Consider the following 114663-nt stretch of genomic DNA (forward strand, 5'->3'; position numbering starts at 1 on the left):
TGGCGCGAGCCCGGTCACGCACCGGCCAAGCGCAAACACACCAAGTAGCGACCTTACGACGTGTGTTCACTATACGAACACTCGGTTGCAATGCGAACACGAAGCCTTTAGGATCGTCGCCACGCGCAGGCGACGCCACTGCCCCAAGTTTCCGGCCCACGCTTGCCGCTCAACCTTTGGAGACCTTCATGAAACGTCGTGTGCTGCTGTTGACTGCCATTGCTGGTACGTTGATGCGTGCGTTGCCCGCCTTCGCGGACGAGCCGATCAAGATCGGCCTGATCGCGCCCTTCTCCGGCACCTTTGCGGATTACGGCAAGCAGATGGAAGGCGGCATCAAGGCGTATCAGAAGCTTCATGGCACAACGGCCGGCGGGCGTCAGGTGCAGATCATCATGAAGGACACGACCGGCCCCGCACCGGATGTCGCCAAGCGTCTGGCGCAGGAGCTGGTGGTGCGCGACAAGGTCGACTTCCTGGCTGGCTTCGGCCTCACGCCGGAAGCGCTGGCCGTGACACCCATCGCGCAGCAGGCCAAGAAGCCGATGGTGATCTTCAACGCCGCGTCGTCATCCATCACCACCAAATCCGACTACGTGACGCGCGTGTCGATGACGCTGCCGCAGGTCTCCGCGCCGATTGCCTCGTGGGCGTTGAAGAACGGCATCAAGCAGGTGGCGACGGTGGTGGCCGACTACGCGCCCGGCATCGACGCAGAAAACGCCTTCAAGCAGACCTTCACTGCAGGCGGCGGGCAAGTCGTGGAAGCCGTGCGCGTGCCGCTGCGCAACCCCGAGTTCGCGCCGTTCATCCAGCGCGTGAAAGACACGAAGCCACAAGCCGTGTTCGTCTTCCTGCCGGCTGGCGAGCAAGGCGTGGCGTTCATGAAAGGTTTCCGAGAGCGCGGGCTGGCACAGGCTGGCATCAAGGTCATCGCCACCGGGGACCTGACGGACGACCACGTACTGCCGGCGATGGGCGACTCGACGCTGGGTGTGATCACGTCGTTCCACTACTCGGCGGCGCACGACTCGCCGCAGAATAAGACCTTCCTGAAAGCCTTTGCCGAGGCCAACCCCGGTGCGGGCCGCCCCAACTTCATGGCGGTGGCCGCGTACGACGGCATCGGCGCGATCTACGACGTGATCAACAAGCTGGGCGGCAAGATCGATGGCGAGAAGGCCATGGCTGCCTTCAAGGGCATGAAGATCGACAGCCCGCGCGGACCGATCACCATCGACCCCGCCACCCGCGATGTGGTGCAGACGGTTTATATCCGCAAGGTGGAAAAGGTCGGCAACGAGCTCTACAACGTCGAGTTCGACAAATTTGCCGACGTGAAGGACCCGGGCAAGTAAGCCCTACCCAGCCTCAGGCGACCGCCACAAGCCGCTGCAGCAGCGGCTTGTCGGCAAGCAGATCGGCACTGCTCGATGCGTGAACGATGCGCCCACGATCGAGCACCATCGCGCGCTGCGTCAACTCCAGCGCCAGACGTGCATGCTGCTCCACCACAATCACCGCCATGCCGCCCTCTTCCACCAGCGCACGGATGGCGCGGCCGAGTTCCTGCACGATGATCGGCGCGAGGCCTTCCATCGGCTCATCAAGCAACAGCAGCGCAGGGTTCGTCATCAGAGCACGGGCGATGGCCACCATCTGCTGCTCACCGCCGGAGAGCTGGTTGCCGAGATTGCGCCGCCGCTCCTGCAGGCGCGGGAACGTCTTGTAGACGCGCGCCACATCCCAGGTGCCTGGCCGAGCGACGGCCGTCAGGTGCTCTTCCACCGTCAGCGAGGGAAACATCCACCGTTCCTGCGGCACCCATCCAAGCCCAGCCCGCGCGCGGCGGTGCGGTGCGACCTTGCCGATGTCTGCGCCTTGCCAGCGGATGCGCCCACGATGCAGGCGTGTGAAGCCCATCAACGTACTCAGCAGCGTCGTCTTGCCAACGCCATTGCGGCCCAGCAGCGCAAGGCTGCCACCCGCGTCCAGCGTGAACGACACGTCGTCCAGCACGATGGCGTTGCCATAGCCTGCGGTCACGTTCTCAAACGCCAGCAACTCAGGCATGTTCGGCCTCCCCCAGGTAGACCTCCCGCACGCGCGGGTCGGCGGCGACCTCCTGTGGCGAGCCTTCGGTCAGCACGCGGCCGGCCACCAGCACACTGATCCGCTCGGCAAAGCGAAAGACGAGGTTCATGTCGTGCTCGATGAAGAGGATGGTGATATCGCGCGGCAGGCTGGCGATCACCTCGAACAGTTCGGCGCTCTCCCCCGCCGGGATGCCGGCGGCAGGTTCGTCAAGCAACAGGATGCGCGGCTGCGTGGCCAGCGCGAGCGCAATCTCCACCAGCCGCTGTTTGCCATACGGCAACGCATGCGTTTGCGCCAGCGCATCGGCGCCAAGTTGCAGGCGGCACAGCAGCGCCATGGCCTCGTCGCGCGCCTCCTTATGCGCGGCGACCGTGCGATGCCATTGCCACGCAACACCCGTGCGCTCGAAGATGGCGAGCATCACGGATTCCAATACCGTCAGCCCTGGGAATAACGTGTTGATCTGGAACGTGCGCGTAATGCCGCGCTTGACGCGCTGGTGCGCCGGCAGGCGCGTGATGTCTTCCTCGCCTAGCAGCACCTGACCAGAGGTGGGCGCAAACGCGCCGGTCAGCAGATTGATGAAGGTCGTCTTGCCTGCGCCGTTGGGGCCGATCAGCGCGTGACGTGCGCCGGGCGCGAATGACAACGAGATCTCCGAGTTGGCATGAAAGCCGCCCCAGCGTTTGGACAATCCGCGTGTACTGAGCGTTGGCGTGGGATGCATCGTCGGCGCGTTCATGCAGCACCTCCTCTGCGCGCACGCCAGGCCTTGATGCCGGAAACCGCCGCCTCCAGCCCACCCAGCAGGCCGCCACGTGCAAACAGAACGATCACCATCAACAGCAAGCCGATCCAGAACTGCCAGTAGACCGGATTGATACCGGACAGCACGTCCTGCGCCACCATGAACACCGCCGCGCCGATCAGCGCGCCGTACAACCGGCCCGCTCCGCCCAGTACCAGCATGATCAGCAGCTCTGCCGAGCGCGAGAAACCCAGCGAATCCAGCCCGACAAACTGCGTGGTCTGCGCGAGCAACCCACCGGCAATACCGGCAATACCGGCGCTTACCGTAAACGCCGCCACCAGGCGCATGCGCACATTCGTGCCAATCGCCGGCATCCGTTTCGGCCCCTGTTGAATGCCGCGCAGCGACAACCCGAATGGTGAGCGCACCAGCCTGCGCAGCAGCACAAACACGACAAACAGCACGACCAGGCTGTAGACGTAAGCCGTGCGGCCCGTCAGGTCGAACTCGAAGCTGCCGAGCAGGTTGCTCATGGTCACGCCCGAGAGCCCGTCGACACCGCCCGTCAGGAACGCCATCTTGTTGGCCGCCTCATACAGCATCAGGCCGATACCGAGCGTAACCATCAGCCGCGTCAGATCCTGCCCACGCACGACCAGAAAGCTCACGCAGAAGCCCCCGAGCGCAGCGACGATGGCGGCAGCGGCCAACCCCGTCAACGGCTCCCCCCAACCGTGCGCCGCCAGCAGCCCTGCCGTATAAGCGCCAAGCCCGAAGAAGCCTGCATGCCCCAGCGACACGATGCCCGCGTAGCCCAGCACCAGGTCAAGTGACAACGCAAACAGCCCCACGATCAGCACCTGACTGCCAAAGACCAGGTAGTCCGGAAAGAGAAAGAACACGGCGATCGGCACGCACCAGAACGCCAACTCCAGCGCCGACCAACGCGCATCGGGCAAGCCGAGCACCCGTGCGCTCTCGGCGGGCTGTGAGGCACGCATCATTTGCTGCAGCAAGCTCATGCGCGCCTCCCCAGCAGGCCGCTCGGAAACAGCACGAGCAAGACCACCATCAACCCGTAGATGACGAACGCGCCAATTTCCGGCACGTAGTACTTGCCCGCCACGTCGAACACGCCCAATACCAGCGCCGCCAGCAGCGTCCCCTTGATGGAGCCAGCGCCACCCACCGCAACCACGAGCAGGAAATACACCATGTACTTGATGGGAAACGACGGATCGAGCCCGAGCACGTCGATACCCAATCCGCCGCCCAGTCCCGCCAGCCCGGAGCCCAGTGCAAACGTGACGGAGAACACCAGGCTCACGTTGATGCCCAGCCCAGCGGATGCCTGCTGGTTGTCCACCGACGCCCGCACCTGCGCGCCAAAGCGTGTGCGCTCGATCAACCAGGCCAGCAGCACGGTCAGCGCGATCACTACGCCGATCAGGAAGAGCCGGTAGCGCCCGACCTCCAACCCGCTGCCGAACACGCTCAGCTGCCCGCGCAGCACCTCCGGCAACTCAACCGGCTGCTGCGCCGGCCCCCAGACGTAGGTCGCTCCCGCCATCGCCATAAACACGAGCGCAATGGAGAACAGCACCTGATCCAGCGGGCTCGCGCGATAGAGCCGCCGGTACAACGTGCGCTCCAGCACAAACCCGATGGCTGCGGTGACAAGGAAAGCAATGGGCAGCGTCGCCAGGAATGGCACGCCAAGGCGGTTCATCAACACCACGCACACATAGCCGCCCGCCATGGCAAACGCGCCGTGCGCAAGATTGATGAAGTTCATCAGCCCCATCGTGACCGACAGGCCGATGCTGATCAGGAACAGCAGGCTGCCGTAGGCCAGCCCGTCAAACAACACACCCAATGCACTGAGCATGGGCCTCCTCCTTGGGGTCTGTTCTGGCTCGGCGGCCAGTTTGCCCGGTCTGTGTTGCGTGGTGTCTCCCCCGAGACGAAATGCCCTACTTGTCCGCGGCCTCCGCATCCATCTCGGCAAACACGGTCTGCGCGAGGTGGAAGGCATGGTTGGCTGCCGGCACGCCGCAATAGATGGCGGTCTGCAGCAGCGTCTCCTGAATCTCGTCGCGTGTGACGCCGTTGTTGGCGGCTGCGCGCAGGTGCAGGCGCAGCTCGCCGTCGCGGCCCAACGCAACCATCATGGCGATCGTCAACAGGCTGCGTGTGTGGCGCGGCAAGCCGGGGCGCGTCCAGATCTCGCCCCAGGCATAGCGCGTGATGAGATCCTGGAACGGTGCAGTGAGGTCGGTCTGCCCGGCGTTGGCGCGGTCGACATGGGCATCGCCCAGCACGGCGCGCCGCACCTGCATGCCGGCGGCGTGGCGTTCGCGATCATCCATGGGCAGCCTCACGTGCCACACCTGTCGTGAGGAAGCTGACCAGCGCTTCGGTATAACCGTCGGCCTGTTCCCAGTTGGCGAGGTGCCCGGCGGAAAGCTCCACGTACTGCGCGCCGGGCACGCCATCGGCGATGAGCTTGGTCTGCGCGGCGGGCGTGGAAATATCGTGCGTGCCGCCAATCACCAGCATTGGCACGCGAATGTTCGGCAATTGCGCTCGCAGGTCTGCGTCGCGGATCGCACCGCAGTTGCCGTTGTAGCCGGCGTCTGGCGTGGACAGCAGCATCGCTTTGACGATGTCCACACGATCCGGCGCAGCATCGCGATAGCCCTGCGTGAACCAGCGCTCCAGCACCGTTTCGGTCACGCTGGCCATGCCGCCTTGCTCCACTTGGGCGATGCGCGTGTTCCAGCTCTGCTGCGTACCGATCAGCGCCGCGGTGTTGCTCACCACCATGCGCGGGAAGCGCTCGCCGTGATACGCAGCCAGCCACAGGCCGGTCAACCCGCCCATCGACAGGCCGCAGAACAGCGCCAGGTCAATGTCGTAGTGATCCAGCAGTGCGAGCACATCGCCGCCAAGCTGCGCGACACCGAACGGCGCATCCGGCACACTTGTTTGGCCGTGGCCCCGCTGGTCATAGCGCAGCACACGGAAATGCTGGCGCAACGCATCGAGCTGCGGCTCCCACATGCCGAGGTTGGTACCCAGCGAGTTGGACAGCACCAGCACCGGCTTGCCCGTATCGTGTGGATCGTCAAACTCGTGATACAGGCGGATGTTGTCGTGTTCGAGCCAGGGCATGATGTCTCCGTAGATGTCGTATCAGGGGTGGCGGCGAGCGTGCTCGGCCAGCACGCGGTCGACGGCGGCACCCGCATCGCCAAGGTAATGCGTGGGATCGAGCAGCGCGTCGAGCCGTTGGGGTGTGGCGCTGCCCCAGATGCGCAGCACGTCGGGGGCTTCGGCCAGTACATCGCGCAGCGTTCGATTGTCTTGCACGGCCCTGCGGCTGGCGGCTTCCACCACGTGGTGTGCTTGCAGACGGCCCAGGTCTGCACCGAGGGCCAGCATCACGGCTTCACCGAGAATCAGGCCATGCGTCAGCCCCAGGTTGGCGCGCATGCGTGCCGCGTCGACATGCAAACCTTCGATGACCTCGCGCATGCGGTCGAGCGCGCCTGCAGCCAGGCATGCCATCTCGCGCAGCGTCGCCCACTGCGCCTGCCAGCCGCCGAGCGCACGTTCGTGCTCCTGCGGCAGCGCAGACAACAAGGTGCTCGCCAATCCGGGCATGCGCGTGGCCGCCGCCAATACCGCCGCGCACCCAACCGGATTGCGCTTATGCGGCATGGTGGAAGAGCCCCCCTTCCCTGCGCCTGACGGCTCTGCGACTTCGCCCACCTCGGTCTGCATCATCAACGAGAGATCGCGCGCGAAGTGGCCGAGTGTGCCGGTCAGCAATGCGAGCGTCGCGCCGATGTCGGCAACACGATCCTGCTCGCCATGCCACGACAGCGCGGACAGCGGCAAATCGAGTTCATGCGCCAGTGCCTGTGCCACAGCACGGCCGTGCTCCCCCAGACTGGCAAGCGTGCCCGCTGCGCCACCGAACTGCAGCACCGGCACATGCGTACGCAGCGCCGCAAAGCGATCCTGCGCACGATGTACCGCTTCCAGCCAACCGGCGACCTTGCGCCCAAACGTCGTCGGCAAGGCTTGCTGCAACCATGTGCGCGCCACCATCGGCGTATTGCGATGGCGCTGTGCCAGCGCGGCCAATCCATCGGCCAGCTTCTGCAGATCCGCATCGATCAGCTCGACGGATTGCTTCCACTGCAGCATCAACCCGGTGTCGATGATGTCCTGGCTAGTCGCACCCCAATGCACGTAGCGCGCGGCATTCTCATCATGTTGCGCAACGGCAGCGGTCAATTGCTTGACCAGCGGGATCGCCAGGTTGCCCGCGCTTGCAGCGGCATCGCCCAGTGCTTCCAGGTCAAGCTTCGCCTTGGCACATACCGCGCAAATCGGCGCGACGGCTTCCACCGGAATCACACCGACCGCACCTTCGGCCCGCGCCAGCGCCGCCTCCACCTCGAGCATCGCGCGCACGATAGCCCCGTCGGACCACACCGCCAGCATGGCCGGCGTGGAGAACGCGCGGTCGAACAATCCGCTGGTCATGGTCGGATCAAATGCGTTCGATCACCAGCGCAATGCCCTGGCCCACGCCAATGCACATCGTGCACAGCGCATAGCGGCCGCCGGTGCGATGCAATTGGTACATCGCCGTGGTCACCAGACGCGCACCGCTCATGCCGAGCGGATGACCCAGCGCGATGGCGCCACCATTCGGGTTGACGCGCGGGTCGTCATCCCGCAAGCCGAGCTGGCGCGTGACAGCCAGCCCTTGCGCGGCAAACGCTTCGTTCAGCTCGATCACATCCATCTGATCGATCGTCAGACCCAGTTGTTTGAGCAGCTTCAGCGAGGCCGGCGCCGGGCCAATACCCATCACGCGCGGCGGCACACCCGCGGTGGCCATGCCGACGATGCGCGCACGCGGTGTCAAGCCAAAGCGCTTGGCCGATTCCTCATTGGCGAGCAGCAGCGCGCAAGCGCCGTCGTTTACACCCGAAGCATTGCCGGCGGTGACCGTGCCGTCCGGACGCACCACGCCCTTGAGCTTGGCAAGCGCTTCCATCGTGGTCGCACGCGGATGCTCGTCGCGGCTCACGACAATGGCGTCGCCCTTCTTCTGCGGAATCGTCACCGCGGTAATTTCCTGCGCGAGCGTGCCGTCTTCCTGCGCACGCGCCGCGTTGGCTTGGCTGCGTAGCGCAAAGCGGTCCTGGTCTTCGCGGTTGACGTTGTAATCGGTGGCGACATTCTCGGCGGTCTCGGGCATCGAGTCGACGCCGTACTGCGCCTTCATCAGCGGGTTGATGAAGCGCCAGCCGATGGTCGTGTCATAGATGGCAGCATCGCGCGAGAAAGCGCTGGCGGCCTTGCCCATCACGAACGGCGCGCGGCTCATGCTCTCCACGCCGCCGGCGATCATCAGCGAGGTCTCACCGGCGCGGATGGCGCGTGCGGCTGTGCCGGTGGCATCCATGCCCGAGCCGCACAGGCGGTTGATGGTCGAACCCGGCACGCTGTCAGGCAGCCCGGCCAGCAGCGACGACATGCGCGCCACGTTGCGATTGTCTTCACCGGCCTGGTTGGCGCAGCCGAAAATCACGTCGTCGATGGCCGACCAGTCGACCTGAGGGTTGCGCGCCATCAGCGCCTTGAGCGGCACAGCGCCCAGGTCATCCGCACGCACGGCGGACAGGCTGCCGCCGTAGCGGCCGATGGGGGTGCGGATGGCGTCGCAGATAAAGGCTTCGGTCATGATGGTTTGTCTCCAGCAACTACATTGTTATGCGCGGCGCAGCGGCGCGGCCGTCAGCGTCTGCAGCGTATCGAAATCGAGGCCGTCGGCCATCTCACGCACCACCAGCCCCTCAGGCGTGATATCGATCACGGCAAGGTCGGTGTAGATGGTATCGACACAGCCGACGCCCGTCAGCGGGTACGTGCACGACTGCACGATCTTGCTGTCGCCCTGCTTGGTCTGGTGTTCCATCATCACAAAGACCCGCTTGGCGCCGATGGCCAGATCCATCGCCCCGCCCACGGCCGGAATCGCGTCCGGCGCACCGGTGTGCCAGTTGGCCAAATCGCCCGTGGCCGACACCTGGAAGCCGCCGAGCACGCAGTAGTCAAGATGGCCGCCTCGCATCATGGCAAACGAATCGGCGTGATGGAAGAACGACGCGCCAGGCTGGATGGTGACGGGCTGCTTGCCCGCATTGATAAGGTCTTCATCCTCGTCGCCGGGTGCGGGTGCCGGGCCCATGCCGAGCAAGCCGTTTTCGGTATGCAGGATGATTTCGCGATCGGAAGGCAACTGGTTGGCCACCAGCGTGGGCAGGCCAATACCGAGGTTGACGATGGAACCATCAGGAATATCACGCGCCACGCGGGTGGCGATCTGATCGCGTGTCCAGCGCTTGAATTGGGTGGTTGCTTCGGCGCTCATGCGGCCTCCTTGGCTTGTGCAGCGCTGCCGAGTTGGACGACACGCTTGACGAAGATGCCCGGCGTGACGATGTGTTCCGGGTCCAACTCGCCCAGCTCCACTGTCTCGCTGACTTGCGCAATGGTGCATTTGGCCGCCATGGCCATCACCGGGCCGAAGTTGCGCGCGGTCTTGCGGTAGACGAGATTGCCCCAGCGGTCCGCCCGCAACGCCTTGATGAGCGCGTAGTCGGCAGTCAGCGGCAACTCGAACACGTACGGCCTGCCGTCAATGATGCGCGTCTCCTTGCCCTCTGCCAGTTGCGTGCCGTACGCGGTCGGGCAGAAGAAGCCGCCGATACCGGCACCTGCAGCGCGGATGCGCTCGGCCAGATTGCCTTGCGGCACCAGTTCCAGCTCGATCTCGCCGGCGCGGTAGAGCGCGTCGAACACGTAAGAATCAGCCTGGCGCGGGAACGAGCAGACGATCTTGCGCACGCGGCGCGCCTTGAGCAGCGCGGCAAGGCCCGTCTCGCCGTTGCCGGCGTTGTTGTTGATGATGGTGAGATCGCGTGCGCCGTGGGCGATCAGCCCGTCGATCAGCGCAGCAGGCATGCCAGCGGTACCAAACCCGCCGATCATGATGGTGGCACCGTCAGGAATATCGGCCAGCGCGGCCTCTACAGACGGACAAATCTTGTTGATCACATGCATTCTCCGGCAGGGGCGCCACGCATTTTGATCGCCTGGCGCCGCTCGAAGCATCGCGGGCCACCCGTCACGCAAATGGCCGGGCCGCAAAGGCGCGGCCTGCGAGTCTCCTGATTGACGACTGGATCGACGCGGGCCTTTGCTGTCCAGCCCAGCCCTCTTTTTGTTCGATATACGAACTCACGTTCGATCCAAGAACTAATCTACGCCTGCGCTCCAGTCCATGTCAAGGCGTACGCATGGCGATCAAGCGTTCGAGTAGCGAAACCCTTGGAATGTCAGTAGTCTTGAGGCCAGTACTTCGCTTTCGCATCCCTGCATGTCCGCCGCCGAACTTCCTGCCGAAAAACCGAGCGATTCCTACGTGCAATCCTTTGCACGCGGGTTGTCCGTCATCCGCGCATTCAATGCAGAGCGGCCCGAGCAGACGCTGTCCGAAGTTGCCGAAGCAACCGGCCTCACACGCGCAGGCGCCCGTCGCATCCTGCTCACGCTGGTGAGCCTGGGCTACGTCAGCTTTGAAGGGCGCCTGTTCCGGCTCACGCCCAAGATTCTCGACCTGGGTTTCGCCTATCTCACCTCGATGCCGTTCTGGAACCTCGCCGAGCCGGTGATGGAGGAACTGGTGCAGACGGTGCACGAGAGCTGCTCCGCCTCGGTGCTCGACGGCACGGAAATCGTCTACGTGCTGCGCGTGCCCACGCAAAAGATCATCGCGCTGAACCTGGCGGTCGGCAGCCGCCTGCCGGCGTTCTGTACGTCGATGGGGCGCGTGCTGCTGTCCGGCCTGCCGGAAGATCGGCTTGACATCGTGCTGCGCGAATCCGACCGCCGCGCGCGCACGCAACGCACCGTCACCGAAGTCGATGCATTGAAGGATGTCATTGCCGGTGTGCGCCAACAGGGCTGGGCGCTGGTCGACCAGGAGTTGGAGGAAGGGCTGATCTCGCTGTCAGCGCCGATCCGCAATCGGGCGGGCGATATCATCGCTGCCATGAACATCAGCGGGCAGGCCAACCGTACGTCAGCCAAGCAGATGACCAAACAGTTTCTCGAACCGTTGCAAGAAGCGGCCGAGCGCATCTCGGCAATGGTGCGGGTGCGGACCTGATCGCAGACAAGTTGCGTGCGATTGGGTGCATTAGGCGCCTCGCATCCCGGCGTTTTTTTCAATAAAATTGTGGCTCCGTGGGCAAAGAGGATGTCTGTGACTCAACACGCCGCCATTCGGATCGGTCTGGATGTGAAAGACCGCCAGCGCTGCCCTCAGACGAGCGGTCGGGCGAGCGTTGCGCGCACCCTGGCGATTGCCCTGCCGTTGCTGGCCTGCCCCATGTGGGCACAATCGCAGTCCTTGGCCGCAGCGGCTGCCCTGCAGGAGTTGACTCCGCTGGCACGCATGCTGGTCGGCGCCGCCACCGGCCGCAGCACCGCTGCAGCCGGCGTGCCTGCCCTCACCGGCCCGGCCCGCAATACCGACCGGGCGCTCACCCAGGCCTGCACGGAAATCAACCGTTTCACCCCCATCCCGCTCGACCGCGAGACCGCGCTCGTGCAATGCACGCTGGCGCAGAAGAAGAACCTCGTCTTCCTCATCACGCTGACCAACTACGCGGCGCACTCAGCTGCTTCGCAGGGTTTCCGTCTGAACTTCGTGCCGATCCTGCAAAAGAACATCTGCAACAACGGTGACGTGCGCATCCTGACGCGCCTGGGCCTGAGCCTGGTCTACCGCTATCGTGGCAACGACCATGAGATGGTCGGCGACGTGCCCATCAACGAAGCCATCTGCGGCGCTTTGTAAAACCAGCGCGCGGCACCGGGAATCCCCCGATGGAGCCGGGTTGGCTGCCATGTCATTAATGGCAGCCCATGTCTTCTTTCCATAACAGGCACGCCGTGCATCAAGCTCTTCGCGCCCTCATCGCGGGTTTTCAGGCTTAACAGTGGCGCAGCGCCTGCGTTTGAGCCACCGCAGCCAGCGCTCCAGACCACCCGGAAACCCGCCGCAATCCGTTTGCCAGCCTACGATTGCGCCAGTCGTCATGGTCTATAGTTGGGCGGCTTGCACTGCCGTCATATGGTTAGCCGGATAGCGAGCAGCCAAGCCCATCGCACGCCTGTATGCTCGCGGTCGATCTTGATTCACGCACTGCCACCCACCCAAGTCGTCAAGGAGGAAATCCGATGAAAACAAGCCGGCGTCTGACACAAGTTACCGGTGCGGCCATCCTGGCCGCTGCCACCCTGGTCGCCACGACCGTCCATGCCGACCAACTCGCCGACATCAAGAAGAAAGGCGAACTCGTTTGCGGTGTGCTTGGTACCGACGAGCCGTTCAGCTACCTGAAAGACCCGATGAGCCGCGAGATCGTCGGCTACGACGTCGACATGTGCAACGCCGTGGCCAAGAGCATCGGCGTGAAGCCCGTGCTCAAGCAATTGGCCGTGGCCGCGCGCCTGCCCGAACTGCAGCAAGGCCGCGTGGATCTGCTGGCCGCCTCGCTCACGCACAACAAGGAGCGCGAGGCGCAGATCGACTTCTCGGTGTCGACCTTCATCACTGGCCAGAAGGCCATGGTCAAGAAAGACAGCGGCATCACGTCGCTTGTCCAACTGGACGGCAAAAAGCTCCTGACGGTCAAGGGCTCCACCATGGAAGCCAACATCGCCAAGGCCATCAAGAACGCCGATGTGGTTTCGTTCGACAACAGCCCGCAGGCGCTGCTGGCCCTGCAGCAAGGCAAGGGCGCTGCCTACATCAACGACGAGACCACGCTGATCGGCAACATGGCCAAGATGGGCCCGGTGGCCAAGGACTACGCGATCCTCCCGCAGAACCTGTCGACCGAGCACATCGCCCTGGGTATCCGCAAGGGCGAGCCGGCCTTCAAGAAGCAGGTTGACGACGTGCTGCTCGGCATGGAAAAAAGCGGCGACGCGCAGAAGCTGTTCGACAAGTGGTTCGGCCCAACCACGAAGATGGCCTTCCCGCAGCGCACCTTCAAGATTTCCACCGACAAGATCGATTAATGACACGTCGGGCCGCCCGGACACCGCTCCGGGCGGCATGAAACTCCATGCCCCAATTTGATTTGTCGATGCTGCTCTCGGGGCAGTATCACCAGTGGCTTGTCAGCGGGTTCTTCCTGTCGATCAAGCTGTCGCTGCTGGCCTTCGTGCTGGCGTTGCCGCTTGCGATCGTGGTGGCGCTGCTCCGCCTGGCGCCGGCTGCACCGTTGCGCGCCATCGGCCAGACCTACGTTGAAGCCATCCGCAATGTGCCACTGCTTGCGCACATGCTGTTCTGGTATTTCGGCGCGCCGCAGATCCTGCCGCAGTTCATCAAGGACTGGCTCTACAGCCTGAACTACGAGGCCGCGAGCGCCGTCATTGCGCTCGTGCTCTACACGGCCGCCTATATGGCGGAGGACATCCGCAGCGGGATCCGCTCGATCCCGAAGGAGCAGCTGGAAGCCAGCCGCGCGCTCGGCCTCTCGTTCCTTCAGGCGATGCGGCTCGTGGTGCTGCCGCAATCGCTGCGCGTGACCGTACCACCGCTGGTCAGCCAAACGTTGAGCCTGTGGAAGAACTCCAGCATCGCCATGGTGATCGGCGTGGCTGAGCTGATGTACCAGGCACAGCAGGTGGAGTCCGCCACCTTCCGCGGCTTTGAGGCGTTTGCGTTTGCCACGGCGGCCTATCTGACCATTTCGATTGCGATCACGGTGTTCTCGGCCTGGTATCAGCATCGCTACCCCGTTCGTACACTTTAGGACGTCGTAGCCATGCTCGAACTCATTCAAACCTACGGCGTTTACTACCTGATCGGCCAGTATCCGAACGGCCCGCTGGGCGGTCTGGCGCTGACGTTCCTGTTGGCATCGGCCGGGCTGGTCCTGGCGCTGCCGGTGGGTATCGTGCTGGGCCTATGCCGCGTGAGCCCGTTTGCCGTGCTGCGCTGGCCGGCCACTGCGCTTGTCTACGTGGTGCGCGGCACACCGCTGCTGATGGTGATCTTCTGGGCGTACTTCCTGCTGCCCACCATCACTGGCCAGCGCACCGATCAGTTCAGCACCATGCTGACCGCGCTGGTTATCTTTGACGGCGCCTATCTGGCGGAGATCGTACGCGCGGGGATCCAGGCCCTGCCGCGCGGGCAGATGGAATCTGCCCGCTCGCTGGGCCTGTCGTATATGCAGGCGATGCGCCGCGTGATCCTGCCCCAGGCGCTGCGCAACATGCTGCCGTCGCTCGTCAACCAACTCGTCTCCACCATCAAGGAGACCTCGCTCGGCTACATCATCAGCCTGCCCGAGGTGTCGTTCGTGGCGGGCCAGATCAGCACGGCCGTCATGGTCAAGTCTGCCGAGGTCTACGGCCTGCTGGCGATCAGCTATTTTGTGATGTGCTTCAGCCTGACCCGCGTGGCGTTCTTCCTGGAGCGGCGCCTTGCAGCGCAAGCCCCTTCCAAACCATGAACATGATTACGATCGAACACGTCGACAAGTGGTACGGCGAGTATCACGCCCTCGTCGACATCAATGAAACCGTCGCCCAGGGCGAGGTCGTGGTGGTGTGCGGGCCGTCGGGCTCGGGCAAGTCAACACTGATCCGCACGCTGAACCGGCTGGAAGCCATCCAGAAAGGCCGCATCATCGTCAACGGGCAGGACGTGCATGCACACGGCGTCAACGTGAATGTCCTGCGCAGTGGCATCGGCTTCGTGTTCCAGCAATTCAACCTGTTTCCGCACCTGACGGTCATGCAGAACTGCACGCTGGCACCGGTGCAGCTCAAGCGCATGCCGCCGCAGGAAGCGCGCGACTTTGCGATGCGCCTGCTCGAACGCGTGGGCCTGCCGCACAAGGCCAACGCCTACCCTGGCGAGCTCTCGGGCGGCCAGCAACAACGCGTGGCAATTGCCCGTGCACTGGCGATGAAGCCGCCGGTGATGCTGTTCGACGAGCCCACCTCGGCGCTGGACCCGGAGATGGTGAACGAAGTGCTGCTGGTGATGAAGGACCTCGCCCGCGACGGCATGACCATGGTCTGCGTGACACATGAAATGGGCTTTGCACGCGAAGTGGCCGACCGCGTGATCTTCATGGACCAGGGCCAGGTGCTGGAGCGCGCCAAGCCGGAAGACTTCTTCTTACGCCCACAGCATCCACGTGCGCAGCGCTTCCTTGCGGACATCCGCTCGCCGTGGGCCCAACCCGCGTGAGCCCAGGCATTGCGCAATAAAAAACGGGGGACGATGTCCCCCGTTTCCGTTTGTACAGCCAGCGAATTTATTGAATCGCCTTGTCGTTCGGGTGCGCGTACAGATCCTTCATCCCAGCCGTCATCGGGTAGTTCAGGTTCAGGCCCTTCGGCGGAATCGGCGACAGGAACCACTTCTTGTACAGGTCATTGGCCTTGCCCGATTTCATCAGGTCGGCAATCACGTCATCGGCCACCTTCTTGAACGCCGGATCGTCCTTGCGCATCATGCACGCGTAGGTCTCGGTCTGCAGCGGCGTGCCGACCACCACCCAGTCGTTCTGGTTCTTGGCCTTGGTGCGTTCGCCATACAACAGCGGCTCATCCATCACGAAGGCGACGGCTCGGCCCGACTCCAGCGTCAGGAATGCCTGGCCGTGATCCTTGGCGAGGATCAGGTTCATCTTGTCGGCATCCTTCGCTTCACCGTTCATCTTCTGCAGGATGCGGTCTTCCGTCGTGCCCGCGGTGGTCACCACGGTCTTGCCCTTCAGGTCGGGGAAGTCCTTGATGCCCGAATCCTTCTTCACCAGCATCAGCATGCCGTAGATGAAGATGTTGTTAGAGAACGCGACCTGCTTCTGGCGATCAAGGTTGTTGGTGGTCGAGCCGCACTCGAAGTCGATCGTGCCGTTCTGCAGCAGCGAGATGCGGTTTTGCGAGGTGATCGGCGTGAGCTTGACCTGCAGCTTGGATACGCCCAACTTCTTCTCCACACCGGCAACGATCAGGTTGGAAATCTCCTGCGAGTAACCGGTGATGGTGTTGGCATCGGCCTGGTACGAGAACGGAATCGACGACTCACGATAGCCGACGGAAATCACGCCCGATTGCTTGATCTTCGCCAGCGTGTCGTTCGACTGCGCCTGCGCACCAGTGGACAGCACAGCCAGGGCACCGGCCGCAGCCAGCGTCAGTCCGCACAGGATGCGTTTGGTCGAATTGATCGGATGCAGCGTTTTCATGCTTCCCCTCCTTTGGGTGTGTTCGCTCCAGACTTCTTTGGTTACCAATTGGCGCAAGCCATCAGCTTGCACGTTCGGTCTTTTGAATCTCTTGTCCTTGGATCAAGCAGCCAGCGCATACGGTACTGGAGAAATTGCTGGCTTGCGCCCCGCAATCATGTCAGTCAGCAGGCAGGCGCTGCCAAGCGCCAGCGTAAAGCCCAGCGCCCCGTGGCCAACATTCAGCCACAGACCCTCCACCGGCGAAGTACCGACCACCGGCACACCGGTCGGCGTTGCCGGGCGCATGCCCGCCCACGGCGCGGCATCGGCACCCGCGTCATTGGCACGCATGGCGCCGGGAAACAGCGCGCGGGTTTCGTCGTACAAGGTCTGCACGCGGCGGGTATCGAGCGTGGTCGACCAACCGACCAGATCGGCCATGCCGGCCACGCGCAGCGTTTGCCCGATGCGGGCATAGACGATCTTGCGCGCCGCGTCCGTCACGCTGATGCGCGGCGCAACATCGCCTTCGCCCAGCGGTAGGCTGATGCTGTAGCCCTTGAGAGGATACAGCCCGGGGTCGATGCCCAGCGGGCCGAGCAGCTTGGCGCTGGTCACGCCTGCCGCCATCACCACCGCATCCGCAGCGAACTGCTCGCCATTGGCCAGCTTCAAGCCGCGCACGCGACGGCCCTCCGTCCACAACGCGCTGACGCCGGTATTGAAGCGCAGCGTCACGTTGGGCATCTCGCGCAGCCGGTTGAACAAGCCGACGCAGAGTTGATGGCAGTCGGCCACGTCTTCATCTGGCGTATAGATCGCACCGACGATCTGGTCGCGCACCCCGTCGAGTGCGGGTTCGTGGGCAATGGTCTCGGCGGCGGACAGCGCGTGCTGCTCGCAGCCCAGCGTGGCCTGGTAGCCGACCTGGGCGCGCGCGGACTCGAATGCTGCGGCATCACGGTGCACCACCAGCTTGCCGCGTCGGGCAAAGCTGAAAGCCAGCTCGGGCGATGCTTCGCGCAAGGTTTCCATGCAGGCGCGACTGTAGAACGACAGCGCAAGCAGTTCGCGCGTAGTGCGGTCAGCGCGCTCGCGGTTGCAGGCCGCGATGAAACGCAGCCCCCAGCGCAGCAGTGCTGGGTCCAGCGTGGGCTTCAAGCGCAGCGGCGAATCGCTGCGCAGCAGCCAGCCCGGTACGTGAGAAAGCACGCCGGGGCCGGCCAGCGGCGCCACATAGCTGTAGCTAAGCTGGCCGCCGTTGGCGTAGCTGGTGCCCTCGCCCGGGCCCGGGTGGCGCTCGATCAACGTGACCTGATGACCTTCCTGGGCCAGCGCGACTGCCGTGCTGATGCCGATAATGCCGGCGCCGACTACTGCGATTTGCATGAAGAAGCTGCGACTTGGAGAAATGTTGTCAGCAGCTTAAGGAGGCGGGGTGCCGTTGCGCAAATGCGGAGTTGTTGGGGGGGATGTTGTGGGGCTATGGGTTCAGATCGCTGGCTTGCGTGGGCCTTGGTGATCCAGCCACCCAGCAGCAAACCCTACTGCAACATAAACGTCTCGTACTCCAACCGATCCAGTTTCCGATCCAGAATCACCAGACTCGCCATCACCACCAGCAGTAGCGACACCGCAAACCCATACCCGTACCAGGCCGGCCCCAGTTGTAACGTGATCCACGTCAGCACACCATTGAGCACAACAAACGCAGCCGTCAGCCCCAGCACCACACGCCGCCGGTCCAGGTAGAAGAAAATATTCAACACACCCAGAAATACCACCTGCAGGCTCGCAGCAATGGTGTCGACATACAGCAGCGGCAGATACAACTCGGAAATCTGCAGCACCCGCAGCACGGAAGCCCCCACGGCAAACAGCACCAGCGCCGCCATCGCCTGAATCTTCACGATCTCGTACAGACCCGCGCGAATGGTCTGCACCATCGTGTTGCGCATGTCTTCGATGTGCTCCAGTGACGCCCCGCCCCGCACGGCGTCGTAGAACGCGTCGTAATACTCGACAAAGTCCGTCTCGATCCGCACCAGGAACACAGCCATGCCGGGGATGATCCCCAGGTACGCCAGGAACACCGGAATGTCGTAGATGACCGACGCATGCAACGGCCCGATCACCTGCTGCCCGGTGCCCGGTGCATACCAGAACATGAACTTGTCGAGCCAGATGCCGAGGTTGTACAGCAGCCCGATCAGCATCAACGACGGATATGCAAACCGCTTGTCGAACACCTCGAACGACAGGAAGCGGCGTCCGCTGAAGTTACGGTAGATCAGCCCCGCCATGCCGATCAGCAGGCACAACTGCCCCAGCACGAAGCCCAGCAGCAACCCCTCCAGCCCAACGCGGTTGAACAGCAGCGCCAGCAGCACCGTGAGCGTGTAGCCGATCAGGAAGATCCACACGATCGCTTTGTACTGCTTCATGCCCGACAGGAAGATCACCGCGATCCAGATGTTGGCCATGACCACAAAGCCCGCCAGCATCAGCACCCGATAAATGGCCGACTGCTGCGGAAACGCGAATAGCACGACGATGAGCCCCAAGCCGCCCGCCACCAGCGTCATCACCAGCGACACGGCGTGGTAGTTGGGCAGAACAAGGTCGTCGCGCTTCTCGAACAGGCGGTCTGACGTGAAGCGCGTAAAGGCGAGCTGCAGCGGCCCGGTCAAGATCAGGCTCACCGCAATCAGGTAGGTGACCGACACCTGGAACTGCGTGATGAGCGAGCCGGGAATCACAAACGGCAAGCTCAGGATACCGATCAGCAGAATCCCGACGATGGAGAGAATCCACGGCCCGGAGCTGATGATGCCGGCATAGGTGTAGGCGCGCAGCAGCCCGAGCAGGCTGTCGCGCTTGAGCATCTTGCGTAGCTCGAACCCGATGCCGGCCATCAGCGTGCTCCCTGCTTGGGATTCGGGTGAGCATGATGCGGACAGGCCGCGGCTGCGGTCCTGGCCCCTGCCTCTGTGGTCAGGTCGGGCAGCGCGCGCAGGCGATCGTACAGCTCACGGTAGGCACCGACCATCATCTCCTGCGTGTAGTAGCGCTCCACGCGGGCGATGCCGGCGGCCTGCGCTTCATGCCAGCGCGATTCATCGCGTAGCAGCGTCAACACTTCGGTAGCCAGCGCGGCCGGGTCGGCAATGCGCACCACGGCGCCGGCGGCACCCAGCGCGGCATCTTCGCCTTCCAGGCCGAACAGCAACTGGCGGCACGAACCCACATCGGTGGTGACCGACGGCACACCCGCGGCAAACCCCTCCAGCACCACCAACGGCAGCGCCTCACTGATGGAACTCAGCACCAGCACGCCCACCTTAGGCAGGATGTCGTCGATCTTCTGGAAGCCAAGAAACTTGATGCGGTCCCCCAGGCCCAGGCTCTCGGCCAGGCTGTGGCATTCGTGCGCGTATTCCGGGTCTTCATCTTCCGGACCGGCAATCCAGCCTTCGGCGTCGGGCATCTCGCGCGTGATGGTCAGCATGGCGCGGATGAAGGTCTTCACGTCCTTGATCGGCACCACCCGGCCGATCAGGCACATCACGCGCGGCACCCTGTCCGGGCGCTTGTCGCGCAGTGCGGCCAGGCGCGGCAGGTTGATGCCGTTGGGGATGCTGCGCGTCTTCTCTGCCGGCGCACCGTCGATCACCTGCCGCAGCCGGTTGCCCTCGTACAGCGCGGTGATCTCTTCGGCGGCGTCATAGCAGACACGGCCCATGGTTTCGAAAAAGCGCACCCACAGGTCGCGGAAGTAGCTGATCTGTGCGATGTCCTTCTCGAAAATGCTGCGGTTGTCGCGAATCCACTGGCTTTGGAACAGGTCGATCTTGCGTTCCTTGGTGTAGATACCGTGCTCTGACACGAGCAGCGGGCGCCCGCGCTTGTAGCGCAGCAGCGCGCCCAGAAAGCCCGCATAGCCGGTCGAGATGGTGTGGAACACGTTCACCGGGATCAGGTTTTCGGCAATGCGCACCAGTTGCCACAGCGGCTTGTGCATGATGCGCACGGTCCAGAAGTAGTCCGTGAACGACGGGTCGGTGCAGTAGCGCCGGTAGTAGTCCGTCATCATGTCCCAGGCGCGGTGGCTGTAGAGGAACTGCTCCTCGGCCAGGGGGCCGTCGTCACGCAGGTCGGCAATGGACGCGCGAATCAGGTCGGCCGTTTCTTCCTTGTGCGCGGGGTTGCGCAGTGCTTCGTGCAACTTGCGCGAGCGCTCGAAAGCGGCTGGATCACCGCCGCTGGCCTGTACCAGGGGCGGCGCGGGAAAGTCGTACAGGTAGTGGCATTCCAGGTGCACCACGTTGTCGGGAATGGCGTAGACGGGCTTGCCGTAGTCCTCGCGGCGGCTGCCGATGAAGACGACGGCAAAGCGGATGTCCGGAAACGCCCGGATCATCTGGTTGACCCAGCTCGACACCCCGCCGCTCACGTAGGGAAACGTCCCTTCGAGCAGCAGCGCGACGTCAGCGGACTGGGCGCGTGGAAAGGAATCTCGATCGCTCATGATGTCCAGTAGCGCAGCAGCGGACGCAGCAATGGCAGCGGCGAGCGGTTGGAGAATTGCGCCAGCGCGGTGCGCGCGCCGGCGTAGTCGCGGCGCAGGTAGCAGGCTTCGGCCAGCGGCGGCAGCAGGCGGTCACGCGGAAAGCCGAACCGCTCGGCTTCGCGCAAGTGCGATTCGGCGACATCGGGCTCGCGGCGCGACAGGGCCAGCCGGCCGCGCATGTACCACAGCGCCGCGTTGTCAGGCTGGATGTCCAGCGCGGCGCTGGCGTAGCGCTCCACCTGTTCAGCGGTGTAGCGGTACACATCGCCTTGCACGAGGTTCTGGTAGATCAGCTCCCAGTACAGGTCGGCCAGGCGCTTGTTGATGTCGTAGCGTGCTTCGGGCGTGGTGGCCTCTTCCAGGCGTGGCAACTCGGCCAGGATCTTCTGCATCAACACCTTCTCGGCGTTGTCGAGCATGCCGTAAGCCAGCAGGCGGATGTCATCCACCGGATCGGCCAACAGGTCGCGCAGCACGGGGCTGGCTGTGCGGGTCGGCATCGACTGCATGGCCACCAGCGCGGTCATGCGGCTTTGCACCGGCGCGCGCTCGTTGCTGAGCTGGGCGCGCAGCCGCGCCCCGCCGCCGTGCGTCACACGCGAAATCAAATGCGCCACAAACACCGGCAAGCCCACGTCGGCGATGTCCTTGTCGCCCTCCGGCTTGGGGAACAACTTGCCGAGCAGCAGACTGCCCAGCACCAGCAGACACCCCGCCACCGGCACGAAGAAGCACAGGGCGACGAGGTAGCCATACGTCCAGACGAACGGCACGCGATAGCGGCGCGGCAGCAGGCGCCAGGCAGCCAGCCCGATCAGCGCGGCGGCGGTCCCTTGCAGCAGCAGGCACGACAGCAGCAGCGCCAGGCTGTTGCCGGCGTGCAGCACCATCACCACCGCTGCAATCTGAGCCGAGATACCGCCGAGCGTGAGCTTGAACATGGTCGCGTGCCCTCGCTTCAGCCGTCGAGGTGGCAGCGTGCGATGAAACGCACCAGCGCCTCACCAGGGTGCTCACCCGTCACGTGCAGCGTCTGGACGCCAATGTGCGACTGCTCGAAATCGACACCGAACTGCGCGCGCAGGCTGTCTTCAATCCGCACAAGGTAGGCCGACACGGCACCCGCGCCCGACAGCGGCATCAGCGTGACGATGGCACGACGTGCCTTGCCGCGTGCCTGCCAGACCACGTCCAGCGCACGGCGGCTGCGCGCCACCTGTTCGAACAGCGCGTCGCTGGCCTCGTCCTGGTCAAAGATGAGCGCCACCACCGACGAGTCGATGCCGGTATCGCGATGCAGGCGCGCCAGGCGGCCGAGGTCAAGCGCAAAGTCGTACGGCGCATCGGGTACGAGGTCGAGAATCTCGGAGCTGACGGTGAGGTGCCGTACGCCATCGGCGTAATAACCGAGCAGCACCAGCAGGAACTGCAGGTTCTCGTACGACAGCGACAGGAACGGCATCTGCTGCACGACCACGATGCCGATCAACTCGTCGGCACCCGACAACACCGGCGCACAGGCGACATAGCGCGAGCTATCTTCATGGCGCAACTCGGGCGCCTGCGGGTGACCGAGTGTATGGGTGTCGATGCAATGGCGGATCAGCGGGTCGTCGGCAACGATGTCGAACGGTGTGCCTACACGGGCCACTGGTTCGGTGTCGACCTGGTTGCCCGTCACACGCACCATGGCGGCCACTTCCAGTTGGCAAGCCTGCGCCGTCCACTGCAGGAACTGCACGGCACCCGGCAGTTGTGCCACGTCGGGCTGGTTGGTACCGTCGCTGTGCTCGCGCGCAGCCAGTGCCAGGTTGCGCAGTTGTGTGAGGGTGTCGCGCAGCGTGGTCGGCTTGGCCAGCAGATCATTTTCCAGCCGCTCGTGTGAAAGCCGCAGCAGGAAGTGGTTCTTGGTCAGCGCCGCCAGGCGGTCGTTCAGGTAACCGTTGACGGTGCGCGCCCGCGACAGACGCGCGCCCCAGATGTCGCCAAACTGCCCGCCGACCAGCACCAGCATCAGCCCGCCCAGAAAGTACATGCGGGGGAAGGCGCCGGCCGCAGCGGCCTGCCCGTAGAACAGCCACCATGCACCCAGCACCACCAGTGCGGCAGCCGCGCCCAGCAGCGTACCGTAGCGCAGCGCCAGGATGAGCGGCACCAGCCAGATCCACGGAAAGCCGTAGCCGAGCAGCAGCGGATTGTCTGGCACAAACAGCCAGACGATGCCGATAGCGACAACCGTGGCGCCCAGCGTTTCCAGCACCGCACTGGGGCTCGACACGGCCGGCGCGATCAGGCGCCCGTACCACGACGATGCGCCGATGCCCTGCGCATTGCGCCGGCGATCACGCCCACGCGCCTCCGCGGCGGCGGTCTGCGCGCCCTGCTGCGTGCGCTGTGCCGCTTCGGTTTTCATCAGCCTCGGCCCAGCGGCGAGAGCAACTCGCGCAGCAGCTTCTGCGCCACCGCCGAGACGGCGTCGCGGCTCCAGCCGGTGCGGCTGCCGGCGGCGCTCCAGATCACGTTGCCGCTCTGCACGTCGATCACTTGCAGCGTGATGCCGACGGCGGGTTCGCCATCCACGCCCACCTTGTAGCGCCACTCATCCACGGCGCCGGTCAAGGCATAGCGCGCCTTTTCGCCGCGCGCCCAATCCAGCGCGCGGGCCACGGCCTCGCGCTCGGCCGGTTCGAACAGCGATTCGCTGTTCAGGTTGGCCGGATACTGCTTGAGATTGGTAAAACCGCGCGCCTTCAGGATGCTGGTGGCGATGGCCTCGGCACGCAGCCCGGCCTGCGGGGTTTCGGTGTAGTTGACGATGGGCAGCACGACCCATGCGTCAGACGCGCTGGTGGCCGGTGCACGGCCGCTGTCGACCACGGCACACGCGGACAGCGCAAGCGCCATGCCGACGCCCGCGGCGGTGGCCAGCCAGCGGCGGCGGCCGGCTTTCATCTTGTCGAGCAAGGGTGTCATCGCTTTCTCCTGGATGCTTCCGTTGTTCTTCATGCTGGTGTTTCCCCGTTTCTACTTGTTCGTCGTATTCGTTGCTTGCGTGTCAGTAAAGCCAGCGGTAGCGCAAGCCGATTTCCGTCAGCGGTGATGTGCCCGACCGCGTGATCGATTGGTGTTCGATGTACAGCGCAAGATGGTCGTTGCCGAACACACTGCCCGCCACCCCAAGCTGGGCCTGCACGCCCCACCCTTCGCGGTTGTCGTGCAGCATGCCGACATCCATGAACGGCCGCCAGGCGCGGGTGTAGCGGTCCAGATAGTCCGTGCCGAAGCCAAACAGCATGCCGAACTGTGCAAACGAGCGCGGCATGATCTGGTTGACGTCCGGCGTAGCGTCGCCCGGCAGCAGGCGTGCCATCAGAGGGCTGACCGTGCCCGATGCGTTGTAGCGCGCCACCGTACCCACCACGCGGATGGTGTAGTCAGGATATTCCACTCGGAAGCGGTGGCCGATCTCGCCGTCAAACACCATGCCGCTGCCCAGGAAGGAGCGATCCTGCCCATAGAAGCGGTCGCCTTCCACGCGAGCGCGCACGTATTCGTTCTGCGTCAGGCGCCAGTTGTTGCCGATGGAGAACAGATCCTTCACACCGCCCACACGCAGTTGCGGCGTTTCGTTGGCGGGCTGGTTGCGACCGATCGACAACTCGGTACCCAACGGCCCGACCTGCCCTAGCAGGCCATCCAGCCGGAATGCGTAGAACGATGCCAGCCCCTGGCGCCAGCCCACCGTGCCCTTCCACTGCGTGTTCTGCGTCTGGTACTGCGAGATCCAGTCGACGCTGCGGTCCTGCGCGGGCACGCCGGTGAGCTGGGTGTCGTCGGTCGAGCGCTGGTTCCGCTGGGTGGCGCGCAGCAACATGCTGGTGTGGTCGGTCAGGCGCATGCCGGCTGCAGCGCTGGTCTCGAAATACGTGAGCGGCGCCTGTTTGAACCAGGTCTCGCGCGGCTCCAATGCCTGGGCGTTGGTCAGCAGCGTTTCCTGCACGCGCTCGTGAAGCTGCTCGTCATCGGGTGCGGTGGTCAGGCCTTCGAACGACAGCCGCTGCGCTTCACCCAGGCGATCCGTCATCACGTTGGCGTCGATGCGGTTGTAGAGCGGGATGCGGTCGGGCGTGTCGTCCAGCAGACGGTTGAGCGTCTGCAGGTCGCGCTCGGCCAGGGCGATGGAGATCTCGGCATAGGCCGGACGCGTCATGCGGCGGGTGTATTGCTGCAGCAGCCACGCGCGCGCCAGGTCGTTTGCTTCCTGCGACAACGCCCAACCCAGCGCGGCCTCCTTGGCCACCGCGGAAACGAGTTGATCGCTCACGCGGGCCTGCTTGCGCTTGTCAGCCGGAGGTTCCGGCGGCTCGGGCGGTAGCATGTCGATATCGCCCAACTCGGACTTGTCCATGGCCGACCGACCGCCCTCGCGTGCCTGCTTCGTGGCACGGCGATCATCACGCAGCAACTCGATCAGCAAACGCTGCGATAAATCGCCGGACCCGAACGTTTGGGCCAGCGAGACGCGCCGGGCACGCAGTTCAGTGCGGGCATCCTCTTCAAGCGGCACGGCATCGCTATCCCCACTGTTGCCCACTGTCACGCGCGTACCGACACGCCGGCCTGCGGGCGCCTTGTTCTTGTCGCCACCGGCCGTGTCTTCTGCACGCCATAGCAGCCACCACGCCTCGCGGCGCAGGGCCCAGGCGGCATCGGCCTGACCGGCCATCTCGCGCGCATCGGCATACGCCAGCAGCCAAAGCGGATCGGTCTGCATCGACTTGCCCTGGCGGCCCAGGAAGCGCAGCGCGAGGTTGGCGTCAAACAATTGCAGGCCGGCCGCTGCGTACGCGCCCCAATAGGCGGAATCGTTCTCGGCCTCGCCGCGCCACAGGGCCAGGGCGCGTTTGAGTTCGGCATTCTGGCCGGAGTCGAGCAGACCCCACAGGAAGGCGGCCTTCACATCGCTGCCGGCATCGGGCAACGAGACGGCGCGGCGCAAATCACGCATGGCCGCATCCCATTGGCCGCTCTGGCGGAAGTACTCGGCACGCGCGCCCAGCACACCGGCGGATTGCTCGGCGGCCTTGCGCTGCTCCGGCGCGAGCGAGGCGAGCAGCCCTTCGATGCGGCGGAAGGCGCGCGCCCGCGTGTAGTAGTAGATGGCCTGCTGCAGGTGGACCATCGTGCCGTCCTTGCGGAAGGCGAGTTCAGACAAGCGGCCGGCGTCGATGGGACTGGCGTCGTAGAAGTCGATCATCGTGGTGAGATCGTCCGGCTCTGCTTTGCCTCCAATCAGCAGTTGGCGATACGCCTCGCGTGACAGATCATCGCGCTGGTTCAGCCGGGCAAGCTGGGCGAAGGTGCGCCAGTAAAGATCGTCCGTGGGCGAAGCGGCCTTCTCTGCGGCCTGCATGGCAGTGAGCGCCTGCTCGAACTGCCCGCGCACATACAGGATGTTCGCCAGCTTGAGCGCGTATTGCGCATTGGGGCCGAATTCCTTCTGCAGGCGCACGTACGTGTCGTAGGCCTGATCGTCCTTGCCGGCCCGCTCGGCCAGGTTGGCATAGCGCTCCAGTACCGCCTGCCGGTGCGCACCGCGCGCAATGCTGTTCAGGTACGCCAGCCCTTCCACGGGCTCGCCCAACCGCTCATACGCTGCAATGATCTGGTCGAGCAGCTTCATGTCGCCGGGCTGGCGGCTGGCCTGGTAGCGCAGGCCAGCCAGATAGGCGTGATCTTCGTTGAGTGCGGGGGCCAGACGCAGCACATGCTGCCAGGCCGCATCGTCGCCGGTGGATTGGGCGTACGACAGCCAGTAGTTCAATGCAACCATCGGCTGACGGTTCCACTCAGCCACCTGGGCAGCGCGCTCGGTCCAGATCTTCAGGTCGGGACGCTGGCGCACGGCGGCCTCGGCCACGCGCATGGCGTCGTTCAGGTTGCCGCTGCCCATGAAGACCTGGAAGGCGAGGTCATAGTCGTCGGCGTTAAACGGCGCGATACCGCGCGCGATGGCCTGGGCGCCGGTCGGTGCATTGGCATCATCGGCCTTGTCCGCTACGTGGCGGATGCGGGCGACGTGGCGCTGGCGACGGGCCAGACCCTCCGGGCCATCCATGAACACCACATCCGTCGGGCTCGGCAGCGGTTCGGGCCGGCCAGCGAATGCCCAGTCGTGGTGCGCAACGCCTGACGCCAGCGCAATGCCCTCTCCGGTCTGACGCCACGACAGACGCAGCAAACGCCGTGCATATTGATCTGCCAGATCCGGCCGGTTGCACGCCATGGCCAGACGCGTGAGGAAGCGCAGCGTTTCGGTGTCGTCGATCAACGGGCCGACGCGGCGCTGCGCCTCGGTCATGGCATCGTCGAGCAGATTGCCGCCCTGCAATGCCTTCAGGCCAGCGATGAAGTAGCGGCGCTGCTCATCGAGCGACTTGGCGGTGTCCTGGGCGGCAAAGTTGGCGGCGGCGGCGGCGCGGTATTCACCCGTGCCCAACGCGATCTCGGCAGTACGCGCCTGCCACTGCGCGGCGCGAGCCACGTCCTGCTTGGCCAGGCGCTGGTAGAACTGCATGGCAATCGCACCCTGATCCAGCCCGCGAGATTTGGCCGCAAGAATCTCCAGCTCAGGCGCCGTCCACCGGTAGTCCAGGGCTTGCTTGAGCAGACCACGCAGGTCGACCAGCATGGCCGCACGCTGCGGATCATTCGGTTGCAATGCATAGGCGCGTTGCTCGCGGATGGCGATATCGAGCAGCAACGCTTCACGGTCGAGCGACTTGTCATGCAGCGCACGCATGCGGGCGACCATGGCTTCGGCCTCTTCCAGCCGGCCGGTGCGCACGTACTGGGCGGCCAGCACGCTGAGGAATTCCCCATCGTTCGGGCGCACGCGCAGCCAGGCTTCCAGATAGGCCACCGACAGCGCATCGACCTTGCCGCCTTCGAGCAGACGGGCCTCCAGGCGCTCGCGCGGGAACATCAAGGCGAGCGCCAGCCCGATCAGCGCGCCAAGCGTACCGATCAGCCAGGCCGGCAGCAGCCGTTCACGCGGGGTCAGGTCAGCAGACCACATCGACACGTTGGTAGGTCACGGTTTGCGCAGCAGCTCCGGTCAGATCAACGCGCACGGTGTTGTCCTGTGCGCGGGCGGTGCGGACGGGATTGCCGTTGACCTTCACACGGCAGGCGCCGGCGTTGGCCAGACGAACAAACGGCTTGTAGTAGCCACCTGCCTCGAAACTCAACTCATTACCGTTTCGCGCGAAACTGCGTACGAAGGCGGCAGCTTCCGCAATGTACGCTGGCTTTGCGGGTTCTGCCTCAGGCGCGACAGTAAAGCGCGCCGCACCGTCATCCAGGTGGATATAGATGCCGCCGGCCGCCTTGTCATAGCCAACCACGCCCTGCGCATCGGCCAACCGCGGCGTACCGGGCGCCATCCAGCGCAGTTCGCGCAAATCGCCATCGCCGCGTACCACCCAGGTGTTGCCGTCTTCTACATCTCGGGCAACGGCCATGTTGCGGAAATCCAGCACCTTGACCACGTACTCGGTGGAATAGATCGGGAACACCGGCTGCGACAACGCGTAGTCATAGACCTTCTTCAAGGCCTTGAGCGACGCAAGCTTGGTGCCTGAGTACATGTGGTAGTAGATGTTGATGGGCTTGAAGCGATAGGGCGTGTCGGTCATCTGCAGCGTTTCAATCAGGCGATCGAAACCGTAGAAGGGCCCGGTCCAGTCATTGGTATAGACGTTTTCGTTCTGGTTGGGCGCAAACACCTGGTAGGCCCCCGGGCCCTTGTCGATACCGAGCGGAGCAATTTCCGTCCATGACGGCGAGCCGCGCGTGATGGTGGTATCGCCGCCGTTCATGTTGAGCACGCCCGCGTCCCAGGTCATGCGCACGGCAATTTCAGGCGGCTGGCAGTCGCCCGACCACTGCAAGATCTTCACGCGCTTGCCCGGCGGCGCCAGGCGCTCGTTGATGTAGTTGATGGACCCTGAAATCTCGCGGTCCAGGCTGAACTTGTAGCCGGGAATGGACAGCGCAAAAGCGGTATCGCCGCCGCCCTTGTCCGCACCCGGGCCCTCCTTGGCGTGATCGCCGGTGATGCCGCTCGGCACCGTGCGACTCCAGTCAAACGGGTGCGAATAGGTATGCGTGCCCAGTTCAACATAGGGCAACGCAAACATTTTGCGGGCAATCGCCTCCAGGCGCGGCGTCAGCTTGGGGTACAGGCCGCTTGCGCCCACCTCCCCTTCAATCACCGACAGCGTGGTCGGAATGCGGTATTTCTCCCACACGTCCTGCAGCAGCACCTCGCCGGAGTATTCCGGGCCAGGAAACTCGGCGCGCGAGGCAAAGCCGTCGCCGTCCACATGCACGAGCATCAAGCGGCGGCCGTTCTCCGACGTCACGTCAGGAATCGGCATGTCAGGCAGCGCCAGCGCGCGACGCAGAAACTCAATCGGCTGCACAACCCAACGCGCCTGCTCAACGGTGTCCATCGAGAACACCGCGTACGGATTCAGCACGTAACCGCCCCAATCGGTGATGGCGGCGGCATCAAACTCGAAATTGCCCGATTTCAGACGCAGCAGGGACTGCCCATGTGCACCCACTTGAATCGGCTGGGCCTCGCGGCGCTCCGGCTGCGGTGCCATTTCGAAACCCATGATCTTGTCTTGCGACACCACCGACAGCGGCCCGGTAGCGCGCCCACGCACGAGTTGCAGCTTGAACATGTCGGCCATGCTGCCGTCCACCGGCAAGCCGAACTGATTCATGAAGGCGATATGCACACCGTCATGAATGCGTTGCCGCACCCACGACGACAGCGCTGCCACCTGCTTGATCGGGCTGGTGTTCACCCACACCACGACACCGGCGTAGCGGTCGGGCGGCACGGATGCGGGCAGCGGCTTGTTGATGTCGGCGTACTCAACGTCGTAGCCAAGAAAGTTGAGCGGCGTGGCAACAAAGCGCACGCCCTCGCTGGTGTCGATGGTGGCGCGCGGGTCGCGGTCCTGCAGAATCAGCACCTTGCGCGGCAGCACCTCGATGCGCCCCACGCCGATGGTCGACAGATCCGGATCCGTCACGTACGGTACCAGCCCCTGCGCCTTGATACGCTTGGCCGTCTCGCGCGCGCAGGCGCGGTCAGCCGGCGGGCAATAGTCGATGGCGATCACTGGCAAGTGGTACTCGTCGCGAATCTTGCGCGCCTGGCCCATCAGCCATTCGCGGTCGGCATCGCTGACTTCCTTGTACTGCTTGCTGCCCTGATCCCAACCGCGATACAGCGATTCAAACGCCACCGCATACGCCAGGTCATGCACCTGCGGCAGGATCTCAAAGCCACGGTTGAAGATCAGCTTGGCATCCGGATAGCGCGCCTTGATCGCCTGGATCGTGCGCACCATGCCTGCCTCTTGCGCTGCACGCGCAGCATCGTCCTTGGCAACGAGCTGGTACGAGTCGAGCGTATCGAGAAAGAAGCCACGGTAGCCTTTGTCCCACAGCGGCTTGATGACGTGATCGACATAGAAGGCCGGCCATTCGGGCTGAGCCTGATCCACCACGCGCGACGCCCATGCCGCGTTGCGGCCAGACAGCCAAGCCTTGGGCAGATCCTTGTACCAGCTGCGTTCGGTTGTGACCTCACCCACGCTCACGTAGGCATACCACTGTGTCTTGGGGGTCTTGAACTGCGATGGATCAAAGCCGTGGTCCGGCTCGACAACGACTGCGTCGAAGGCGCGCAACTGCGCCACGGGCGGCTTGTCGCCGTAGTACCACGCGATGTTCGGCGCATTGGCCGAGAGCGAAGGTGTAACTCCTGACACACCGGACCCGGTGGTGGCAGGCGCTTGTTGAGCAAGCGTCACACAAGGCATCGACACAAGTGCGGCCGCAACCCACGCTGCAAACCTGGCCACAACCCGTCCGACCGTCCCTGCCGTATTCCCCCGCTTTCCCCCGGTGCGCCGTTGTACACGGCTGAGAATCCACATGACCTACCACTCCTATGCAACTGTGTGCACCCAATTGCGTGTCCACATTGGGCCGATCTGCGCCGGCACTGAGATAGAGGCGCCAATACGTGCGCCACCACGGAACATTTGCTCTTTATCCGGATTGCCACCCGCAAACGCAGGCCCCGTAAGGCAAACCGGGACAATATGTTCCCAGGCTGCAAGTATCACCCATGGTATGGGTACGCGGCAAACCACTTTTCGATGGCTGTGCGCCACACTGGGGCATAGACAATTGTTTAACGTATGCCCAGGCATGCGTGATTCGCGCTGTGGTTTGACAAAGCGATCCCGGCTGCACCATGATCGTCCGCAGCCACATTCCGAGCAGCCGTGCAGTGCAACGGCCCGCCCGCCCCGCCACCATGTCCGCCTTCATCCTTGTCGCGCTCATCCTGATCAGCGCCTTCTTCTCTGCTTCCGAGATCGCGCTCACTGCCTCGCGTCGCATTCGCCTGCAAGCGCTGGCCGACGACGGCGACACCCGCGCCCTGCGCGTGCTGCAGCTCAAGGACATGCCCGGCAACTTCTTCACCGTGGTGCAAATCGGTGTCAATGCGGTGGCAATCCTTGCCGGTGTCATCGGCGACAGCCATATATCGGGGCCGCTGGCCGCGTGGCTGGGTGATTGGCTACCGGCCGCCCGCGCCGAGCGCGTTGCCAGCATCGCCGGTTTCATGATCGTGACGGGACTCTTCATTCTGTTTGCCGACCTGCTGCCCAAGCGCCTGGCAGTGCTCTACCCCGAGCGCTGCGCGTTGGGCATCATCGGCCCGATTCAGGCCTGCCTGCGCTTGCTGCGGCCGGTGGTCTGGCTATTCAACGGCGCGGCGGATCTGTTCCTGAAGCTGTTGGGTGTGCCCACGCACCGCGTTGAGCAGATCACCACCGAAGACATCACCGCCATGGTGGGCGCCGGTGCGGAAGCCGGCGTGCTACGCAAGCACGAACTGGCTGTGATCGAAAACGTATTCGAGCTGGAATCGCGCACCGTCACCTCGGTCATGACCGTGCGCGACGAGGTCGTCTACTTCACCATCGACGAGCCGCTGGAATCCATCAAGCTGAAGATCATCGCGCAACCGCATGCCGAATACCTCGTCTGCCGCGACGACATCGACTCGGTGCTCGGCTTCATCGCCTCGAAGGACATCCTGCAGCAGATCCTGTCGGAAGAATCGTCCGCCGTGATCCGCAACCTCGGCAAGTACTACGACAAGAACCTGCTGATCCTGCCCGACACGCTCAACCTGTCGCAGGCGCTTGCGCGGTTTCGCGAGATGCACGAGCGCTTTGGTGCGGTGGTCAACGAATATGGGCTGGTGGTGGGCGTGGTCACGCTCGACGACCTCGTTGGCGCGGTGATGGGCGACATCCTGTACCTGGGCGAAGACGAGCAGATCGTGCGCCGCGACGATGGCTCATGCCTGATCGACGGCGTTACGCCGCTGGGCGACGTCAAGCGCGCCTTCGATCTGGACGACTTGCCCGGCGAGCACCACGTTGAAACCATCGCCGGACTGGTCATCTACGCGCTCAAGCGCATTCCCAAGAAGAGCGAAAGCGTCGACATCGGGCCGCTGCATATTGAAGTGCTCGACATCGACAACCACCGCATCGATCAATTGCTGGTGTCGCGACGCATCGACCCGCCCACCGCGCCCTCGGCATCGTGAGCGGCAAACACGTCCTTGGCGGCAAACATGCCGTTGAGCGCCGCCGGAAAGCCCGCGTATAGCGCCATCTGCAGAATCGTCTCGGTAATCTCGTGGCGCGTGAGCCCCACGTTGAGCCCTGCCGCAATGTGCACCTTCAACTGCGGCGCCGCGTTACCCAGCGCCGTGAGCGCGGCGATGGTGGCGATCTCACGCTCGCGCAGCGTCAGCCCCGGGCGGCTGTAGACGTCGCCAAACCCGAATTCGACGATGTAGCGGCCAAGGTCGGGCGAGATGTCGGCCATGGCCTCGACCACGCGCTCGCCGGCCACGTCATCGACTTCCTTGAGCTTTTGCCAGCCCCGGGCGTAGCGCTCGTCATGCAGGTTGGCGTGGTTTGCGGCTTGCGGTGCGGCTTGTGCGATCTGAGTCATGTGCGTCCTCGTTCGATTGGCGTTTCGGTTTTCGAGATGAGGAAGCGGAACCCGGCGCGCTGTCTGCGGCGGCAATGCGGGCACGGATGCCGTCGTAGATGACGAGCTTCTCGCGCAGCATGGCCAGCGTTTCGGCCCGCGCACGCAGCTCCGCTTCCAGCGCCTGCGCATGCAACTCCAGCATGCGTTGGCGCGCGGACACACTCTCCAGACTGTCGCCCTGCCGCCGCAGCGCTGCGTACTGCAGCATCTGCGCGATCGGCATGCCGGTGTCGCGCAGGCGCAGCAGGAAAGCGAGCCACGTCATGTCTTCCGTACGGAAGACGCGGTGTCCGTTGTCTTTGCGCTGCACGCTGTCGAGCAGGCCGATGCGCTCGTAGTAGCGCAGCGTATGCGTCGACAGGCCGGTGGCTTCTGCAACTTGGGCGATGGTCAGGAAAGTGGTCATGAACGGAGCTTAGAAGTTAGAGCGCACTCTAAGTCAAGCGACTTTAGCGCGATTTCGCCCCCAGCGCGGCAGACCACCCAAAGCAAAACGCCGACCCCCTTTCGGGGGCCGGCGCCTTGGTGTGCAGAAAAACCGGTGAACCGGTTAGCCGCCCTTGCCGAACTCGCTCGGGTTCTGCATCTTCGGACGGTGGTCGTGCTTCTTCTTTTTCTTCTTGTGGTGGTGTGCCTTCTTCTCGCCTGCTGCCGGGGCCGCGGCGGCGGGTGCTGCAGCGGGTGCAGCCGGAGCGGCCGGGGCGGAAGCCTGCGCAAATGCGCCGGCGCTGAAGACTGCTGCCACGAGGGCAGCCAGGAGCTTGTTCATCGTATTGTCCTTATGAAAAAACGAAGATGCGGCGCACCCGGTAACGGGATGGGACGTGACCCAATGCGTCCCTCGCCACTGCCATTCAACGCGCGACCCCAGCATCGGGATGACCCGCGCATCACCGCGCAGTGTGGTGCAGGTGCAGGCCAATGTCCACCTGAAGCCTGACGATACGCCGGTGAGCGAATCGGCGCGTTGATGCGCCTCAACAAAGATTGACGGACATCGCGTGACACGCTTTCTACATTGTTACGCGCGCTTACATCGTGGGAAGAACGCTTACAAACAGCGGTGCACGCCCTCACGATATGAAGCGTTTTTGGAGGCATGGATCGCACATGGGACGAGATCCATGTATCTGAAGTCCCGCAATATCCTCAAGGAGTCTCACATGAAAGTCGCTCAATCCCTGGCCGCTCTGATCGTTGCTGGTGCCTTTGCCGCCCCCGTGTTCGCAGCTGGCACCGCGTCCGCACCGGCTGCTGCACCGGCACCGGCCGCTGCTGCTGCGACGACGGCGACCACCGATGCCGCTTCCGCCCCGAAGGCTGAAGCCAAGCACGAGAAGAAGCACCACGCGCACAAGAAAGCCGCACACAAGACTGAAGGCAAGTCGGAAATGAAGTCCGATGCTGCTTCGGCACCGAAGGCCGCTGAACCCGCCAAGCAATAAGGCGATCGCGCTGTGAAAAACGCCGGGAAGTTCCCGGCGTTTTTTATGCCTGCTGAAACCGCATCAATGCAGATGCGGCAAACGCTTCGTGCCTTCGATCTGTACTGCCTGCAGCTCGTGGGGCTTGAGACCCAACTCACTCAGGATGGTCGGCGCAATCTGGTTGGTATCGACGTGCTCATCCACGATGCCTGCATTGATGCCAGCACCCCAGACCACGATCGGCACATGGCGGTTCTCCTGACGGAAGCCACCATGTTCGGCGATCTTCGACAGCTTGCTGCCCGCCCACACCGTGCCCTGTTGTGCGATGCCGACCACGTCGGGGAAGCGGTCATCGCTCGGCTTCACACCAAACAGATCGGCCACTTCCTCACCCACCACAAAGCGGCTCGCGCCGGCCTGCGTGAATGGCTTGGACGTTGCGTTGCCCGCGGCGTCCGAACCCACGCCCGTGCCCGAGTAGCCCAGCAGAAACTGCTTGGTGAACCGCAGCGCGGCTGCTGAGCGGTCGTTCAGCCACAGCAGGATACCGTCGTCATCCATTGCATGCGCGACGAGGTGCGGCTTGGTCGCATCCTTGCAGGTGGCGGCGTACTTTTCCCACGCGCAGTTGAGCGCGTCGATCATGTCGCCATCGTTGACGATGGTGAGGTCCGCGCGGCTGCTGGGCGATTGACCATGCTTGGCCGACACGATCACCACGGTGTTGGACGGGTCAGTCGCCTTGACCAGTTCGCCCAGCTTGTTGTCAACGAAGGTCAGCGCGCTCTGCAGCACCGGGCCCGGCACCGTGCCGTTGTTGGTGTAGCCGCCCAGGCCGCCCGTCACCTTGTTGGCGGTGTTGGACGGATCGGGGTAGTAGCTCGACGTGTTGAGCTTCTGCGCGGTAGACACAGCCTGGAAGTTCATGCCCAGGATGGCTGGCACGCCCGGCGTGCCATTGCCGGCGTGGTCATGGCCCTTGAGCCAGTTCAGCACGGCCTGCACCTTGAAGCTGTCGTAGCGCTGCGTGTTGGTGTTGTCCTTGGTCCAGTCCGGGCCGGGGCCACCGGGCAGCGACGGGTCGGTTACCGAGCTGTTGATCTCGGGCGCGAACAAGTCGTCGATACCCTGGCCGCTCGGGCCGTTGAGGATTTCATAGGCCGCGTGCTTATCCGACCAGGCCGTGTGCAGGCCGTGCTTGCGCGCGACTTCAAACACCGTATTCACCTTCAGGTACTGATGCGGATACACCGGCGCGCACGTGATGGGCGAGACCGGCAAGAAGGCCGGGGCGATCAGGTCCTGTGCGTGGCCGGTCAATTGCGAGATCTTCGAAAGATCCGCATACAGGCCTGGGATGCCTTGGCCGCTGTCGAGACGGTTCAGATCCTTGGCGATGACCTCGGCGTAGAACACCTCGGCGCCCGGCTTGGTGGTGCGGCAGTTGGCGGCCGAGGTGCCGGCTGGGAGCGGGCTGCGACTGTATTCGTCGTCGTAGTAGATGCCCGTGGTCTTGGGGTTGCCGCCGGTTACCTGGCCGACCATGCCGGGGAACGAGTCGGACGGGAACGGCGTGCGGGCGTTGCGATAGCTCACACCCTGATGCACGAGGCGCGCGAGCGTGGAGCCCGGATGGTTGCCGACATACCAGTCAAGATCGGACTGATGCAGACCATCGACCGAAATCAGCAGGACATGCTTGGCGTGCGCGTGGCGCGCATCATCGTCATCGGCATACACATGCGCAGACAGGCCACATGCAAGCGTGGAGAGCACAGCGAGAGCGAGGTGTTTCTTCGGGGACACGGGATTCTCCTCTGGGATACCGCCATGAGGCGGCCCGGTCACGCTATGCCCGCCGTATGTCTGCGCGGCGACCTGCCCATGTCGCGCCGGTGACAAATGTAACGTCGCCTCCACTACCCGGTTGAGCCAACGTTTGCAGTGTCATCGACCGTACGGATGATTCCACTAGAATGGCGTGCCCACCGCTTTTTCCTTGATGCTCACCTGCTCGATTCCATGCTCTCTTTGCGTGCTCTGCCCCGCTTCGCGCTTGCCTGCCTGCTGGCCCTGACCAGCTCCATCGCCGCAGCCCAGACCATGCCCGCCGCTGGCGCGGAACCCAGCGACTGGAGCATCGCCGTCGGCCCGTCCGTCTATGTGGCACCGAAATACCCTGGCGCGAAATCGAGCTTCGTATTCCCGTGGATCGATCAGGAGATCGAATACAAGCACCGGTATTTCTCAAAAGGCATGGACTTCCTGGGCGCCTACCTCGCCAACGACGACACGTGGCAGGTGGGTGGCAACTTCCAGTTCGATCCGACCTGGCGCCATGTCCATGACGACGCGCGCCTCAATGGTCTCGGCAATGTCAACGCCACGGTGCGCGCCAAGGCGTTCGCGCAATACACCGTGTCGTTCTTGACGCTCTCCACCGACGCCGAGCAGGACATCCTGGGCAACCGTCAGGGCCTGATCGCCAATGCCGACGTGTACGCCAGCGCCCCGCTCGGCCGTTGGCTCTTCAGCCTCGGCTCCGGCGTGTCGTGGACCAACGGCCAATACATGCGCACCTTCTTCGGCGTGAATGGGGGCCAAAGCGCGGCGTCAGGCCTGCCGGTGTTCGCCACGCACGCTGGTGTGCGCGACATCCACTTCAACGCCATCGTCACGTGCAAGCTGGATGACCGCTGGACCGCCAACGGCTCGCTCACCGTGGCGCGCCTGCGTGGAGACGCCGCCGACAGCCCGATCACGCAGCGCCGCCAACAGACCACGGCCATGGCATCGCTCACGTACCGGTTCCGTTAAACCTGCCGCGCGTGTTTCCAGGGAGCCACGCATGACCTTCGATCCGTCTTCATTGAAAGCGCTGTGCTTTGATGTACAGGGCACGCTGGTGGATTTCACCACGCCGCTCATCGAAGCCGGCGAAGCGTTGGCGGCACGCCGCCAGTTCGATGCCGACTGGCCGGAAGTCATCACGCGCTGGCGTGCAGGCTACCGCGCCGGCATGGACGCGTTCCTGGCCGGGGAACGGGGTTGGATTTCCACCGACACGATCTATCGCGAAGCACTGGATACGCTGCTGACCGACTACCCGTGGGCCCAGCAGGTCAGCGCGGAAGACCGCGATGCGCTCAACACAACCTGGAGCCGCTTGCGCCCCTGGCCGGATACCCAGCGCGGTCTCAGCCGATTGCACTCTCGCTATCTAACGGCGGCGCTCTCGAACGGCAGCATGGCTTCGGTGATCCGGATTGCGCGGCATGGGGCCCTGCCCTTTGACGCCATCCTCACGGGCGAACTCGTGCAGTCGTTCAAACCCGACCCGAAGGTCTATGCCCTCGCCGTCCGTTCGCTGGGTGTGGCACCCGACGAAATCATGATGGTCGCATCGCACAAGTACGATCTGGTGGCGGCCCGTGCACAGGGTTTTCGGACGGCATTCATCGCGCGGCCGCTGGAGTTCGGGCCGGGTATTGCCGTCGATGTCACGCCGGATCCGACGTTCGACTGTAACGTGACTGACATGGAAGAGCTCGCAAACCGGCTTGGCGCTTAGCGCAATCGGTTGCATTGCCGCCGAACCTGCCGTGGCAGCGGCTTCGGCATGAGGCAAACACTTATCAGACCAGAACATCCGCCGCGCGCCTCTCCCCCAAAAGGACCATGCCACCTTTTCGCAACAGGCGTGTTTGCAATCATCCTCAACCGTCGTGATTTTTTTTGGTAGTCTGTTTTGCAAGCAGACGATCGCTTCCGATCAACGCGCGCGGTAGCAATCGATGCCTTCAAACAAGTGGATGACCACTTGCAAGACAGGAGGGCCTCACCATGTTGCGATGGATTGCACACTGGGCGATGAACCATGCTCCCTCTCCGGAGAAGCAGGCTGAGCGTGCGCTGAACGAGCTGCGCATGGAGCTGTATCAGGCGGAACAGCGCGTGATGGACGCGCAGATGCATGCAGACTACTACCGTGCGCGGATCACCTTCTTGGAAGAGGTCGTCAAGAAAGGCATCGAGCGCGTCTCCGATCAACGCAAGGGCAAGCAGGAAAGCGCGCACGCGTTGCGCGCTGGACTCAAGTTCACTGCCGAACTGTGGCGCGAGTCGCAAGCGCAATCGCGTGATTCCCATGTGTTGCGGCGGCGCACGGCAATGTCGTTCCTTGATCCGCAGGATGGGCCAGACACGCACCGAGACCCGAAGATTCATCATCTCTCGGAGCTTGCCGCGGGCTCGCACTTCGACAGCAATCCGCTACCCCAAGCCAAGCACGTCGCGTCTGAGAAGCTGTAGCGCCGCCCAGCCAGATTCATCACAACGCAGGACAAACGAAAAGCCCTTTGGTCTCACGGCCAATGGGCTTTTCCCATTGTGACGGAGCGGCGAGTCCTTCCTAAAACCGGGCGCGAATCCCAACGCCCGCAGTCTCGCCCGACGACATCCCGGAGAAGCGGTCGAGCATATACACCGCGTAGAGATCGGTGCGCTTGGACAGCGGATAGTCGTACCCCAGCGACGCAGTCCGGCGCGTCTGATTGAGCCCGCCGGAATCGCGTGAGTACGCGTAGGCAGCGAGCACCTTACCGGTGCCGAGCGCAATCGTCACGCCGCCCTCGAACATGCTCACGTGGAAGTTCTTGTTGATCACGTTGTTGTTCGTGTACGTGTATTCGCCGTAGAACTTGGCGACCGACCATTCATACGACGCAGCCAACTGGGCTGCTGACTGACTGTGCAATCCGCTGATCAACCCGTTCAGGTCACCCGCTGCGGAGTTGAAGTTCGCGTATTGATACACGCCGCCAGCGGCGAAACCACCATTCTGATAAGACAGCTGCGCCGAATACTGTTTGCTGCCATTGCCCGTGCCGCTCTCGCCGAACGCGTACATGGCGCGACCGGTCAAACCGTGCAGTTCGGGTGTGGCGTACTGGACGGCATTGCTCCAGGCGGTGCCGCCAATGATCCCCTGGTCCGTCTTGTACGCCGGATACGTCCCCAGCCCCGCGTACATCTGGACAATGGTCGGCGAGAACGTGAACGACGCATAGAACGGGTTGAACTGACACGCCTGCAGATATAGCAGGCTGCTCTGACGCCCAAGCGTGATCGTGCCTGCGGGGGTCGAGAGCCCAACATAGGCGTTGCGCGAGAACATCGGATCACCGTTGAAGGAACCGGAGGCGCCGTTCTGCGGGCGGAAGAATCCCTCGATCGCAAAAATGGCCTTATAGCCGGCGCCCAGATCCTCCTTGCCACCGAACCCCCAGAATGAAGTCGACATTCCACCACCGCCTTCTTGCCAGACGGCCGATTTGCCCGGGTACCGCTGAACCCCGACCCAGGTATCGACGATTCCGTACAACTGCACACTGGATTGCGCGTGTGCCTGAGCGCCGATCGCCATCGCGGCGATGGTTGCGGCAATCCAGCAGATTTTTTTCAGCATGGTGTGACCTCTTCTGATTTTTTTAAGGACGAGCGACCCCCGACGTCGTGTTCGACGTCTCAAAATTGGGGTCATGGCAGGCGCAGCCGAAAGCGCTCAGGACAGGAGTCGAAGCCTGTCGCGCGGCGGCTGATCAGGTACCGCAGGGCGCGCCACAAGCGGCGCGCGGGTGATCACATCCCCCGGTTCCGGGATCAGTAAGTTCGATGTTCCAGCGCTCTTTGCTGGTAGGACGAAACCGCCGTCTTGATTTTCTGGAACAGAAAGAAATAGAGCTTGATGTACTGCCCCACCAAAATCGCGTTCATGAACGTGCCTTCGCGAATGAACTTGGGGCCGCCGAGCAGCGCGAAGCCGATTGCCGCACTGATTATCAGCAGCGTGCAGTCGAAACTCGTCTTGATGTCACCCCACTTGAAGCCGGTCCGCTTGAACAGCGTGTTGACGAACATGTCGATCGGCATGAGCACCAAGTTGGCGCGAATCATCAGGAACAGGCCGAACCCGAGCAACGCATCAGCAAACACCAGCAACAGGAACTTCATGTAGTAGTCCTGGACCCCGATCGACTTCGTCAGCAGCAGGTTCAAGTCCAGGCACGTCGCCAGCACGAATGCCGGGATCAACGCCGCGAAGTTCTTCACCGTGAAATCCTTGCGCGCGACCAGATACGTAAGGAGCAGCATCAACAGCTCGAGCATGAAGTTGTACGTGCCCTGGCTGAGCGGCGGGTACACCAGCGTCATGGTGCGAGTGAGACTGCTTTGCGGCGAGATGCCGATGCCGGCCCGGATGGCCAGACTGATCCCCAGGGTCAGTATGTAAATACCAACGACGTATGTGAACCAGCGCCGTGTCAGGCTGCCGGTATCAATGACTTCCGCTTCCCTTGCGTGGTGTGCCATGGTTGTCCCTCCGTTGTCTGCCCGCCTTGTACGGTGCCGTTCGTGACTGTCGACGACGGTCGCCGCTTTTGTTCTTTGCTCCCCAGGCCGCCGGGGTCTAACCCCCGGCAGATACGCTTTTTGCTATCGGCGCCTCATCAAACCATGAAACCAAAGCGGTCGAGCGAGATGAACAAGGTCAGCAGCTTGTTCACCACGGGCTCGCCTTCGTTGTGGTTGCCCATCGCCGCCAGGGAGGCGTCAATGTCGCGGGTTGCCGCCAGCAGTTCGGTCAGGTTCATGTTGGCCTGAACGCCATAGATCTCTAGCGGCAGCACGGCCTTCACCTGCTTGTTCTCGGTGACCACGCAGCCGCCTGCATAGCCGTCGACCTCCTTGAGACAGTGGCACATTTCCGTGCTGTCCTGCCCCACGGCAACGAAGTACGCCTTGGGTGCCGGCCAAAACGTCGCCACCGCGCCCCGATCGATATGCACGCCCTTGAACAGGCCATTGACGACGTGGCGCTTGCCCTTCGCGTAACGCTGCACAACCGAGATGCGGTTGAGATTGACGCCCCCGAATTCAGGAACGACCGTGCCATCGCGGTACGGCACCCATACTTCCTGGAAGAACTTTTCGTGGCCGCGACCGTAGACGTCGAACAGGTACACCTTCGCCTGCTGACCATCTGCCGAGATTTCCAGCGGAACGATGTCCAGTTGCTCTGGCGTCAGGTCGCCCAGACCCGGCACCGCTTTCTTCACCATGCCGGAGTAATCGATGTCAGCCTGCTTCAGCAGCTTGCGATCCTTGGCCACCAGCTCGCCGTCCTTGAAGACGAAGCGCGGGTTGATCTTCGACAGGCTGTCAGTCAGCACGATATCGGCGAAGCGGCCCGGCGTGAGCGAACCGAACTTGTTGTCCATGCGGAATGCGCGCGCCGTGTAGAGCGTCGCCATCTTGATCGCTTTGATCGGCTCGATCCCCATCTCCGCGCACAGCGAGACGATCCAGTCCATGTGGCCCTTGGTCAGCAGACGGTCGACTGAGATGTTGTCGGCGCAGAGTTGGAAATTCTCGGCGGGCCACTTTCGCTTGACGATGGCGCGCAGCATGATCTTGATCACTTCGGGGCTGCCCACGCCGAACTTGATTTGCGTCTGCAGGCCGTAGCGCACGCTTTTCTCGATATCGTCTTCTTTCCACACATCGTGGTTGGCAAAGGCGCCGATCGCGGGCATGTAGTTCAGCATCATGTCCGACAGCGTCGTCACGCCCCAGTGCGTGTTCATGAAGCCGCCCTTGGCGCGCCCCAGGGCCGATTTGCGGAAGTCGTCGTCGTTGCCCACGCTGTAGGTCAGATGCGCCAGTTCGCCCAGGCCGATCATCGGGTCCATCTTCAGCAAGGCGTCGGTCACTTCCACAGACGTCTTCTTGCCCGGCGCAAAGGCAAACACCCGATACGGCAGGCGTTCGTGGTGCTTGAACAGTTGCTCGGTGGCCTGCACCGCTTCGTCGCCCGCCGCGCTCACGAAGTCGAGGCATTCCGAGAAGATGGTGGTCGTGCCGCAGGGGACGATGGCCTCAGCAAAGGCGGCCGGATGCGCCAACTGGGCTTCGAAGTGAACGTGCGCATCGATCAGGCCCGGAATGGCATAGAGACCTTCTCCATCAAACACCTCGCGCACCTTGATGGCCGTCTCGTCGGGGTTCAACGCAACGATGCGCTTGTTGTAGACGAGGATGGACCCTTGATACACCGACTCGCTATGCACATCGAGGATGTTCAGATTCTTCAGGAGAAGATCGGCCTCTTTCTTGCCGTTGAGCACATCAAAGATCGCTCTCACCTGGTCATAGTGGGCATCGACTTCGCTCTGCGTTGTGCCTGCCGCCGTGACGCCTCGTCCGCTGACTTCTTGGTACATGATTGACGCTTCCTCAATTGGTTTGGATCTGTCTTTGCCGCACTGCAACGCGCGTTTGCGGCTGCGACTGGTGCCATTAAGACCGAAGTCAGCGTTTCCAAAAAGAAGCGTTTTTCGCACGGAGTGCGCACTTTTCGAGTACGCTCAATCCAACCTTAGGAGGGGGCTCACATGCTGCATTCACGGTTGCTTCGGTACATCGACGAGATCGCTCGTTCCGGCTCGATCCGTGCCGCAGGAGAAAAGCTGCACATCGCCCCTTCGGCAATCAACAAGCACCTGCTGCAGTTGGAAGAGGAGATCGGCGAGCCACTGTTCGAGCGCTTGCCGCGCGGGCTGCGGCCCACACCAGCGGGGGAGATCCTCCTCGCCCACGTGCGTAAGACCATCCTCGAGTACCGTCAGGTTGAAGCGGAGATACGCGATCTCAAGACGCTGCAGAAAGGCGAAGTCATCATCGCAACGGTGACGGGCCTGGCCAGCGGCATCGCCTCCACCGCTGCGACGAATTTCTGTGCGAGCCACCCGCACATTCAGATTTCGATCCGCGTGATGTCCACGCGCGAAATCGCTGATGCACTCATCAGCGGGGAAGCCGATCTGGGCCTCGGCTTTAACCTGCCGCCTTCGCCACAACTCGAAAGCCTGTGGGAAATGGACACGAGCCTCGGGGCGGTGATCTCAACCAAGCACGCATTGGCGCGCATGGAATCGATACCGCTGGCCTTCTGCACTTCGTATCCGCTGATCTTCGCAGACCGGTCCATGCTGATGCACGGCATCGTTGCAGATACGTTCGCAGAAGCGGGATTGGACGTCGAGCCGGCCTTCCGAACCAACTCGATCGAGACGATGAAGCGCCTGGCTGCCGCGAGCGAGGGCATCGCGTTTCTCAGCCGATTCGACATTGCAGAGGAGCATCGCCAGGAGCTGCTGACCTACCGGCAGATCCGCGACCGGGCCTTCAGCAAGAACGCCCTGTCCCTGGTCCGCCGAGAGAAGCACGGACATGGCCTTGCGAGCCTGTTGCTCGCAGAGGAAATCATGAGCGTGTTGGGGGCGATGAGTGGCTGAATTGGGCGGGACCGCCAACGCGCCACCCGGGAGTAACGCCGAGAACGCGTAAACGAAAAAGCCCCGCCATTGGCGGGGCTTTTTCGAACCAGGTTCCGTTTGACGGGAGCGCTGGACATGCTGGCGGAGAGGGTGGGATTCGAACCCACGGTACCGTCGCCGGTACGCCTGATTTCGAGTCAGGTACATTCGACCACTCTGCCACCTCTCCGGTAACTGGGTCGCTGAATCGCGAAACCGCGACTATAACAGAGTTTCGCCGCCCATATCAAGAGGGCGACGCAACTTCCATCAAACTGCAGGTTTCAGCACTTCCTGGCCGCCCAAGTAAGGACGCAGCGCGGTCGGCACCGTGACCGAGCCATCCGCGTTCTGGTAGTTCTCCAGCACGGCCACCAGCGTACGGCCCACGGCGAGGCCCGAGCCGTTGAGCGTATGCACCAGCTCCGGCTTGCCCTGCGCATTGCGGAAGCGGGCCTGCATACGGCGCGCCTGGAAGTCGCCCATGTTCGAGCACGAGCTGATTTCGCGGTACGTGTTCTGCGCCGGAATCCACACCTCAATGTCGTACGTCTTGGTGCTGCCGAAACCCATGTCGCCCGTGCAGAGCACAACAGTGCGGAACGGCAGTTCGAGCTTGCGCAGGATGTTTTCCGCGCAGTTCGTCATGGCATCCAGCGCGGCAAACGACGTTTCGGGCTGTACGACCTGCACCATCTCGACCTTGTCGAACTGGTGCTGGCGGATCATGCCGCGCGTGTCCTTGCCGTACGAGCCGGCTTCGGAACGGAAGCAAGGCGAATGCGCGGCAAACATCATCGGCAACGCATCTGCAGCGACGATCTCGTCGCGCACGAGGTTCGTGAGCGGCACCTCGGCGGTCGGGATCAGATAGAAGTTCTCGACGTGCTCACCCGCCTCATCTTCAGCGCCGTGCCCCATCTTGCGCGGCACGCGGAACAGGTCCTCCTCGAACTTCGGCAGCTGGCCGGTCCCACGCATCGACGCGGCGTTGACGATGTAAGGCACGTAGGCCTCGGTGTAGCCGTGCTCCAGCGTGTGCGTGTCGAGCATGAACTGCGCAAGCGCACGATGCAGACGCGCCACCTGCCCCTTGAGGACGGTGAATCGCGCGCCCGACAGCTTGGCCCCCGCGTCAAAATCCAGCCCAAGCGCGCTACCCAGATCCACGTGATCCTTGACCGGGAAGTCGAACGCGCGCGGCGTGCCTTCACGGCGCACTTCCACGTTCTGCGTTTCGTCGCGACCGGTCGGCACGCTTTCGTGCGGCACGTTCGGGATCGACAGCATCAGATCCTGCAACTTGGCCTGCACCACGTCGAGCTGCGCAGCCGAAGCCTTCAACTCGTCGCCAATGCCGGACACCTCGGCCATCACGGCCGATGCGTCCTCGCCCTTGCCTTTGAGCATGCCGATCTGCTTGGACAGGCTGTTGCGGCGAGCCTGTAGCTCTTCGGTGCGGGTCTGGATGGCCTTGCGTTCCGCTTCGAGCGCGGCAAAGCCTGCCACGTCGAGCACGTAGCCGCGGTCTTTGAGGCGCGCAGCGACGGCGTCGATGTCTTTGCGCAGCAGTTGGATATCAAGCATGGTGGAGAGAAGAAGCCGAGGATTGCGGACGATCCGAAGGATCGAAAAAGCCGATTTTATCGCACCGGCCAGCGGGTCTTACTTGTTGCGGGAGGATTTGCCCTGCTCCGCATGCCACTGTGCATCCAGCTCGCGCAGGTGCCGCAGCTTGTCGCCGATCTTGCCTTCCAGGCCGCGCGGCGTCGGCACGTACCAGTTTTGCGCGGGCAGATCATCGGGGAAGTAGGTTTCACCGGCGGCGTAGGCCTCGGGCTCGTCGTGGGCGTAGCGGTAGGCGTGGCCGTAGCCGAATTCTTTCATCAGCTTGGTGGGGGCATTGCGCAGGTGCACGGGTACGGTGCGCGACTTGTCCTGGCTGACGAACGCGCGCGCCGCGTTGTAGGCGTTGTAGCCGGCGTTGGACTTGGGTGCGATAGCCAGGTAAATCACCGCTTGAGCCAGCGCCAACTCCCCTTCCGGCGAGCCGAGGCGCTCATACGTCTCGGCCGCATCCAACGTAATGCGCCCGGCACGTGGGTCGGCCAGGCCGATGTCTTCCCACGCCATGCGCACGATGCGGCGGGCAAGGTAGCGCGGGTCGGCACCGCCGTCGAGCATGCGGCAAAACCAGTACAGCGCCCCATCCGGATCGGAGCCACGCACGGATTTGTGCAGCGCGCTGATCTGGTCGTAGAAGGCATCGCCACCCTTGTCGAAGCGGCGCAGGTTTTCTGACAGTGCAGATGCCAGCAGCGCCTCGTCGATCACCGGGGCGATGTCGCCTTCGGCCTGCGCGCGCGCGGCACGCGTGACGATCTCGACGTTGTTGAGCAGCTTACGACCATCGCCGTCGGCGGAGGCAACAATGGCGTCGAGTGCGGCGGGCGTCCACTCCAGGCCGCCTAGCTCTTGGCGCGCGCGTTCAGCCAACTGCTTGAGCTCATCATCCGACAGGCTCTTGAGCACATACACCGCGGCACGCGACAGCAACGCGCCGTTCACCTCGAATGATGGGTTCTCGGTAGTCGCGCCGATGAAGGTAAACAGCCCGCTTTCCACGTGCGGCAGGAAGGCATCCTGCTGGCTCTTGTTGAAGCGATGGACCTCATCGACGAACACCAGCGTGCGACGGCCGTTGGCGCGGAACTGCTCGGCGCGTTCGACGGCTTCGCGGATGTCTTTCACACCCGACAGCACGGCCGACAGTGCGATGAACTCGGCATCAAAGGCGTGAGCCATCAGCCGTGCCAGCGTGGTCTTGCCCACGCCTGGCGGGCCCCAGAGGATCATCGAATGCGGTTCGCCGGAAGCAAATGCCACGCGCAGCGGCTTGCCCGGCCCCAGCAAATGCTGCTGGCCGATCACATCATCGGCGGAATGCGGGCGCAGGCGCTCGGCCAGCGGCATGTGGGCGGGCGCGTCCGGGAAGAGAGAAGCAGAAGCGTTCATGCAAGGGATTGTCGCAGAAACCGCTCTGGAGCCGGACCCGCCCTACCGATTCAGGCAGCGCGCACCCGCAGGGGCGACTCAGTGACCGCCGGCTGGCGCCGGCCAATCCAAACAACACATACCAGTGACAGCGCCGCAAACCCCGCATAGAACACCGCCATCGGCCACCACTGCGGAAAGAACTGGTCCGCCAGCACGGTTGCCAGCAGCGGCGTGAGGCCACCGGCAAATGCGCCGCACACTTGGTACGACAGCGAGATTGCCGTGTAGCGGATGCGCGCCGCAAACATTCCGGTGACAAAGCCCGCGATGATCGCGTAGTAGCCCGATTCAGCCAGCGTGGCGATGGCAACGCCCGCAAACACGCTACCCGGCTGCCCCATGCGCACCAACGGCAGCATGATGAACGGCACAACAATGGCAAAGGCCGCCAGCATCGTCAGCATGCGGCGCGCACCCAAGCGGTCGGCCAGGTACGCAGCGCCCAGCTGCACGAAGAACTGCAGCACCGCCACCCAGAACATGCAGTCGAGAATCATCGCGCGATCCAGCTGCAAGTATTGCGTGGCGTACGAGATCATGAAGATGTTGCTGAAGTACACGCCCGCGATGCCGTACACGTTGGCGCCAATGGCCAGCACAATCAGCGGCCACGCCTTGAGGGCTTCGGCCAGCGGCTGCTTGGCGACGTCGCCGGCCGCCTGCATCGCCTCGAACTCCGGTGACTCATTGACCGACATGCGGATCACGAAACCCACCGCCAGCAGCACAGCACTGGCCAGAAATGGCAGCCGCCAGCCCCACGCCATGAAGGCATCCGGCTCCAGTCGGCTGACGGCGGAGAACGCCAGCATCGAGAGAATCAGCCCGCCCGCGCTGCCCAGTTGCGCGAACGACGCAAAGAACGTGCGACGCCCCTTGGGCGCATGCTCGCCCGCCAACAGCACTGCCCCGCCCCACTCCCCGCCGACGGCAATGCCCTGCAGCACGCGCAGCGCCACCAACGCTACCGGCGCGATCCAGCCAGCCTGCGCGTACGTCGGCAAGCAGCCGATCAGCACAGTCGCAATCGCCATCAACGTGAGCGTGCCCATAAGCGCGCGCTTGCGGCCAAGGCGATCACCAATGCGGCCGAACAACATGCCGCCGATCGGCCGTGCGAGAAAACCGATGGCAAACGAGCCGAACGAAGCCAGCAGGCCCAGCAAACGGTTCTCGCCCGGAAAAAACAGCGGCCCGAAGACGAGTGCCGCGGCGGTGGCGTAGCTGTAGAAGTCGTACCACTCGATGGTGGTGCCGATGAAAGACGCCATCGCGGCGCGGCGCGGCTGGGCAACAGGTTGGGGGGTGGTCATCGTGTCTCCTCGTTGTTTTTATGGACCCGGTCTGGGCGCTATCTGGTCGATACGTCAGGCGCGATATTCGACGCCCGGCAGCACACACAGCAACTCGAACGCGAGGTTGGCGCCCAACAGCGCAGTCGTCCCAAACGGGTCGTACGGCGGCGAGACTTCAACAAGATCCGCGCCCACGATGTCGAGCCCGCGCGCGCCGCGCACGATCTCCAGCGCCTGCGGCACGGTCAACCCACCGATCTCGGGCGTGCCGGTACCGGGCGCATAGGCGGGGTCAATGCCATCAATGTCGAAGCTGATGTAGACCGGACCGCCCTGCACGCGTGCGCGCACTTCTTCCATGAGCGGTACGAGCGACTGGTGCCAGCACACTTCGGCCGTCACCACGCGAAAACCTTGCTGGCGGCACCAGTCAAAATCCTCTGCCTCGTAACCGGTGCCACGCAAACCGATCTGCACCACACGGTTGCAATCGAGCAGACCCTCTTCCACCGCGCGGCGGAACGGCGTGCCGTGCGCGATCTTCTCGCCGAACATGGTGTCGTTCACGTCGGCATGCGCGTCCACATGAATCAAGCCGATACGACCGTACTTGGCGTGCATGGCGCGCAGGATCGGCAGCGTGACGGTGTGATCGCCGCCCAGGCCAATGGGGCGGCAACCGCTGGCGATGATCTCGCGGTAGGCACCTTCGATACGGCCGATGGAGTCGTGCAGGTTGTACGGATTGGTCGCCACGTCGCCAATGTCCGCCACGCGCAGCGAATCGAACGGCGCGGCGCGCGTGGCCATGTTGTACGGGCGCAGGAGTACGGATTCCGCACGGATCTGGCGAGGCCCGAGGCGTGCGCCATTGCGGTTGGACGTGCCCAGATCGAACGGCACACCCACGAAGCAGGCATCCAGCCCGGCGGTCGATTCAGCGGCGGGCAGCCGCATCATGGTGGCGATACCGCCAAAGCGCGGCATGGCGTTGCCGGACATCGGCTGGAGAAATTCGGCGCGGTCGTTCATGGCAGTCGATTCGTCACATCGCGTTACGGCGATGCGATCAGTGGAGATAGCACGCATTCTTGCCGATGGCTTTGCTGCGTAGAATGCGAAATCCGAAAACCAAACATCGATCTCAATCGATGTATCAATCACAGTGTTGGGACAACCCTCTGATCTGGATCTGCGGCTGATCCGCGTCTTCCTGGCCGTGGTGGATGCAGGTGGCGTGACGCCTGCGCAGGCCACGCTCAATGTGGGTCAATCGACCATCAGTACGCAGCTCTCGACGCTGGAGACGCGCCTGGGCTACCGGCTGTGCGAGCGCGGACGCAGTGGCTTCCGGCTAACCGCACGTGGCGAACAGTTTGTGGATTCGGCACGCAAGCTGCTGACAGCGCTGGACGCGTTCAGCGCGGAGGCGCGCAAGGTGGGGCGCACGCTGGTTGGCACGCTCAACCTGGGGCTGATCGGCCACGCGCCCGTCAACGCCAACGCGCGCATCAGCCAGGCCATCGAGCGCTTTCGCCAGCGGGATGAGTCGGTGCATTTCACGGTGTCGGTGCGGCCACCGGGCGAGCTGGAAGGGTTGTTGCTCGACGGCAAGATCCACATGGCCATCGGCTATTTCTGGCATCGCGTACCGGCGCTGGAGTACACCACGGTCTTTCACGAGACGCAGCTTGCGTATGCGGGGCGGGGGCACCCGCTGTTCAGCAACGTCGGAAACGTGTCACCGGAAGAGGCCCTGACCCACGCATGGGCGTGGCGCAGCTATCCGCTACCGGAGGCAGCGGGCTCACCGGCCGAGCGGCTAGTGACAGCGGTGGCGGACAACATGGAAGCGGTGGCGATGCTGGTGCTCTCGGGCAGGCACCTCGGCTATCTGCCCGAACACTTTGCAGCGCCCTATGTGGCGCAGGGCCTGCTGGCCCCGCTTGCACCGGCGGCGATGCGCTACGACGTACCGTTCGACATGGTGGTACGCCGAGATGCACGACGCAACGACCTGCTGGCCGCCTTCATTGCCGACATGAAGGCGGCCCATGCGTGAGCGGTTGGCTGCGCGCTCAGTTCGATGCGCGCTGCACCAGCCCCATGAACTCCTTGGCTGGCAGCGGGCCATGGCACGACTGCATGCCTTCAGCCCCGCGCAGCAGCAACCAGACGTTCTCGCTGCCCGGCGGTTGGATCACAAACGGCTGGCGAGCCGATGCCTGCGGCATGCGTGGATCAGCCGGTGCTTGAATCGGCACGACTTGGCCGGCATGACCCTTTACCAGGGCACTGCACTCGGCGTTCGATAGCTCCGTTGCGCGCAGGAAATCCTTGTTGACCAACGCCTCGGCCAGCACGGTGTCGGGCGCGGTCAGGAACGAATCAACATCGAAACGGGATACGCCTGTCGAGGCACATCCCGCAAACACCGCCGCCGCTGCTGCAACGATGGCCGCACGCTGCAGCGATGTGGTGAACGGCAAAGGCATGGTCGGTCTCCTTGTCGAAAACCGGCCTGCACGCGTTACTGCTTGATAACGTCTGCCCCCTTGGGTAGCACGAAGCGGAACGCGTTGGCCGGCAGTTGCGGATTCTTCTGAATGTTCGAGAACGTCAGCAGCGTGGTGTTCCCGAAGGCGTCGCGCAGCTCCATCCCTTGCAATTCGCCGCTACGAAAGCCGATGGCGATGCGCTCGAACTGGGTGTCCTTCGCCTTGGGCGTGAGTTCAACCCAGTCGATGCCGTCCTTGGTGCCGCCTTCCTTGAGCGTGAAGTTCTTGGCGAGGTCATTGCTGCCGAACAGGATGGCGGCCGGGCTGGAACCGAGCGACGCATCAAGCTTGCGCTCGGTCACCTGGCTCAGATCCTTGTCGTAGATGTAGAGCGTCTGGCCGTCGGCCGACAGTTGCTGCTCATACGGCTTCACGTAACGCCAGACGAAGCGGCCCGGGCGCGAGAAGGAGAAATCACCGCTGGAGGTGCCCGCCAGGCGCAGCGGATTGCCGTTGGTGCCGCCCTTGACCTGGCGCTGCACGAATTCTCCGCGCGCGGTGGTGACGTTGCTCACGAAGGCGTTGAGCTGCTCGACCGCGCCCGCATAGGCGCCGGCTGACCACGCCGCCAGCGATACCAACCCAGCGGCCATCAGGTGACGTGCTTTCAACACAAACATAGGAATCCCGGTAAGCAGTTGATCTTGTTGTTAGTAACCGGCCGCGCCGGAACATTCCGCTGGCGCGGTAACGCGATGTAACGACAGCGTCATTCCTCTTCGACGACGTTGCCGTTGCGGTTGGGCGCCAGAATTTCGCGGTTGCCGTTGCCGGACATGGCAGAGACAAGCCCCGCCTTTTCCATATCTTCCAGCAGGCGTGCAGCGCGGTTGTAGCCAATACGCAGGTGACGCTGCACCAGCGAGATCGATGCGCGACGGTTCTTGAGCACCACGTCGACCGCCTGGTCGTACAGGGGGTCGGCCTCGCCGCCAGCGCCTGCAACGCCCGCGCCGCCGCCAAAACCATCGCCGCCGCCCTCGCCGTCAACCACGCCACCCTCGAGAATGCCCTCGATGTAGTTCGGCTCGCCTTGCGCCTTGAGGTTGTCGACGATGCGGTGCACCTCTTCGTCTGACACGAACGCGCCGTGCACACGCACCGGCAAGCCGGTACCGGGCGCCAGATAGAGCATGTCGCCCATGCCCAGCAGCGCTTCGGCGCCCTGCTGGTCGAGAATCGTGCGCGAGTCAATCTTGCTGCTGACCTGGAAGGCGATGCGCGTCGGCACGTTGGCCTTGATCAGGCCGGTAATCACATCCACGGAAGGACGCTGCGTCGCCAGCACCAGGTGGATACCCGCGGCACGCGCCTTCTGCGCAATCCGCGCAATCAGCTCTTCGACCTTCTTGCCGACCACCATCATCAGGTCGGCCAGCTCGTCGATGACGATGACGATCATCGGCAGCTTGTCGAGCGGCTCCGGCGCATCAGGCGTGAGGCTGAACGGGTTGGGAATCTTCTCTTCGCGCGCGGCGGCTTCCTCGATCTTCTTGTTGAAGCCGGCCAGGTTGCGCACGCCCATCTTGCTCATGAGCTTGTAGCGGCGCTCCATCTCGCCCACGGCCCAGTTCAGTGCGTGGCCGGCTTGGCGCATATCGGTCACGACCGGGCACAGCAGGTGCGGAATGCCTTCGTAGATGCTCAACTCCAGCATCTTCGGGTCGATCAGGATCAGGCGCACCGAATCGGCCTTGGCCTTGTACAGCAGCGACAGGATCATCGCGTTGATGCCGACCGACTTACCAGAGCCCGTGGTACCGGCCACCATGCAGTGCGGCATCTTGGCCAGATCAGCCACCACCGGCTTGCCGGCGATGTCCTTGCCCAGTGCAAGCGTGAGCTGCGAAGCGCTCTCGTTGTAGACCTGCGAGCCGAGAATCTCCGACAGGCGCACGGCCTGGCGCTTCGGATTCGGCAACTCCAGGCCCATGCAGTTCTTGCCCGGAATCGTCTCCACCACGCGGATGGACACCAACGACAGCGAACGCGCCAGATCCTTCGCCAGGTTGACGATCTGGCTGCCCTTCACACCCGTCGCGGGCTCGATCTCGTAGCGCGTAATGACCGGGCCCGGATAGGCCGCCACCACCTGCACTTCCACGCCGAAATCCTTGAGCTTCTTCTCGATCAGGCGCGAGGTGAATTCCAACGTCTCGGCGCTCACGGTTTCCACCACGGGCGGGATCGGATCGAGCAGCGCCAGCGGCGGCAGGTCGGAATCGTGAATGTCGACAAACAGCGGCTGCTGCTTCTCCCGCTCCACACGCTCGCTCTTGACCACGGCGGTCGGGCGCACGATCTGCACCGGCGGCGATTCTTCGATGCGCACGCGGCGAGTTTCAACCACCTCTTCACGTTCGACCTTGGCGGCCTCGCCAATGGCACGATCCTGCTTGCTCTCGCGGCGCGTCTTGAAGCCGACGAACAGCATCTCAACACCCGCGCCGATCTGCTCAGCCAGGTTCAGCCACGAAAAATGGAAGAACAGCGACAACCCGACCAGAAACGCAAACAACAACGCCAGCGTGCCACCGGTAAAACCCAGCGAATGCTGCATCGCCCCGCCAATCAGGTCGCCCAGCACACCGCCCGGCGCACGTGGCAGCTTCATATGCAACGAATACATGCGGATGGCTTCCAGCCCCATGCTGGAGGCCAGGATGAGCGCAAAACCGATCCAAGTGACGCCAGCGTCTACGCGCGGCATCGCGGTGCGCGGCAGGCGCTCGTCCGACATCAACTCACGCCAACCCCGCCAGACGCGGCGCACCAGCAGCAACGCCCACCAATAGGCGGAGGCCCCAAAAACAAACAACAGCAGGTCTGCCAGCCACGCCCCCACGCGCCCGCCAAGATTGCGGATCTCGTCGACCTGGCTAGCGTGGGTGAAACCGGGGTCGGCCCGATTGTAGGAAAGCAGGATGATCAGGAAGGCGATGGTCACCGCCAGCAACAGGAACCAGCGGACCTCGCCTAGCAGCCGCCCAATGCGGGACGGCAGTGCGGCGGGATCGGTACGGGTCGTCGGAGTGGTGGAAGCTCGGGCCATGCGGGAGACGGGTGCGCCGCTTGGGCGAGGCCCGCGCGGCTTAGAGACAGCACAAATACGATGCCAAGGATTGTAACGCGCCCCTATCACTGCCATTGGAATTTACAACCGGGCGGACGAGGGGGTGCCACTTTATAATGTCGCCCATCACCCTCACCTACCCTGCACGGCGGAAGCTTCACCCCACGCGCCGCGCAACTACGGAACGCATCATGGCAAAACACGCAAAAGTGCTGATCCTCGGCTCCGGCCCCGCCGGTTACACGGCAGCCATCTACGCCGCCCGAGCCAACCTGAACCCGGTGCTGGTTACCGGCCTGGCCCAGGGCGGTCAGCTCATGACCACCACTGACGTGGAAAACTGGCCCGCCGACCGCGAACACCTGCAAGGCCCCGAGCTGATGCAGCGCTTCCTGGAGCACGCAGAGCGCTTCAACACCGAGATCGTGTTCGACCACATCCACACCGCGCACCTGAACGAAAAACCGATCCGCCTGATTGGCGATTCGGGTGAATACACGTGCGACGCGCTGATCATCTCCACCGGCGCCTCGGCCCAATACCTGGGCCTGCCGTCGGAAGAGAAGTTTGCCGGTCGCGGCGTGTCTGCCTGCGCCACCTGCGACGGTTTCTTCTACAAGGGCCAGGAAGTGGCCGTGGTGGGCGGCGGCAACACCGCCGTGGAAGAAGCGCTGTACCTGGCCAATATCGCCAGCAAGGTCACGCTCATCCACCGCCGCGATAAGTTCCGCGCCGAGCCGATCCTGATCGACCGCCTGCATGAGCAGGAGAAGAAAGGCAAGATCGAGATCAAGACCAACATGGTCCTCGACGAGATTCTGGGCGACGACTCGGGCGTGACCGGCGCCCGCCTGAAGGGCACGAACGACAACGAGGGCAAGACCGAAGAGCTCAAGGTGGCCGGCGTCTTCATTGCCATCGGCCACAAGCCGAACACCGATCTGTTCAAGGGTCAGCTGGAGATGAACGAAACCGGCTACATCCGCACGCAGAGCGGCCTGGCCGGTAACGCCACTGCCACCAACATCCAGGGCGTGTTTGCTGCCGGCGACGTGCAGGATCACATCTACCGCCAAGCCATCACCAGCGCCGGCACGGGCTGCATGGCGGCACTGGACGCCCAACGCTACCTGGAAGGTCAGGAATAAACTCCCTGCCCCCGGTTTCCCGGGTTCAAACAACGCGGCCGATGGGACTCCATCGGCCGTTTTGTCATGTGCGGCGCCTTCGTATAATCGACGCACGCTCCACCCTGATTCGCCTGTCGCCATGAAACGCGCCCCCACCCCCGCCAATAAGCTCAGCCTGACCGACCTGGGCAAGCTGCGCGAACAGCTCAAGCACGAAACCGAGGCGCGCGAGGCCGAACGCCAACGCGCCGAAGCCGCCGCGCGCAAGGCAGAAGAAGAAGCCAACGTGTTCCGCGCGAACGTCGGCGGGGTGACGGCACTGCGCCAGAACAAGCGCGTTGAGCATCCGCGCAATCCGCCTGCGCCCGACCCTGTGCATTCGCGCGCAGAGGACAAGCGCGTACTGGATGCCTCGCTGTCGGACGAATTCGACGTCGACAACCTGCTGGAAACCGACGACACACTCTCCTTCCGCCGCCCCGGCATCGGCGAAGACGTGCTCAAGAAGCTGCGCCGCGGCGAATGGGCCACGCAAGATCAGATCGACCTGCATGGCCTGCGCCGTGAAGAAGCCCGCGAGGCGCTGGCCGCTTTCCTGCGCCGTGCCGTGCAGCGCGGCATCCGCTGCGTGCGCGTGATCCACGGCAAGGGTCTGGGCTCGCCCGACAAGACACCGGTACTCAAAAGCAAAGTGCGCTCGTGGCTGGTGCAGAAGGAAGAAGTGATCGCCTTTGTCGAGCCACGCAACACGGCCGGTGGCGCAGGCGCGGTACTGGTGCTGCTGCGCCAGCCACACAGCTCCTGACACCCAACACCCCGCCTTGCCCACATCAAGAACAACACGCCCATGCACGTGAGCCGCCTGCAGTTGGTGATGCACTGGATGGAGATCCTCGCGGTCTTCTCATTCGCCATCTCGGGGCTGGCCGAGGCGAAACGGCGCCAGCTCGATGCTGTGGGTGCATTCATCGTGGCCTTCCTGACGGCCTTTGGCGGCGGCACGCTGCGCGATCTGCTACTCGATCGGCGGCCCTTCTACTGGGTCGAGCACGAGCACTACCTGCTCGCGCTGTTCATCATGAGCCTGTTTGCCAACAGGGTGATCCGGCTGGTGAGCCAGTTGGTGTCCGACCGCGTGCTGATCGTGGCAGACGCCATCGGCATGGGCCTGTTTGGCGTGCTGGGCACGCAACTGGCGCTCGATGCGGGCGTACCGATCTTCGTATCGGTGATGATGGGCGTGATCACGGCAGCCTTTGGTGGCCTGCTGCGTGATGTGGTCTGCAACGAAGTGCCCATGCTGCTGCGGGACAACCACCCGTACGCGACCTGCGCGTTTCTCGGGTGCTTCCTCTACGTTGGGCTGACGTTCACGGACTTGCTGCCGAGCGTGTCCGTGGTGATCGCCACGCTGGCGATCGTGATCGGGCGGCTGGTGACGCTGCGCTGGAACATCACCTTACCGCGTTGATCAACGCTGACCGGCGCTGCCACACCGGTCAGAAGCCTCGCTCAAACAGCGGCTTCGTCCTTCTCGCCAGTGCGGATGCGGATCACCTGCTCAACCGGCATCACGAAAATCTTGCCGTCGCCGATCTTGCCCGTCTTGGCAGCCTTCACGATGGTGTCGATCACGTTCTCGACCTGGCTGTCGGCCACGACCACCTCGATCTTGATCTTCGGCAGGAAGTCGACCACGTATTCAGCGCCGCGATACAGCTCGGTGTGGCCCTTCTGGCGGCCGAAACCCTTGACTTCGGTGACGGTCAGGCCAGTCACCCCCACGTCGGCGAGCGACTCGCGCACTTCGTCCAGTTTGAAGGGCTTGATGATGGCGGTGATCTGTTTCATGGGTGTCTCGCTAACTAGTTGGTGAGGTATTCAAGCGTCCAATAATACTGGAGCCGGTTAATGCGCACATCGGAGGCGATACCGGCCACTGTCTCCAGCAGGGTCCGGTCGTCCGGAAAATTCTTCAGCACATCGTGTTCGCTGCCGTCGCGCAGCGGGCGACGCTGCCACGTGTTGCCATGTTCGTCGTTGTAGGCAACGGGCGTGCTCGATCCGAACACATACTGGTTATCGAACCACAATACGCGCACGCCGGGCCCGAGCACGCGATGCAGACCCTCGACATGCTGACGCAAGTGCTGCAGCGGCACATGCGACCACCAGCAGCCCGCCGTCATCACGTCGAACGTGCCAGGTACGAACGGCAACGCATCGTTATCGGCCCGCACGAACGCCGCGCCGGCGATGCCCTTGCCACGTGCGATGCGCAGCACTGTGTCGTTGTAATCCGCGCCGACGATGCTGCGCGCATCCGCCATTGCCTCGGTCCAGAAACCGGTGCCGCAGGCCAGGTCCAACACCCGCGCGCCACGGGTCACGTCGCGCACGCGCGCCTTCAACCACGCCAAATCGCCCTGCCGCTCAGGCTTCGTATAGATGCGCTCGTATTCGGGGGCACGTTTGGCGTAGTAGTCGAGCATGGTGTCGGCTTATTCGCCCGGTTATTCCTTGAACCGCGAGGTGATCGGGTACCGCCAATCACGACCGAACGCACGCTGCGTCACACGAATGCCCACCGGGGCCTGGCGGCGCTTGTACTCGTTGATCTTGATGAGGCGCACGATCTTCTGCACGTCGGCTTCGGCAAACCCCGCGGCAATGATGTCGGCCACCGGCTGGTTCTGTTCCATGTAGCGCTGCACGATGGCGTCGAGCGCGTCGTACTCGGGCAGGCTGTCCTGGTCGGTCTGGTTCTCACGCAGCTCCGCCGACGGTGCGCGCGTCAGGATGCGTTCTGGAATCACCTCCGACAGCGTATTGCGGTAGCGGCACAGCCGATAGACCAACGTCTTGAAGATGTCCTTGATAACGGCAAAGCCGCCGGCCATGTCGCCGTACAGCGTGCAGTAACCGACCGCCATTTCGCTCTTGTTGCCGGTCGTCAGAACGATGCGGCCAGACTTGTTGGACAGCGCCATCAGCAGCGTGCCGCGGATACGCGCCTGGATGTTCTCTTCCGTCGCGTCTTCCGGCAGACCGCGGAATTCCTCCGCCAGCGCCCCCCTGAACGCGTCGAACATCGGCGCGATCGGGATTTCGTCGTACTGCACGCCCAGGCGGGCAGCCATGTCGCGCGCATCCACCCACGAGATATCCGCCGTGTAGCGCGAGGGCATCATCACCGCGCGCACGCGATCGGCGCCCAGCGCATCGACGGCGATCGCCAGCACCAGCGCCGAATCGACACCGCCCGACAGGCCGATGATCGCACCCGGAAAACCGTTCTTGCCAAGGTAGTCCCGCACACCCAGCTTGAGCGCCTCGTAGACCTGCGCCTCCAGCGGGGCCTCGGGCACGATCGTGCCGGGGAGTGCCTTGCCGCCACTAAACTGCACGTAGCCGACGCCCTCGACAAACTGGCCCATCCGCACGACGACCTTGCCTTCGGCATCCAGCACGAATGAGCCGCCGTCGAACACGAGTTCATCCTGCCCGCCGACCAGGTTCACGTACACATGCGGCAGCCCCGACTCCTTCACCCGCGCACCAACGATCTGCTCGCGCAGGTCCTCCTTGTCGAGGTGGTACGGCGAAGCATTGGGGATCAGCACCACCTGCGCACCGGCCGCCTTCGCATAGGCGGTGGCGGTGGCGTACCAAGCGTCTTCGCAGATGATGATGCCGAAGCGCGTGCCGCCCACTTCGAACACGAAGGGCTCGGTGCCGGGCTGAAAATAGCGCTTCTCGTCGAAGACTTCGTTGTTGGGCAGGTCGAGCTTGTTGTAGCGGCCGACCACGCGGCCGTCCACGGCCACGGTGGCGCTGTTGGTGGGCTTGGGCAGCACGCCGGGCGCGGGAGCCTCCAGCGAGATCTGCGGGTGCCCGATCAGCACGTGCAGGCCCGGGAAGGCCGCCAACTCGACGATCAATGCATCGAGTGCGCGGGCGCTGGCGTCGATGAAGGCCGGGCGCAGCAGCAAGTCTTCGGGCGGATAACCGGTCAGCGACAGCTCCGGCGTGAGAAGAATGCGCGCACCAGCCTGGTGCGCTTCACGCGCAGCAGCGACGATGCGGGCGGCATTGCCGGCGAAATCGCCGACGGTGCAGTTGATCTGGGCAAGAGCGACAGTGACGGTCATGGGGGCAATGTGAGATGCAAGCGCAGCACCCCAGGCTGGAATTAGAATCGGCGGCATGACCTCCCGCCCCATCGCTTCCGAACCCGAAACCCGCGCCGGATCACATCATTATCGCATGCGGCTTGTGACCGATCTGCGCGACATCGGCCGCGACGCATGGGACGCCCTGCTCGCCCAGCAGCCCGAGGCGACGCCCTTCCTGCGCTACGACTTCCTGCACGCCCTGCACGAGAGCGGCAGCGCATCGCCCGACACGGGCTGGTCGCCGCAATACCTGACGTTGTGGGAAGACGGTGCACACGGAGAAACACTGGCCGCCGCGGCGCCGCTGTACGTGAAGGGCCACTCCTATGGCGAATACGTCTTCGACTGGGCTTGGGCCAATGCGTATGCGCAGCACGGGCTGGAGTACTACCCGAAGTGGTTGTCCGCCATCCCCTTTACGCCGGTGCAGGGCACACGGCTGCTGGCGTACAGCGCTGACGCGCGCGCCGCCCTGCTCGACACATTGCTGGCGGTGGCGCAACAAAGCGCGTTGTCGTCGCTGCACGTGCTGTTCCCGACTGCAGCGGAAGCCGAGCAGATGCGCACCGCCGGCATGTTGCTGCGGCAAGGGGTGCAGTTCCACTGGTGCAATGCAGGCTTCGGCAGCTTCGACGATTTTCTTGCCGCCTTGGAACAGAAGAAACGCAAGAACATCCGCGCCGAACGCCGCCGTGTGCACGACGCCGGCATCACCTTTCGCCACGTCCCTGGCGCGGCAGCCACCGATGCCGACTGGCGCTTCTTCCACCGCTGCTACCGCACCACCTACCGCGAGCATCATTCCTCGCCCTACCTGAACCTGGAGTTCTTCCGCCAGATCGGCCAGACGATGCCGGAGAACCTGCTGCTGGTGATCGCCTCACGCAATGGCAACGACATCGCCAGCGCGCTGCTGGTGGTCGATGCGCGGCCAGAAGCGTCGGTCATGTACGGCCGCTACTGGGGCGCGGTCGAGCATCACCCCTGCCTGCACTTTGAGACGGCGTACTATCAGCCGCTGACGTACTGCATCGAGCACGGCATCCGCACTTTCGAGGGTGGCGCTCAGGGTGAGCACAAGATGGCGCGCGGCTTTCAACCCGTGGCAACGCTGTCGGCGCATTGGCTCGCGCATCCGGCCTTTGCCGATGCAGTCGGCCGGTTCCTCGACCGTGAGACGGCTGGCATGGAGGCGTATCTGGACGAACTAATGGACCGCTCGCCGTTCAGGCAGCGTCCGGAGTAGAACAGCCGAGGGCAGAACCGCGAAGGCGGAAGAGACAGCGTCCGCAACAATGCCGGACGCGGAGCAGCTTATCGTGCAGCAAGTTTCTGCGCGGGAACAGGGCAATGCGCCGGGCAGGCACCCGCAGCCGGCAAGGCGCCAGCCGGTGCGACACCACGTTCGCCGGCATGTGCGGCATCAGCCGGACCAGCAAGCAGCGCCCACACGGTAAAGGCGGCCATGGCCATGAGAGAAAGCACGGGAACAGCAACGGTCTTGTTCAACATCGCAGTACCAAGGGTTGGAGTCAAACTTGACCGGGAGTCTAGAGGTGCCGTTTCCGACGGGCAAATGAGCGTTACTTAAATCTCTGTATAGCAGGATTGCGTCAGCCCATTCATGCACTGAGCGCGATATCCCGCCAGAAAATGCATGATGCGATATTCAATCGCCGCAAATGGCGATGCGATGCGGGTTGACGGGCACCCCAACATTGCAGTCATTTCGCCACTGCAAACAAAAAATCCCGGCCATCCTTACGGATGCCGGGACTTTGTCTGACCAGACGTACGGCAAATTACTAAGGTGTCTTAACTCTTGTAATTGGCCACGCCGTCGACGATTTCCTTGTGGGCCTCTTCAATGCCGCCCCAGCCCTCGACCTTGACCCACTTGCCGGCTTCCAGCGCCTTGTACTGCTCGAAGAAGTGCTTGATCTGATCCAGCAGGTTCTGGCCGATATCGGACAGGTCGGTCATGTGCGCGGTGGCGGGGCTCAGCTTGTTGACCGGCACGGCCACCAGTTTCGCATCCACACCGGACTCGTCCGTCATCTTCAGCATGCCCAGGGCACGGCAGCGCACCACGCAGCCGTGGATCAGCGGGAACGGCGTAACGACCAGCACGTCCACCGGGTCACCGTCACCCGACAGCGTCTGCGGAATGAAACCGTAGTTGGCCGGGTAACGCATGCCGGTACCCACGAAGCGGTCCACGTGCAGCATGCCGGTTTCCTTGTCGGCTTCGTACTTGACCGGGTCGCTCTGCGCCGGGATCTCGATGATGACGTTGAAGTCGTTGGGGATGTCCTTGCCCGGCGAGACGTTGTTGAAGCTCATGGAAATGCTCCGGAATGCGCGAGGTGCGTAAAAACGCGACGCAAATGGTTGAAAAAAGCCAGAAAAACTGTCGGCGGGCATTATAGCGCCTGACACCCGGTTGCCCCCCACCCTCCCTCTACGAACACTCGGCCCGTGCGAAAATCGTGCGTTGCCGATCTTTGCAGGAACCCCCTTATGCACGCCCAGCACTTCATCGCCAACCGCTTGATGTCGCCCGATTCGGGCATGCGCATCAAGGTGTTCGACCCGTCCGACGGCCAACCGTTTGCCGAGATCGCCCGTGGCAACGCCACCGACATCAACGTGGCCGTGCATGCTGCGCGGCGTGGCTTTGAGGGTGTCTGGGGCCAGTTGAGCCCAGCCGAGCGCGGCCGGCTGCTCATGCGCGTGGCCCTGCGCCTGGCCGATCACGAAGAAGAACTCGCCCGCCTGGAAGCCCGCGATACCGGCAAGCCGATGCGCCAGGCCCGCGCCGATGCCCGCGCCATCGCCCGCTACTTCGAGTTCTACGCCGGGGCGGCGGATAAGCTGCACGGCCAGACCATCCCCTATCCGGCGGATACCACCGTGCTGACCGTGCGCGAGCCGCATGGCGTGACGGCGCACATCATCCCGTGGAATTACCCGATGCAGATCTTCGGGCGCAGCGTGGGCGCCGCCTTGGCCGCAGGCAACGCGTGCGTGGTCAAGCCGGCCGAAGATGCGTGCCTGTCGATCCTGCGCGTGGCCGAACTGGCCGCAGAGGCCGGACTACCCGATGGCGCACTCAACGTGGTGACCGGCTACGGCCACGAGGCCGGCGCGGCACTGGCGGCGCATCCGGGCATCAACCATGTGTCCTTCACCGGGTCGCCGGAAACGGGCAAGGCCATCGTGCGGGCGGCCGCCGAAAACCACGTGCCCGTCACGCTGGAACTGGGCGGCAAGTCTCCGCAGATCCTGTTTGCCGATGCGGATCTGGAAGCGGCGATCCCAGCGGTAGTCAACGGCATCATCCAGAACGCAGGGCAGACCTGCTCGGCCGGCAGCCGTGTGCTGATCGAGCGCGGCATCTACGAAGCCGTGCTGGATCAACTGGCCACAGTATTCGAATCGATCAAGGTGGGGCCGGCGTCGCTGGACCTGGATTGCGGCCCGCTGATCAACCCGAAGCAGCAGCAGCGCGTGTGGGATTTCGTCTCGGATGCGCAGCACGCCAACATTCCTGTGATGGCGCAGGGGCAGGTGGTGCCTGAGGCGCCGGAGACCGGCTACTACCAGGCACCGATGCTGCTGCGCGACGTGCCGCACACGCACCGCCTCGCCCAGGAAGAGGTGTTCGGCCCGCTACTGGCCGCCCTGCCCTTTGACAACGAGGCCGAAGCCCTTGCGCTGGCCAATGGCACGCCATACGGTCTGGTGGCCGGGGTGTGGACGCGCGACGGCGGACGACAGCTTCGCCTGGCGCGCAAGCTCAAGGCGGGCCAGGTCTTCATCAACAACTACGGCGCAGGCGGCGGCGTGGAGCTGCCCTTTGGCGGCACGGGCCAATCGGGCCACGGCCGCGAAAAGGGCTTCGAGGCACTTTACGGTTTCACCACCTTGAAAACCATCGCTATCCGCCACGGCTAAAGCAACACAAACAACACAACACCAACACCACGAGGAGACACCATGCGGCTTGCCGGCAAGATCGCCATCGTCACGGGCGCGGGTTCGGGCTTTGGCGAAGGCATCGCCAACACCTTTGCACGCGAAGGCGCACGCGTGGTCGTCAATGACTTGAACGCCGAGGCCGGCGAGCGTGTGGCCGATGCCATCCGCGTAGCTGGCGGCGATGCGCATTTCGTGCACGCCGACGTGTCGGACGGTGATTCGGTCGCCAAGCTGCTGGGCGCCACTCTCGCGCGGTACGGCGATCTGCACATCGTCATCAACAACGCCGGCACCACACACAAGAACAAGCCGCTGCTGCAGATCACCGAAGACGAGTTCGACCGTGTGATGGCCGTCAACGTGAAGAGCATCTACTGGACGGCGCGCCACATGGTGCCGCACTTCCGCGAACGCGGTGGCGGCGTGTTCGTCAACGTGGCGTCCACTGCGGGCATTCGGCCGCGGCCGGGGCTGGTCTGGTACAACGCCAGCAAGGGCGCTGTCATCACAGCCAGCAAGGCGATGGCGGCGGAGTTGGGGCCGGACAAGATCCGCGTGAATTGCGTCAACCCAGTAATGGGTGCCACAGGCCTGATCGAACAGTTCATGGGCATGCCCGATACGCCTGAGAACCGCGCGCGCTTTCTGGCGACGATTCCGATGGGGCGGCTGTCCACGCCGCAGGATGTGGCCAATGCGTGCCTGTACCTGACCTCGGATGAGGCGGCGTTCATCACGGGCACGTGCCTGGAGGTAGACGGCGGGCGCTGCGTATAAACCCTGCCGGCGGGCGTCTTGGCGCGCCCGTCCGACAGGCGCAGAATGCGGTGGCGGTTTTCCGGGCCGAAGTTGGTGCGAGGTTGGTGATTCTGTGCTCTCGGCCTGAACTCATAACAACACAGGAGACCCGATGGCCCTCACCACCCCACCCCTGGGTAGCGCGAGCACCCTGCCGCAATCCGCAAGTGCATTTGAAGAAGCCACCTACCGCAAGGTGACGTGGCGTCTGGTTCCGTTCCTGCTGCTGTGCTACGTGGTTGCTTATCTGGACCGCGTCAACGTGGGCTTTGCCAAGCTGCAGATGCTCAACGACCTGAAGTTCAGCGAGACCATCTACGGGTTGGGTGCTGGCATCTTCTTCATCGGCTACTTCCTCTTCGAGGTGCCGAGCAACGTGATCCTGCATCGCGTAGGCGCCCGCATGTGGATCGCGCGGATCATGATCTCGTGGGGTGTCATCTCGGCGGCCATGATGTTCGTGACCACGCCGGCCATGTTCTATGTGATGCGCTTCCTGCTTGGGCTGGCCGAGGCCGGCTTCTTCCCGGGCATCATCCTGTACCTCACCTATTGGTATCCGGCGCAGCGGCGCGGGCGCACGACCACCTTCTTCATGACGGCGGTGGCACTCTCGGGCGTGATCGGCGGGCCGCTGTCGGGCTGGGCGATGACCGCCTTTGCGGGCAAGTACGGTCTGGCCGGCTGGCAGTGGATGTTCCTGATCGAGGGCATTCCGTCGGTCATCGTCGGCGTCGTGGTGCTGCTCTACCTCGATGACCGCATCAGCCACGCCAAGTGGCTGACCGACGACGAGAAAGCCCTGCTCACCCGCAACATCGCTGCGGAAGACGCCGAGAAAGAAGACCCGCCCATCCGCACGGTCCTGGCCAGCCCGCGTATGTGGCTGATGAGCGGGATCTACTTCACCTTCGTGATGGGCCTGTATGGCGTGAGCTTCTGGCTGCCGACGCTCATCAAGCAGACCGGCGTGGCAGATCCTTTCTCGGTGGGCCTGCTAACGGCGATTCCGTATGGCGCGGCTGTCATCGCCATGATTCTGGTCGCCCGCAGCGCAGACCGCACCCGCGAGCGCCGCTGGCACATCGCCATTCCGGCCGTAGCGGGTGCGATCGGGCTGGTGCTCTCAGCCGTCTGGCACACCAATACAACGCTGGCGATGGCTGCGCTCACACTCGGCACCATGGGCATACTAACCACGCTGCCGCTGTTCTGGAGCCTGCCGACCGCGTTTCTGGCCGGTACGGGCGCGGCGGCTGGCATTGCGCTCATCAACTCGCTGGGGAACCTCGCGGGCTTTATCAGCCCCTATGCCGTTGGCTGGCTGAAAGACGCGACCAAGAGCACCGATTCCGGCATGTACATGCTGGCTGCGTCGATGGTGCTGGGTGCGATCCTCACGCTGTCGGTGCCAGCGTCGAAGGTGAACAAGTAGGCGTCCCCCGCACAACGACACCCACGCAACAAAAAAGGCCGGGATCTCCCGGCCTTGTTCATTTCACGGCAAGCAGTGCACTTTGCCGGTAGTGGCGCTGGGCCTCTTCCTGCCGCTCGGTTTGCTCGTACATCTGCGCGAGAGCCAAGTGCGCATGGGCACGCAGGTTGCCGTGGTGATCGGCATCGGCATACTTCAGCGCCGACTCCAGGCTCGCCTGCGCCTTGCCCCAGAGCTGCTCCTTGAAGCAGAGCATGCCGAGCGTATAGAACAGGTCCGCATCCACCGGATGCTGCGTGAGCCATTTCTCAGCCTGCTGGATCAGCGGCAGCGCCTTGCCGGGCACCGCACAATCCGCGTAGCGGCGGATCAGGCGGCCATCCCAATGCGCCTTCAGACCGTCTTCAACGATACGCTTGGCGTCGTCCGTGCGGCCCAACTGCGCAAAATACAGTGCGGCCTGCGAAGCGATACGCGGCGAGCGACGCTCCTCCGCCGTCAGTTCACGCCAGAAGGTGTTGAGCGCGTCGGCATCATGACGGCGTTCGGTCAGCAGCGTCTCGCACGCCATCTGCTTGAGACGCGCGGCCAGCACCGTGTGAATGGCATTGCGCTTCTCCAGCGCGCGCGTCAGGCGCAGCACTTCGCTCCAGTTCTTCAAGTGCTGGTGCGCACGCAGGGCAATCCGCTGCGCCTGAATCTGCCGTGCACCGTGCGATTGCAGTTGCGCGATCTTCTCCAGGGCGCCTTCGGCATCGCGCGCATCGACCAGCAGTTCCGCCATCGATACGAGCTTCGCCTGTTCACGGTCTGGCGACTTCACCTCGGCCATCCACGCATCGCGGCGCTCGGTTTCCTGCATGCGGTGCGCAGCGCGTGCGCCGATCAGTGCAGCAGTTTCGCGCTGTGCCTCCCAGACCTGGGCTTCGCGAGCCTGGCGCTCGGCGTGGCCAAAGCGGCCGGCAAACAGGCTCTCCATTGCTTCACGCAACGCAGCGGAAGCACGCAGGATGCGCGTGCGCTCACGGTAAGCTGCTGCGCGTGCCGGCATGCCCGCCACATGGTTGAACAGGCGCATCACCAAATGCAGAACCACGAACGTCACCAGCAACGCAGCCAGCACGAAGTTGAGCGACATCTCCACCCGATATGGCGGGTAGAACAGCACGACGTTGCTCAGATTGAGTTCGGTAAACAGCGCCAGCCCGACGGCGGCGGCAAACAGCAGCGCAATCCAGAATATCCAGCGCATGCTCACTCCTTGCCCTGGCCGCGCGCAGCAGCGAGGCTGTCAGCCAGCGTCGGCACCTCCAGCGTGCCAACCGTCGTGCGCACCTGCGCCAGCAGGTTCTGCACTGCGGTCACGCGCTGCGATTGCGTGTCGAAGTAGCGCGCGAGCAGCGTATCGGCGCGGCCCAGATCGGCGCGGAACACGGCGTCGTTGCGCGACAGCAGCGCAAGACGTGCATTCATCAGACGCAGCTTGAGGTTTTCGCGCAGGAACCACGCTTGATCCGACGACAGCAGCAACGCTTCTGTCTGATCCACGCGGCGCACTTGCACGATCTGGCCCAGCTCACCACGCACGTCGCTCCACAGACGGCCCCACCAGGCGCGCACGCCGGCCGACCATCCGGTGCCCACTTGCGTCGATGCCGCCGACGCCGACGCCGATGCAGCCGCCACGGCCTTGGCATTCTTCGCAGGACGCGCCTTCGGTGCCTGCGCGGCCTGCTCCGCATCCAGCGGCTGGGCCGACGACACGAGCGGCAACGTATCGACCGCGTTGATCGCATCGTCCAAGCGGATGGCGCCGCCGCTCAGGTCAATCGACGGCATGGCCTTGAGCTTGGCGATATCACGTGCCACGGCACGGCGCACAGCGTTGAACTGCGGTTTGTTGAGCGCCGCCAGACGCGCATCGACGGTCTGCAGCGCAGCCAGCGCACCGCTCACGTTGCCCGTGAGCTGGAGTTGCTCGGCAGCGACTTCAATCGAGCGCTCAATCTCGGCGCGCTGCCAATCGTCGCGGTTGCGCAGCAGATCCTGGCTGGCCTGTTCCAACGCACCCTGGCGGTCACGGGTTTCCGTTGTACGAGCATCCAGCGCGCCAAATTTCTGCTGCAACTGGCCAACCGCGTCACGGTCAGCACTGGACAGTACGCGCATCTCCTGCGCCAGTGCTTCGTTCTGCTGGCCGCGCTGGCGGATCTCACGCGCCAGGCGTTCGTTGCGCACCTGCAGCGCAGCCACTGCAACCACAATGACGGCCAACACCGCCCAGATCAGCCAACCACCGCGTCGCGGTGCATGGTTGACAGTCATGGTTGGCGCGAACGATGCGGGGGCAGACGAAACTGCCGGCGCCGGACTCGGCTGGGCGGCCGCAGGCTTTGCGGCAGGAGCGGACGAGGGAACGGGAGTCTGCGTCACAGTGGGAGAAGAAGGAGAAGTATTCGATTCAGCCGGTGCTGGGGCGGGCGGCGTCGGCACGGACGCTGGCACAGGGCCAGCCCAGGCCAGGACACCAGCAAGCAGGCGGTCATCGCCGGCACCGGTGAGCTTCACGTCGCGAAAGCCCAGCGACTCAGCCTGTTCAACGATGCGCGCATGCGGCGCAAAGCAAGGAGCACCGTGCAGCGTATTGACTTCGGCGGGCGTCAGGTTGGCGCGCGCCAGATCGTCGAGATTGCGTACAGCCTCGGAACTGGTAAGCGTCCAGGCATGGCGGGAGGCCAGCACATTGCGCAGCGCAGCCCAGGCGGCGGCATCGGGCACAGGCACGCTGCGGCGGTAGGCCTCGACCGTGCGCACTGAGACACCGGCTTCGCGCAATTGGTCGGCCAACCATTCGCGGCCACCGTTGCCGCGCACGATCAGCACCTCTCGGCCGCTGAGCGACGGCACATCCAGCCGCGCGTACAGGGCTTCGGAATCCTGGCGTGCGTCGTCGGCGTGGGTGTCCGGCCGGATCACGCGATGCGCAGGCGGAGCAACGCCGTGCGTGGCGAGGGCCTGCGCACTGGCGGGGCCCACCACGGCCACCGGCACCTCCTGCGGCCAGCGGAACCCTTCCGGCATGGCGGCAAACGCCTGCTGTACGGCATTGGGGCTCACAAACACCACCAGCGCATAGCGCGAAGGATCGCCCAGCGCGGCGCGCAGGTCGCCCAGGTTCGGCGTCGGCGCAATGTCCAGCAACGGAAACTGGTGCGTGCGCAAGCCGTGGCGCTCCAACGCCGTCACCAGCATGGGTGCCTGCGCGCGCGGACGCGTCACCACCACCACAGGCACAGTGGCGGCCGAATCGGCGACAGGTAGCGCGCTGGATGAGGGTGGCAAGCGATCGTCCATGGCGAGCCGTGGATGTTAGGTAGCGGGCGGGGCGTCGGCGCCCAGCATGGCGAGAATCTCACGCGCACCGCCGTTCAGCATCTGCTGGGCGACCTGCACGCCGAGCGCGTCAGCCTCGGCCAGCGTGGACGGCGTGGCTTCGCCATCTGCGGCGAGCTTGCGGGTGCCGTCCTGCGAGGCAACAAAGGCACGCAAACGCAGCGTGCCGGCCTCCGACCACTGTGCAAACGCCGCCAGCGGCACTTGGCACGAACCGCCCAGAATGCGGGACACGGCCCGCTCGGCGGTCACGGCCAGCGCGGTGCGCATGTCATGCAGCGGCGCAAGCGCGGCCTGCACATCAGCACGATCGGCGCGGATCTCGATGCCGAGCGCCCCCTGCCCCGCCGCCGGCAGCGATTCTTCCGGCGCGATGGTCGAACGGATGCGCTCAGCCAGCCCCAGACGCTTGAGTCCGGCGGCAGCCAGGATGATCGCGGCGTAGTCGCCACGGTCGAGCTTGCCCAGACGCGTGTCCAAATTGCCACGCAGCGGCTGAATGACGAGATGCGGGAAACGCGCCCGCAGCGAGGCCTCGCGGCGCAGGCTGGACGTCCCCACCACGGCGCCGGCCGGCAGCGCGGCCAGATCGGCGTAGTCGTTGGAAACAAACGCGTCGCGCGGGTCCTCGCGCTCAAGAATGGCCGGCAGCATGAAGCCTTCGGGCAGTTCCATCGGCACATCCTTGAGCGAATGGACGGCCAGATCGGCACGCCCCTCGGCCAGCGCGACTTCCAGCTCCTTCACGAACAAACCTTTGCCCCCCACCTTGGCGAGGGATCGATCGAGAATCTGGTCGCCGCGCGTGGTCATTCCAAGGATGGACACGTCGCACGCGGGATAGTATTTTTGCAATGCAGCACGCACGTATTCGGCTTGCCACAGGGCAAGCCGGCTTTCGCGCGAGGCGATGACCAGCTTGGTCGGCGCCTGGGCTGCAGGAGTCGTTGCAAGCTGGGATTCGACGGAAGTCGGGCGGGCGGTTGAAGACATGCGGCAATGGTAGCACGCAGCTTTTTCGCCACAGGCCGGCTATCACGTCGGGATGATGCAGAAAAGAGGGCCGTTCAGGCACCTTACCGATCCAACCTAGGAGACACCATGACGCAGCCCGCCGCGCGCCGCGCTTCCTCGCGCGCGACCCCCGCCCGCAAGGCATCCGCCGCCCCCGCCAAGACCACCAAGGCCATCAAGCCGGCCAAACCCGCCACGAAACCGGCGGCCAAAGCCAATGGCGCGGACGGGGCCAACGGCGCATCACTCGGCCCAACCTCGCGCCGCTCGTCGGGCAGCGCCGCGGCCAAGGATCAGCCGCTGAAGGAAGACATCCGTTTCCTGGGCCGCCTGCTGGGCGACGTGCTGCGTGAACAGGAAGGCGGTGCTGCGTTCGAGACCGTCGAGACCATCCGCCAGACGGCCGTGCGCTTTCGCCGTGACGGCGACCGCCAGGCCGAGCAGGAACTCGACCGGCTGCTCAAGGCACTTTCGCGCGAGCAGACCAACTCGGTGGTGCGCGCGTTCAGCTACTTCTCGCACCTGGCCAACATTGCCGAAGACCAGCACCACAACCGCCGCCGCCGCGTGCACGCACTGGCAGGCTCCCCGCCGCAGCCGGGCAGCCTGATGCACGCGCTGCTGTCGGTGGCCGACGAGGGCGTCTCGGGTGAAGCGCTGCGCCGCTTCTTTGATGCGGCCCTTATCGTGCCGGTGCTCACCGCCCACCCGACTGAGGTGCAGCGCAAGAGCATTCTCGATGCGCAGCGCGAGATCGCCCGCCTGCTGGCTGAACGCGACACGCCGCTCACCACCCGCGAGCGCGAGCGCAACACGACGCTGCTGCGCGCGCACGTAACCAAGCTGTGGCAGACGCGCATGCTGCGCACCACGCGGCTGATGGTGGCCGACGAGATCGAAAACGCCCTGTCGTACTACCAGACCACGTTCCTGCGCGAGATTCCCGCGCTGTACCGCGAGCTGGAAGAGGATCTCGCCAGCGTGTTCCCGCGCCGCGGTGCGCGTGGCGAGCCGGCCCCGCTGCCGCCGTTCTTCCAGATGGGCTCCTGGATCGGCGGCGATCGTGACGGCAACCCGTTCGTCACGGCGGAAACCCTGCGCTATGCGGCCCGCAAGCAAGCGAGCGTGATCCTCGCGTGGTATCTGGACGAGATCCACGCGCTGGGCGCCGAGCTGTCGATGTCGACGTCGCAGGTGGATGTGAGTGCCGAACTGCTGGCGCTCGCCGAGCAATCGCCCGACCACTCGGAGCACCGCGCAGACGAGCCGTATCGCCGCGCATTGATTGGCGTCTACGCGCGCTTGGCCGCCACCTGCCGCGAGCTGACCGGCGAGGATGCCGGCCGCCACGCCGTCGGCCCCGCCCCCGCATACACGAGTGCAGAAGAACTGCGCGCCGATATCCAGACCGTCATCGATTCTCTGGCGGCCCACCACGGCGAGGTGCTGACCGATGCGCGCCTCGCATCGCTGGCCCGCGCGATCGATGTGTTCGGCTTTCACTTGTCGTCGATCGACCTGCGGCAGGTGTCGGACGTGCATGAAGCGACGGTTGCCGAGCTGCTCAAGGTGGCCGGCGTGGAAAGCGCCTACGCGGCGCTGTCTGAAGCCGACAAGCGCACGCTGCTGCTGCGCGAGCTGCAACAGCCGCGCCTGCTGACGCTGCCGTTCCACACCTACAGCGAGCAGACCACGTCGGAGATCGACATCTTCCGCGCCGCGCGCGAGGTGCGTGCCCGCTACGGCAACCGTATCGTGCGCAACTACATCATTTCTCACACCGAGACGCTGTCCGACCTGCTGGAAGTGATGCTGCTGCAGAAGGAAGCCGGCATGTTCCGCACCGGCGAAACCGGTAGCGGCGCCGGGCTGGACGTGATGGTGATCCCGCTGTTCGAGACCATCGAAGACTTGCGCAACGCCCCGGAAATCATGGGCGACCTGCTCGCCCTGCCCGGCTTTGATGCCGTGCTGGCCGCGCAGGGCAACGAGCAGGAAGTCATGCTCGGCTATTCGGATTCCAACAAGGACGGCGGCTTCCTCACCTCCAACTGGGAGCTGTACAAGGCCGAGCTGGCACTGGTGGAATTGTTCGAGCGCAAGGGCGTGCATCTGCGCCTGTTCCACGGCCGCGGCGGCACGGTGGGCCGTGGCGGCGGCCCAACCTACCAAGCCATCCTGTCGCAGCCGCCGGGCACGGTGAACGGGCAGATCCGCCTGACCGAACAGGGCGAAATCATTTCCAGCAAGTTCGCCAACCCCGAGATCGGCCGGCGCAACCTGGAGACCATCGTTGCAGCCACGTTGGAAGCGACGATGCTGCCTACGCGTAACCGCCCGAAGGGTCTCGAAGAATTCGAAGCCGCAATGCAGGCGCTGTCGGACAACGCCTTTTCCGCCTACCGCAACCTCGTCTACGAAACCCCGGGGTTCAAGGACTACTTCTTCGCCACCACGCCCATCACCGAGATTGCCGATCTGAACCTCGGTTCGCGCCCCGCATCACGCAAGCTGATGGACAAGAAGCACCGCAAGATCGAAGACCTGCGCGCGATTCCGTGGGGCTTCTCGTGGGGCCAGTGCCGCTTGCTGCTGCCGGGCTGGTTTGGTTTTGGCAGCGCGGTACAGCAGTGGCTGGATGATGCCGGCAACGCAAAGGCCAAGGCCGCGCGCCTGGCTACGCTCAAGCGCATGCACAAGCAATGGCCGTTCTTTGCGAACCTGCTATCGAACATGGACATGGTGCTGTCCAAGGCTGATCTGAATGTGGCCTCGCGCTACGCGCAGCTGTGCGACGACCGCAAGCTGCGCAACGCGGTGTTCTCGCGCATCTCGGCCGAGTTCACGCTCACCGAGCAGGTGCTGGCGAGCATCACGGGGCAATCGGAGCGTCTTGCCGACAACCCGCTGCTGGCACGTTCGATCAAGAACCGCTTCCCGTACCTCGACCCGCTGAACCACTTGCAGGTGGAACTGCTCAAGCGCTTCCGCTCGGGCAAGGCCGGCAGCGATGATGCGCGCGTGCGGCGCGGCATCCATTTGTCGATCAACGGAATTGCAGCGGGCCTGCGTAATAGTGGTTAAAAGCGAGTGGTTAAAGGCGAGCGGCTAAAAGCGAGCGGTTGATTACGCAGCCAGCGCGGTGGCGGCAGGACGACGGCTGATCCAGGCCATCGCCATCGCGCCGGCGTAGGACAGCGTCATCAGTCCGAACACCGTTGGCGAGGCGCGCATCAGATCGGGTACCACCGTGACGACCGCGCCTGCCGCTGCCACGCCCAGCAGGCTGCCGGTCTGCCGGGCGGCGTTGAGCAAGCCCGACGCCGACCCGGCCAGCTCACCCGGCGCCGCCGAGAGGATGGTGGTCGTCATGGGCGCGATGGCCAATGCGGTACCGCCGCCGTACGCCATCATCACGGCACCAACCAGCCACAGCGGCGCATGCGCAGTCAGCGCAGCCGATGTTGCCAACAAACCCACGGCGCCAATCATCAGGCCGCTCAGCATCATGGTGGGCGTGGAGAAGCGCGCCATCAGCTTGCCCGCGAAGATGTTGCCGGCCGATAGGCTCACAGCCATTGGCAGCATGACCAGGCCGGTCTGGCGCGCGCTCAGGTGTTCGACGTTCTGCAAATGCAGACTCAGCACGAACAGTGCGCCGTAGTAACCAAAGTTCAGCAGAAACCCAACGCCGTTGACGGCGCCCAGCGTGCGATGCGCGAGCCATGCCAGTGGCACCAGCGGTGCACGCGCCCGGCGTTCAGCCATCACGAACAGCACACCGGCCACCGCCGTCAGCAACACGGCACCCCACACCCACGGCGACTGTGCGCCGCGCACCGGCCACTCAATCGCCGCAAAACACAGCGCTGCGAGCATCACCGCGCTGGTCACCTGCCCCGCCCAGTCGAACGGCCGGGCGCGTGCAGGCTGCACATGACGCACGATCACCCACGTGCCCAGCATGCCCACCACGCCCAGCGGCACGTTGATGAGGAAAGCACTGCGCCAGCCGTATGTGTCAACCAGCACGCCACCCAGCGCCGGGCCCACAGCAGCGGCCGTTGCCACGATGGCACCCCACAAGCCAATGGCCCAGGCCCGCTCGCGCGGGTCTTCAAACGTACTGCGGATCAGCGACAACGAGCTCGGCAGGAACATCGCCGCGCCCACGCCCTGCAAGATGCGCGCGGCAATCAGCGCCGTCACCGAGGGTGCCAGCCCGCACCCGGCCGAAGCCACGATGAATACGGCCATCCCCGCCATGAAGACGGTGCGCGCGCCGATGCGGTCGCTCAGCAAACCACCGGTGAGGATGAAGGCGGCAAAGGCCAGCGTATAGGCGTCAACGATCCAGGCAAGCTCTGCGACGCTGCTGTGCAGGCTGTCGCGCATGGCGATCAGCGCCACGTTGACGACGGTGGTATCCAGCACCGCCATGAACACCCCCGAGGTGAGGATGGCCAGCGTGGCGTTGCGGCGCCAGCGGCTGAGATCCGTAGCGGGCGATACGACAGGAATGGTGTTGCAGGAAGACATGGACGAACCGTTTGGCAGTTTCATGCGACCCAGTGTAGGCTCGTCTAGACATGCAAAAAAGCAGCGTTTTTGCATCGCAGCACAGCAAAAATGCATCACCCACCAATGTCCATCGAGAGCAAGACTTGAACTGGGACAACGCCCGCATCTTTCTGGCCGTAGCGCGCACGGGCACGCTGCGCGGCGCAGCACAGCGCCTGGGTGTGGATCAGGCCACCGTCGGCCGCCGCGTTGCCGCGCTGGAGGGCGAGCTGTCGTCCAAGCTGTTCCTGCGGACATCAACAGCGCTAGTGCTCACCCCCGCGGGTGAAGCGCTGATCGGCCCCGCCGAAACCATGGAGCAGGCCGCCCACACCATCGAACGCCGCGTCGCCGGCACGGACGAGCAGCTTGCCGGCACCATCCGCGTGGCCACGACTGACACGATGGCCGCCACCTTCGTGCTGCCGGCCATTACGCAATTGCGTCAACGGCATCCGGGCATCGACGTCGTCTGTATGGCCTCCAAGAGCATCGCCAACCTGACCAAGCGCGAGGCCGATATCGCCGTGCGTACGCTGAAGCCCGATGCGCCAGACCTCATCGCGCGGCGCATCGGACAAATGGAAACCGGCATCTACGCAAGCCGCCGCTACATCGCTGCACGCGGTGCGCCGGAGGAAGGGAGTGCCTTTGCGGGGCATGACTTGGTCTTGTACCCGCGCAACGAGGTGCCGTGGATGTGGGACGACCTGTGCGGCGAACCGATCACGCGCGGACGCGTCGTCCTGCAGAGCAACTCAGCGATGGCGCTCTTCGAGGCGGTGGCCGCGGGCATCGGGATCACCGAACTGGTCTGCCGCCGTGCAGAGACCTATCCGCAGTTGGTGCGCGTGTTGCCCAACCGCCGCAGCATGCAGGACGTCTGGCTGGTCACACACGCCGACCTGCACAAGACTGCCCGTGTGCGGGCCCTCATGGATTGTGTTGTGGAAGCCTTTGACGCTCATGAAAAAGCCGCTGCGCCATAACGAGCGGGTGGCGCAGCGGAGCACACGCCCGCTCGGCGGCCGAGCGAACGCCACAGAGGTTTGCAAGGCTTAGCCGATGAAGGCCACCGGCACCGGGTCCTCACCCAGCGCAGAGAGCAGCACTGCCCAGTGCATGGTTTCATCGCCCAAGATGCTGGCGGCGGCCTTGGTCAGGTCCCGCGTGTAGAAATTGGGCATCACGCCCAGGTATGCCGAGGCCGCGCCTTTCTCCAGCCCTGCGGCAAAGCGCAGCACATCAGCCTGCGTCTTCAACTGGCTAACCGGGAAGTTGTATTCGGCCACTTTCTTTTCCATGACCGGCGTGCCACCCAACTTTGACACGGTACCGGCCAGCACCTGCGCATGGGCTTTGTGATGCCCCTGGAACTTCACGGCCGTATCCAGCACCGGCTTTTGCAGCAGGCCGCTCTCGGCCCCAACTTGATAGGCGGCGATGGCCTGGTACTCCAGCCCCAGCGCTACATTCAAAATATTGATGTCGTCTTTCACGCTGCCTGACTGGGTCTGTGCCCAAGCGGGCAGCGACTGCCCCAGTGATACCGCAGCCAGCGAGCCCAGCGCCATCAAACCCGGCGCACGTAGCAGCACGCGGCGCCGCGCGTCGATGCGCGGGGTGTCAGCATCGAACAGATCATCGCCCTTGGTCGTATCCATCGTTGCACTCCTTGTCTTCGTGGGTGAGGAAGCACGGCCTGCTCTAGGCGGGCCGCCGGCGTGTATCCAGCGCCTGCCCCTTATACGAAGGCCGGCAGCAAACAGATGCAAACCGCAGTGCCGCCCCCGTAAATTGCACACATCGGGTACAGTTTCTTCCTACACTGTGGGCAGACCCCTCCACAAAACCGCTCGTGCTCACCTTCCAACGCACCGCCGCAGACTCCACCGCGCAAGACAACGGCGGCTCGCCAATGGCCGCGGGCCGGACCCCGAACGCCGACGCCGAAGCACTCGCAGCCCTGCTGCAACGTATCGGCCTGGGTGATCGCGATGCACTGCGCACGCTGTATACCTCTTGCGCACCGAAACTGTTTGGGCTCGCGCTGCGTATCTTGGTCAGGAAAGATTGGGCTGAGGACGTCTTGCAAGAAAGCTTCGTCAACATCTGGCGCCACGCCGGCGATTACCGGCCGCATCTGGCCGCACCGATGACGTGGATGACCACCATCGTGCGCAACCGCGCACTCGATTGCCTGCGTCGGCAGCATGCCGAGCGCGTGCAGGAATCCGTGTCCCTGGACGAAACCCATGCTGAGGTGCTTGCCGACCACGCTCCCGGCCCCGCTGATCTCGCGCTCGCCGGTCAGCAGGCGCGTGCGCTGGCCGAATGCCTCAAGCGCCTGGACCCGAAGCAGCGCGAAGTGGTGTCGCTGGCCTATCTGCGTGACCTGTCGCACAGTGAGCTGGCGCAAGCGCTCTCGCTGCCGCTGGGCACCGTCAAATCGTGGATACGGCGTGGGCTGGACCGCCTGCGCGAATGCCTGGGAGCACCGTAATGGACCCGCGCCGTCATCCCAATCTTGTCGACAAGCTGGCCGCTGAATACGCTGTCGGCACACTGCGCGCGGGCGCGCGCCGCCGCTTCGAGCAGTTGATTCGCCGTGATGACGGCGTCCGCGCGACGGCCGAGCGCTGGCAAGGCTATCTGGCTGACCTGCCCGCATTGCAGCCAGCCACGACGCCGCGGCCAGAGATCCTCCACCGCATCGAAGTGCAGCTCGGTTGGCGGGAACCCGCTCCGCCGCCCCGGCGCGGCTGGCAGCACCTATTGCAGGGCGTGGGCTTCTGGCGTGGCGCCACAGCGGCAGTGGCCGTCGTGGCGGCCGTGGCCGTCGGGCTGAACCTGCGGCTGACACAACAATTGCGCGAAGCGCCCATCACCAACGCCGTGGCTGTACTGCAGGACGAACATGCCCAGGCAGCGGTGCTCGTCACGTGGGACGCACGCAGCAGCACGCTGTCGCTCAAGCGGTTGGACACGACACCGCTCACCAGTGAGCAGGCGCTGCAGCTCTGGGCACTGCCACCGGGTGGGCACCCGCAGTCACTTGGTGTGATCGGCCATCAGCGCGCCGTGCGACTAACGGTGGCGCAGCCGCTCGGACAAGTACCGGCGCTGGCCGTCAGCGTGGAGCCGCGTGGCGGCTCTCCCAACCCGAATGGGCCGACCGGGCCGGTGGTCTTCAAGGGCGCGCTGATCGACAGCACCCTGTAGGCACAATGGGCCTAGCGATATAATCGCGGTTTCCTGAATTTGCGGCCGACACCCCTCGTTCGGCCGCCCTCCTCCAGCTGTCCGCCCATGACCTCCCAACTCGCCAAGAAGGCCGAAGCGTGGTCCGCCCGCTTTAACGAGCCGGTATCCGATCTCGTCAAGCGCTATACCGCGTCGGTGTTCTTCGACAAGCGCCTCGCACTGTTCGACATTCAGGGCTCGCTCGCGCACGCGGCCATGCTCGCCAAGCAGGGCATCATCGCTGAAGCCGATCGCGCTGCCATTGAGAAAGGCATGGCGCAGATCCGTCAGGAGATTGAAGCTGGCACGTTCGAGTGGAAGCTGGACCTGGAAGACGTGCACCTGAACATCGAAGCGCGCCTGACCGCCATGGCAGGTGACGCCGGCAAGCGCCTGCACACCGGTCGCTCGCGTAACGACCAGGTGGCGACCGACATCCGCCTGTGGCTGCGCAGCGAGATCGATAACATCGTCGGCCTGCTCAAGGCCCTGCGCGGCGCCCTGCTGGACCTGGCCGAGCAGCACACCAACACCATCGTCCCGGGCTTCACGCACCTGCAGGTCGCACAACCGGTGGTGTTCGGCCACCACCTGCTGGCCTATGTGGAAATGTTCACGCGCGACACCGAGCGTATGCTCGACGTCCGCAAGCGCGTGAACCGCCTGCCGCTGGGTGCCGCCGCACTGGCCGGCACGAGCTACCCAATCGACCGCGAATTCGTCGCGCAGCAACTGGGTTTTGACGGCGTGTGCCGCAACTCGCTGGATGCCGTGTCCGACCGCGACTTCGCCATCGAATTCTGCGCCGCCGCCGCGCTCATCATGACGCATGTCTCGCGCTTCTCTGAAGAACTGGTGCTGTGGATGAGCCCGCGCGTAGGCTTTATCGACATTGCGGACCGCTTCTGCACCGGCAGCTCGATCATGCCGCAGAAGAAGAACCCCGACGTGCCCGAACTTGCACGCGGCAAGACCGGCCGCGTCAACGGCCACCTGATCAGCCTGCTCACGCTGATGAAGGGCCAGCCGCTGGCCTACAACAAGGACAACCAGGAAGACAAGGAACCGCTGTTCGATACGGTCGACACCGTGGTCGATACGCTGCGCATCTTTGCCGACATGGCGACTGGCATCACCGTCAAGGCCGACGCCATGCGCGCCGCAGCGCTGCAGGGCTACGCCACCGCCACCGACTTGGCTGACTACCTGGTCAAGCGCGGTCTGCCGTTCCGTGATGCGCACGAAGCCGTGGCCCACGCCGTGCGTGCCTGCGACGACTTGCGTTGCGATCTCGCTGACCTGTCTGTTGCGCAGCTGCGCGACATCAGCGGCCTGGGCGACAAGGCCAACCTGATCGGCGACGATGTGCACGCGGTGCTGACGCTGGAAGGCTCGGTCGCATCGCGCAACCACATTGGCGGGACGGCACCGGAACAGGTGAAGCAAGCGATTGCGTTTGCGCGCGCTGCACTGGCCGAATAACCTGCGGTCGCGCCAAACAAAAACGCCGCGCTGGATCAGCGCGGCGTTTTGCTTTTGTGCGACCGAAACTTAGCGCACGCAGTCGACGAAGTAGCCCAGCTTGCCGTCGATCTCCTCCTCGACCAGCCCGTGGATATCCGTCTCAAAGCCCGGGAACAGCTTGTTGAACTCACGCGCAAACTGCAGGTACTGCACGATCGTCTTGTTGAAGCGCTCGCCCGGAATCAGCAGCGGAATGCCCGGCGGATACGGCGTCAACAGGATGGCGGTGATGCGGCCCTCCAGATCGTCGATGGCCACCCGCTCGATTTCGCGGTGCGCCATCATGGCCCAGGCGTCGGACGGCTTCATCGCCGGTTCCATATTCGACAGGTACATCTCGGTCGTCACGCGGGCCACGTCGTTGGCCTGGTAGACGCTGTGGATGCTGTCGCACAGCTCACGCAGGCCGATGCGCTCGTACTGCGGGAACTGGCGCACGAACTCCGGCAACACGCGCCAGCACGGCTGGTTGTTGTCGTAGTCGTCCTTGAACTGCTGCAGCTCGGTCACCAGCGAGTTCCAACGGCCCTTGGTGATGCCGATGGTGAACATGATGAAGAACGAATACAGACCGGTCTTCTCGACGATGATGCCGTGCTCGGCCAGATAGCGCGTGACGATAGCGGCCGGAATGCCCGAATCGCTGAACTTGCCGTCCACGTCCAGGCCCGGGGTGATGATGGTGGCCTTGATCGGGTCGAGCAGGTTGAAGTCTTCGGCCAGGTTGCCGAAGCCATGCCAGCGCTCGTTGGCCTTGAGCATCCACGCTTCGCGCTCTTCAATGCCTTCGTCCGACAGATCGTTCGGGCCCCAGACCTTGAACCACCAGTCGTCGCCGCGTCCGCTGCCACCGTTCGTGCCGACGTATTCCTGCTCCACCTTGCGCATGGCGCGGCGGAAGTCCAGGGCTTCGGCAATGCTTTCTTCCACCAGCGCGGTGCCGCCCGGGGCTTCCATCATTGCCGCTGCCACGTCGCACGAGGCAATGATCGAGTACTGCGGGCTCGTCGACGTGTGCATCAGATACGCCTCGTTGAAGCGGTACGTATCGAGCTTGCGCGTCTCGGAATCCTGCACAAGGATCTGCGAGGCCTGCGACAGGCCGGCCAGCAGCTTGTGCGTGCTCTGCGTGGCGAACACCAGCGCATCCTTGCTGCGCGCGCGGCCGTGGCCGATGGCGTGCATGTTCTCGTAGAACGGATGGAACGATGCGTGCGGCAGCCACGCTTCGTCAAAGTGCAGCGTGTCGATTTCGGTCGACAGCATGTTCTTGATCATCTCGGCGTTGTACAGCACGCCGTCGTACGTGCCCTGCGTGATGGTCAGGATGCGCGGCTTCTTGTTCTTGGCCTGGCTCGCAAACGGGTGATCGGCGATCTTCTTGGCGATCGTCTCCGGCTCGAATTCGCTCTTCGGGATCGGGCCGATGATGCCGAAGTGGTTGCGCGTCGGCATCAGGAACACGGGAATCGCGCCCGTCATCATGATCGCGTGCAGGATCGACTTGTGGCAGTTGCGGTCCACCACCACGATGTCGCCGGGCGCCACGTTGGCGTGCCACACCATCTTGTTCGACGTGGATGTGCCGTTGGTCACGAAGAACATGTGGTCCGAGCCGAAGATGCGTGCAGCGTTGCGCTCGGATGCGGCTACAGGACCGGTGTGGTCCAGCAGTTGACCGAGTTCTTCCACCGCGTTGCAGACGTCGGCGCGCAGCATGTTCTCGCCAAAGAACTGGTGGAACACCTGGCCCACCGGGCTCTTCAGGAACGCCACACCACCCGAGTGCCCCGGACAGTGCCACGAATACGAACTGTCCTGCGCGTAGTCGATCAGCGCCTTGAAGAACGGCGGCGGCAATGAATCGAGGTAGTTGCGCGCTTCACGGATGATGTGTCGGGCCACGAACTCGGGCGTGTCCTCGAACATGTGGATGAAGCCGTGCAGCTCGCGCAGCACGTCGTTCGGCAGGTGGCGCGAGGTGCGCGTCTCACCGTACAGGAAGATGGGGATGTCCGCGTTGCGGCGACGCACTTCGGCCACGAATGCGCGCAGGTTCTCGACCGCTTCCGGTTCCGGCTTGTCGTTGTGCGGGTTGATGAATTCGTCGTCGTCGATCGAGACGATGAAGGTGGACGCGCGGCTCGACTGCTGCGCAAACGAGGTCAGGTCACCATAGCTGGTGAGGCCCGTGACCTCCATGCCTTCGTTCTCGATGGCCTCGGCCAGCGCGCGAATGCCCGATCCGGAGATGTTCTCGGAGCGGAAGTCCTCGTCAATGATGATGACGGGAAAGCGGAATTTCATCGGCGTTCCTTAAGATGAAATGGAAGACACCGCTCCGGAAACTCGGAAACGGACAACGATAAAAACTAGGTCTTGGGCAGCGTCACACCGTGCTGGCCTTGATACTTGCCACCACGATCCTTGTACGAGGTTTCGCATTCCTCATCGGACTCGAAGAACAGCACCTGCGCGCAGCCCTCGCCAGCGTAGATCTTGGCAGGCAGCGGCGTGGTGTTGGAGAACTCGAGCGTCACGTAGCCTTCCCACTCGGGCTCGAACGGCGTGACGTTGACGATGATCCCGCAGCGCGCGTACGTGCTCTTGCCCAGACACACGGTCAGCACCGTGCGCGGGATGCGGAAGTACTCCATCGTGCGGGCCAGCGCGAACGAGTTCGGCGGGATGATGCACACATCGCCCTTGAAATCGACAAACGACTTCTCGTCGAAGTTCTTCGGATCGACGATGGTGCTGTTGATGTTGGTGAAGATCTTGAATTCGTCGGCGCAGCGAATGTCGTAGCCGTAGCTCGACGTGCCGTAGGAGACGATGCGACGGCCTTCAGACTCGCGCACCTGACCAGGCTCGAACGGCTCGATCATGCCGTGCTGCTCGGCCATACGGCGGATCCACTTGTCGGATTTGATGCTCATGGGATGCCTTGGATGAACAAATGGGGGCAGGCTTCGCGGTGCGAAAACTGTCCCCATTTGGTCACGCCGGTGGCCGGGCCCGGCGGGGTGATCCCCGTTTGGAACGCGGATTGTACTCCCAAACCTGTGACGGAAAACCCCGCACCGGGCGCAGACTTGCCTGGGCTTTATCGGCCCGATCAGCTGCCTGAGCCCACAGCCTGCGGCAGTTCACCACGCGGGCCGACCACCTTGGCCATTTCCGGCTCAGCCACGAACCGGTCGCGGCCGGCATAGAGCAGGAAGTGCCGGCCAGTGCACCGCGCAAACAGGGTCAGGTTGACCCGTTGAGCCATCTGGTGCCCCATCTGCGTGACGCCCGAGCGCGTGAGCAGGAACGGAATGCCCATCTGCGCGCCCTTGATGACCATCTCGGAAGTCAGGCGCCCAGTGGTGTAGAAGATCTTGTCGCTGCCGTCCATGCCTTCCAGCCACATGCGGCCGGCAATGGCGTCCACGGCGTTGTGGCGGCCGACGTCTTCAATGAAGATCAGCAGTTCGCCGCTCGCATCGAACAGCGCACAGCCGTGCACCGAGCCCGCCTGCTTATAGATCGACTGCTGCAGGCGGATGGTGTCGACCACGCGGTACAGCGTGGTTTGCGTGATGCGCGCCTCGGGCGGCAGGTGGATGGTGTCGATCTCGTCCATCAGCGAGCCGAACACGGTGCCCTGCCCGCAGCCGGTGGTGACGGTGCGGCGGGCGGTCTTCTCGTCCAGGTCGGCAATACCTGCGCGGGTGGTGACGGCGGCTGATTCGGTTTCCCAATCGACCTGCACCGAAGCAATCTCTTCGATGCTGCCGATGAGGCGCTGGTTGCGCAGGTAGCCGAGCACGAGTGCTTCGGGCGCGCCGCCCAGCGTCATCAGCGTGACGAGTTCGCGCTTGTCCAGATAGACCGTCAGCGGGCGTTCTCCGGGGATGTATACCGCGCGTGCGCGGCCCAGCTCGTCGAGCACTTCGACTTCGTCGAGCAATGGAACGGAAGCGTTGGTCAGTTCGGGGCGCAGCGGCATCAGATCTTCGTTCAAACAAACATGCGCACGGCAAGCGTGCCCGAAAAAAAAAGCGCACGGCAAGCGTGCGCATAGGCATGCGGTTGGCGCCCCCTTTCTCAAGCGGGCGCCGCGTGCGGGCTTAGGTCAATTGGCCACGATCACGCCGCAGGCGATGCGCCCGCCGGAATTGCCGGTGGGTTGGGTTACATAGTCATCCTTGCCAGCGTGAACGATCAGCGCGTGGCCGACCAGGCTGGTCGGGCCGGGCGTGAGCGTGACGCCTGACAGCGTGATCGAGCCGACGGCCTTGCCGTTGGCATCGGATTGCAGCATCGGGATGTCGCCAGCATGGTGCGGGCCGCTGACCGGGTTGCCATGTTGCTGGCCGGTCGGGTTGAAGTGCCCGCCCGCGCTCATGCCATCAGCCGAGGAGCAGTCACCCTTCTCGTGCACGTGGAAACCGAACATGCCGTTGGCCGGCAAGCCGGAAATATCCACAGCCATGGCAACCCGATTGTCGCCTTGCTGCACCAGCTTCACGCTGCCCTGCACGGTGCTGCCGCTCTTGGGCGCCAGCACGGCCGAGGCCGCCATGGCCGAATCAGCCGCCTTGGCCGTCGAGCCCGTATTCGATGCGCAGCCAGCCATCAGGCCGATCACGGCGAGTCCAATCGCGAATTGCTTCATGCGTCACCTCCAGTCAGGGTTCACTTGCGAGCGGACGATTGTACTGCCGGATGATGAACTCGCAACATGGGCGGCGCTTCAACCTTTGGCAACAGGCGCCGATGCTGCTGGCGCGGCCGCAGCCGGCGTCGGTGGAACAAAGGGCCCTGGGTCGGCGCACGGCGTGCCCGGCTGTGTATGCGCGCCCTTGCCGCTGGCCTGGTAAGCCATCGCAGCCTTATCTTGTGCTTTGCACAATTGAAACGCGGCGACCTTGTCGCTCCAGGCCGCCTTGGCTTTGTCCACTTCGGCCTTGGCCTTCTGTTCTTCGGTTGGCGCTGGCAACTTAGCTGCGGCCTGCGTGCCAGCCAAGCCCAACACAGCAGCAGCCAGCGTCAACCCCATGGCGCGCGTCATCGTGAAAGCATGCATGGTGAAATTCCTTGAGTCGATGGCGGTCAGCGGTATCACGGTTTGGCAGGCTGCTCGCTCGGTGCCGACGGCGCAGGCGGTTGCGAGCGCTGCGCGGGAATCTTGCCGGCCTTGATGTCGTCGTACCAGAGTTCGTGGTGCTCCTTGGCCCAGGCTTCGTCGACATAGCCATCACGCATGGCGCGGTACGCACCCTCCATGCCGATCGTGCCCATGTAGATATGGCCCAGCGACATGCAGATCATGCCCACCGCCGCGATGGCATGGATGATCTCGGCCAGCTGCATCGTGCTGCGGTAATAGTCCACGCCCGGGACGATGCGATCCAGCATCCAGCCCGAAGCCGACAGGATCAGCCCAAACAGGACAAGACCGCCCCAGAACCAGAGCTTCTCGCCAGCGTTGAAGCGATGCGACGGTGGCTCATGACCGCCGCCAAACAGACCGCCGGCCTTCAGTATCCACTGCAGATCGATCCCGCGCGGCAGGTTGTCCCGCACCCACATCACAAAGGCCACGATGATGCTGACCGTGAACAGCGGCCCGATCAGGTTGTGCAGGTTTTTCAGCACGTACGTCAGCCAGCCGAACAACTGGTGGCCCAGGATCGGCAGCAGGAAATGCTTGCCCCACAGCATGACAATGCCAGACACGCCCAACGTGACGAAGGAGATCGCCATGGTCCAGTGCACGTAGCGCTCGGTGGGCGTAAAGCGCTCGATCTTCCGGCCGGTCGGCTTTTCCTTCAGACGGATCGCCCCCTTCCACAGGAAGAAACCGAGGATGACCAATGGCACAAGCACCACGAGCCAGCCGCCCCACACGGTGATGACGCCGTTGCGGAACAGGCGCCATTTTTGCCCCGTGCGCTGGATCAGCACGCCGGCTTCCAGACCGGGGATGCTGGCGTAATGCGCCTGGTCGGAATTGACTTCGCGCCAGACCGGCGCGTTGTTGCCGGGCTGCGTGGTGCGACGCGCAGCCTGGTCCTGCGCTTCCTTGGCCAGATCACGCTTGTGCACATCAAACACGTTCTCCGAAACGATGTTGGAGAACGGCTGCGCCGGCTGTACAGCCGGGTTGACTGGTGCATTCGCAGCGGCTGGCGCACTGGCCGGCTGCTGCGCGCTGGCGAGCATCGCCGCGCCGCCGAGCAGCAGCGTCATCACCCAATGTTTCCAAGAAGTGCCCATGGACGGACCTCCGCTTGCGCGCGTCATGGCGTCTTGTTGTACTCGTTCTGGTATTGGCCCCGGGCGCGGATCTGGTTCTCCCAGCTCGTACGGTCGCCGGGCGTCCAGTTCTTGGCCATGAACGGATCGCCGGGGGCGCCCGTGTAGGCAGGGGCGTCGTCCTTGCGATGCGAGGCGAAGGCGGTCTGCGCGCGCTCGCCGCAGCCGGCCAGCAGTGCGGCCAAGCTGACCAGTGCCAGCGCAATCCAGGTCGGCTTCATGATCAATACGCTCCTGAGACGGGCGTTTCCGGCTTGCCCGGTGCGGCGGGCGCAGGCGGGGTAGCCGGAGCTGTCTGGCCGCCCTTGCCCTGCGCGCCGCCCGCGCCACCATAGGCCGTACCCCACCCGAACAAATCTGCGCCCTTGCCGCGCTTCATCACACGGTTACGCAGGATGTCGGAAATCACGTCGCCGTCGCCGCCGAGCAGCGCCTTGGTCGAGCACATTTCCGCGCACAGCGGCAGCTTGCCCTCGGCCAGGCGATTGCGGCCGTACTTTTCAAATTCTTCTTCGCTACCGTTCTTTTCGGGGCCGCCCGAGCAGAACGTGCACTTGTCCATCTTCCCACGCACGCCGAAGGTGCCTTGGCTGGGGAACTGCGGCGCGCCAAACGGACACGCGTACGAGCAGTAACCGCAGCCGATACAGACGTCCTTGTCGTGCAGCACCACACCATCTTCGGTGCGGTAGAAGCAATCGACCGGGCAGACCGCCATGCAGGGTGCGTCAGAGCAATGCATGCACGCCACGGAGATGGATTTTTCCGCTCCGATCATGCCGTCATTGATGGTGACCACGCGGCGCCGATTCACGCCCCAAGGCACCTCGTGTTCGTTCTTGCAGGCCGTGGCGCAGGCGTTGCATTCGATGCAGCGCTCGCTGTCACAGATGAATTTCATGCGTGCCATGTTGATCTCCCCGTCCTTATGCGAACCGCTCGATCTGGCAGACCGTCGTTTTCGTTTCCTGCATCATCGTCACCGAGTCGTAACCATACGTGGTGGCCGTGTTGACGGCCTCGCCGCGCACGATCGGGTGGGCGCCTTCGGGGTAGTAGTTAAGCAGGTCCTTGCCCTGCCACCAGCCCGAGAAGTGGAACGGGATGAAGGCGTGGTCCACGCCCACACGCTCCGTCACCAGCGCGCGCACCTTGATCTGGGCGCCGGTCGGCGTCTTGACCCAGACAAAGTCGTTGTGACGGATGCCCCGGTCGGCCGCAGCCTTCGGGTTGATCTCGACAAAGTTCTCTTGCTGCAACTCAGCCAGCCACGGGTTCGAGCGCGTCTCTTCACCGCCCCCCTCGTACTCCACCAGGCGGCCGGAGGTGAGGATGATCGGGAATTTCTCGTAGACCTTGTTCTCGATATTGCGCTGCTGCACTGTCTTGTACAGCGTGGGCAGGCGCCAGAAGGCTTTCTTGTCGTCGTGCGTCGGGTACTTGGCGACCATGTCGGGCCGCGTGGAATACAGCGGCTCGCGGTGCTGCGGGATTGCATCCGGGAAGTTCCACACGATGGCGCGCGCCTTGGCGTTGCCGAACGGGTGGCAGCCATGCTTCATCACCACACGTTGGATACCGCCGGAGAGGTCGGTCTTCCAATTCTTGCCTTCGGCAGCCTTCTTCTCGGCGTCGGTCAGGTCATCCCACCAGCCGAGCTTCTTGAGGAAGACATGGTCGAATTCGGGGTAGCCGGTGGTCAGGTCTGAGCCGAGCGAGCACGAGCCATCCTCCGCCAGCAGGTTGACGCCGTCGCGTTCCACGCCAAAGTTGGCGCGGAAGTTGCCGCCGCCTTCCATCACGTGCTTGCTCGTGTCGTACAGGTTGGGCGAGCCGGGGTGCTTGAGTTCCGGTGTGCCGTAGCACGGCCACGGCAGGCCGAAATAGTCTCCGGTGAGGTCGTAGCCGGTTTCCGGGTCTTTGCCGCCCTTGCAGCGCAGCGTGCGCACATCAAACAGATGCATGTTGCGCATGTGGGCCTTCAAGCGTTCCGGCGACTGGCCGGTGTAGCCGATGGTCCAGTTGCCGCGGTTGATCTCGCGCAGGATCGATTCGATCTCTGGCTCGCGCCAGGTCATGCCGGCGCGCTTGTATTCCGTGATCTTGCAACCCTTCGACAGCTCCTTGCCGAAGCCGAGCCGATCCGCAAAGGCCTGCATGATGACGTGGTCGGGCTGCGACTCGAACAGCGGCTCGATCACCTGCTCGCGCCATTGCAGCGAGCGGTTGGAGGCCGTGCATGAACCCCGCGTTTCGAACTGCGTAGCCGCCGGCAGCAGATACACCGCCCGGTTCGGGTTCGGTGCCGTACCGTCCGCAGCAGGCATGTTTGCCATTGCCGCCGTGGCCGACGGATACGGATCGATCACCACCAACAGATCGATCTTGTCGAGCGCGCGCTTGATGTCCATCCCGCGCGTCTGTGAGTTGGGCGCATGGCCCCAGTAGAAGACGGCGCGAACGTTGTTGTCCTGGTCGATCAGGTCGTTCTTCTCCAGCACCGCATCGGCCCAGCGCGAGACGGTCGTACCGGACTTCTCCATCATCGCCTGCGAGGCGAAGCGGCCCTTGATCCAGTCGTAGTCGACATCCCACACCTTGGCGAAGTGCTTCCACGCACCGGTGGCCAGGCCGTAGTAGCCCGGCAGTGAATCCGGGTTGGGACCAACGTCGGTGGCGCCCTGCACGTTGTCATGGCCGCGGAAGATATTGGCGCCGCCGCCCGACTTGCCGATGTTACCCAGCGCCAGTTGCACCAGGCACGACGCACGCACGATGGCATTGCCGATGGTGTGCTGCGTCTGGCCCATGCACCACACCAGCGTGCTCGGACGGTTCATCGCCATCATCTGCGCGACTTTGAACACCTGCGCTTCGGGCACACCGCATACCTCTTCCACCTTGTCCGGCGTCCACTTGGCGAACACCTCTTCGCGCACCTTGTCCATGCCGTAGACGCGGTCGTGGATGTACTGCTTGTCTTCCCAGCCGTTCTTGAAGATGTGATACAGCACGCCGAACAGGAACGCGATGTCGGTGCCCGAGCGGATGCGCACGTACTCGTCAGACTTGGCCGCCGTGCGCGTGTAGCGCGGGTCGACCACGATGACCTTGCAGCCGGTTTCCTTGGCATGCAGCAGATGCAGCATCGACACCGGGTGCGCCTCGGCCGCGTTGGAGCCGATGTACAACGCGCACTTGGCGTTCTGCATGTCGTTGTACGAGTTGGTCATCGCGCCGTAGCCCCAGGTGTTGGCCACGCCGGCCACGGTGGTGCTGTGGCAGATGCGCGCCTGGTGGTCGCAATTGTTGGTGCCGAAGAACGACACCCACTTGCGCAACAGGTACGCCTGCTCGTTGCTGTGTTTGGACGACCCTACGAAGAAGAACGAATCCGGCCCGGTTTCCTGGCGGATCGTCTGCATCTTGGCGACGATCTCGTTCAACGCCTGCTCCCAGCTGATGCGCTGGTAACGGCCATCGACGAGCTTCATCGGCGTCTTGAGGCGGTATTCGCCGTGGCCGTGCTCGCGCAGGGCCGCGCCCTTGGCGCAGTGCGCGCCCAGGTTGATCGGCGAGTCGAACACCGGCTCCTGACGCACCCATACGCCGTTCTGCACCACAGCATCCACCGAGCAGCCGACCGAGCAGTGCGAGCACACGGTACGACGCACAACGATGTCGCCCTTGCCGTCGGCGGCCTGAGCCTCGCCCACCACCGATTTCTTCACCAGCGAGAGTTGCGTGGCCGCCAACCCCGCGCCAACACCAATGCCGGAGCGCTTGAGGAAGGTGCGGCGGTCCATGGTCGGCAGCGCGCCGGCCAAGCTGCGTGCCAGACTGCCGGCCAACGATGCTGTGCCCTGACGACGTGCCGAGGCGGTTTTGGTGTCCTGTACCGCCGGTTTGCGGGTCAGAAGCATAGGGGTCACCTGAAGATGTGGGGTGCGTGCGATGACAACAGTGGGGCAAGCGGGTGCGAATGCGCCCGCGTCAGATCCACGTTGTCTTGTAGTACTTGCGGATGTGCTCGCTCAGGCGGTAGCCCGTCGCGCCATCGTCAACGGGTTCGGGCTGCGGCGTGGCCGAGGCGATTGGCGTTTGCGCCAGATGGTTTGCCGTGGCGGCGGTGCCGGCAGCAGCAGCCGCGACGGCGGCGCCCATCAGAAAACGGCGGCGTGTCGGCGCGTTGTCTGCGGACTCCGCTGAATCTGCTTGCGGACGGACGTGAGGGACAGTGTTCGGACCTGGCATCTCGATGCTCCCCGGTTTTGTGAAACCGATGATCGAATCTAATAGGAATTATCCGACATATTTTAGAAGCAACTGTCGGGGAAAACCATGCCTGACACGCTTACCGGCTAAGTTTTCTGACGATTTGGCGATAATTTTTCGCAATCAGCACAAATTGACGCACCCCGCCATGACATGGGCGGGGCCTTGCTCTTGGCGGCGTGCTGATTTCTTAGGCAAGTATCCGGCGTGCAGTCACGCCAATTCGAGCGCGAGCCGCTCGACTTCAAAAAACGCTTTGGCCAAACCCGCCGCGTCGGCATAAAAGCGGGCACGCGGATGCTGCAATACAGCATCGCAAGCGGTGTCGACCCATGACGCCAGATGTCGCAGGAAGAAGGCGCGCTGTTCTTCCACATGGGCGATGGCCTCGTCGTCGCCGGCAATCAGGTAGCGCATGACTTCGCACAGCGTGGCGAGGTGGTCTTCGGTTTCGGTGATGCCTTCGGCGCGCTCCAGGCCGTAGCGGCGCAGGTCGTCGCGTAACACCACCAGCGGTTTCTCGTTGAGGAAGCCAGCCTGATAGTAGGAGCCGTACAGGAACACCTCAGGTTTGCCGACACCGATGAACAGCTCGGTGTATTCGTCATCAGCCTGCGCCGCGGTGGTCTGGCCGGCGCGCGCGACAAGATGGCGCCAGGCCTGCGTGAGCGCGCTGCTGGCGGCGGCTTGCGCATCAGCCGGGTCGGCGTCACTCTCGCTGGCAGGCTCCAATGGCGCTGCCGCAATCCGTTGCAGCAAATCGGCGTCCGGCGCATGGAAGAACAGCGTCGCCAGCAAACCGTAGAGATCTGCACGGGCGAGATCCTCCGCACTGTCGGCGGGTGTGGCGGCGCGTTGGAATTGCAGGGGCTGGGCGTCGGTCATGGGAAACGGAAACGTAAATTCGTTCTTCAGTGGGTGGTGCCCGGACGTTCGCCGCGCTCCATCATATCGATCACACGGCAGTCGCCACACATCTTCAGGCGCTCGGCAGCGGCACCAGAAAACGCCGGATGCGCACCGAGCTTGGCCAGCATCGTGGTGACCATCTGCGCCGTGCCGAACGGCTTGCCGCAGCGGACACAGTGGAACGGCTGCGTCTCGTTCAGCGTGACGGGCTGGCGCGCCACAGCCGACAGGTTCAGGCGCGGCACAAGCGCAATGGCGTCTTCGGGGCACGTGGTCTCGCACAGGCCGCACTGGACGCAGTTGCGCTCGATCATCGCCAGCACGGGGCGCTCGGCCTGATCGCGTAACGCCTGCGATGGGCAGGCTCCCACGCAGGCCATGCACAGCGTGCAGCGCTCGCGGTCCACGGTGATGGCGCCAAACGGTGCGCCGGCCGGTAGCGGGATCACGGCCTCGGTGGCCTTGGCGTGGCGGGCAAGATGGTCGAGCGCGAAATCGAGCGTCTCGCGCTTGGCGGCAGCCACGGCGAATGTCGCGGCGGGCATGTCACGCCGCAATCCACACAGCGGGCCGGATACGTCAGCTGCATTCAAGCGTGCATCGAGCGTAGCCGGATCGGCAACATCAATCAGCACAACGCTCGATGCATCGGCTCGCTCGCCCAGGCCTTGCAGCACAGCCTGCGCCACTGCGATCTGCTCTGCGAGCATCGCCCTGTACTGCGGCGCATCGTCTTCGGTTAGCAGAATGGCGATACGTGCGGCGCCATAGGCAAGCGCCGAGAGCCACACCTCCAGCCCCGTCGACGCGGCGTGAAACACTTCGACCGGGAGCACATTCACAGGCACGCCCTGTGCCTTGCCGGTCCGTGCGGCGCGGCCGAGGTGTTCGATCAACGCGCGGCCCCGCTCACCGTTGTGCAGCAGGACCACCGCATCGCGCCCGCCCGCCGCTGCGTAGGTGTTCAGCAGCGTCTTGAGCTTGCGCCCTTGGTATGGCGTGCTCGGGTACGCATAGGTGATGGCGCCGGTCGGGCACGCCGTCGTGCAGGCACCGCAGCCGACGCACAGGTTGGGCGTAACGTGCACGCTACCGCGCCCATCCTTCCATTGCGACGAGATCGCCGATGCGGAGCACACCTGCACGCACGCATCGCAGCCGACTTGGCCGTTGCGCCCGTGCGCGCAGATCGATTCCTTGTACTGGAAGAACCTGGGTTTCTCAAACTCGCCCACCCTCTGCAGCAACGCGAGTGAGGCGGCCAACTGGCGCCCCGCATCGGCACCGGCGTGGAAGTAGCCTTGCGGCGGCTGATGCTGGGCAAAGGCCGGCGCATCGTTTAGGTCGAAGATCAGGTCGAACTGGCCGGACAGTGTTTGCGGTGCGTCCACGCGGCCAAAGTCGATCGCCATGGCCTCACCACAGGCCCTGACGCAATCACGGTGGTCCCGGCACAGATCGAGATCAATCTGGTAGAGCGCGTCGATCGCATTTTCCGGACACACGTCGATGCAAGCGTTGCAGTGCGTGCAGCGATCCAGATCGATCGGATTGCGGTTACGCCACTGCACCTCGAACGCGCCAAGCCAACCCCTGACCTCCACTTGTTCGCCGGCGTGGATAGGCCAGCGGCGCTCCATCGGCGGCGAGAGCGCGCCGGCAGATCGATCGCGCCCGATAGCCAGCACCGTCACGCTCAACTGATCAGCCAAACGCTCGGCCCAGGGCATGACCCGTTCGGCGGGGCCGACGATCAACAGGTTGCCCTCGGAGCGGTAGTCGACCACAGGCACCGGGTCTGGCGCGGGCAACCCAGCCACCGCCAGCAGCGCTGCCGTCTTCGCATGGAAGCCACGCGCATCGCGTTTCGCCCCTGCCGACCACCCGCCCGTTTCGCGCACGTTCACGAAATGGATCGGCGCGGTCACACCTTCGTGCTGCGCAGCCACTTCAGCAAACAGCGCCTTCTCTTGTGTGCACGCGACGATCACGTCTTCGGTGCCGTCCAGCGCCTGCGTGAAGGCGCCGATCTCGCGGCGGCACAACAGGTGGTGCGTCTTGCCAGGCGCATCGATGGCGGCGTCGGACGCGCGCAGGGCATCGCTCACCGTATCGGCGTCGAGCGGCATGGTGTGATTGCAACTGCAGACCAGCGTTGGCATGAAATTGTGCGTATGTGCCCGCGTCTGACGCGCGGGCTATGGGGACATGGCCGCGCGGTCTCTGCCGCACGGTCCTCTTTTTTATTCTACGGACGGTGGCTTAGCGCTGCCATGCGGGCTTGCCTGGGCGGGGTCGTCAGCGACGGGCGCCTCGACGGGTTCGGGCGGCGTCTCGCCTGTCAGGGTGGGTGCAGCATCCGATACAGGCTCGATTCCTGTCGGCGGACTCACATCCTCATCCAGGGGCTCGAACAACCGCAGCTCCGCCGTGTGGCGCAGCTCGCGCAACATCTCAGGCGGAATCGGATCGGGCTGAGAATAGTCGTCGATGTAGGTGTCGAGCCCATCCATCACGTTGAAGTGCGGATCGGCGAAGAGCTTCTTGAGCGCGGCACGCTTGACGGCTTCGTCCACACCGCGTGCAACAAAGGGTGCGAAATCGTCGGCCGGCGTCAGCGCGGCGGCGTCTTCAAGCGTCAGGGGCGGCGCGTCGGGCGCAGGCTCGGCCAGCACCGGTTCGTGTGCAACGGCCGGCGCAGGCACCACCTCGGCGGGCGGGGCCTCCTCCGGTTCAGGCTCTCCGCGCCGTTGCGCCGTCTTACGGCGCGACCAGCGCGACAGGAAGGATTCGTCGTTCACAGCGGCTTCGCTCAGTACTTCGCGCGGTCTTCCGGCGGCAGGAACGATTCGGGCCGGCGCCGCTTCTTCGGCTCGGGGCGGTAGTTCTCGGCCACGTACGCCTGCAGCCACTCCAACGCGGCAGCGTCCAGCGGCACGTTCTCGACCGTCTCGCCACCATCGAGCCAGCGTCCGGCCTCGTTGTAGCTGACCGACACCGTGTGCGGAATCGCCCGGCCCTCATCAGCGGCACCCGATTCGCCCAGGCGCCACAGCACGAACCAGCAAGGCGCGGCGGAGGTTACGTTCAGGTAGTACCCCTCGGCCTCATCGCGGAACAGCGTGACGTTGAAGCCGGGCGTGAGCCAACGTTCTTCACTGTCTGAGCGATCGAGACAACGCGGTTCGCTGCCGTACTCACCCAGATCCGGCACGACGGCCTCCAGCCGCCACTGAAACGGCTGCCAGCGGTTGGCCGTCGGGCGGCGGCACAGCACCACCGCCATCCTCACGGACGGACGCTCCACCTTTCGATCATTGGGCAGCGGCTCAGTGGTGTCCATGGCTTACGTGTTCTGCACGACGATCGACGGGAACTTGCTCGTCATGTCCTTCGCCTTCTCGGCCACGGCAATGGCGACGCGACGCGCGATCTGCTTGTAGACACCGGCAATCGCACCATCGGGGTCAGCCACCACGGTCGGACGGCCCGAATCAGCCTGTTCGCGAATGGAGAGGTTTAGCGGCAGGCTGCCCAGGAACGGCACGCCATACTGCGCGCACATCTTCTCGCCACCACCCGCGCCAAAGATGTGTTCGGTGTGGCCGCAGTTCGGGCAGCAGTACACCGCCATGTTCTCAACCACGCCGATGATGGGAATGCCCACCTTCTCGAACATCTTCAAACCCTTCTTGGCGTCGAGCAACGCGATGTCCTGCGGCGTGGTGACAATCACCGCGCCCGTCACGGGCACCTTCTGCGACAGCGTGAGCTGGATATCGCCCGTGCCCGGCGGCATATCGACGATCAAGTAATCGAGGTCACGCCAGTTGGTCTGCTTGAGCAGTTGCTCCAGCGCGGAGGTGACCATCGGACCACGCCAGACCATCGGGTTGTCCTGCTCGATCAGGAAACCGATCGAATTGGCCTGCAGGCCGTGGCCCTCCATCGGCTCCATGGTCTTGCCATCGGCGGACTCCGGCTGGCCCTGGATACCCAGCATCATCGGCTGGCTGGGGCCGTAGATGTCGGCGTCGAGAATGCCGACATTGGCGCCTTCAGCAGCCAGCGCCAACGCCAGGTTCACTGCGGTGGTGGACTTGCCGACCCCGCCCTTGCCCGACGCCACGGCAATGATGTTCTTCACATTTGGCATCAGGTGCACACCGCGCTGCACCGCGTGCGCGACGATCTTCATCAACACCTGCACGCTCACATTGTCGACACCTTGTACCTGACGCAGCGCGCCGATCACCAGCTTGCGGATCGTATCGAACTGGCTTTTGGCCGGGTAGCCGAGCTCGACATCCAGCGATACCTCGCCGCCATCGACCCGGATATTGCGCACCGACTTCGACGACACCAGGTCGCGCTCGGTATTGGGATCCACCACGCCGCGCAGGGCTTCGGTGATCTGTTCGATGGTTACGCTCAACATTGACTCCACAAATCTAATGCGAATGGGGGACGGGCCAACGATTGCCCGACATGAACTTTGTCGGGTCCTGGCCACTCTATGTACTGTTTTGCTATTGTATTTTGCCGGCGCGACATTCGTCCGATTCCCCCCACATATCCCTCGGCCGTGCCGGCCATCGGCAAACCAAACAAGAACCGAACCCGTTATTCGTAGGAGAAACCATGAAAGCCAAGCTTATTTCCGTCTCGCTCGTCGCCTTGCTGGCGGCCGGCTGTGCCACCGAACAGCAGAACAATACCGCCGTCGGCACTGGCGTTGGTGCGGCTGTAGGCGCGGGCATCGGCGCACTGGTCGGTAACGGCAAGGGCGCGGCCATTGGCGGCGCGCTCGGCGCAGCGGCAGGCGCGGCCGCCGGCTACAACTGGGGCGCCATCAAGTCCAAGCTCGCCGGTGACACGGCTGGCACGGGCACGCAAATTTCGGAGCAACCTGACGGCTCGCTTAAGCTGAACATCCCGAGCCAGGTCTCGTTCGATACCGACAGCGCGGTGATCAAGCCATCGTTCCGCGGCCCGCTGGATAGCGTGGCGCAAACGCTGACCTCGCACCCGGAACTGGCCGCCAACGTGGTCGGCCACACAGATAGTACCGGCAACGCCAACTACAACATGACGCTGTCGCAGAAGCGCGCCCAAAGCGTGGCAAGCTATCTGACCGATCGCGGCGTTGCCCGCAATCGCCTGACGGCTGAGGGCCGTGGGCAGACGCAGCCGGTTGCCGACAACGCTACCGAGGCCGGCCGCGCACAAAATCGTCGCGTCGAAATTTATTTGAAACCAATTCAAGGATGACCCTGTCATAGAGAACAGGTACCGCTTGCTGCGCATTGCTGGCTCGCGATGCGTGGCTGACCTCCCGGGCGGTACCTGATTTCTCCTCCTTTTCCGTTGTGGAAAGCTGCGCCGGCTCTGACCGGCGCTTTTTTTTGGATCACACAACCTGCGACGTCCTGCCGCAGCTTCCAAACCCCAGATTCCCACCATTCGTCACGCACCGGCCTGAGCCCGCCGGGCGCGCTAAAATACGCGTTTCTCCGCGCCGCCCTTTTTTCGCGGCCCGCCCGCACCTTTTTGGCCTGCCCCATGTCCGAACGTCGCATCCTCGTCACTTCCGCCCTGCCGTACGCCAACGGCCCGATCCACATCGGCCATCTGGTCGAGTACATCCAGACCGACATCTGGGTGCGCTTCCAGCGCATGCGCGGGCACGAAACCTACTACGTGGGTGCCGACGACACGCACGGCACCCCCGTCATGCTGCGCGCCGAGAAGGAAGGCCTGACCCCGCGCCAACTGATCGAACGTGTCTGGGCCGAGCACAAGCGCGACTTCGACAACTTCCTGATCTCGTTCGACAACTACTACAGCACCGACTCCGACGAGAACAAGGAACTATCCGAGCGCATCTACCTTCAGCTCAAGGAAAACGGCCTGATCGACGTGCGCGAAGTCGAGCAGTTCTACGACCCGGTCAAGGAGATGTTCCTGCCGGACCGCTTCATCAAGGGCGAGTGCCCCAAGTGCGGCGCGAAAGACCAGTACGGCGATTCCTGCGAAGTGTGCGGCGCGACCTACCAGCCGACCGACCTGAAGAACCCGTACTCCGTGGTGTCGGGCGCGACGCCGGTGCGCAAATCGTCGGAGCACTACTTCTTCAAGCTGTCTGACCCGCGCTGCGAGACCTTCCTGCGCGAGTGGGTGGCCGACCTGGCCCAACCCGAAGCCACCAACAAGATGCGCGAGTGGCTTGGCGATGATGGCGAAGCCAAGCTGTCGGACTGGGACATCTCGCGTGATGCACCGTACTTCGGCTTCGAAATTCCGGGCGCACCGGGCAAGTACTTCTACGTGTGGCTGGACGCACCGGTTGGCTACTACGCCAGCTTCAAGAACCTGAGCGCGAAGCTCGGCCTCGACTTCGAATCGTGGATCAGCGCGCACTCGACCACCGAGCAGTACCACTTCATCGGCAAGGACATCCTGTATTTCCACACGCTGTTCTGGCCGGCGATGCTCAAGTTCTCGGGCCATCGTACGCCGACCAACGTGTTCGCCCACGGCTTCCTGACCGTGGACGGCGCCAAGATGAGCAAGTCGCGCGGCACCTTCATCACCGCACAGAGCTACATCGACACGGGCCTGAACCCGGAGTGGCTGCGCTACTACTTCGCCGCCAAGCTGAACGCGACGATGGAAGACCTCGACCTGAACCTGGACGACTTCATCGCCCGCGTGAACAGCGACCTGGTCGGCAAGTTCGTCAACATCGCGAGCCGCTCGGCGGGCTTCCTGGTCAAGCGCTTCGAGGGCCGCGTGAGCGATGCCGCCCTCGGCCATCCGCTGATGGTGCAGTTGCGCGAAGCCGCCCCGCAAGTTGCTGATCTGTATGAGAAGCGCGAGTACAGCAAGGCCCTGCGTGCGGTGATGGAGCTGGCCGACGCCGTCAACGCGTTCGTCGACACCGAAAAGCCGTGGGACCTCGCCAAGGACGAAGCGAACCGCGAGAAGCTGCACGCTGCATGCTCCGTGGCGCTGGAGGCCTTCCGCCTGCTGGCTGTGTACCTCAAGCCGATTCTGCCGACCACGGTCGAGCGCATCGAAGCGTTCCTCAACGTTGAGCCGCTGACCTGGCGCTCGATTGATTCGGCACTGTCGTCGGCCAAGCCGATCCAGCCGTACTCACACCTGATGACGCGCGTGGACAAGAAGCAGGTGGATGCGCTGGTCGAGGCGAATCGTCAGTCGCTGCAGGCAACCACCGATGCACCGGTTGCCGCGGCCAACGGCGCTGCCACGATCGAACCGATGGCCGAGACCATCACCATTGATGACTTCGCCAAGATTGACCTGCGCGTGGCCAAGATCGTCGCCTGCCAACGCGTGGAGGGCTCGAACAAGCTGCTGCAGCTCACGCTGGATGTGGGTGAGGAGAAGACACGCAACGTGTTCTCGGGCATCCAGTCGGCGTATGCGCCGGAAGACCTCGTGGGCAAACTGACCGTGATGGTTGCGAACCTCGCGCCGCGCAAGATGAAGTTCGGAATGTCAGAAGGGATGGTGTTGGCGGCTTCGGCTGCTGATGAGAAGGCTCAGCCGGGCCTGTACATCCTTGAGCCGCACGCCGGTGCTGTGCCGGGTATGCGTGTGCGTTGATTTTGTTGCTGGCAGGGATAGGTCTTGGTGGCCTATCTCTTGTTTCGTCCCCTGCCGGGGCTGACTCACTTTCTTTGTCTTGCCAAAGAAAGTAAGCAAAGAAAGGCGCCATCTAGGGCATCAACGGCCAAAACATCATGGCGCCGCTGCTGTCCGCTAGGACAACCTCTCGTGGAACGCGCGGCGCCTACATGGCGGGCTCGACGACTTGTCCGAGCCGCGCCGCAAACTCCCGTAGCGCAGGAGCCAGTTCATCGCGAATGCGCTCGGTATCGGCCGCGGTGTACGGGGCGCTGCAGCTCACCACATAGGGCTCGCGCTGGCTCGGCGCGACGAACGCCACCGCGCACGCGTGGATGGCCGGGTGCCAGTCACGCAGCGACACCGCATACCCCTCCCGCACGCCGGCCTTCACTGCATCGTCTGCCGCTGCACCCTCCGCCGCCCACTGCGCGGGCTGTTGCGTACGGAGCGCCTCATACAAGCGCTCACGCCGCGCCGCCGGCAACGACGCCAGATACGCCCGCCCCATCGAGCTCGACAGCAATGACAGCCGCGAGCCCACGCCCAGCCCTGCCGAACCGCTCATCGATGGGCTGTCGTGGCGGATCGTTTCCAGATAGACCATGTCCAGCTTGTCACGCTTGCCGAGCGAAATCGACACGCCGTACTTCTGTGCAAACGCGCTCATGTGCGGCCGCGCGAGCTGGATCACGTCGCTCGAAGCCAGGTAAGCAAACCCCAGCGCCAGCACGCCAGCATCCAGCCCGTATTTGCCAAGCGCCTCGTCATAACGCAGGTAGCCCAGCGAGACCAGCGTACCCGCCAATCGGCTGACCGTAGCCTTGGGAAAGCCCGTGCGCCGCACAAACTCCTGGTTGCCCAGCAGCGTGTCGCCAGGGCGGAACGCGCGCAGCAACTCTAGCCCGCGGGCAAGTGCCGTGACGAAGTTCGGATCACCTTCGCGATTGCTATCGCCAATGCCGCCGGTATCGAATTCTGGATCGGGGAGACGTGTCATGCTCATGGCAAAAAAGCCCTGGAAATCGTCGGTGGTTGCGCTATGATAGCTCTAAATTTCGAAACTGTGTTCCGTATATCGGAACAACAAAAACTCGGAGACTACCACCGTGACCGCTCGCAACGCCTTCAACTGGGCCGATCCCCTGCTGCTCGACCAACAACTGACCGACGACGAGCGCATGGTGCGCGACGCCGCTGCCTCGTACTGCCAGGACAAACTGATGCCGCGCGTGCTGGAGTCGTTCCGGCATGAGAAAACCGATGCGTCGATCTTCCGCGAGATGGGTGAACTCGGCCTGCTGGGCCCGACGATTCCCGAGCAGTACGGCGGCCCGGGCCTGAACTACGTCAGCTACGGCCTGATCGCGCGTGAAGTGGAGCGCGTGGACTCCGGCTATCGCTCGATGATGAGCGTGCAGTCATCGCTGGTGATGGTGCCGATCTACGAGTTCGGCAGCGAAGCGCAGAAGCAGAAATACCTGCCCAAGCTGGCCACCGGCGAGTGGATTGGCTGCTTCGGCCTGACCGAGCCGAACCACGGCTCCGACCCGGCCTCGATGATCACGCGTGCCAAGAAGGTCGACGGCGGCTACTCGCTGTCAGGCGCGAAGATGTGGATCACCAACTCGCCCATCGCTGATGTGTTTGTCGTGTGGGGCAAGCTGCCGAACGACAACGGCGAAGACGAGATCCGCGGCTTCATCCTGGAAAAGGGCTGGAAGGGCCTGTCGGCACCGGCGATCCACGGCAAGGTCGGCCTGCGTACCTCCATCACCGGTGAAATCGTGCTGGATGAGGTGTTTGTGCCGGAAGAGAACCTGATGCCCGGAGTGCGCGGCCTGAAGGGCCCGTTCACGTGCCTGAACTCGGCGCGCTATGGCATCGCGTGGGGCGCATTGGGCGCGGCGGAAGCCTGCTGGCACATCGCACGCCAGTACGTGCTGGACCGCAAGCAGTTCGGTCGCCCTCTCGCCGCCAACCAGCTTGTGCAAAAGAAGCTGGCCGACATGCAGACCGAAATCACACTCGGCCTGCAGGGCTGCCTGCGCCTGGGCCGCATGAAGGACGAAGGCACGGCTGCCGTGGAAATCACCTCGATCATGAAGCGCAACTCGTGCGGCAAATCGCTCGACATCGCTCGCGTGGCGCGCGACATGCTGGGCGGCAACGGCATCTCCGATGAATTCGGTGTGATCCGCCACGTGGTGAACCTGGAAGTGGTGAATACGTACGAAGGCACGCACGACATCCACGCGCTGATCCTCGGCCGCGCACAGACCGGCATTCAGGCGTTCTTCTAATTGCGCTTTTCATTTTGGGCGGGTTGATGCACACTCGTGCCTCACCCGCCGCATCGTCTCGCCCGTTCTGGGCACTGTCGTTCTCTCCCCCGTGGTCTCCCAAGCGTTATACAAATTTGCAAATGATCGGGATACGTCTCGCCGCATGAATCGGCCGTGGGCGCCCGTCTATGCTTCGCACCAAGTGCCAGCGAATCGAATCACCGGCACTGCCCTCACACCGATAAAACGTGCGCGCGATCCATACGTAGATTGCAGCGCCACGCGACAAAACCAATCGCGAGACAACGGTCTGGAGAATGCCAGCGCGCGTACGCAGGCGCCCGAGCCGAACCAAAACCAGAACAGGGCGCCTCACGTTGTCGGTTCCGCTGAACCGGTCGACGCGGAGCTCTGCCAGGAGACAACCCACCATGGCTGAACAGTCCATTCCGTCGACGACGGAACTTGGCGCCGCTGGCATTGCCGATGCGCGTGCCGTTGATCGCTATTTCCAGATTTCTGCACGCGGCAGCACCCAGAAGCGAGAGGTGGTGGCTGGTATCACCACCTTCATGGCAATGGTTTACGCCGTGTTTGTCGTGCCCGGCATGTTGGGCAAGGCAGGCTTTGACACCAGCGCCGTGTTCGTCGCCGTGTGTCTGACCACCGCCTTCGGCTCGCTGCTGATGGGCCTGTGGGCCAAGCTGCCGATCGCCATCGGCTGCGCGATTTCGCTCACGGCCTTCATGGCCTTCGGCCTCGTGCTTGGTCAGAAGCTCTCGCCGGAAGTCGCGCTGGGCGCGGTCTTCCTGATGGGTGTGGTCTTTACCGCCATCTCCGCTACGGGTGTGCGCTCGTGGATCCTGCGCAACCTGCCCTCGGGCGTGGCGCACGGCACCGGTATCGGTATCGGCCTGTTCCTGCTGCTGATCGCGTCCAACGACGTCGGTCTGGTGGTCAAGAACGCCGGTCCGGGCCTGCCCGTGGCGCTGGGCCATGTCACGGCCTTCCCGGTGATGATGTCGGTGCTCGGCCTGGCCGCCATCTTCGGTATGGAGCGTCGTCGCGTACCAGGCGGCATCCTGATCGTGATCATCGCCATCTCGGCGCTGGGCCTGATCTTCGACCCCGCGGTCAAGTTCACTGGCATCTTCGCCCTACCGTCGCTCAGCTCGCCGGGCCATACCTCGCTGATCGGCTCGATGGACATCCGCGGTGCACTTTCTGCAGCTGTGCTACCCGCCGTGCTGGCACTGGTGATGACCGCCGTTTTCGATGCTACCGGCACAATCCGCGCGGTGGCGGGTCAAGCTGGCCTGCTCAATGACAAGGGCCAGATCATCAACGGTGGTCGCGCCCTGACGGCCGATTCGATCAGCTCGATCTTCTCGGCGTTCTTCGGTGGCGCTCCGGCTGCGGCCTACATTGAATCGACGGTTGGCGTAGCTGCCGGCGGCAAGACGGGCCTGACGGCCGTCGTGGTCGGCGTGCTGTTCCTGGCCGTGATGTTCTTCTCGCCGCTGGCTGGCCTGGTGCCGTCGTATGCCACGGCGCCTGCGCTGATGTACGTCGGTTTGCTGATGCTCTCGAGCGTGAGCAAGCTGCACATGGACGACATGGTCGATGCACTGGCTGGTCTGGTCTGCGCCGTGTTCATCGTGCTGACCTGCAACATCGTCACCGGCATCATGCTCGGCTTCGCCACGCTGGTGATCGGCCGTCTGGTGGCCGGCGAATGGCGCAAGCTGAACGTCGGTACCGTGGGCATTGCCGTGGCGCTGGTCGCGTTCTACGTCGGCGGCTGGGCGATCTGATCGCGCACTGAACCGTCTTCACAAAAGACAAACCGGCCAGACCCGCAAGGGCTGGCCGGTTTTGTTTTGCGCTCAGAACCTGTTCAGGATCCGTGGCGAGCGCCCCGAGGTTGATCCGAGAAGCGCAGCCGCACGTGGGTACGGCGAGCATCACAGGGCCAAGATCGGGCAGCGCAGTAGGATCATGGACAGGTTCAAACGCAAAAAACGCCCGGCACGAGGGCCGGGCGGCAATCACACTACCAAGGAGCCGTTACTTGTTGGGCTGCGGCGTCAGGCGCAGATACGGGCGCAGTGCCTTGTAGCCCTTCGGGAATTTCTGCTTGATGACCTCTTCATCCTTGAGCGACGGCACGATGACAACGTCGTCCCCGTCCTGCCAGTTACCCGGCGTGGCCACACTGTGATACTCGGTCAGCTGAAGCGAGTCGATCACGCGCAGCACCTCGTTGAAATTGCGCCCCGTCGAAGCCGGATACGTAATCGTCAGGCGAACCTTCTTGTTCGGATCGATCACAAACAGCGAGCGCACGGTAAAGGTTTCGCTCGCATTCGGGTGAATCATGTCGTACAGCTGCGAAACCTTACGGTCCGGATCGGCAATGATCGGGAAGTTGACCGTAGTGTGTTGTGTCTCGTTGATGTCGTTGATCCAGCCCTTGTGCGACTCGACCGAATCCACCGACAGCGCGATCGCCTTGACATTGCGTTTGGCAAACTCGTCCTTGAGCTTGGCGGTCAGGCCCAGTTCAGTGGTGCAAACCGGCGTGTAGTCCGCCGGGTGCGAAAACAGCACGCCCCAGCTGTTGCCCAGCCATTCATGAAACTTGATGCGGCCTTCGCTCGAATCCTGCTCGAAATCGGGGGCGATATCGCCCAAACGTAAAGACATCGTGTCCTCCATGCTCTGGTTGGGAACCACTATAGCCAGATTGCCATCCAACCAAAACGACTATAAATTCACAACAACATCACTTTTCGTCATTAGGCGTGGCATTTGCTGGCTAGAGGGTGGAAGGCACGCGCACATTGCCGGACAATGGACGAAGCCTTGATCCATCGCAGCGTGCGCGACGTGAGCGCTTGAAGTTTCGCAACGCCCACACATATGCTAGCGAATAAGCGCGTCGACATATTGGCAATTGAACCACCCGATACCAAGGACCCGACCATGACGAACACATCCCCCAACCTGGCCGAATCCGTTAATAAGGAGAAACTGATGACCGACGTGAAGACCGTTCTGTCCGACGCCGAAACCCTGCTCAAACAAGCGGCCTCCTCCAGCGGCGAAAAAGCCGCCGAGTTGCGCGAGCGCGGCATGGGCATGCTGCGCCAAGCCAAGGAAAAGGCGCAGGACCTGCAAGACGCCGTTGTCCACAAGAGCAAGGCGGCCGCACGTGCCACCGATGACTACGTTCACGATCATCCGTGGCAAGCTGTTGGCGTGGCGGCAGGCGTGGGCCTGCTGATCGGTCTGCTGCTCAACCGCAAGTAATCCGCAGCTGTCTTCCTGGCCGATGGCGCGCTCTTTTGCGGATCGCGCCATCGGCCAGTTGCATTCTGGCGGTCCCGCCATGGGCATGGTACGTGCTGCATTGGCAGTCACGCCCCTCGCCTCGTACCCTCCGGAACCTTCATGACCGACGACACCAGCCCGAAGCTGTTCGCCTCCCTGAAGACACTGGCCGGCACGGTCGTCTCGATGCTGCAAACGCGGCTCGAATTGGCGAGCGTCGAACTGGCCGAAGAAAAAGACCGGCTGCTCGGTGCAGCCTTCCTCGGGATGCTGGCAGTGAGCTTGATCGCACTGTCCATCATGACCCTCACGGCGCTCATCGCCATCCTGTTCTGGGACACCTACCGTTGGCAGGCCCTGGCGGTCATGGCGGTGCTCTATGCACTGGGCGCTGTTGGCTGCCTGTGGAAGGTGCGCACGTCGCTGCGCAACGCGCCACCGCTGTTCGAAGCCACACTGGCCGAACTCGACAAAGACCGGGAGATCCTGCGCCGATGACCGATCCGACCCAACCGACGCCATCGTCCAACCCGAGCCCCGAACACGAACCCGCCCATAGCGCGCGGCACCATGTGCGGCCGTCCCGCCGTGGCGCCGAAGGCCGCTTGCCGCTAGCCGTGCGCAAGGAACTGTTGCTTACCCGTGCCGCGCTGGAGCGCTACGACTATGCACAAGCCCGCAACGACGTAAGCCGCGCCACCAGCCGTACCTTCAGCTTGGGTGGCCTTGGTGCGCTATTGCCGAGCCTGATCCGCCCGCTGGCGCGCCCGAACGGCCTGATGCGAACGTTGGGCATTGCACGTGAGTATCCGCTGGTCGGTACGGCACTCTCGCTGGCCTATGCGGGGCTGCGGCATACCGTGATTGGCCGCATTACGCGCCGACTCGGCAAGGTCGGACTGGTGGCCGGGGCGGCGTGGTGGGGCTATCGCAAGTGGCAGGAAACGCAAGGTGGCCAACCCGGCGCTGCCGCGACCACTGCCACGCCCGACAACGAGGTAGACGAGATCATTCCGGGTAGCACCTCCTGAAGCTGCCCAGCAAAAAGGCCGGATCACTCCGGCCTTTTTCTTTGCGACAGATCCGTGTCAGTGCAACGGGATCGGATGCCGCATGCGCTCCCAGCGGCGGGCCATGCTTTGGCGCAGTCCAGCCAAACCATGCGGATGCCCTACAGGCTCCGATGCCGGAACAGCATCTGCTGCAGCTTGCGCTGTCACTCCGGTGTCATGCGCGACGTGCCGCCGGCCATGCCACATCAGCGCGCCGCTGGCTGTCCAGCCGATCACGAACAGCGTATCGCCCACATGCGCGAGCGAGTCAGGCGACGTGCCCGCATGAAAAATATCACAGAGCATGTCGGCAGGCAGTTGGGCACAGATCCACAGGAAAATCGCCGGGGCCGATGCAAAGACCCCGGGTTGCCACCACGGATGCGCCACCTGAATCTTCTCGGTTTCCATGGCGCCCTCCATCGCTTCTTGTGATGCTTCGATGCTATGCCCGGCGTGCGTAAATGGCGACCCTTCCGTCACTGAATGCGATGTCGGATTCGTCCGACATCCACCGGGCGCCGGGGCCTGCAACATCGTCCGTTCAGGTTAAGGGCCATCCCGCATGGCATGCGAACCGCATAGTGGCGCGGCAACCGCAAGTCAGGCGTGCCAGCGCTGAAGAGATTTAAGTGGAGGAGCACCCCACCCGCTCATATGCATAATGCATAAAAGCACCGCATTGATGCCGTACCGTACGCAACACGCTCTGCCTCACGTCATGCTGACCGCCATCGACCTCCACCGCCGCGACATGCGTACCGGTGCCACGCTCCTGCACCCCACTTCGCTGGCTGTGCGGACGGGAGAACGCATTGCGCTTACCGGACCATCGGGTGCCGGCAAGAGCGTGCTGCTGCGCGCGCTGGCCCTGCTTGACCCGGTCGATGACGGTCATGTGACATGGCGAGGTGAGAGGATTGCCGCGCGCGCCGTCCCGGCCTATCGCTGCCAGGTCGCCTACGTGCGTCAGCGCCCCGCGCTGCTGCCGGGCACAGTGGAAGACAACCTCCGCCTGCCCTATCAACTGCATGCACGTCAGGGGCACGCTTCGTTTGACCGCGAAGCCGCCGTTACCATGCTGGCCCGCGCCGAGCGCGATGCAAGCTTTCTCGACAAGACCGCCACCGACCTTTCCGGCGGCGAGGCGCAGATTGCCGCACTCGTCCGCACCCTGCAAACCGGCCCCGCCGTGCTGCTGCTCGACGAGCCGACCGCTGCCCTGGACCCTGCTTCTGCGCGCGCCATTGAGGCACTGCTGCTGCATTGGTTTGCCCAGGCGCCCGACCAGCGCGCCTGGGTGTGGATCACGCACGATCCGGAGCAGGCCGCGCGCATCGGCCGGCAGCACTGGCGCATGGAAGCCGGCCGACTGAGTACCGGGGCGACACGATGAACGGGCAGGAACTCACGCTCTCAGCCTGGCAGGTCGGCATCGCTGCGGCGCTGATCCTCATCAACGGCGCGCTGTCGATCGGGCTGGGTCTTGGGCTGGAGCGACGCCTCTCGTGGGCAGCCGTGCGCACCGTCGTACAGTTGCTGGCCATCGGCTTCGTGCTCGAATGGGTGTTCGCCCATGCGTATTGGGCGGTGGTGCTTGGTGTGGTTGCCGCCATGACGCTGATTGCGGGGCACGCTACCGGTAGCCGCGGCGCGCGCGGCTACGCAGGGCTGCGAATCGACGGGACGCTGTCGGTGTTCGGCAGCACGTGGCTGATCGGCGCGATCGGGTTGATCGTCGTGCTGCGCGCGCAGCCGTGGTACGAACCGCAGTACGCCATTCCGATCATGGGGATGATTCTGGGCAACACGCTCACGGGGGTGGGCCTGGCACTGGAGCGTATGACCGGCGAGCTGATCGCTACACGTGACCAGGTGGAAACGGTGCTCGCGCTGGGCGGCACGCGCTGGGAGGCGGCACGCAATGCTGCACGAACCGCTGTGCGCGCCGGCTTGACGCCGATCATCAATCAGATGTCGGTCGTGGGCGTGGTAAGCCTGCCGGGCATGATGACGGGTCAGGTGCTGGCCGGGCAGTCGCCGCTGGAGGCCGTGCGCTACCAGATCGTCATCATGTTTTTGCTGGCGGCCTCCTCCGGGCTCGGCACGGTGGCGGCCGTACTGCTCGCCTACCGGCGCCTGTTCAACCGTGACCACCAGTTGCTGAGCGCACGCATCGTGCAGCGCGGCGGGGGCAAGTAGCCATGCCGATCGCCCTGTCCTGTGGTCTTGTGCTGCTCAACGAAGATGCCGAGGTCCTGCTCGCCCACGCCACAGAAACGCGCCACTGGGACATCCCCAAGGGCGCCCCCGAACCGGGCGAGAACGACCGCGATACCGCACTGCGCGAGACGCGTGAAGAAACCGGCCTCGTGCTCGATGGCCACGCGCTGATCGAACTCGGCCGCGTTCCGTTCCGGCGCGACAAGGAGCTGCACCTGTTCGCCACACGCCTGCGCCGCGCAGAGGTCCGGCTCGACACGCTGACCTGCACCTCGATGTTCAACAGCTATCACACGGGCCGCCTGATCCCCGAGATGGATGCGTACCGCTGGGCCAACGCAGACGAGGTCTCACAGCACGCCAGTCAATCCCTCGCACGGCTCTTCGCGCAGACGCTCACGCTCGCAAGCATTGATGCACGTCTGCGCGAGGCAGGACTTTAGACGGGGACGTCGCCCTCGATCGTCGTGCGGTGCAGCGTGCGGCGATACGTGTCGGGGCAGCCCGGCGCGAAATGGATGGTCGAGCGGTTGTCCCAGAACAGCATGTCGCCCGCGCACCATTGGTGCGTGTAGACGTTGTCTGCGCAGACGCTGTGGGCGAAAAGCTGTTCCAGCACGCTGGTGCTCTCATCTTCGGGCAGGCCAAGGATGTGCGAGGTGAAGCCTTCGTTGACGAAGAGTGCGCGCTTGCCCGTCTCCGGGTGCGTGCGCACGACCGGATGATCGACCGGTGGCACAGCATCGATCTGCGCCTGCGACAGCGGCGGGCGCCAGTTCGACAGCACACGCAAGCGCTCGTAGCGGTCCACGTACGAGTGCACTGCTCGGCGGCCTTCAATCACGCGCTTGAGTTCGGCGGGCAGCGTATCGAACGCGCGGACCATGTTGGCAAACAGCGTGTCGCCGCCCTCCTCCGGCAGCTCACGCGTCAGTAGCAGCGAGCCCAGGCTCGGCAGCGGCTTGTACGAGAGATCCGAATGCCAGTCGCGCCCGGCATCTCCCAAGCCGATCGGCTTGCCGTTCTCGACCACGTTGGAGACGACCAGGATTTCCGGATGCCCCGCCAGATGAAACTGATTGAGCACATGCACTTGCAACGGGCCGAAGCGACGGCTGAATTCGACTTGCGACTGCGGTGTGAGTTGTACGTCGCGGAAGACAAGCAAGCCATCGTGCGCAAGCCACGCCTGGCGAATCGCAGCGATGTCTGCGTCGGTCAAGTCGGCTGCATCGGCCAGACCGAGAATCTCCGCGCCGAGCGGTGCCTCAGGCAGACGACGAATGTGGAAGCGGGTGGTGCGAACGGCTGGCGCCTCTGGGGCAGCCGGAGTGGCAAGAGCAACGTCGGACATGATGTCAGTAGAGAGTTCACGGCAGCGAACGAATTCCACATTACACCGCCCGCGCCGGCCACCCGCCAACGAAGGAAAGCGCAGATCGATACGCGCTTAGCCGTACACCGTGGCGTCCGGCAGGATGCCTTCCAACGCGTAGCGGCCGATGGCGCGCAGTTTGTAGTCGAGCGGATCGTGCAGTGTGTGCGTGCGCGCGTTGCGCCAGAAGCGGTCCAGGGCGAGTGCGGCCTTGGTGGAGCGCGCGCCCGTCGCCTCGAACATCTCCTGGCTGATGAACAACGCGGCACGATGCGCGGCCACCTTGGCCTCGGCGGTGGCGAGCGAGACCTCGGCGCGCTCATCGGCGGTGAGCGATACACCCTTGCGCCACGCGCGGTCCAGCCGCTGGATGGCGCGAGCGGCCAAGGCGTCTGCAGCAAGCCATTGCACACGCATCTCGCCAAAGCGCTGGATCTGATAAGGGTCGTCCGCCGCACGCTCCACGCCGGAGGTGAGCCACGGCCGCGACGCATGCAGCGTGACCTTGCGCGCCTCGTCCAGCGCGCCTGCGGCAATGCCGGTGTAGAGATTGACCAGCACGTTCTGCGCAACGCACGAACGCAAGGTCTGATAAGGCGTAAAGACGTTTTCAGGCCCCGCCAGCACTTCGTCTTCCGCCACCTGCACGTGGCGGAACTGCACCGTGGCGCTATCGGTCTGGCGCTGGCCGATGGGATGCCAGTCATCGCGCACGGTGATGCCGTAGCGCGCAGTCGGCACCACGGCCACGATCGACTTGCCGCTCGCCTCGTCATGGCCTGACACCACCATCATGTTCGAACCCAGCGTGCCCGAACAGAAACCCTTCTCCCCATCAAGCACCCAGCCGCTGCCGGAGCGCTGCGCGCGCAGCCGATGATCGAGCGGATTGACGGCGTTGCCCCACCACCAGCCAAGCTCCGCCGTCGGGCGAAGAAAGCGCTCACGCTGTGCATCGGAGCCGTACAGATACACCGTAGTGGTCTGCAAGTACTGGAAGGCCAGCAGATGCCCGAGCGAGCTGTCGACCGCGGCAATGGCCCGCACGACAGCAAAAGCATCGGCCCAGCCGGCGCCCGCACCGCCGTACTGGGTGGGAATCACCAACGGCAGCAGACCTGCACGTGCAATCGCCGCCTTCTGGTGCGCCGCATGACCGCCTTGCTGATCGCGTTGCGCAGCAGTGGAGGCCAGTTCGGCCAACAGGTGTGTGAGATCAGGGGGTTGATGCAGGTCGTCGAGCTTCATGCGGTGCCTCGTCCGGGGGATTATCCGGTGCAGGCACTATACGGATAGCCTCGGCCGCCCTGAAGGAAGCAATCCGCATACGCATATCGGCCGCGCAACTATGCGCAACTACGCGCCCGCGTAATGCGCACGCATCTGCTCCAGGCACGCGCGCGCATCGCCCACCACCGAGCGGCTGCTGCACGCGATCATCAGGTTGCGCGGCAGGCCGAAGTCCTCCACTGCCCAGCCGTCGGCGTCACTGCCTTGGATGTTGGGCACCTGCGCGAGGAGTGGCACGGCAGGCACGTTGTAGCACCACACGTCTTTGCCGCACGCGATGGCATAGCCGATTTCGAAGCACGTGCCAGAGTCGGGCTCGTGGCCGCGGAAGTCTGCCACGTTGGCCATCACGGCATCGGCCGAATCGATCAGTGCGATGTTCTGTCGGTAGATCTCGGCGGCGGTCGCCGGACCGTTGGCTTGTGGGGCGATCGCATTGTCGAGCGGGTACAGGCCGGTGAAGCCGAAGTCCGCGCACAGTTGCTTCAGGGCTTCGCCATATACAACCGGTTGCGAGCGGAAGACATCGGGGCCGGCGAGATAGAGGCGCAGGGACATGGGCGTAGACCAGTGAATGACACGCGCAGGGACGACGCACAGGATAGCGCCACACAAAAGACAAAGGGCCCGACATTGCTGTCGAGCCCTCTGAAATTTGGTGGGTCCTGCGGGATTCGAACCCGCGACCAATAGATTAAAAGTCTACTGCTCTACCGACTGAGCTAAAGACCCCAAAGACCGCGATTATAGGAAGATAACAGCGATTCTGTCAACGCCTGTCAGACTAGGCGTTCCATCCGCCACATCTGATAGCGGAACGCCAGCACCGCGCCGATCACAATACCCGCCAGCGCGATGAATGAGCCGATTGCCAACGTCGACACGCCCGACAGTCCCTGCCCGATCGTGCAGCCCAGCGCCGTCACACCGCCCACCCCCATCAGGATGCCGCCGATGATGTGATTGCCGGTGTCTTCAGCACTGGCAAAACCTTCCCAGCGGAACGTGCGCGTGGCCAGCGCCACCACGGCGGAGCCGGCAATCACGCCCAGCACGCTCACGATGCCCACCGTCAACACGCGCGACGTATCGCTAAAGAACATCAACCACTCCAGCGTGTACGACACGGGGGCGACGAAGCTCAGCGCCTCCATGCGGCCGCTGTTGGTGGCGAGGAACGCCTCCTGCAACGTGTTCGGATCTTCCTGCACATAGCCGAGGTGGCCCGACACGTACCACATGGCCACGATGATGAGCCCGACGCCGACACCGCCGAGCAGGTTGTCGACCGTGCGGAAATCACGCCCGAGCAGCGCCCACAGCGACAGCACCCCGCCAATCACCAGCGCGAGTGCCAGACGCAGCGTGCGCACATCGACCGACAGCGCATGGCCCAGCACGCTCGGCAAGTCCTGCGAGGTCGGCAACGTGACCACGACATTGTCGACGGTCGCCACGCGCACCACGCCAAACACGCCCTTAAGCGTCATGTACGCCGACAACCCGAGAAACACGAACACCACCACCGACTTGAGATTGCCGCCGCCGATGCGCACCAGCGTCTTGCTGCCGCAACCCGAGCCCAGCACCATGCCGAAGCCAAACAACAGCCCGCCCACCAGCGACGACAGCCACAGCAGCTTGTTGGCCGTGTAGATGGTCTTGCTCGTATCAATCAGGCCCAGCCAGCTTAAGCACCCCGTGCCGATCATGGCCACGCCAATGGCCAGCACCCACATGCGCACGCGGCTCCAGTCGCCGATGTTGATGGCGTCGGACACCGCGCCCATTGTGCAGAAGTGCGTGCGCTGCAATAGCGCACCAAACGCAAAGGTGAGCGCAAAGGTCGCCCACAGCACCGTGTGGGAGAGCGCGTTGAGATCGAGTTCGGGCATGGCGTCAGACGTAGCGCGTCGGGTCAGGCACGCCGGCAGCCTCAAAGCCAGCCTTGCGGATACGGCACGAATCGCATACGCCGCAGGCACGACCTTCGTCGTCAGCCTTGTAGCACGACACCGTCATGCCATAGTCGACGCCCAGTCGCGCACCGGCCTGGATAATCTCCGCCTTGGTCATGGCGATGATGGGCGCGTTCACGCGGATGCGCTCACCCTCCACACCAGCCTTGGTGGCCAGGTTGGCGAGCGCCTCGTAGGCAGCAACGTATTCTGGGCGGCAGTCCGGATAGCCGGAGTAGTCGACCGCATTGGCACCGAAGAACAGGTCACGCGCGCCCACAGCCTCGGCCCAGCCGAGCGCCAACGACAGCATGATCGTGTTGCGCGCCGGCACGTAGGTGATGGGAATACCTGCGTCGGCAACTGCGTGCGCGCCATCGGTCGGCACATCAAGGGTGTCGTCGGTCAGCGCGGAGCCGCCGAACTTGCGCAAGTCGAGATCGACGATCTCGTGACGCACGGCACCGAGCGCAGCCGCCACCTTCTTGGCCGCTTCCAGCTCGGACGAGTGGCGCTGGCCGTAGCGCATCGACAGCGCGTAGGTCTCAAAGCCATCGGCATTGGCCATGGCGAGCACGGTGGCGGAGTCCAGCCCGCCGGAAAGCAGGACGATGGCGCGTTTTTTCATGGGCGAAGCCTTGTGGAGCACATCAGAGGAAGGCCCTCATTTTAACGCGCCATCACCTTCCCCGCGCCCAGGACCGCACATGCCGGCCATTTGCGACCGACCATGAAAAACGCCCGCCGATGCAGCCACGGGCGGGCGTCGATTCACAACAATGATGATTTGCCGATCAGCGCATCGTCTTCAGACGGCTTTCGGCAGTCTTGGCCTGCTCGCTGCCCGGATACTGGGCAACCACCGATTCCAGCGTCTTGCGTGCGGCGGCCTTCTGGCCCGATTCACCCTGGTTGGTTGCCACCTGCAGCAGCGCATCGGCCGCCTTCGGGTGCTGCGGGTTGGCGCGCGCCATGCTCTCCAGCACGTAGCTCGAACCCTTGTAGTCACGCTGTGCATACAGCGCGTTGCCCAGCCAGAACTGCGCCAACGGCAGGTACGGGCTCTGCGGATACTTCTTCACGAAGGCCGAGAACTGGTTGCCTGCCCCCTTGAAATCACCGCTCTGGAAGCGCTTGAGTGCGGCGTCATACTCATCCTTCTCGCCGGGCTGGACCGTGCCTTCGCGGCCTTCCACCGTGGCCTGCTGCGGTTCGAACTTCTTCAGGCGCGCATCGAGGTCGGCGTAGTAATCCTTCTGCTGCTTGGTCAGCGTGTCGACGGAATTCTGCAGCACCTCGTTCTGACCACGCAGGCGCGCCACTTCGGACTTGAGGGTCTCGATCTGGTTCTGCGCGTCGATCAGGTTCTTGCTGTTCTGGTCGATACGCTGTGCCGCGCTCGACTGGAAGGTGTTGAACTTCTCGCGCATGTCGATGATGGCGCGACGCGCCTCATCGTCGTCAAACACCCCTGCCGCCGCCGGGCCGGCCATGGTCAGGGCGCCACCCGCAACAAGCGTCGCCATCAGGATGGCCCGACGCATGGCGTCATACGCGCGCTGTTTCATCATCGTATTCCTGTGATTGCCAACGTAAGAACGCCGGCCGCAGCATCGCAGCCGGCGCGTCCAACCTCAAACCGTGCCGATCAGTAAACGATGTCGGCGCGGCGGTTCTGCGCCCACGACTCTTCGTCGTGGCCGGTAGCCTGCGGCTTTTCCTTGCCCAGGCTCACGGCTTCCATCTGGCTGTCAGGCACGCCCATCGACGACAGCGCGCGACGCACGGCCTCGGCACGCTTCTGGCCCAGCGCCAGGTTGTACTCGCTGGTGCCGCGCTCATCGGTATTGCCCTGGATCAGCACCTTGCGCTGATTGTGCGACTGCAGGTAGCGCGAGTGCTGGCCCAGCAAACCTTGGTATTCCGACTTGACCGAGTAGCTGTCGAAGTCAAAGTAGATGCTGCGCTTGGCCAGCGGGCTGTTCGGATCGGTCAGCTCGTCACGGCCCACGTCCACCGGGGTGACCGTGCGGGTGTCGGCGCCCGTGCCTGCACCGCCCGTGCCATTCTTGGCGGTGTCATCCAGCTTGACGCCCGAGCTGCAAGCGCCCAGGGCCAGCAGCGTGGCAATCGCTGCGAGTTTGATCATGGTTTGGGACTTCGACATGTCCGATTTCTCCTAAAGGAACGGCTTCGTTATTGCATGAAAGGGCCCCATGCCGGCTCACGAACTTCACCGGCCTGGAGGGAAAGAATCTGACGCGTACGGCCGTCGGTCGACACTGCTGCCAGCACTGTCTTGCCGCCCACGCGTGTGGAATACAGGATGAACTTGCCGTTGGCGGCAAAGCTCGGGGATTCATCGTAGGAGGTGTCCGTCAGCGCGTTCACGTCGCCGTTGGTCAGGTCCTGCGTGTACAGGCGGAACGCACCACCCACGCGCGAGATATACGCCAGCAGCTTGCCATCCGGCGACACGCGCGGGCTCGTGTTGTAGCCGCCCTTGAAGGTCACACGTTGGGCACCGCCCGCCTCTTCGCCATCAGCCGACATGCGATAGATCTGGGGGGCGCCTCCACGGTCGCTGGTGAAGTAGATCGAGCGGCCATCCGGCGAGAACGACGGTTCGGTATCGATGGCGCTGCTACGGGTCAGGCGGCGCAGGCCTGAGCCATCGGCATTGACCACGTAGACCTGCGTATTGCCATCACGCGAAAGCGCCACCGCCACGCGGCGGCCATCGGGCGACCACGATGGCGCGGAGTTGTTGCCCTTCTGGTTCGAGATCACCGTGCGGCGACCCGCCACCAGATCGTGCACATACACCACCGGCTTCTTGAGCTCGAACGACACATACGCGACCTTGGTGCCGTCCGGCGACCACGACGGCGAAATGATCGGCTCGTTGCTGGTCAAGGCGACCTGCGGGTTGGCGCCATCCGAATCGGAAATCTGCAGCTGATAGCGACGGCCCACCTTCGACACATACGACAGGCGCGTCGCAAACACGC

Annotated in this window: 104 protein-coding genes, 2 tRNA genes and 2 pseudogenes (2 of these 108 running past the window's edge); 37 read left to right on the forward strand and 71 right to left on the reverse strand. The window is 63.9% G+C overall.

Annotated features, from left to right (window positions below):
* On the forward strand, positions 1–48 hold the 3' portion of the coding sequence (locus tag R2N11_RS01325) for a LysR family transcriptional regulator (RefSeq protein WP_199030194.1). 930 nt of this gene lie to the left of the window's left edge; the window shows 48 of its 978 coding nt (coding positions 931–978); its start codon lies beyond the left edge, outside the window; the stop codon is at positions 46–48.
* Positions 49–188: 140 nt separating this feature from the next.
* On the forward strand, positions 189–1358 hold the full coding sequence (locus tag R2N11_RS01330; protein WP_199030193.1) for an ABC transporter substrate-binding protein: 1170 nt from the start codon (positions 189–191) through the stop codon (positions 1356–1358).
* A gap of 13 nt (positions 1359–1371) precedes the next feature.
* On the opposite strand, the gene R2N11_RS01335 is transcribed toward R2N11_RS01330, so the two are convergent.
* From R2N11_RS01335 to R2N11_RS01380, 10 genes are all read right to left on the reverse strand, one after another.
* Positions 1372–2073: an ABC transporter ATP-binding protein gene (locus R2N11_RS01335; protein WP_316679855.1), complete on the reverse strand. Its 702-nt coding sequence runs from the start codon at positions 2071–2073 to the stop codon at positions 1372–1374.
* Entirely contained in the window at positions 2066–2839 is a 774-nt protein-coding gene (locus R2N11_RS01340; RefSeq protein WP_316679856.1) for an ABC transporter ATP-binding protein, read from the reverse strand. The genes R2N11_RS01335 and R2N11_RS01340 overlap by 8 nt, the downstream gene beginning before the upstream one ends.
* Positions 2836–3870, reverse strand: a complete 1035-nt coding sequence (locus R2N11_RS01345; RefSeq protein WP_316679857.1) for a branched-chain amino acid ABC transporter permease — start codon at positions 3868–3870, stop codon at positions 2836–2838. The genes R2N11_RS01340 and R2N11_RS01345 overlap by 4 nt, the downstream gene beginning before the upstream one ends.
* Complete coding sequence (locus R2N11_RS01350) at positions 3867–4736, reverse strand: branched-chain amino acid ABC transporter permease (RefSeq protein ID WP_199030189.1); 870 nt, start codon at positions 4734–4736, stop codon at positions 3867–3869. The genes R2N11_RS01345 and R2N11_RS01350 overlap by 4 nt, the downstream gene beginning before the upstream one ends.
* An 85-nt stretch (positions 4737–4821) precedes the next feature.
* Positions 4822–5217 carry a 4-carboxymuconolactone decarboxylase gene (gene pcaC / locus R2N11_RS01355; protein WP_199030188.1) on the reverse strand — a complete coding sequence of 132 codons (396 nt, stop codon included), beginning with the start codon at positions 5215–5217 and terminating at the stop codon, positions 4822–4824.
* Positions 5210–6022, reverse strand: a complete 813-nt coding sequence (gene pcaD / locus R2N11_RS01360) for a 3-oxoadipate enol-lactonase (RefSeq protein WP_316679858.1) — start codon at positions 6020–6022, stop codon at positions 5210–5212. Before pcaD ends, pcaC begins: the two co-directional genes overlap by 8 nt.
* A 21-nt stretch (positions 6023–6043) precedes the next feature.
* The gene (locus R2N11_RS01365; RefSeq protein ID WP_199030186.1) at positions 6044–7405 is read right to left on the reverse strand and encodes a 3-carboxy-cis,cis-muconate cycloisomerase; all 1362 of its coding nucleotides are present in this window, start codon (positions 7403–7405) and stop codon (positions 6044–6046) included.
* Between the two features lie 7 nt (positions 7406–7412).
* Positions 7413–8615: a 3-oxoadipyl-CoA thiolase gene (gene pcaF, locus R2N11_RS01370; protein WP_316679859.1), complete on the reverse strand. Its 1203-nt coding sequence runs from the start codon at positions 8613–8615 to the stop codon at positions 7413–7415.
* A 27-nt stretch (positions 8616–8642) separates the two neighbouring features.
* Positions 8643–9305, reverse strand: coding sequence for a CoA transferase subunit B (locus R2N11_RS01375; protein WP_199030184.1), 663 nt, complete (start codon positions 9303–9305; stop codon positions 8643–8645).
* Positions 9302–9991, reverse strand: coding sequence for a 3-oxoacid CoA-transferase subunit A (locus R2N11_RS01380; protein WP_199030183.1), 690 nt, complete (start codon positions 9989–9991; stop codon positions 9302–9304). Before R2N11_RS01380 ends, R2N11_RS01375 begins: the two co-directional genes overlap by 4 nt.
* A 322-nt stretch (positions 9992–10313) precedes the next feature.
* On the opposite strand from R2N11_RS01380, the gene R2N11_RS01385 reads away from it, so the two are divergent.
* From R2N11_RS01385 to R2N11_RS01410, 6 genes are all read left to right on the forward strand, one after another.
* Positions 10314–11105 (forward strand): IclR family transcriptional regulator, encoded by a 792-nt coding sequence (locus R2N11_RS01385; protein WP_316679860.1) that lies wholly within the window; start codon positions 10314–10316, stop codon positions 11103–11105.
* Positions 11106–11195: 90 nt separating this feature from the next.
* A complete protein-coding gene (locus R2N11_RS01390) occupies positions 11196–11798 on the forward strand; it encodes a hypothetical protein (RefSeq protein WP_199030181.1) in 603 nt (200 codons plus the stop codon).
* Positions 11799–12181: 383 nt separating this feature from the next.
* Entirely contained in the window at positions 12182–13027 is an 846-nt protein-coding gene (locus R2N11_RS01395) for an ABC transporter substrate-binding protein (RefSeq protein WP_316679861.1), read from the forward strand.
* A gap of 47 nt (positions 13028–13074) precedes the next feature.
* Entirely contained in the window at positions 13075–13770 is a 696-nt protein-coding gene (locus R2N11_RS01400; RefSeq protein ID WP_021195164.1) for an amino acid ABC transporter permease, read from the forward strand.
* 12 nt (positions 13771–13782) lie between these two features.
* On the forward strand, positions 13783–14475 hold the full coding sequence (locus R2N11_RS01405) for an amino acid ABC transporter permease (protein ID WP_199030178.1): 693 nt from the start codon (positions 13783–13785) through the stop codon (positions 14473–14475).
* Positions 14472–15221: an amino acid ABC transporter ATP-binding protein gene (locus R2N11_RS01410; RefSeq protein WP_316679862.1), complete on the forward strand. Its 750-nt coding sequence runs from the start codon at positions 14472–14474 to the stop codon at positions 15219–15221. The genes R2N11_RS01405 and R2N11_RS01410 overlap by 4 nt, the downstream gene beginning before the upstream one ends.
* A 67-nt stretch (positions 15222–15288) precedes the next feature.
* Here the strand turns inward: R2N11_RS01410 and R2N11_RS01415 are convergent, their stop codons facing one another.
* The 9 genes from R2N11_RS01415 to R2N11_RS01455 form a co-directional block, all read right to left on the reverse strand.
* Positions 15289–16224: a glutamate/aspartate ABC transporter substrate-binding protein gene (locus R2N11_RS01415; protein ID WP_199030176.1), complete on the reverse strand. Its 936-nt coding sequence runs from the start codon at positions 16222–16224 to the stop codon at positions 15289–15291.
* Positions 16225–16326: 102 nt separating this feature from the next.
* The gene (locus tag R2N11_RS01420) at positions 16327–17595 is read right to left on the reverse strand and encodes a D-amino acid dehydrogenase (RefSeq protein WP_199030175.1); all 1269 of its coding nucleotides are present in this window, start codon (positions 17593–17595) and stop codon (positions 16327–16329) included.
* Between the two features lie 155 nt (positions 17596–17750).
* A complete protein-coding gene (gene pelG, locus R2N11_RS01425; protein WP_199030174.1) occupies positions 17751–19121 on the reverse strand; it encodes an exopolysaccharide Pel transporter PelG in 1371 nt (456 codons plus the stop codon).
* Positions 19121–20734 carry a GT4 family glycosyltransferase PelF gene (gene pelF / locus R2N11_RS01430; RefSeq protein ID WP_316679863.1) on the reverse strand — a complete coding sequence of 538 codons (1614 nt, stop codon included), beginning with the start codon at positions 20732–20734 and terminating at the stop codon, positions 19121–19123. The genes pelG and pelF overlap by 1 nt, the downstream gene beginning before the upstream one ends.
* The gene (locus tag R2N11_RS01435) at positions 20731–21717 is read right to left on the reverse strand and encodes a tetratricopeptide repeat protein (protein WP_316679864.1); all 987 of its coding nucleotides are present in this window, start codon (positions 21715–21717) and stop codon (positions 20731–20733) included. Before R2N11_RS01435 ends, pelF begins: the two co-directional genes overlap by 4 nt.
* A gap of 17 nt (positions 21718–21734) precedes the next feature.
* Positions 21735–23189, reverse strand: coding sequence for a PelD GGDEF domain-containing protein (locus tag R2N11_RS01440; protein WP_199030171.1), 1455 nt, complete (start codon positions 23187–23189; stop codon positions 21735–21737).
* Entirely contained in the window at positions 23189–23749 is a 561-nt protein-coding gene (locus R2N11_RS01445; RefSeq protein ID WP_199030206.1) for a penicillin-binding protein activator LpoB, read from the reverse strand. Before R2N11_RS01445 ends, R2N11_RS01440 begins: the two co-directional genes overlap by 1 nt.
* An 82-nt stretch (positions 23750–23831) precedes the next feature.
* Positions 23832–27854, reverse strand: coding sequence for a tetratricopeptide repeat protein (locus R2N11_RS01450; protein WP_316679865.1), 4023 nt, complete (start codon positions 27852–27854; stop codon positions 23832–23834).
* Positions 27841–30681 carry a bifunctional glycoside hydrolase/polysaccharide deacetylase family protein gene (locus R2N11_RS01455; protein ID WP_233177037.1) on the reverse strand — a complete coding sequence of 947 codons (2841 nt, stop codon included), beginning with the start codon at positions 30679–30681 and terminating at the stop codon, positions 27841–27843. Before R2N11_RS01455 ends, R2N11_RS01450 begins: the two co-directional genes overlap by 14 nt.
* A gap of 503 nt (positions 30682–31184) precedes the next feature.
* Here R2N11_RS01455 and paeA point away from each other — a divergent pair.
* The gene (gene paeA / locus R2N11_RS01460) at positions 31185–32495 is read left to right on the forward strand and encodes a polyamine export protein PaeA (RefSeq protein WP_199031605.1); all 1311 of its coding nucleotides are present in this window, start codon (positions 31185–31187) and stop codon (positions 32493–32495) included.
* Here the strand turns inward: paeA and R2N11_RS01465 are convergent.
* The 3 genes from R2N11_RS01465 to R2N11_RS01475 all read right to left on the reverse strand — a co-directional run bounded on the left by R2N11_RS01465 (position 32441) and on the right by R2N11_RS01475 (position 33719).
* Positions 32441–32908, reverse strand: coding sequence for a carboxymuconolactone decarboxylase family protein (locus R2N11_RS01465; RefSeq protein WP_199031600.1), 468 nt, complete (start codon positions 32906–32908; stop codon positions 32441–32443). The two genes, paeA and R2N11_RS01465, sit on opposite strands and share 55 nt — an antisense overlap.
* Complete coding sequence (locus tag R2N11_RS01470; RefSeq protein ID WP_199031599.1) at positions 32853–33356, reverse strand: MerR family transcriptional regulator; 504 nt, start codon at positions 33354–33356, stop codon at positions 32853–32855. Before R2N11_RS01470 ends, R2N11_RS01465 begins: the two co-directional genes overlap by 56 nt.
* 144 nt (positions 33357–33500) lie before the next feature.
* Positions 33501–33719, reverse strand: a complete 219-nt coding sequence (locus R2N11_RS01475; RefSeq protein ID WP_316679866.1) for a signal peptidase — start codon at positions 33717–33719, stop codon at positions 33501–33503.
* A 394-nt stretch (positions 33720–34113) separates the two neighbouring features.
* Here R2N11_RS01475 and R2N11_RS01480 point away from each other — a divergent pair, with 394 nt between their 5' ends.
* On the forward strand, positions 34114–34395 hold the full coding sequence (locus R2N11_RS01480) for a hypothetical protein (RefSeq protein ID WP_199031597.1): 282 nt from the start codon (positions 34114–34116) through the stop codon (positions 34393–34395).
* Between the two features lie 63 nt (positions 34396–34458).
* Here the strand turns inward: R2N11_RS01480 and R2N11_RS01485 are convergent, their stop codons facing one another.
* Positions 34459–36186 carry an alkaline phosphatase family protein gene (locus R2N11_RS01485; RefSeq protein WP_316679867.1) on the reverse strand — a complete coding sequence of 576 codons (1728 nt, stop codon included), beginning with the start codon at positions 36184–36186 and terminating at the stop codon, positions 34459–34461.
* Positions 36187–36402: 216 nt separating this feature from the next.
* Between R2N11_RS01485 and R2N11_RS01490 the strand changes: the two genes are divergently transcribed.
* The 3 genes and pseudogenes from R2N11_RS01490 to R2N11_RS01500 all read left to right on the forward strand — a co-directional run.
* Positions 36403–37197, forward strand: coding sequence for a MipA/OmpV family protein (locus R2N11_RS01490; protein WP_316680025.1), 795 nt, complete (start codon positions 36403–36405; stop codon positions 37195–37197).
* Between the two features lie 31 nt (positions 37198–37228).
* On the forward strand, positions 37229–37951 hold the full coding sequence (locus R2N11_RS01495) for a haloacid dehalogenase type II (RefSeq protein ID WP_316679868.1): 723 nt from the start codon (positions 37229–37231) through the stop codon (positions 37949–37951).
* Positions 37952–38223: 272 nt separating this feature from the next.
* Positions 38224–38415 (forward strand): annotated as a pseudogene (locus tag R2N11_RS01500) (hypothetical protein); the annotation flags it as partial.
* 376 nt (positions 38416–38791) lie between these two features.
* Here R2N11_RS01500 and R2N11_RS01505 read toward each other — a convergent pair.
* From R2N11_RS01505 to R2N11_RS01515, 3 genes are all read right to left on the reverse strand, one after another.
* The gene (locus tag R2N11_RS01505) at positions 38792–39847 is read right to left on the reverse strand and encodes a porin (protein WP_316679869.1); all 1056 of its coding nucleotides are present in this window, start codon (positions 39845–39847) and stop codon (positions 38792–38794) included.
* A gap of 194 nt (positions 39848–40041) precedes the next feature.
* Entirely contained in the window at positions 40042–40752 is a 711-nt protein-coding gene (locus R2N11_RS01510) for a YczE/YyaS/YitT family protein (RefSeq protein WP_316679870.1), read from the reverse strand.
* A 137-nt stretch (positions 40753–40889) separates the two neighbouring features.
* A complete protein-coding gene (locus tag R2N11_RS01515) occupies positions 40890–42662 on the reverse strand; it encodes an amidohydrolase family protein (protein WP_316679871.1) in 1773 nt (590 codons plus the stop codon).
* Between the two features lie 171 nt (positions 42663–42833).
* Between R2N11_RS01515 and R2N11_RS01520 the strand changes: the two genes are divergently transcribed.
* Positions 42834–43736: a LysR family transcriptional regulator gene (locus R2N11_RS01520; protein ID WP_199031591.1), complete on the forward strand. Its 903-nt coding sequence runs from the start codon at positions 42834–42836 to the stop codon at positions 43734–43736.
* A gap of 121 nt (positions 43737–43857) precedes the next feature.
* On the opposite strand, the gene R2N11_RS01525 is transcribed toward R2N11_RS01520, so the two are convergent.
* From R2N11_RS01525 to speB, 5 genes are all read right to left on the reverse strand, one after another.
* Positions 43858–43947, reverse strand: a tRNA-Ser gene (locus R2N11_RS01525).
* A gap of 80 nt (positions 43948–44027) precedes the next feature.
* Positions 44028–45344 (reverse strand): serine--tRNA ligase, encoded by a 1317-nt coding sequence (gene serS / locus R2N11_RS01530; RefSeq protein ID WP_199031590.1) that lies wholly within the window; start codon positions 45342–45344, stop codon positions 44028–44030.
* Positions 45345–45422: 78 nt separating this feature from the next.
* Positions 45423–46730: a replication-associated recombination protein A gene (locus R2N11_RS01535; RefSeq protein WP_316680026.1), complete on the reverse strand. Its 1308-nt coding sequence runs from the start codon at positions 46728–46730 to the stop codon at positions 45423–45425.
* A gap of 92 nt (positions 46731–46822) precedes the next feature.
* Entirely contained in the window at positions 46823–48127 is a 1305-nt protein-coding gene (locus R2N11_RS01540) for an MFS transporter (protein WP_316679872.1), read from the reverse strand.
* A gap of 54 nt (positions 48128–48181) precedes the next feature.
* Positions 48182–49141, reverse strand: a complete 960-nt coding sequence (speB, locus tag R2N11_RS01545; protein WP_316679873.1) for an agmatinase — start codon at positions 49139–49141, stop codon at positions 48182–48184.
* Between the two features lie 133 nt (positions 49142–49274).
* Here speB and R2N11_RS01550 point away from each other — a divergent pair, with 133 nt between their 5' ends.
* On the forward strand, positions 49275–50171 hold the full coding sequence (locus tag R2N11_RS01550) for a LysR family transcriptional regulator (protein ID WP_316679874.1): 897 nt from the start codon (positions 49275–49277) through the stop codon (positions 50169–50171).
* A 16-nt stretch (positions 50172–50187) separates the two neighbouring features.
* Here R2N11_RS01550 and R2N11_RS01555 read toward each other — a convergent pair whose 3' ends face one another.
* From R2N11_RS01555 to R2N11_RS01565, 3 genes are all read right to left on the reverse strand, one after another.
* On the reverse strand, positions 50188–50604 hold the full coding sequence (locus tag R2N11_RS01555; protein WP_199031586.1) for a hypothetical protein: 417 nt from the start codon (positions 50602–50604) through the stop codon (positions 50188–50190).
* 35 nt (positions 50605–50639) lie between these two features.
* Complete coding sequence (gene lolA / locus R2N11_RS01560; RefSeq protein ID WP_199031997.1) at positions 50640–51287, reverse strand: outer membrane lipoprotein chaperone LolA; 648 nt, start codon at positions 51285–51287, stop codon at positions 50640–50642.
* 89 nt (positions 51288–51376) lie between these two features.
* Positions 51377–53719, reverse strand: coding sequence for a DNA translocase FtsK (locus R2N11_RS01565; RefSeq protein WP_199031996.1), 2343 nt, complete (start codon positions 53717–53719; stop codon positions 51377–51379).
* Between the two features lie 212 nt (positions 53720–53931).
* Here R2N11_RS01565 and trxB point away from each other — a divergent pair, with 212 nt between their 5' ends.
* From trxB to R2N11_RS01580, 3 genes are all read left to right on the forward strand, one after another.
* The gene (gene trxB, locus R2N11_RS01570) at positions 53932–54888 is read left to right on the forward strand and encodes a thioredoxin-disulfide reductase (protein ID WP_199031995.1); all 957 of its coding nucleotides are present in this window, start codon (positions 53932–53934) and stop codon (positions 54886–54888) included.
* A gap of 121 nt (positions 54889–55009) precedes the next feature.
* Entirely contained in the window at positions 55010–55675 is a 666-nt protein-coding gene (locus R2N11_RS01575; RefSeq protein ID WP_316679875.1) for a Smr/MutS family protein, read from the forward strand.
* A gap of 42 nt (positions 55676–55717) precedes the next feature.
* Positions 55718–56341, forward strand: coding sequence for a trimeric intracellular cation channel family protein (locus R2N11_RS01580; protein WP_316679876.1), 624 nt, complete (start codon positions 55718–55720; stop codon positions 56339–56341).
* A gap of 41 nt (positions 56342–56382) precedes the next feature.
* Here R2N11_RS01580 and glnK read toward each other — a convergent pair whose 3' ends face one another.
* From glnK to R2N11_RS01595, 3 genes are read right to left on the reverse strand one after another with little or no spacing between them, the layout of a single operon-like run.
* Positions 56383–56721, reverse strand: coding sequence for a P-II family nitrogen regulator (gene glnK / locus R2N11_RS01585; protein WP_045787417.1), 339 nt, complete (start codon positions 56719–56721; stop codon positions 56383–56385).
* A gap of 14 nt (positions 56722–56735) precedes the next feature.
* Positions 56736–57362: a class I SAM-dependent methyltransferase gene (locus tag R2N11_RS01590; protein WP_199031992.1), complete on the reverse strand. Its 627-nt coding sequence runs from the start codon at positions 57360–57362 to the stop codon at positions 56736–56738.
* A 21-nt stretch (positions 57363–57383) separates the two neighbouring features.
* Positions 57384–59021 carry an NAD+ synthase gene (locus tag R2N11_RS01595; RefSeq protein ID WP_316679877.1) on the reverse strand — a complete coding sequence of 546 codons (1638 nt, stop codon included), beginning with the start codon at positions 59019–59021 and terminating at the stop codon, positions 57384–57386.
* Positions 59022–59076: 55 nt separating this feature from the next.
* Here R2N11_RS01595 and R2N11_RS01600 point away from each other — a divergent pair, with 55 nt between their 5' ends.
* The gene (locus R2N11_RS01600) at positions 59077–60291 is read left to right on the forward strand and encodes a GNAT family N-acetyltransferase (RefSeq protein ID WP_316679878.1); all 1215 of its coding nucleotides are present in this window, start codon (positions 59077–59079) and stop codon (positions 60289–60291) included.
* A gap of 68 nt (positions 60292–60359) precedes the next feature.
* Here R2N11_RS01600 and R2N11_RS01605 read toward each other — a convergent pair whose 3' ends face one another.
* Positions 60360–60557 carry a hypothetical protein gene (locus R2N11_RS01605; RefSeq protein ID WP_199031989.1) on the reverse strand — a complete coding sequence of 66 codons (198 nt, stop codon included), beginning with the start codon at positions 60555–60557 and terminating at the stop codon, positions 60360–60362.
* A gap of 303 nt (positions 60558–60860) precedes the next feature.
* Positions 60861–61388: an inorganic diphosphatase gene (gene ppa, locus R2N11_RS01610; RefSeq protein ID WP_199031988.1), complete on the reverse strand. Its 528-nt coding sequence runs from the start codon at positions 61386–61388 to the stop codon at positions 60861–60863.
* A gap of 177 nt (positions 61389–61565) precedes the next feature.
* On the opposite strand from ppa, the gene R2N11_RS01615 reads away from it, so the two are divergent.
* The 3 genes from R2N11_RS01615 (at position 61566) to R2N11_RS01625 (ending at position 65259) form a co-directional block, all read left to right on the forward strand.
* Positions 61566–63002: an aldehyde dehydrogenase family protein gene (locus tag R2N11_RS01615; RefSeq protein ID WP_316679879.1), complete on the forward strand. Its 1437-nt coding sequence runs from the start codon at positions 61566–61568 to the stop codon at positions 63000–63002.
* A 42-nt stretch (positions 63003–63044) separates the two neighbouring features.
* Positions 63045–63803 carry an SDR family oxidoreductase gene (locus tag R2N11_RS01620; protein ID WP_316679880.1) on the forward strand — a complete coding sequence of 253 codons (759 nt, stop codon included), beginning with the start codon at positions 63045–63047 and terminating at the stop codon, positions 63801–63803.
* A gap of 133 nt (positions 63804–63936) precedes the next feature.
* Positions 63937–65259 carry an MFS transporter gene (locus tag R2N11_RS01625; protein WP_316679881.1) on the forward strand — a complete coding sequence of 441 codons (1323 nt, stop codon included), beginning with the start codon at positions 63937–63939 and terminating at the stop codon, positions 65257–65259.
* 58 nt (positions 65260–65317) lie between these two features.
* Here the strand turns inward: R2N11_RS01625 and R2N11_RS01630 are convergent, their stop codons facing one another.
* Genes R2N11_RS01630 through hemC form a run of 3 tightly spaced genes read right to left on the reverse strand, consistent with a single transcriptional unit; the run spans position 65318 to position 69645 of the window.
* The gene (locus R2N11_RS01630; RefSeq protein ID WP_199031984.1) at positions 65318–66511 is read right to left on the reverse strand and encodes a heme biosynthesis protein HemY; all 1194 of its coding nucleotides are present in this window, start codon (positions 66509–66511) and stop codon (positions 65318–65320) included.
* A gap of 2 nt (positions 66512–66513) precedes the next feature.
* Complete coding sequence (gene hemDX, locus R2N11_RS01635; RefSeq protein WP_316679883.1) at positions 66514–68613, reverse strand: fused uroporphyrinogen-III synthase HemD/membrane protein HemX; 2100 nt, start codon at positions 68611–68613, stop codon at positions 66514–66516.
* Positions 68614–68628: 15 nt separating this feature from the next.
* Positions 68629–69645, reverse strand: a complete 1017-nt coding sequence (gene hemC, locus R2N11_RS01640) for a hydroxymethylbilane synthase (RefSeq protein WP_199030039.1) — start codon at positions 69643–69645, stop codon at positions 68629–68631.
* Between the two features lie 108 nt (positions 69646–69753).
* Between hemC and ppc the strand changes: the two genes are divergently transcribed.
* Positions 69754–72750, forward strand: coding sequence for a phosphoenolpyruvate carboxylase (gene ppc, locus R2N11_RS01645; protein ID WP_316679884.1), 2997 nt, complete (start codon positions 69754–69756; stop codon positions 72748–72750).
* Between the two features lie 42 nt (positions 72751–72792).
* Here the strand turns inward: ppc and R2N11_RS01650 are convergent, their stop codons facing one another.
* Positions 72793–74205, reverse strand: a complete 1413-nt coding sequence (locus R2N11_RS01650) for an MFS transporter (RefSeq protein WP_430715407.1) — start codon at positions 74203–74205, stop codon at positions 72793–72795.
* A 125-nt stretch (positions 74206–74330) separates the two neighbouring features.
* On the opposite strand from R2N11_RS01650, the gene R2N11_RS01655 reads away from it, so the two are divergent.
* Positions 74331–75215, forward strand: a complete 885-nt coding sequence (locus R2N11_RS01655) for a LysR family transcriptional regulator (protein WP_316679886.1) — start codon at positions 74331–74333, stop codon at positions 75213–75215.
* A gap of 69 nt (positions 75216–75284) precedes the next feature.
* Here the strand turns inward: R2N11_RS01655 and R2N11_RS01660 are convergent, their stop codons facing one another.
* Complete coding sequence (locus tag R2N11_RS01660) at positions 75285–75890, reverse strand: ferritin-like domain-containing protein (protein WP_199030035.1); 606 nt, start codon at positions 75888–75890, stop codon at positions 75285–75287.
* Between the two features lie 194 nt (positions 75891–76084).
* Here R2N11_RS01660 and R2N11_RS01665 point away from each other — a divergent pair, with 194 nt between their 5' ends.
* The 3 genes from R2N11_RS01665 (at position 76085) to argH (ending at position 78951) form a co-directional block, all read left to right on the forward strand.
* A complete protein-coding gene (locus tag R2N11_RS01665; protein WP_199030034.1) occupies positions 76085–76729 on the forward strand; it encodes an RNA polymerase sigma factor in 645 nt (214 codons plus the stop codon).
* Positions 76729–77448 (forward strand): anti-sigma factor, encoded by a 720-nt coding sequence (locus R2N11_RS01670; RefSeq protein ID WP_316679887.1) that lies wholly within the window; start codon positions 76729–76731, stop codon positions 77446–77448. Before R2N11_RS01665 ends, R2N11_RS01670 begins: the two co-directional genes overlap by 1 nt.
* An 87-nt stretch (positions 77449–77535) precedes the next feature.
* The gene (argH, locus tag R2N11_RS01675) at positions 77536–78951 is read left to right on the forward strand and encodes an argininosuccinate lyase (RefSeq protein ID WP_316679888.1); all 1416 of its coding nucleotides are present in this window, start codon (positions 77536–77538) and stop codon (positions 78949–78951) included.
* Between the two features lie 69 nt (positions 78952–79020).
* Here the strand turns inward: argH and R2N11_RS01680 are convergent, their stop codons facing one another.
* The 15 genes from R2N11_RS01680 to apbC form a co-directional block, all read right to left on the reverse strand.
* Entirely contained in the window at positions 79021–81300 is a 2280-nt protein-coding gene (locus R2N11_RS01680; RefSeq protein ID WP_199030031.1) for an arginine/lysine/ornithine decarboxylase, read from the reverse strand.
* Positions 81301–81365: 65 nt separating this feature from the next.
* Positions 81366–81932: a dCTP deaminase gene (gene dcd / locus R2N11_RS01685; RefSeq protein ID WP_012762552.1), complete on the reverse strand. Its 567-nt coding sequence runs from the start codon at positions 81930–81932 to the stop codon at positions 81366–81368.
* A gap of 179 nt (positions 81933–82111) precedes the next feature.
* On the reverse strand, positions 82112–82987 hold the full coding sequence (locus R2N11_RS01690; protein ID WP_199030043.1) for a formate dehydrogenase accessory sulfurtransferase FdhD: 876 nt from the start codon (positions 82985–82987) through the stop codon (positions 82112–82114).
* 126 nt (positions 82988–83113) lie between these two features.
* Positions 83114–83656 carry a superoxide dismutase family protein gene (locus tag R2N11_RS01695; protein WP_199030030.1) on the reverse strand — a complete coding sequence of 181 codons (543 nt, stop codon included), beginning with the start codon at positions 83654–83656 and terminating at the stop codon, positions 83114–83116.
* Between the two features lie 78 nt (positions 83657–83734).
* Positions 83735–84067, reverse strand: coding sequence for a hypothetical protein (locus tag R2N11_RS01700; protein WP_199030029.1), 333 nt, complete (start codon positions 84065–84067; stop codon positions 83735–83737).
* 35 nt (positions 84068–84102) lie between these two features.
* The gene (locus tag R2N11_RS01705; RefSeq protein WP_199030028.1) at positions 84103–85260 is read right to left on the reverse strand and encodes a formate dehydrogenase subunit gamma; all 1158 of its coding nucleotides are present in this window, start codon (positions 85258–85260) and stop codon (positions 84103–84105) included.
* A gap of 23 nt (positions 85261–85283) precedes the next feature.
* Positions 85284–85520 (reverse strand): hypothetical protein, encoded by a 237-nt coding sequence (locus R2N11_RS01710; RefSeq protein WP_199030027.1) that lies wholly within the window; start codon positions 85518–85520, stop codon positions 85284–85286.
* A 2-nt stretch (positions 85521–85522) separates the two neighbouring features.
* Positions 85523–86209, reverse strand: coding sequence for a formate dehydrogenase FDH3 subunit beta (fdh3B, locus tag R2N11_RS01715; protein WP_199030026.1), 687 nt, complete (start codon positions 86207–86209; stop codon positions 85523–85525).
* 16 nt (positions 86210–86225) lie between these two features.
* Positions 86226–89222, reverse strand: coding sequence for a formate dehydrogenase subunit alpha (locus R2N11_RS01720; protein ID WP_316679891.1), 2997 nt, complete (start codon positions 89220–89222; stop codon positions 86226–86228).
* A 70-nt stretch (positions 89223–89292) separates the two neighbouring features.
* A complete protein-coding gene (locus R2N11_RS01725; RefSeq protein ID WP_316679892.1) occupies positions 89293–89553 on the reverse strand; it encodes a ubiquinol-cytochrome c reductase iron-sulfur subunit N-terminal domain-containing protein in 261 nt (86 codons plus the stop codon).
* A gap of 234 nt (positions 89554–89787) precedes the next feature.
* Complete coding sequence (locus tag R2N11_RS01730) at positions 89788–90459, reverse strand: TorD/DmsD family molecular chaperone (protein ID WP_316679893.1); 672 nt, start codon at positions 90457–90459, stop codon at positions 89788–89790.
* A gap of 26 nt (positions 90460–90485) precedes the next feature.
* Positions 90486–92645, reverse strand: coding sequence for a 4Fe-4S binding protein (locus R2N11_RS01735; RefSeq protein ID WP_316679894.1), 2160 nt, complete (start codon positions 92643–92645; stop codon positions 90486–90488).
* Between the two features lie 81 nt (positions 92646–92726).
* Positions 92727–93284 carry a DUF3306 domain-containing protein gene (locus R2N11_RS01740; protein WP_316679895.1) on the reverse strand — a complete coding sequence of 186 codons (558 nt, stop codon included), beginning with the start codon at positions 93282–93284 and terminating at the stop codon, positions 92727–92729.
* An 11-nt stretch (positions 93285–93295) separates the two neighbouring features.
* Entirely contained in the window at positions 93296–93826 is a 531-nt protein-coding gene (locus R2N11_RS01745) for a DUF3305 domain-containing protein (protein ID WP_199030020.1), read from the reverse strand.
* A gap of 3 nt (positions 93827–93829) precedes the next feature.
* Positions 93830–94918 (reverse strand): iron-sulfur cluster carrier protein ApbC, encoded by a 1089-nt coding sequence (gene apbC, locus R2N11_RS01750; protein ID WP_316680028.1) that lies wholly within the window; start codon positions 94916–94918, stop codon positions 93830–93832.
* 206 nt (positions 94919–95124) lie between these two features.
* On the opposite strand from apbC, the gene R2N11_RS01755 reads away from it, so the two are divergent.
* Together R2N11_RS01755 and metG are read left to right on the forward strand one after the other, a co-directional pair.
* The gene (locus tag R2N11_RS01755) at positions 95125–95754 is read left to right on the forward strand and encodes a YiaD family glycine zipper/OmpA-like lipoprotein (protein ID WP_199030019.1); all 630 of its coding nucleotides are present in this window, start codon (positions 95125–95127) and stop codon (positions 95752–95754) included.
* A gap of 291 nt (positions 95755–96045) precedes the next feature.
* Positions 96046–98115 (forward strand): methionine--tRNA ligase, encoded by a 2070-nt coding sequence (gene metG, locus R2N11_RS01760; RefSeq protein ID WP_316679896.1) that lies wholly within the window; start codon positions 96046–96048, stop codon positions 98113–98115.
* A gap of 187 nt (positions 98116–98302) precedes the next feature.
* On the opposite strand, the gene R2N11_RS01765 is transcribed toward metG, so the two are convergent.
* Complete coding sequence (locus R2N11_RS01765; RefSeq protein WP_199030017.1) at positions 98303–99142, reverse strand: IclR family transcriptional regulator; 840 nt, start codon at positions 99140–99142, stop codon at positions 98303–98305.
* A 103-nt stretch (positions 99143–99245) separates the two neighbouring features.
* Here R2N11_RS01765 and R2N11_RS01770 point away from each other — a divergent pair, with 103 nt between their 5' ends.
* Positions 99246–100439 (forward strand): acyl-CoA dehydrogenase, encoded by a 1194-nt coding sequence (locus R2N11_RS01770; RefSeq protein ID WP_199030016.1) that lies wholly within the window; start codon positions 99246–99248, stop codon positions 100437–100439.
* A gap of 476 nt (positions 100440–100915) precedes the next feature.
* Positions 100916–102235: pseudogene (locus R2N11_RS01775) on the forward strand (NCS2 family permease); the annotation flags it as partial.
* Positions 102236–102488: 253 nt separating this feature from the next.
* Here the strand turns inward: R2N11_RS01775 and R2N11_RS01780 are convergent.
* Positions 102489–103127 carry a peroxiredoxin gene (locus R2N11_RS01780; RefSeq protein WP_316679897.1) on the reverse strand — a complete coding sequence of 213 codons (639 nt, stop codon included), beginning with the start codon at positions 103125–103127 and terminating at the stop codon, positions 102489–102491.
* 279 nt (positions 103128–103406) lie between these two features.
* Here R2N11_RS01780 and R2N11_RS01785 point away from each other — a divergent pair, with 279 nt between their 5' ends.
* The 3 genes from R2N11_RS01785 to R2N11_RS01795 all read left to right on the forward strand — a co-directional run bounded on the left by R2N11_RS01785 (position 103407) and on the right by R2N11_RS01795 (position 104785).
* Positions 103407–103733 carry an ElaB/YgaM/YqjD family protein gene (locus tag R2N11_RS01785; RefSeq protein WP_021195215.1) on the forward strand — a complete coding sequence of 109 codons (327 nt, stop codon included), beginning with the start codon at positions 103407–103409 and terminating at the stop codon, positions 103731–103733.
* Between the two features lie 141 nt (positions 103734–103874).
* Positions 103875–104252 carry a phage holin family protein gene (locus R2N11_RS01790; protein ID WP_199030014.1) on the forward strand — a complete coding sequence of 126 codons (378 nt, stop codon included), beginning with the start codon at positions 103875–103877 and terminating at the stop codon, positions 104250–104252.
* Positions 104249–104785: a DUF3318 domain-containing protein gene (locus tag R2N11_RS01795; protein WP_316679898.1), complete on the forward strand. Its 537-nt coding sequence runs from the start codon at positions 104249–104251 to the stop codon at positions 104783–104785. Before R2N11_RS01790 ends, R2N11_RS01795 begins: the two co-directional genes overlap by 4 nt.
* A 57-nt stretch (positions 104786–104842) precedes the next feature.
* Here R2N11_RS01795 and R2N11_RS01800 read toward each other — a convergent pair whose 3' ends face one another.
* Positions 104843–105217: a hypothetical protein gene (locus R2N11_RS01800; RefSeq protein ID WP_316679899.1), complete on the reverse strand. Its 375-nt coding sequence runs from the start codon at positions 105215–105217 to the stop codon at positions 104843–104845.
* 310 nt (positions 105218–105527) lie between these two features.
* Here R2N11_RS01800 and R2N11_RS01805 point away from each other — a divergent pair, with 310 nt between their 5' ends.
* Genes R2N11_RS01805 through R2N11_RS01815 form a run of 3 tightly spaced genes read left to right on the forward strand, consistent with a single transcriptional unit; the run spans position 105528 to position 107472 of the window.
* Entirely contained in the window at positions 105528–106202 is a 675-nt protein-coding gene (locus tag R2N11_RS01805; protein WP_316679900.1) for an ABC transporter ATP-binding protein, read from the forward strand.
* On the forward strand, positions 106199–107008 hold the full coding sequence (locus R2N11_RS01810; RefSeq protein ID WP_199030011.1) for an ABC transporter permease: 810 nt from the start codon (positions 106199–106201) through the stop codon (positions 107006–107008). Before R2N11_RS01805 ends, R2N11_RS01810 begins: the two co-directional genes overlap by 4 nt.
* A gap of 2 nt (positions 107009–107010) precedes the next feature.
* On the forward strand, positions 107011–107472 hold the full coding sequence (locus tag R2N11_RS01815) for an NUDIX domain-containing protein (protein WP_199030010.1): 462 nt from the start codon (positions 107011–107013) through the stop codon (positions 107470–107472).
* Here R2N11_RS01815 and R2N11_RS01820 read toward each other — a convergent pair.
* From R2N11_RS01820 to tolB, 9 genes are all read right to left on the reverse strand, one after another.
* The gene (locus tag R2N11_RS01820; protein WP_316679901.1) at positions 107469–108383 is read right to left on the reverse strand and encodes a TauD/TfdA dioxygenase family protein; all 915 of its coding nucleotides are present in this window, start codon (positions 108381–108383) and stop codon (positions 107469–107471) included. The two genes, R2N11_RS01815 and R2N11_RS01820, sit on opposite strands and share 4 nt — an antisense overlap.
* 96 nt (positions 108384–108479) lie before the next feature.
* Positions 108480–109652, reverse strand: coding sequence for an acyl-CoA dehydrogenase family protein (locus tag R2N11_RS01825; protein WP_316679902.1), 1173 nt, complete (start codon positions 109650–109652; stop codon positions 108480–108482).
* 108 nt (positions 109653–109760) lie between these two features.
* On the reverse strand, positions 109761–110252 hold the full coding sequence (locus tag R2N11_RS01830; protein WP_316679904.1) for a nucleoside 2-deoxyribosyltransferase: 492 nt from the start codon (positions 110250–110252) through the stop codon (positions 109761–109763).
* Between the two features lie 98 nt (positions 110253–110350).
* Positions 110351–110426 (reverse strand) — tRNA-Lys (locus R2N11_RS01835).
* A gap of 47 nt (positions 110427–110473) precedes the next feature.
* The gene (locus R2N11_RS01840; RefSeq protein ID WP_199030006.1) at positions 110474–111589 is read right to left on the reverse strand and encodes a YeeE/YedE family protein; all 1116 of its coding nucleotides are present in this window, start codon (positions 111587–111589) and stop codon (positions 110474–110476) included.
* 4 nt (positions 111590–111593) lie between these two features.
* A complete protein-coding gene (queC, locus tag R2N11_RS01845; RefSeq protein WP_316679905.1) occupies positions 111594–112280 on the reverse strand; it encodes a 7-cyano-7-deazaguanine synthase QueC in 687 nt (228 codons plus the stop codon).
* A gap of 166 nt (positions 112281–112446) precedes the next feature.
* On the reverse strand, positions 112447–113223 hold the full coding sequence (gene ybgF / locus R2N11_RS01850) for a tol-pal system protein YbgF (protein ID WP_199030004.1): 777 nt from the start codon (positions 113221–113223) through the stop codon (positions 112447–112449).
* A 77-nt stretch (positions 113224–113300) separates the two neighbouring features.
* Complete coding sequence (pal, locus tag R2N11_RS01855) at positions 113301–113819, reverse strand: peptidoglycan-associated lipoprotein Pal (protein WP_021195228.1); 519 nt, start codon at positions 113817–113819, stop codon at positions 113301–113303.
* Between the two features lie 29 nt (positions 113820–113848).
* Positions 113849–114663, reverse strand: the 3' portion of a protein-coding gene (gene tolB / locus R2N11_RS01860) for a Tol-Pal system beta propeller repeat protein TolB (protein WP_199032789.1). It continues 487 nt past the right edge of the window; only the last 815 of its 1302 coding nucleotides appear in the window; its start codon lies beyond the right edge, outside the window; its stop codon occupies positions 113849–113851.

The organism is Ralstonia flaminis, from assembly GCF_958415495.1.
Classification (GTDB): Bacteria; Pseudomonadota; Gammaproteobacteria; order Burkholderiales; family Burkholderiaceae; genus Ralstonia; species Ralstonia flaminis.

Coding starts and splice junctions, on each gene's coding strand:
- R2N11_RS01450 (WP_316679865.1), bottom strand. CDS start 27,854: ATGTGGTCTGCTGACCTGACCCCGCGTGAACGGCTGCTGCCGGCCTGG.
- R2N11_RS01330 (WP_199030193.1), top strand. CDS start 189: ATGAAACGTCGTGTGCTGCTGTTGACTGCCATTGCTGGTACGTTGATG.
- R2N11_RS01590 (WP_199031992.1), bottom strand. CDS start 57,362: ATGCTCGACTACTACGCCAAACGTGCCCCCGAATACGAGCGCATCTAT.
- R2N11_RS01335 (WP_316679855.1), bottom strand. CDS start 2,073: ATGCCTGAGTTGCTGGCGTTTGAGAACGTGACCGCAGGCTATGGCAAC.
- R2N11_RS01735 (WP_316679894.1), bottom strand. CDS start 92,645: ATGCCAACGCTGGTCTGCAGTTGCAATCACACCATGCCGCTCGACGCC.
- R2N11_RS01720 (WP_316679891.1), bottom strand. CDS start 89,222: ATGCTTCTGACCCGCAAACCGGCGGTACAGGACACCAAAACCGCCTCG.
- pcaD (WP_316679858.1), bottom strand. CDS start 6,022: ATGCCCTGGCTCGAACACGACAACATCCGCCTGTATCACGAGTTTGAC.
- R2N11_RS01410 (WP_316679862.1), top strand. CDS start 14,472: ATGAACATGATTACGATCGAACACGTCGACAAGTGGTACGGCGAGTAT.
- R2N11_RS01630 (WP_199031984.1), bottom strand. CDS start 66,511: ATGCGCTGGATATTCTGGATTGCGCTGCTGTTTGCCGCCGCCGTCGGG.
- R2N11_RS01490 (WP_316680025.1), top strand. CDS start 36,403: ATGCTCTCTTTGCGTGCTCTGCCCCGCTTCGCGCTTGCCTGCCTGCTG.
- R2N11_RS01710 (WP_199030027.1), bottom strand. CDS start 85,520: ATGAAGCCGACCTGGATTGCGCTGGCACTGGTCAGCTTGGCCGCACTG.
- R2N11_RS01455 (WP_233177037.1), bottom strand. CDS start 30,681: ATGCCTTGTGTGACGCTTGCTCAACAAGCGCCTGCCACCACCGGGTCC.
- paeA (WP_199031605.1), top strand. CDS start 31,185: ATGTCCGCCTTCATCCTTGTCGCGCTCATCCTGATCAGCGCCTTCTTC.
- R2N11_RS01670 (WP_316679887.1), top strand. CDS start 76,729: ATGGACCCGCGCCGTCATCCCAATCTTGTCGACAAGCTGGCCGCTGAA.
- R2N11_RS01810 (WP_199030011.1), top strand. CDS start 106,199: ATGAACGGGCAGGAACTCACGCTCTCAGCCTGGCAGGTCGGCATCGCT.
- R2N11_RS01825 (WP_316679902.1), bottom strand. CDS start 109,652: ATGAAGCTCGACGACCTGCATCAACCCCCTGATCTCACACACCTGTTG.
- R2N11_RS01535 (WP_316680026.1), bottom strand. CDS start 46,730: ATGCCGCTGGCCGAGCGCCTGCGCCCGCATTCCGCCGATGATGTGATC.
- R2N11_RS01695 (WP_199030030.1), bottom strand. CDS start 83,656: ATGAAGCAATTCGCGATTGGACTCGCCGTGATCGGCCTGATGGCTGGC.
- hemDX (WP_316679883.1), bottom strand. CDS start 68,613: ATGGACGATCGCTTGCCACCCTCATCCAGCGCGCTACCTGTCGCCGAT.
- R2N11_RS01700 (WP_199030029.1), bottom strand. CDS start 84,067: ATGCATGCTTTCACGATGACGCGCGCCATGGGGTTGACGCTGGCTGCT.
- R2N11_RS01445 (WP_199030206.1), bottom strand. CDS start 23,749: ATGACACCCTTGCTCGACAAGATGAAAGCCGGCCGCCGCCGCTGGCTG.
- R2N11_RS01705 (WP_199030028.1), bottom strand. CDS start 85,260: ATGGGCACTTCTTGGAAACATTGGGTGATGACGCTGCTGCTCGGCGGC.
- metG (WP_316679896.1), top strand. CDS start 96,046: ATGTCCGAACGTCGCATCCTCGTCACTTCCGCCCTGCCGTACGCCAAC.
- R2N11_RS01815 (WP_199030010.1), top strand. CDS start 107,011: ATGCCGATCGCCCTGTCCTGTGGTCTTGTGCTGCTCAACGAAGATGCC.
- ppa (WP_199031988.1), bottom strand. CDS start 61,388: ATGAGCTTCAACAACGTCTCGCCGGGCAAGGACATCCCCAACGACTTC.
- R2N11_RS01615 (WP_316679879.1), top strand. CDS start 61,566: ATGCACGCCCAGCACTTCATCGCCAACCGCTTGATGTCGCCCGATTCG.
- argH (WP_316679888.1), top strand. CDS start 77,536: ATGACCTCCCAACTCGCCAAGAAGGCCGAAGCGTGGTCCGCCCGCTTT.
- pcaC (WP_199030188.1), bottom strand. CDS start 5,217: ATGGATGATCGCGAACGCCACGCCGCCGGCATGCAGGTGCGGCGCGCC.
- R2N11_RS01395 (WP_316679861.1), top strand. CDS start 12,182: ATGAAAACAAGCCGGCGTCTGACACAAGTTACCGGTGCGGCCATCCTG.
- R2N11_RS01725 (WP_316679892.1), bottom strand. CDS start 89,553: ATGCCAGGTCCGAACACTGTCCCTCACGTCCGTCCGCAAGCAGATTCA.
- R2N11_RS01625 (WP_316679881.1), top strand. CDS start 63,937: ATGGCCCTCACCACCCCACCCCTGGGTAGCGCGAGCACCCTGCCGCAA.
- R2N11_RS01805 (WP_316679900.1), top strand. CDS start 105,528: ATGCTGACCGCCATCGACCTCCACCGCCGCGACATGCGTACCGGTGCC.
- R2N11_RS01840 (WP_199030006.1), bottom strand. CDS start 111,589: ATGCCCGAACTCGATCTCAACGCGCTCTCCCACACGGTGCTGTGGGCG.
- R2N11_RS01765 (WP_199030017.1), bottom strand. CDS start 99,142: ATGAGCATGACACGTCTCCCCGATCCAGAATTCGATACCGGCGGCATT.
- queC (WP_316679905.1), bottom strand. CDS start 112,280: ATGAAAAAACGCGCCATCGTCCTGCTTTCCGGCGGGCTGGACTCCGCC.
- speB (WP_316679873.1), bottom strand. CDS start 49,141: ATGAACGACCGCGCCGAATTTCTCCAGCCGATGTCCGGCAACGCCATG.
- R2N11_RS01375 (WP_199030184.1), bottom strand. CDS start 9,305: ATGAGCGCCGAAGCAACCACCCAATTCAAGCGCTGGACACGCGATCAG.
- R2N11_RS01475 (WP_316679866.1), bottom strand. CDS start 33,719: ATGAACAAGCTCCTGGCTGCCCTCGTGGCAGCAGTCTTCAGCGCCGGC.
- R2N11_RS01820 (WP_316679901.1), bottom strand. CDS start 108,383: ATGTCCGACGTTGCTCTTGCCACTCCGGCTGCCCCAGAGGCGCCAGCC.
- fdh3B (WP_199030026.1), bottom strand. CDS start 86,209: ATGGCACGCATGAAATTCATCTGTGACAGCGAGCGCTGCATCGAATGC.
- R2N11_RS01350 (WP_199030189.1), bottom strand. CDS start 4,736: ATGCTCAGTGCATTGGGTGTGTTGTTTGACGGGCTGGCCTACGGCAGC.
- ybgF (WP_199030004.1), bottom strand. CDS start 113,223: ATGATGAAACAGCGCGCGTATGACGCCATGCGTCGGGCCATCCTGATG.
- R2N11_RS01620 (WP_316679880.1), top strand. CDS start 63,045: ATGCGGCTTGCCGGCAAGATCGCCATCGTCACGGGCGCGGGTTCGGGC.
- hemC (WP_199030039.1), bottom strand. CDS start 69,645: ATGTCTTCAACCGCCCGCCCGACTTCCGTCGAATCCCAGCTTGCAACG.
- dcd (WP_012762552.1), bottom strand. CDS start 81,932: ATGAGCATCAAATCCGACAAGTGGATCCGCCGTATGGCCGAGCAGCAC.
- R2N11_RS01755 (WP_199030019.1), top strand. CDS start 95,125: ATGAAAGCCAAGCTTATTTCCGTCTCGCTCGTCGCCTTGCTGGCGGCC.
- R2N11_RS01365 (WP_199030186.1), bottom strand. CDS start 7,405: ATGACCAGCGGATTGTTCGACCGCGCGTTCTCCACGCCGGCCATGCTG.
- lolA (WP_199031997.1), bottom strand. CDS start 51,287: ATGTTTGTGTTGAAAGCACGTCACCTGATGGCCGCTGGGTTGGTATCG.
- R2N11_RS01800 (WP_316679899.1), bottom strand. CDS start 105,217: ATGGAAACCGAGAAGATTCAGGTGGCGCATCCGTGGTGGCAACCCGGG.
- R2N11_RS01480 (WP_199031597.1), top strand. CDS start 34,114: ATGAAAGTCGCTCAATCCCTGGCCGCTCTGATCGTTGCTGGTGCCTTT.
- R2N11_RS01510 (WP_316679870.1), bottom strand. CDS start 40,752: ATGGCACACCACGCAAGGGAAGCGGAAGTCATTGATACCGGCAGCCTG.
- R2N11_RS01600 (WP_316679878.1), top strand. CDS start 59,077: ATGACCTCCCGCCCCATCGCTTCCGAACCCGAAACCCGCGCCGGATCA.
- glnK (WP_045787417.1), bottom strand. CDS start 56,721: ATGAAACAGATCACCGCCATCATCAAGCCCTTCAAACTGGACGAAGTG.
- R2N11_RS01785 (WP_021195215.1), top strand. CDS start 103,407: ATGACGAACACATCCCCCAACCTGGCCGAATCCGTTAATAAGGAGAAA.
- R2N11_RS01495 (WP_316679868.1), top strand. CDS start 37,229: ATGACCTTCGATCCGTCTTCATTGAAAGCGCTGTGCTTTGATGTACAG.
- ppc (WP_316679884.1), top strand. CDS start 69,754: ATGACGCAGCCCGCCGCGCGCCGCGCTTCCTCGCGCGCGACCCCCGCC.
- R2N11_RS01515 (WP_316679871.1), bottom strand. CDS start 42,662: ATGTACCAAGAAGTCAGCGGACGAGGCGTCACGGCGGCAGGCACAACG.
- R2N11_RS01420 (WP_199030175.1), bottom strand. CDS start 17,595: ATGCAAATCGCAGTAGTCGGCGCCGGCATTATCGGCATCAGCACGGCA.
- R2N11_RS01795 (WP_316679898.1), top strand. CDS start 104,249: ATGACCGATCCGACCCAACCGACGCCATCGTCCAACCCGAGCCCCGAA.
- R2N11_RS01650 (WP_430715407.1), bottom strand. CDS start 74,205: ATGTCTTCCTGCAACACCATTCCTGTCGTATCGCCCGCTACGGATCTC.
- R2N11_RS01790 (WP_199030014.1), top strand. CDS start 103,875: ATGACCGACGACACCAGCCCGAAGCTGTTCGCCTCCCTGAAGACACTG.
- R2N11_RS01385 (WP_316679860.1), top strand. CDS start 10,314: ATGTCCGCCGCCGAACTTCCTGCCGAAAAACCGAGCGATTCCTACGTG.
- R2N11_RS01780 (WP_316679897.1), bottom strand. CDS start 103,127: ATGTCTTTACGTTTGGGCGATATCGCCCCCGATTTCGAGCAGGATTCG.
- R2N11_RS01390 (WP_199030181.1), top strand. CDS start 11,196: ATGTCTGTGACTCAACACGCCGCCATTCGGATCGGTCTGGATGTGAAA.
- R2N11_RS01580 (WP_316679876.1), top strand. CDS start 55,718: ATGCACGTGAGCCGCCTGCAGTTGGTGATGCACTGGATGGAGATCCTC.
- R2N11_RS01680 (WP_199030031.1), bottom strand. CDS start 81,300: ATGAAATTCCGCTTTCCCGTCATCATCATTGACGAGGACTTCCGCTCC.
- pelG (WP_199030174.1), bottom strand. CDS start 19,121: ATGGCCGGCATCGGGTTCGAGCTACGCAAGATGCTCAAGCGCGACAGC.
- R2N11_RS01520 (WP_199031591.1), top strand. CDS start 42,834: ATGCTGCATTCACGGTTGCTTCGGTACATCGACGAGATCGCTCGTTCC.
- R2N11_RS01540 (WP_316679872.1), bottom strand. CDS start 48,127: ATGACCACCCCCCAACCTGTTGCCCAGCCGCGCCGCGCCGCGATGGCG.
- R2N11_RS01345 (WP_316679857.1), bottom strand. CDS start 3,870: ATGAGCTTGCTGCAGCAAATGATGCGTGCCTCACAGCCCGCCGAGAGC.
- R2N11_RS01405 (WP_199030178.1), top strand. CDS start 13,783: ATGCTCGAACTCATTCAAACCTACGGCGTTTACTACCTGATCGGCCAG.
- R2N11_RS01575 (WP_316679875.1), top strand. CDS start 55,010: ATGAAACGCGCCCCCACCCCCGCCAATAAGCTCAGCCTGACCGACCTG.
- R2N11_RS01595 (WP_316679877.1), bottom strand. CDS start 59,021: ATGACCGTCACTGTCGCTCTTGCCCAGATCAACTGCACCGTCGGCGAT.
- R2N11_RS01340 (WP_316679856.1), bottom strand. CDS start 2,839: ATGAACGCGCCGACGATGCATCCCACGCCAACGCTCAGTACACGCGGA.
- pelF (WP_316679863.1), bottom strand. CDS start 20,734: ATGAGCGATCGAGATTCCTTTCCACGCGCCCAGTCCGCTGACGTCGCG.
- R2N11_RS01605 (WP_199031989.1), bottom strand. CDS start 60,557: ATGTTGAACAAGACCGTTGCTGTTCCCGTGCTTTCTCTCATGGCCATG.
- R2N11_RS01830 (WP_316679904.1), bottom strand. CDS start 110,252: ATGTCCCTGCGCCTCTATCTCGCCGGCCCCGATGTCTTCCGCTCGCAA.
- pal (WP_021195228.1), bottom strand. CDS start 113,819: ATGTCGAAGTCCCAAACCATGATCAAACTCGCAGCGATTGCCACGCTG.
- R2N11_RS01465 (WP_199031600.1), bottom strand. CDS start 32,908: ATGACTCAGATCGCACAAGCCGCACCGCAAGCCGCAAACCACGCCAAC.
- R2N11_RS01400 (WP_021195164.1), top strand. CDS start 13,075: ATGCCCCAATTTGATTTGTCGATGCTGCTCTCGGGGCAGTATCACCAG.
- R2N11_RS01660 (WP_199030035.1), bottom strand. CDS start 75,890: ATGGATACGACCAAGGGCGATGATCTGTTCGATGCTGACACCCCGCGC.
- R2N11_RS01745 (WP_199030020.1), bottom strand. CDS start 93,826: ATGGACACCACTGAGCCGCTGCCCAATGATCGAAAGGTGGAGCGTCCG.
- R2N11_RS01565 (WP_199031996.1), bottom strand. CDS start 53,719: ATGGCCCGAGCTTCCACCACTCCGACGACCCGTACCGATCCCGCCGCA.
- R2N11_RS01730 (WP_316679893.1), bottom strand. CDS start 90,459: ATGACCGACGCCCAGCCCCTGCAATTCCAACGCGCCGCCACACCCGCC.
- R2N11_RS01505 (WP_316679869.1), bottom strand. CDS start 39,847: ATGCTGAAAAAAATCTGCTGGATTGCCGCAACCATCGCCGCGATGGCG.
- R2N11_RS01555 (WP_199031586.1), bottom strand. CDS start 50,604: ATGCCTTTGCCGTTCACCACATCGCTGCAGCGTGCGGCCATCGTTGCA.
- serS (WP_199031590.1), bottom strand. CDS start 45,344: ATGCTTGATATCCAACTGCTGCGCAAAGACATCGACGCCGTCGCTGCG.
- pcaF (WP_316679859.1), bottom strand. CDS start 8,615: ATGACCGAAGCCTTTATCTGCGACGCCATCCGCACCCCCATCGGCCGC.
- R2N11_RS01690 (WP_199030043.1), bottom strand. CDS start 82,987: ATGCCGCTGCGCCCCGAACTGACCAACGCTTCCGTTCCATTGCTCGAC.
- trxB (WP_199031995.1), top strand. CDS start 53,932: ATGGCAAAACACGCAAAAGTGCTGATCCTCGGCTCCGGCCCCGCCGGT.
- R2N11_RS01415 (WP_199030176.1), bottom strand. CDS start 16,224: ATGAAAACGCTGCATCCGATCAATTCGACCAAACGCATCCTGTGCGGA.
- R2N11_RS01435 (WP_316679864.1), bottom strand. CDS start 21,717: ATGTTCAAGCTCACGCTCGGCGGTATCTCGGCTCAGATTGCAGCGGTG.
- R2N11_RS01470 (WP_199031599.1), bottom strand. CDS start 33,356: ATGACCACTTTCCTGACCATCGCCCAAGTTGCAGAAGCCACCGGCCTG.
- R2N11_RS01440 (WP_199030171.1), bottom strand. CDS start 23,189: ATGAAAACCGAAGCGGCACAGCGCACGCAGCAGGGCGCGCAGACCGCC.